111 protein-coding genes, 1 tRNA gene, 3 pseudogenes and 1 riboswitch (1 of these 116 running past the window's edge) are annotated in these 113,803 nt (G+C 71.1%); of the genes and pseudogenes, 55 read left to right on the forward strand and 60 right to left on the reverse strand.

Features of this window, described 5'->3' with window-relative positions:
- The 3 genes from AB0367_RS20980 to AB0367_RS20990 all read right to left on the reverse strand — a co-directional run.
- Positions 1-193 carry the 5' end (the start) of an IS256 family transposase gene (locus AB0367_RS20980; protein WP_366228183.1) on the reverse strand. The gene continues 1,046 nt to the left of window position 1, outside the view, so the window shows 193 of its 1,239 coding nt (coding positions 1-193); it begins with the start codon at positions 191-193; its stop codon lies off the left edge, out of view.
- Between the two features lie 304 nt (positions 194-497).
- Positions 498-914 (reverse strand): PIN domain nuclease, encoded by a 417-nt coding sequence (locus AB0367_RS20985; protein ID WP_366228030.1) that lies wholly within the window; start codon positions 912-914, stop codon positions 498-500.
- Entirely contained in the window at positions 905-1,129 is a 225-nt protein-coding gene (locus AB0367_RS20990) for a hypothetical protein (RefSeq protein ID WP_366228031.1), read from the reverse strand. The genes AB0367_RS20985 and AB0367_RS20990 overlap by 10 nt, the downstream gene beginning before the upstream one ends.
- Positions 1,130-1,210: 81 nt before the next feature.
- Between AB0367_RS20990 and AB0367_RS20995 the strand changes: the two genes are divergently transcribed.
- The 5 genes and pseudogenes from AB0367_RS20995 (at position 1,211) to AB0367_RS21015 (ending at position 4,948) form a co-directional block, all read left to right on the forward strand.
- A complete protein-coding gene (locus AB0367_RS20995) occupies positions 1,211-2,158 on the forward strand; it encodes an XRE family transcriptional regulator (protein ID WP_366228032.1) in 948 nt (315 codons plus the stop codon).
- Position 2,159: 1 nt separating this feature from the next.
- Positions 2,160-2,564, forward strand: coding sequence for an NAD-dependent epimerase/dehydratase family protein (locus tag AB0367_RS21000; RefSeq protein ID WP_366228033.1), 405 nt, complete (start codon positions 2,160-2,162; stop codon positions 2,562-2,564).
- Between the two features lie 698 nt (positions 2,565-3,262).
- Positions 3,263-3,598: pseudogene (locus AB0367_RS21005) on the forward strand (type II toxin-antitoxin system RelE/ParE family toxin).
- 32 nt (positions 3,599-3,630) lie between these two features.
- Complete coding sequence (locus AB0367_RS21010; RefSeq protein ID WP_366228034.1) at positions 3,631-3,960, forward strand: helix-turn-helix transcriptional regulator; 330 nt, start codon at positions 3,631-3,633, stop codon at positions 3,958-3,960.
- 436 nt (positions 3,961-4,396) lie between these two features.
- Positions 4,397-4,948: a hypothetical protein gene (locus AB0367_RS21015; protein ID WP_366228035.1), complete on the forward strand. Its 552-nt coding sequence runs from the start codon at positions 4,397-4,399 to the stop codon at positions 4,946-4,948.
- Between the two features lie 89 nt (positions 4,949-5,037).
- Here the strand turns inward: AB0367_RS21015 and AB0367_RS21020 are convergent, their stop codons facing one another.
- From AB0367_RS21020 to AB0367_RS21040, 5 genes are read right to left on the reverse strand one after another with little or no spacing between them, the layout of a single operon-like run.
- Positions 5,038-6,318 (reverse strand): NtaA/DmoA family FMN-dependent monooxygenase, encoded by a 1,281-nt coding sequence (locus AB0367_RS21020; RefSeq protein WP_366228036.1) that lies wholly within the window; start codon positions 6,316-6,318, stop codon positions 5,038-5,040.
- Between the two features lie 16 nt (positions 6,319-6,334).
- Entirely contained in the window at positions 6,335-7,396 is a 1,062-nt protein-coding gene (locus AB0367_RS21025) for an LLM class flavin-dependent oxidoreductase (RefSeq protein WP_366228037.1), read from the reverse strand.
- A 41-nt stretch (positions 7,397-7,437) separates the two neighbouring features.
- Complete coding sequence (locus tag AB0367_RS21030; protein WP_366228038.1) at positions 7,438-8,340, reverse strand: ABC transporter permease; 903 nt, start codon at positions 8,338-8,340, stop codon at positions 7,438-7,440.
- Positions 8,341-8,347: 7 nt separating this feature from the next.
- Entirely contained in the window at positions 8,348-9,226 is an 879-nt protein-coding gene (locus tag AB0367_RS21035) for an ABC transporter ATP-binding protein (protein ID WP_366228039.1), read from the reverse strand.
- Positions 9,223-10,251 (reverse strand): ABC transporter substrate-binding protein, encoded by a 1,029-nt coding sequence (locus AB0367_RS21040; protein WP_366228040.1) that lies wholly within the window; start codon positions 10,249-10,251, stop codon positions 9,223-9,225. The genes AB0367_RS21035 and AB0367_RS21040 overlap by 4 nt, the downstream gene beginning before the upstream one ends.
- Before the next feature lie 461 nt (positions 10,252-10,712).
- Between AB0367_RS21040 and AB0367_RS21045 the strand changes: the two genes are divergently transcribed.
- Entirely contained in the window at positions 10,713-11,558 is an 846-nt protein-coding gene (locus AB0367_RS21045; protein WP_366228041.1) for a sulfurtransferase, read from the forward strand.
- Between the two features lie 192 nt (positions 11,559-11,750).
- Here AB0367_RS21045 and AB0367_RS21050 read toward each other — a convergent pair whose 3' ends face one another.
- Positions 11,751-12,866, reverse strand: a complete 1,116-nt coding sequence (locus tag AB0367_RS21050) for a hypothetical protein (RefSeq protein WP_366228042.1) — start codon at positions 12,864-12,866, stop codon at positions 11,751-11,753.
- A gap of 179 nt (positions 12,867-13,045) precedes the next feature.
- Between AB0367_RS21050 and AB0367_RS21055 the strand changes: the two are divergent.
- Positions 13,046-13,384: pseudogene (locus AB0367_RS21055) on the forward strand (hypothetical protein); the annotation flags it as partial.
- A 10-nt stretch (positions 13,385-13,394) separates the two neighbouring features.
- On the opposite strand, the gene AB0367_RS21060 reads toward AB0367_RS21055, so the two are convergent.
- Positions 13,395-15,383 carry a lamin tail domain-containing protein gene (locus tag AB0367_RS21060; RefSeq protein WP_366228043.1) on the reverse strand — a complete coding sequence of 663 codons (1,989 nt, stop codon included), beginning with the start codon at positions 15,381-15,383 and terminating at the stop codon, positions 13,395-13,397.
- Positions 15,384-16,318: 935 nt separating this feature from the next.
- Between AB0367_RS21060 and AB0367_RS21065 the strand changes: the two genes are divergently transcribed.
- Together AB0367_RS21065 and AB0367_RS21070 are read left to right on the forward strand one after the other, a co-directional pair.
- Complete coding sequence (locus AB0367_RS21065) at positions 16,319-22,510, forward strand: DNRLRE domain-containing protein (RefSeq protein WP_366228044.1); 6,192 nt, start codon at positions 16,319-16,321, stop codon at positions 22,508-22,510.
- Positions 22,503-23,012: a hypothetical protein gene (locus AB0367_RS21070; RefSeq protein ID WP_366228045.1), complete on the forward strand. Its 510-nt coding sequence runs from the start codon at positions 22,503-22,505 to the stop codon at positions 23,010-23,012. Before AB0367_RS21065 ends, AB0367_RS21070 begins: the two co-directional genes overlap by 8 nt.
- A gap of 137 nt (positions 23,013-23,149) precedes the next feature.
- Here AB0367_RS21070 and AB0367_RS21075 read toward each other — a convergent pair whose 3' ends face one another.
- Entirely contained in the window at positions 23,150-23,407 is a 258-nt protein-coding gene (locus tag AB0367_RS21075) for a hypothetical protein (protein WP_366228046.1), read from the reverse strand.
- A 345-nt stretch (positions 23,408-23,752) separates the two neighbouring features.
- Here AB0367_RS21075 and AB0367_RS21080 point away from each other — a divergent pair, with 345 nt between their 5' ends.
- On the forward strand, positions 23,753-25,741 hold the full coding sequence (locus tag AB0367_RS21080; RefSeq protein WP_366228047.1) for a N,N-dimethylformamidase beta subunit family domain-containing protein: 1,989 nt from the start codon (positions 23,753-23,755) through the stop codon (positions 25,739-25,741).
- Positions 25,742-25,924: 183 nt separating this feature from the next.
- Here AB0367_RS21080 and AB0367_RS21085 read toward each other — a convergent pair whose 3' ends face one another.
- The gene (locus tag AB0367_RS21085; RefSeq protein ID WP_366228048.1) at positions 25,925-26,476 is read right to left on the reverse strand and encodes a DUF4262 domain-containing protein; all 552 of its coding nucleotides are present in this window, start codon (positions 26,474-26,476) and stop codon (positions 25,925-25,927) included.
- A gap of 392 nt (positions 26,477-26,868) precedes the next feature.
- A complete protein-coding gene (locus tag AB0367_RS21090) occupies positions 26,869-28,230 on the reverse strand; it encodes a glycoside hydrolase family 16 protein (protein WP_366228049.1) in 1,362 nt (453 codons plus the stop codon).
- Between the two features lie 226 nt (positions 28,231-28,456).
- On the opposite strand from AB0367_RS21090, the gene AB0367_RS21095 reads away from it, so the two are divergent.
- The 3 genes from AB0367_RS21095 (at position 28,457) to AB0367_RS21105 (ending at position 31,243) form a co-directional block, all read left to right on the forward strand.
- Positions 28,457-28,681, forward strand: a complete 225-nt coding sequence (locus AB0367_RS21095) for a hypothetical protein (RefSeq protein ID WP_366228050.1) — start codon at positions 28,457-28,459, stop codon at positions 28,679-28,681.
- Positions 28,682-28,772: 91 nt separating this feature from the next.
- Positions 28,773-30,806: an NAD(+) synthase gene (locus tag AB0367_RS21100; protein ID WP_366228051.1), complete on the forward strand. Its 2,034-nt coding sequence runs from the start codon at positions 28,773-28,775 to the stop codon at positions 30,804-30,806.
- Positions 30,803-31,243, forward strand: coding sequence for an HIT family protein (locus AB0367_RS21105; protein ID WP_366228052.1), 441 nt, complete (start codon positions 30,803-30,805; stop codon positions 31,241-31,243). Before AB0367_RS21100 ends, AB0367_RS21105 begins: the two co-directional genes overlap by 4 nt.
- 226 nt (positions 31,244-31,469) lie before the next feature.
- On the opposite strand, the gene AB0367_RS21110 is transcribed toward AB0367_RS21105, so the two are convergent.
- Positions 31,470-32,021: a GNAT family protein gene (locus AB0367_RS21110; protein WP_366228053.1), complete on the reverse strand. Its 552-nt coding sequence runs from the start codon at positions 32,019-32,021 to the stop codon at positions 31,470-31,472.
- Between the two features lie 333 nt (positions 32,022-32,354).
- On the opposite strand from AB0367_RS21110, the gene AB0367_RS21115 reads away from it, so the two are divergent.
- Together AB0367_RS21115 and AB0367_RS21120 are read left to right on the forward strand one after the other, a co-directional pair.
- Positions 32,355-32,912: a hypothetical protein gene (locus tag AB0367_RS21115; protein ID WP_366228054.1), complete on the forward strand. Its 558-nt coding sequence runs from the start codon at positions 32,355-32,357 to the stop codon at positions 32,910-32,912.
- On the forward strand, positions 32,912-33,613 hold the full coding sequence (locus tag AB0367_RS21120; RefSeq protein ID WP_366228055.1) for a protein phosphatase 2C domain-containing protein: 702 nt from the start codon (positions 32,912-32,914) through the stop codon (positions 33,611-33,613). The genes AB0367_RS21115 and AB0367_RS21120 overlap by 1 nt, the downstream gene beginning before the upstream one ends.
- Positions 33,614-33,735: 122 nt before the next feature.
- On the opposite strand, the gene AB0367_RS21125 is transcribed toward AB0367_RS21120, so the two are convergent.
- The 4 genes from AB0367_RS21125 to AB0367_RS21140 all read right to left on the reverse strand — a co-directional run bounded on the left by AB0367_RS21125 (position 33,736) and on the right by AB0367_RS21140 (position 36,517).
- Complete coding sequence (locus tag AB0367_RS21125; protein ID WP_366228056.1) at positions 33,736-34,152, reverse strand: GntR family transcriptional regulator; 417 nt, start codon at positions 34,150-34,152, stop codon at positions 33,736-33,738.
- A gap of 182 nt (positions 34,153-34,334) precedes the next feature.
- Positions 34,335-35,054, reverse strand: coding sequence for a YcnI family protein (locus tag AB0367_RS21130; RefSeq protein WP_366228057.1), 720 nt, complete (start codon positions 35,052-35,054; stop codon positions 34,335-34,337).
- A 79-nt stretch (positions 35,055-35,133) separates the two neighbouring features.
- A complete protein-coding gene (locus AB0367_RS21135) occupies positions 35,134-35,610 on the reverse strand; it encodes a vitamin K epoxide reductase family protein (protein ID WP_366228058.1) in 477 nt (158 codons plus the stop codon).
- Positions 35,597-36,517: a DUF929 family protein gene (locus AB0367_RS21140; RefSeq protein ID WP_366228059.1), complete on the reverse strand. Its 921-nt coding sequence runs from the start codon at positions 36,515-36,517 to the stop codon at positions 35,597-35,599. The genes AB0367_RS21135 and AB0367_RS21140 overlap by 14 nt, the downstream gene beginning before the upstream one ends.
- A 210-nt stretch (positions 36,518-36,727) precedes the next feature.
- Here AB0367_RS21140 and AB0367_RS21145 point away from each other — a divergent pair, with 210 nt between their 5' ends.
- The 3 genes from AB0367_RS21145 (at position 36,728) to AB0367_RS21155 (ending at position 38,835) form a co-directional block, all read left to right on the forward strand.
- Positions 36,728-37,552, forward strand: coding sequence for a cyclase family protein (locus AB0367_RS21145; RefSeq protein WP_366228060.1), 825 nt, complete (start codon positions 36,728-36,730; stop codon positions 37,550-37,552).
- A gap of 54 nt (positions 37,553-37,606) precedes the next feature.
- Positions 37,607-37,742: riboswitch (cobalamin riboswitch) on the forward strand.
- 32 nt (positions 37,743-37,774) lie between these two features.
- On the forward strand, positions 37,775-37,999 hold the full coding sequence (locus tag AB0367_RS21150; RefSeq protein ID WP_366228061.1) for a CbtB-domain containing protein: 225 nt from the start codon (positions 37,775-37,777) through the stop codon (positions 37,997-37,999).
- A 17-nt stretch (positions 38,000-38,016) separates the two neighbouring features.
- Positions 38,017-38,835, forward strand: coding sequence for a CbtA family protein (locus tag AB0367_RS21155; RefSeq protein WP_366228062.1), 819 nt, complete (start codon positions 38,017-38,019; stop codon positions 38,833-38,835).
- On the opposite strand, the gene AB0367_RS21160 is transcribed toward AB0367_RS21155, so the two are convergent.
- A complete protein-coding gene (locus tag AB0367_RS21160) occupies positions 38,822-39,463 on the reverse strand; it encodes a ferric iron reductase (RefSeq protein WP_366228063.1) in 642 nt (213 codons plus the stop codon). The genes AB0367_RS21155 and AB0367_RS21160 overlap by 14 nt on opposite strands.
- An 88-nt stretch (positions 39,464-39,551) precedes the next feature.
- On the opposite strand from AB0367_RS21160, the gene AB0367_RS21165 reads away from it, so the two are divergent.
- From AB0367_RS21165 to AB0367_RS21195, 7 genes and pseudogenes are all read left to right on the forward strand, one after another.
- The gene (locus AB0367_RS21165; protein ID WP_366228064.1) at positions 39,552-40,061 is read left to right on the forward strand and encodes a sigma-70 family RNA polymerase sigma factor; all 510 of its coding nucleotides are present in this window, start codon (positions 39,552-39,554) and stop codon (positions 40,059-40,061) included.
- Positions 40,058-40,723, forward strand: a complete 666-nt coding sequence (locus tag AB0367_RS21170) for a zf-HC2 domain-containing protein (protein ID WP_366228065.1) — start codon at positions 40,058-40,060, stop codon at positions 40,721-40,723. The genes AB0367_RS21165 and AB0367_RS21170 overlap by 4 nt, the downstream gene beginning before the upstream one ends.
- 127 nt (positions 40,724-40,850) lie before the next feature.
- Entirely contained in the window at positions 40,851-42,470 is a 1,620-nt protein-coding gene (locus AB0367_RS21175) for an AAA family ATPase (protein WP_366228066.1), read from the forward strand.
- Between the two features lie 2 nt (positions 42,471-42,472).
- Positions 42,473-42,913, forward strand: coding sequence for a hypothetical protein (locus tag AB0367_RS21180; RefSeq protein ID WP_366228067.1), 441 nt, complete (start codon positions 42,473-42,475; stop codon positions 42,911-42,913).
- The gene (locus tag AB0367_RS21185; RefSeq protein WP_366228068.1) at positions 42,913-43,128 is read left to right on the forward strand and encodes a DUF2997 domain-containing protein; all 216 of its coding nucleotides are present in this window, start codon (positions 42,913-42,915) and stop codon (positions 43,126-43,128) included. The genes AB0367_RS21180 and AB0367_RS21185 overlap by 1 nt, the downstream gene beginning before the upstream one ends.
- Complete coding sequence (locus tag AB0367_RS21190; protein ID WP_366228069.1) at positions 43,106-43,819, forward strand: helix-hairpin-helix domain-containing protein; 714 nt, start codon at positions 43,106-43,108, stop codon at positions 43,817-43,819. The genes AB0367_RS21185 and AB0367_RS21190 overlap by 23 nt, the downstream gene beginning before the upstream one ends.
- Positions 43,820-43,919: 100 nt before the next feature.
- Positions 43,920-44,321 (forward strand): annotated as a pseudogene (locus AB0367_RS21195) (4Fe-4S single cluster domain-containing protein); the annotation flags it as partial.
- Positions 44,322-44,510: 189 nt separating this feature from the next.
- On the opposite strand, the gene AB0367_RS21200 reads toward AB0367_RS21195, so the two are convergent.
- From AB0367_RS21200 to AB0367_RS21240, 9 genes are all read right to left on the reverse strand, one after another.
- Positions 44,511-45,128: an LUD domain-containing protein gene (locus AB0367_RS21200; RefSeq protein ID WP_366228070.1), complete on the reverse strand. Its 618-nt coding sequence runs from the start codon at positions 45,126-45,128 to the stop codon at positions 44,511-44,513.
- The gene (locus tag AB0367_RS21205; protein WP_366228071.1) at positions 45,121-46,572 is read right to left on the reverse strand and encodes a LutB/LldF family L-lactate oxidation iron-sulfur protein; all 1,452 of its coding nucleotides are present in this window, start codon (positions 46,570-46,572) and stop codon (positions 45,121-45,123) included. The genes AB0367_RS21200 and AB0367_RS21205 overlap by 8 nt, the downstream gene beginning before the upstream one ends.
- Positions 46,569-47,294, reverse strand: coding sequence for a (Fe-S)-binding protein (locus tag AB0367_RS21210; protein ID WP_366228072.1), 726 nt, complete (start codon positions 47,292-47,294; stop codon positions 46,569-46,571). Before AB0367_RS21210 ends, AB0367_RS21205 begins: the two co-directional genes overlap by 4 nt.
- A 386-nt stretch (positions 47,295-47,680) precedes the next feature.
- Positions 47,681-48,265 carry an HD domain-containing protein gene (locus AB0367_RS21215; protein ID WP_366228073.1) on the reverse strand — a complete coding sequence of 195 codons (585 nt, stop codon included), beginning with the start codon at positions 48,263-48,265 and terminating at the stop codon, positions 47,681-47,683.
- Positions 48,266-48,352: 87 nt separating this feature from the next.
- Positions 48,353-49,027: a 4'-phosphopantetheinyl transferase superfamily protein gene (locus AB0367_RS21220; RefSeq protein WP_366228074.1), complete on the reverse strand. Its 675-nt coding sequence runs from the start codon at positions 49,025-49,027 to the stop codon at positions 48,353-48,355.
- A 309-nt stretch (positions 49,028-49,336) separates the two neighbouring features.
- Complete coding sequence (locus AB0367_RS21225) at positions 49,337-49,954, reverse strand: FMN-binding negative transcriptional regulator (protein WP_366228075.1); 618 nt, start codon at positions 49,952-49,954, stop codon at positions 49,337-49,339.
- Positions 49,955-50,146: 192 nt separating this feature from the next.
- A complete protein-coding gene (locus tag AB0367_RS21230; protein ID WP_366228184.1) occupies positions 50,147-51,436 on the reverse strand; it encodes an FAD-dependent oxidoreductase in 1,290 nt (429 codons plus the stop codon).
- Positions 51,437-51,555: 119 nt separating this feature from the next.
- A complete protein-coding gene (locus tag AB0367_RS21235) occupies positions 51,556-51,696 on the reverse strand; it encodes a hypothetical protein (protein ID WP_366228076.1) in 141 nt (46 codons plus the stop codon).
- Positions 51,693-52,841: a polysaccharide pyruvyl transferase family protein gene (locus tag AB0367_RS21240; protein ID WP_366228077.1), complete on the reverse strand. Its 1,149-nt coding sequence runs from the start codon at positions 52,839-52,841 to the stop codon at positions 51,693-51,695. The genes AB0367_RS21235 and AB0367_RS21240 overlap by 4 nt, the downstream gene beginning before the upstream one ends.
- A gap of 101 nt (positions 52,842-52,942) precedes the next feature.
- Between AB0367_RS21240 and AB0367_RS21245 the strand changes: the two genes are divergently transcribed.
- From AB0367_RS21245 to AB0367_RS21260, 4 genes are all read left to right on the forward strand, one after another.
- Positions 52,943-53,959, forward strand: coding sequence for a potassium channel family protein (locus AB0367_RS21245; RefSeq protein ID WP_366228078.1), 1,017 nt, complete (start codon positions 52,943-52,945; stop codon positions 53,957-53,959).
- Between the two features lie 10 nt (positions 53,960-53,969).
- Entirely contained in the window at positions 53,970-54,506 is a 537-nt protein-coding gene (locus AB0367_RS21250) for a hypothetical protein (protein WP_366228079.1), read from the forward strand.
- A 1,139-nt stretch (positions 54,507-55,645) separates the two neighbouring features.
- Positions 55,646-56,194: a sigma-70 family RNA polymerase sigma factor gene (locus AB0367_RS21255; protein ID WP_366228080.1), complete on the forward strand. Its 549-nt coding sequence runs from the start codon at positions 55,646-55,648 to the stop codon at positions 56,192-56,194.
- A gap of 1,254 nt (positions 56,195-57,448) precedes the next feature.
- Positions 57,449-58,108, forward strand: coding sequence for a hypothetical protein (locus AB0367_RS21260; protein WP_366228081.1), 660 nt, complete (start codon positions 57,449-57,451; stop codon positions 58,106-58,108).
- Positions 58,109-58,178: 70 nt separating this feature from the next.
- On the opposite strand, the gene AB0367_RS21265 is transcribed toward AB0367_RS21260, so the two are convergent.
- Positions 58,179-59,144 carry a pirin family protein gene (locus tag AB0367_RS21265; protein WP_366228082.1) on the reverse strand — a complete coding sequence of 322 codons (966 nt, stop codon included), beginning with the start codon at positions 59,142-59,144 and terminating at the stop codon, positions 58,179-58,181.
- A gap of 192 nt (positions 59,145-59,336) precedes the next feature.
- Positions 59,337-60,362: an ROK family protein gene (locus AB0367_RS21270; RefSeq protein ID WP_366228083.1), complete on the reverse strand. Its 1,026-nt coding sequence runs from the start codon at positions 60,360-60,362 to the stop codon at positions 59,337-59,339.
- Positions 60,363-60,453: 91 nt separating this feature from the next.
- Between AB0367_RS21270 and AB0367_RS21275 the strand changes: the two genes are divergently transcribed.
- Positions 60,454-61,359: an NADP-dependent oxidoreductase gene (locus AB0367_RS21275; RefSeq protein WP_366228084.1), complete on the forward strand. Its 906-nt coding sequence runs from the start codon at positions 60,454-60,456 to the stop codon at positions 61,357-61,359.
- A gap of 417 nt (positions 61,360-61,776) precedes the next feature.
- On the opposite strand, the gene AB0367_RS21280 is transcribed toward AB0367_RS21275, so the two are convergent.
- Positions 61,777-62,421: a response regulator transcription factor gene (locus AB0367_RS21280; protein ID WP_366228085.1), complete on the reverse strand. Its 645-nt coding sequence runs from the start codon at positions 62,419-62,421 to the stop codon at positions 61,777-61,779.
- Positions 62,385-64,160, reverse strand: a complete 1,776-nt coding sequence (locus AB0367_RS21285) for a histidine kinase (RefSeq protein ID WP_366228086.1) — start codon at positions 64,158-64,160, stop codon at positions 62,385-62,387. Before AB0367_RS21285 ends, AB0367_RS21280 begins: the two co-directional genes overlap by 37 nt.
- A 132-nt stretch (positions 64,161-64,292) precedes the next feature.
- Here AB0367_RS21285 and AB0367_RS21290 point away from each other — a divergent pair, with 132 nt between their 5' ends.
- On the forward strand, positions 64,293-65,201 hold the full coding sequence (locus AB0367_RS21290) for an ABC transporter ATP-binding protein (RefSeq protein WP_366228087.1): 909 nt from the start codon (positions 64,293-64,295) through the stop codon (positions 65,199-65,201).
- Position 65,202: 1 nt separating this feature from the next.
- Positions 65,203-65,943: an ABC transporter permease gene (locus tag AB0367_RS21295; RefSeq protein ID WP_366228088.1), complete on the forward strand. Its 741-nt coding sequence runs from the start codon at positions 65,203-65,205 to the stop codon at positions 65,941-65,943.
- A 70-nt stretch (positions 65,944-66,013) separates the two neighbouring features.
- On the opposite strand, the gene AB0367_RS21300 is transcribed toward AB0367_RS21295, so the two are convergent.
- Positions 66,014-66,616, reverse strand: a complete 603-nt coding sequence (locus AB0367_RS21300) for a cysteine hydrolase (RefSeq protein ID WP_366228089.1) — start codon at positions 66,614-66,616, stop codon at positions 66,014-66,016.
- A gap of 96 nt (positions 66,617-66,712) precedes the next feature.
- Here AB0367_RS21300 and AB0367_RS21305 point away from each other — a divergent pair, with 96 nt between their 5' ends.
- Entirely contained in the window at positions 66,713-67,543 is an 831-nt protein-coding gene (locus AB0367_RS21305; RefSeq protein WP_366228090.1) for a phosphoribosylaminoimidazolesuccinocarboxamide synthase, read from the forward strand.
- Between the two features lie 6 nt (positions 67,544-67,549).
- On the opposite strand, the gene AB0367_RS21310 is transcribed toward AB0367_RS21305, so the two are convergent.
- Positions 67,550-68,476, reverse strand: coding sequence for a PAC2 family protein (locus AB0367_RS21310; protein WP_366228091.1), 927 nt, complete (start codon positions 68,474-68,476; stop codon positions 67,550-67,552).
- A 60-nt stretch (positions 68,477-68,536) separates the two neighbouring features.
- The gene (locus AB0367_RS21315) at positions 68,537-69,169 is read right to left on the reverse strand and encodes a TetR/AcrR family transcriptional regulator (protein WP_366228092.1); all 633 of its coding nucleotides are present in this window, start codon (positions 69,167-69,169) and stop codon (positions 68,537-68,539) included.
- A gap of 83 nt (positions 69,170-69,252) precedes the next feature.
- Between AB0367_RS21315 and AB0367_RS21320 the strand changes: the two genes are divergently transcribed.
- Positions 69,253-70,140 (forward strand): SDR family oxidoreductase, encoded by an 888-nt coding sequence (locus AB0367_RS21320; RefSeq protein WP_366228093.1) that lies wholly within the window; start codon positions 69,253-69,255, stop codon positions 70,138-70,140.
- Positions 70,141-70,525: 385 nt separating this feature from the next.
- Here AB0367_RS21320 and AB0367_RS21325 read toward each other — a convergent pair whose 3' ends face one another.
- The 7 genes from AB0367_RS21325 to AB0367_RS21355 all read right to left on the reverse strand — a co-directional run bounded on the left by AB0367_RS21325 (position 70,526) and on the right by AB0367_RS21355 (position 76,913).
- On the reverse strand, positions 70,526-71,788 hold the full coding sequence (locus AB0367_RS21325; protein ID WP_366228094.1) for a VWA-like domain-containing protein: 1,263 nt from the start codon (positions 71,786-71,788) through the stop codon (positions 70,526-70,528).
- A 179-nt stretch (positions 71,789-71,967) separates the two neighbouring features.
- A complete protein-coding gene (locus AB0367_RS21330) occupies positions 71,968-73,146 on the reverse strand; it encodes an AAA family ATPase (protein WP_366228095.1) in 1,179 nt (392 codons plus the stop codon).
- A gap of 84 nt (positions 73,147-73,230) precedes the next feature.
- Positions 73,231-74,391, reverse strand: coding sequence for a gala protein (locus AB0367_RS21335; protein ID WP_366228096.1), 1,161 nt, complete (start codon positions 74,389-74,391; stop codon positions 73,231-73,233).
- Between the two features lie 30 nt (positions 74,392-74,421).
- A tRNA-Met gene (locus AB0367_RS21340) sits at positions 74,422-74,496 on the reverse strand.
- An 80-nt stretch (positions 74,497-74,576) separates the two neighbouring features.
- Positions 74,577-75,026, reverse strand: coding sequence for a hypothetical protein (locus AB0367_RS21345; RefSeq protein ID WP_366228097.1), 450 nt, complete (start codon positions 75,024-75,026; stop codon positions 74,577-74,579).
- Positions 75,027-75,054: 28 nt separating this feature from the next.
- The gene (locus tag AB0367_RS21350) at positions 75,055-75,645 is read right to left on the reverse strand and encodes a sigma-70 family RNA polymerase sigma factor (protein ID WP_366228098.1); all 591 of its coding nucleotides are present in this window, start codon (positions 75,643-75,645) and stop codon (positions 75,055-75,057) included.
- A 98-nt stretch (positions 75,646-75,743) separates the two neighbouring features.
- The gene (locus tag AB0367_RS21355; RefSeq protein WP_366228099.1) at positions 75,744-76,913 is read right to left on the reverse strand and encodes a S8/S53 family peptidase; all 1,170 of its coding nucleotides are present in this window, start codon (positions 76,911-76,913) and stop codon (positions 75,744-75,746) included.
- Positions 76,914-77,028: 115 nt separating this feature from the next.
- Here AB0367_RS21355 and AB0367_RS21360 point away from each other — a divergent pair, with 115 nt between their 5' ends.
- The 6 genes from AB0367_RS21360 to AB0367_RS21385 all read left to right on the forward strand — a co-directional run bounded on the left by AB0367_RS21360 (position 77,029) and on the right by AB0367_RS21385 (position 85,117).
- Positions 77,029-79,776, forward strand: a complete 2,748-nt coding sequence (locus AB0367_RS21360) for an ATP-binding cassette domain-containing protein (protein ID WP_366228100.1) — start codon at positions 77,029-77,031, stop codon at positions 79,774-79,776.
- 341 nt (positions 79,777-80,117) lie between these two features.
- Positions 80,118-80,852: a dienelactone hydrolase family protein gene (locus tag AB0367_RS21365; protein ID WP_366228101.1), complete on the forward strand. Its 735-nt coding sequence runs from the start codon at positions 80,118-80,120 to the stop codon at positions 80,850-80,852.
- A 1-nt stretch (position 80,853) separates the two neighbouring features.
- The gene (locus AB0367_RS21370) at positions 80,854-81,132 is read left to right on the forward strand and encodes a DUF6295 family protein (protein ID WP_366228102.1); all 279 of its coding nucleotides are present in this window, start codon (positions 80,854-80,856) and stop codon (positions 81,130-81,132) included.
- Between the two features lie 215 nt (positions 81,133-81,347).
- Positions 81,348-83,234 (forward strand): AMP-binding protein, encoded by a 1,887-nt coding sequence (locus AB0367_RS21375; protein WP_366228103.1) that lies wholly within the window; start codon positions 81,348-81,350, stop codon positions 83,232-83,234.
- Between the two features lie 63 nt (positions 83,235-83,297).
- Positions 83,298-83,873: an ATP-dependent Clp protease proteolytic subunit gene (locus AB0367_RS21380; RefSeq protein WP_366228104.1), complete on the forward strand. Its 576-nt coding sequence runs from the start codon at positions 83,298-83,300 to the stop codon at positions 83,871-83,873.
- A 29-nt stretch (positions 83,874-83,902) separates the two neighbouring features.
- Positions 83,903-85,117: a serine hydrolase domain-containing protein gene (locus AB0367_RS21385; RefSeq protein WP_366228105.1), complete on the forward strand. Its 1,215-nt coding sequence runs from the start codon at positions 83,903-83,905 to the stop codon at positions 85,115-85,117.
- On the opposite strand, the gene AB0367_RS21390 is transcribed toward AB0367_RS21385, so the two are convergent.
- A complete protein-coding gene (locus tag AB0367_RS21390) occupies positions 85,114-85,821 on the reverse strand; it encodes a hypothetical protein (protein WP_366228106.1) in 708 nt (235 codons plus the stop codon). The two genes, AB0367_RS21385 and AB0367_RS21390, sit on opposite strands and share 4 nt — an antisense overlap.
- 367 nt (positions 85,822-86,188) lie before the next feature.
- Here AB0367_RS21390 and AB0367_RS21395 point away from each other — a divergent pair, with 367 nt between their 5' ends.
- A complete protein-coding gene (locus AB0367_RS21395; protein ID WP_366228107.1) occupies positions 86,189-86,647 on the forward strand; it encodes an STAS domain-containing protein in 459 nt (152 codons plus the stop codon).
- Here the strand turns inward: AB0367_RS21395 and AB0367_RS21400 are convergent.
- Positions 86,592-87,260, reverse strand: coding sequence for a pentapeptide repeat-containing protein (locus AB0367_RS21400; protein ID WP_366228108.1), 669 nt, complete (start codon positions 87,258-87,260; stop codon positions 86,592-86,594). The genes AB0367_RS21395 and AB0367_RS21400 overlap by 56 nt on opposite strands.
- Positions 87,261-87,312: 52 nt before the next feature.
- Here AB0367_RS21400 and AB0367_RS21405 point away from each other — a divergent pair, with 52 nt between their 5' ends.
- The 4 genes from AB0367_RS21405 (at position 87,313) to AB0367_RS21420 (ending at position 90,596) form a co-directional block, all read left to right on the forward strand.
- Positions 87,313-87,924, forward strand: a complete 612-nt coding sequence (locus AB0367_RS21405; RefSeq protein ID WP_366228109.1) for a TetR family transcriptional regulator — start codon at positions 87,313-87,315, stop codon at positions 87,922-87,924.
- Positions 87,925-88,029: 105 nt separating this feature from the next.
- The gene (locus AB0367_RS21410; RefSeq protein ID WP_366228110.1) at positions 88,030-88,857 is read left to right on the forward strand and encodes a CAP domain-containing protein; all 828 of its coding nucleotides are present in this window, start codon (positions 88,030-88,032) and stop codon (positions 88,855-88,857) included.
- Positions 88,858-89,026: 169 nt separating this feature from the next.
- The gene (locus tag AB0367_RS21415; protein ID WP_366228111.1) at positions 89,027-89,893 is read left to right on the forward strand and encodes a DUF4397 domain-containing protein; all 867 of its coding nucleotides are present in this window, start codon (positions 89,027-89,029) and stop codon (positions 89,891-89,893) included.
- A gap of 19 nt (positions 89,894-89,912) precedes the next feature.
- Complete coding sequence (locus tag AB0367_RS21420; RefSeq protein WP_366228112.1) at positions 89,913-90,596, forward strand: class F sortase; 684 nt, start codon at positions 89,913-89,915, stop codon at positions 90,594-90,596.
- A gap of 717 nt (positions 90,597-91,313) precedes the next feature.
- Here AB0367_RS21420 and AB0367_RS21425 read toward each other — a convergent pair.
- The gene (locus AB0367_RS21425) at positions 91,314-91,745 is read right to left on the reverse strand and encodes an SsgA family sporulation/cell division regulator (RefSeq protein WP_366228113.1); all 432 of its coding nucleotides are present in this window, start codon (positions 91,743-91,745) and stop codon (positions 91,314-91,316) included.
- Between the two features lie 666 nt (positions 91,746-92,411).
- Between AB0367_RS21425 and AB0367_RS21430 the strand changes: the two genes are divergently transcribed.
- Positions 92,412-92,792, forward strand: a complete 381-nt coding sequence (locus AB0367_RS21430) for a TIGR02611 family protein (protein ID WP_366228114.1) — start codon at positions 92,412-92,414, stop codon at positions 92,790-92,792.
- A 332-nt stretch (positions 92,793-93,124) separates the two neighbouring features.
- Positions 93,125-93,481 (forward strand): Lsr2 family protein, encoded by a 357-nt coding sequence (locus tag AB0367_RS21435; RefSeq protein WP_366228115.1) that lies wholly within the window; start codon positions 93,125-93,127, stop codon positions 93,479-93,481.
- A 1,274-nt stretch (positions 93,482-94,755) separates the two neighbouring features.
- Here the strand turns inward: AB0367_RS21435 and AB0367_RS21440 are convergent.
- Positions 94,756-95,172, reverse strand: coding sequence for an Hsp20/alpha crystallin family protein (locus AB0367_RS21440; protein ID WP_366228116.1), 417 nt, complete (start codon positions 95,170-95,172; stop codon positions 94,756-94,758).
- Positions 95,173-95,271: 99 nt separating this feature from the next.
- The gene (locus AB0367_RS21445) at positions 95,272-95,481 is read right to left on the reverse strand and encodes a hypothetical protein (RefSeq protein ID WP_366228117.1); all 210 of its coding nucleotides are present in this window, start codon (positions 95,479-95,481) and stop codon (positions 95,272-95,274) included.
- Between the two features lie 61 nt (positions 95,482-95,542).
- On the opposite strand from AB0367_RS21445, the gene AB0367_RS21450 reads away from it, so the two are divergent.
- A complete protein-coding gene (locus tag AB0367_RS21450) occupies positions 95,543-96,436 on the forward strand; it encodes a Dyp-type peroxidase (RefSeq protein WP_366228118.1) in 894 nt (297 codons plus the stop codon).
- On the opposite strand, the gene AB0367_RS21455 is transcribed toward AB0367_RS21450, so the two are convergent.
- Together AB0367_RS21455 and AB0367_RS21460 are read right to left on the reverse strand one after the other, a co-directional pair.
- Positions 96,379-96,738 (reverse strand): hypothetical protein, encoded by a 360-nt coding sequence (locus tag AB0367_RS21455; RefSeq protein WP_366228119.1) that lies wholly within the window; start codon positions 96,736-96,738, stop codon positions 96,379-96,381. The genes AB0367_RS21450 and AB0367_RS21455 overlap by 58 nt on opposite strands.
- 10 nt (positions 96,739-96,748) lie before the next feature.
- Positions 96,749-97,720: a helix-turn-helix domain-containing protein gene (locus AB0367_RS21460; protein WP_366228120.1), complete on the reverse strand. Its 972-nt coding sequence runs from the start codon at positions 97,718-97,720 to the stop codon at positions 96,749-96,751.
- Between the two features lie 72 nt (positions 97,721-97,792).
- Between AB0367_RS21460 and AB0367_RS21465 the strand changes: the two genes are divergently transcribed.
- Positions 97,793-98,218 carry a rhodanese-like domain-containing protein gene (locus tag AB0367_RS21465; protein WP_366228121.1) on the forward strand — a complete coding sequence of 142 codons (426 nt, stop codon included), beginning with the start codon at positions 97,793-97,795 and terminating at the stop codon, positions 98,216-98,218.
- On the opposite strand, the gene AB0367_RS21470 is transcribed toward AB0367_RS21465, so the two are convergent.
- Entirely contained in the window at positions 98,215-99,174 is a 960-nt protein-coding gene (locus AB0367_RS21470; protein WP_366228122.1) for a zinc-binding dehydrogenase, read from the reverse strand. The two genes, AB0367_RS21465 and AB0367_RS21470, sit on opposite strands and share 4 nt — an antisense overlap.
- 111 nt (positions 99,175-99,285) lie before the next feature.
- Here AB0367_RS21470 and AB0367_RS21475 point away from each other — a divergent pair, with 111 nt between their 5' ends.
- From AB0367_RS21475 to AB0367_RS21495, 5 genes are all read left to right on the forward strand, one after another.
- Positions 99,286-99,729 (forward strand): (2Fe-2S)-binding protein, encoded by a 444-nt coding sequence (locus AB0367_RS21475; protein WP_366228185.1) that lies wholly within the window; start codon positions 99,286-99,288, stop codon positions 99,727-99,729.
- Positions 99,726-100,703, forward strand: coding sequence for a xanthine dehydrogenase family protein subunit M (locus tag AB0367_RS21480; RefSeq protein ID WP_366228123.1), 978 nt, complete (start codon positions 99,726-99,728; stop codon positions 100,701-100,703). Before AB0367_RS21475 ends, AB0367_RS21480 begins: the two co-directional genes overlap by 4 nt.
- The gene (locus AB0367_RS21485; protein ID WP_366228124.1) at positions 100,700-102,790 is read left to right on the forward strand and encodes a xanthine dehydrogenase family protein molybdopterin-binding subunit; all 2,091 of its coding nucleotides are present in this window, start codon (positions 100,700-100,702) and stop codon (positions 102,788-102,790) included. The genes AB0367_RS21480 and AB0367_RS21485 overlap by 4 nt, the downstream gene beginning before the upstream one ends.
- Positions 102,791-102,878: 88 nt before the next feature.
- Positions 102,879-103,097, forward strand: coding sequence for a hypothetical protein (locus AB0367_RS21490; RefSeq protein WP_366228125.1), 219 nt, complete (start codon positions 102,879-102,881; stop codon positions 103,095-103,097).
- A 64-nt stretch (positions 103,098-103,161) separates the two neighbouring features.
- Entirely contained in the window at positions 103,162-103,530 is a 369-nt protein-coding gene (locus AB0367_RS21495) for a hypothetical protein (protein ID WP_366228126.1), read from the forward strand.
- 61 nt (positions 103,531-103,591) lie between these two features.
- On the opposite strand, the gene AB0367_RS21500 is transcribed toward AB0367_RS21495, so the two are convergent.
- The 10 genes from AB0367_RS21500 to AB0367_RS21545 all read right to left on the reverse strand — a co-directional run bounded on the left by AB0367_RS21500 (position 103,592) and on the right by AB0367_RS21545 (position 110,929).
- Positions 103,592-104,218: a maleylpyruvate isomerase N-terminal domain-containing protein gene (locus tag AB0367_RS21500; RefSeq protein ID WP_366228186.1), complete on the reverse strand. Its 627-nt coding sequence runs from the start codon at positions 104,216-104,218 to the stop codon at positions 103,592-103,594.
- 2 nt (positions 104,219-104,220) lie between these two features.
- A complete protein-coding gene (locus AB0367_RS21505; protein WP_366228127.1) occupies positions 104,221-104,430 on the reverse strand; it encodes a hypothetical protein in 210 nt (69 codons plus the stop codon).
- The gene (locus tag AB0367_RS21510) at positions 104,427-105,425 is read right to left on the reverse strand and encodes an ATP-binding cassette domain-containing protein (RefSeq protein ID WP_366228128.1); all 999 of its coding nucleotides are present in this window, start codon (positions 105,423-105,425) and stop codon (positions 104,427-104,429) included. The genes AB0367_RS21505 and AB0367_RS21510 overlap by 4 nt, the downstream gene beginning before the upstream one ends.
- Entirely contained in the window at positions 105,422-106,216 is a 795-nt protein-coding gene (locus AB0367_RS21515) for an ABC-2 family transporter protein (protein WP_366228129.1), read from the reverse strand. Before AB0367_RS21515 ends, AB0367_RS21510 begins: the two co-directional genes overlap by 4 nt.
- The gene (locus tag AB0367_RS21520; RefSeq protein ID WP_366228130.1) at positions 106,209-106,985 is read right to left on the reverse strand and encodes an ABC-2 family transporter protein; all 777 of its coding nucleotides are present in this window, start codon (positions 106,983-106,985) and stop codon (positions 106,209-106,211) included. Before AB0367_RS21520 ends, AB0367_RS21515 begins: the two co-directional genes overlap by 8 nt.
- Before the next feature lie 127 nt (positions 106,986-107,112).
- The gene (locus AB0367_RS21525; protein WP_366228131.1) at positions 107,113-107,265 is read right to left on the reverse strand and encodes a hypothetical protein; all 153 of its coding nucleotides are present in this window, start codon (positions 107,263-107,265) and stop codon (positions 107,113-107,115) included.
- Positions 107,262-107,762 carry a hypothetical protein gene (locus AB0367_RS21530; RefSeq protein ID WP_366228132.1) on the reverse strand — a complete coding sequence of 167 codons (501 nt, stop codon included), beginning with the start codon at positions 107,760-107,762 and terminating at the stop codon, positions 107,262-107,264. The genes AB0367_RS21525 and AB0367_RS21530 overlap by 4 nt, the downstream gene beginning before the upstream one ends.
- Positions 107,759-108,085 carry a hypothetical protein gene (locus AB0367_RS21535; RefSeq protein WP_366228133.1) on the reverse strand — a complete coding sequence of 109 codons (327 nt, stop codon included), beginning with the start codon at positions 108,083-108,085 and terminating at the stop codon, positions 107,759-107,761. Before AB0367_RS21535 ends, AB0367_RS21530 begins: the two co-directional genes overlap by 4 nt.
- 31 nt (positions 108,086-108,116) lie before the next feature.
- The gene (locus tag AB0367_RS21540; protein WP_366228134.1) at positions 108,117-109,580 is read right to left on the reverse strand and encodes a protein kinase; all 1,464 of its coding nucleotides are present in this window, start codon (positions 109,578-109,580) and stop codon (positions 108,117-108,119) included.
- A gap of 179 nt (positions 109,581-109,759) precedes the next feature.
- Positions 109,760-110,929, reverse strand: coding sequence for a S8 family serine peptidase (locus AB0367_RS21545; RefSeq protein WP_366228135.1), 1,170 nt, complete (start codon positions 110,927-110,929; stop codon positions 109,760-109,762).
- A 92-nt stretch (positions 110,930-111,021) separates the two neighbouring features.
- Here AB0367_RS21545 and AB0367_RS21550 point away from each other — a divergent pair, with 92 nt between their 5' ends.
- Positions 111,022-113,637, forward strand: coding sequence for a CHAT domain-containing protein (locus AB0367_RS21550; protein ID WP_366228136.1), 2,616 nt, complete (start codon positions 111,022-111,024; stop codon positions 113,635-113,637).
- The last annotated feature ends 166 nt before the right edge of the window (positions 113,638-113,803 follow it).

Below are 113,803 nucleotides of genomic sequence, written 5' to 3' on the forward strand. Positions count from 1 at the left end.
AGGTGAGCACCTGACGCGGCTGAGCGTGACCGTTGCGCACGACCAGGCGCCGGCCCCGCTCGTCCAACTCGCCGGCGTGGGCGGCGATGTAGGCGGCCACCTCGGCCTCCAACGCCGCGGTCAGCATCCGCCGGGCGCCGTCACGCACGATCTCGTCGATCAACGACCCGTCGACCGTGCCCGGGACCGGCACAGCACCCGCCGTGAAGGCTGGCGTGGTGGCTGGCGCGGTGTCATCGGGGTTGACTACGGTGAGCACAGGCGTACCTTCCCGACCCGCGTTGGCGCGCGGGCACACTCGATTCCCTGGACTACGGACTCGCCGGGAGGGTACGCCTCCCGACGCTCATCCACAGGTTTCGAGCATTGCTCCTGATTTCGTAGTCGAACAGCGCGGCTCTGAGCAGGAGGTCCCTTGGGCGAGTGGACGCTGCGGAGGCTGTGGAAGCGGGTGAGGCCGCATCGGTGATCATGGAGGTGGTGGGCCGGGGCCGCGCTCAGCCATCCAGGGTTTCGACGGGTTGGCCCGTGAGTGTGGCGATGAGGTTGAAGTCCTTGTCGACGGCGAGGACGGTCAGTCCTGCCTTCTCGGCGGTCGCCGCGATCAGTAGGTCGGGAATCGATGGGGCGCGATGCTGACCACGGTCAGCCAGGAGCATCTGTACCTGGAACGCCCTGTCCTCGATGGCGGGTGTCAGGTGCTCGATCGGCATCAAGGACAACGGCGGTAGATCGAACTGTCGGCGCCCGGTGTCTCCGGAGCGTGCTGAGTAGCCGAGTTCGAGCCTGGTGATCGTGGAGAGCCGAACCAGTCCACGGCTGATGCGTGCGCTCCACTCGTCGCGGTTTGCCGCTTGGCCGGACTGGAGCCGCACGTACGCGGACTTGTCGATCAGCCAACTTGTCACCGCCATGCGGCGTCCATCACGGTGGGGTCGGCCAGGTCCGCGAAGACCTCGGCGGATCGTTGCCAGTCCTCGGCGGTCACCTTCCGATCGCGGGCTGGGCCAGCGTTCTCCTCGAACTTGCGGCGCAGGTACTCGTTGCGCGACAGGCCGAGGTTGGCGGCTGCGGCGTCGATGCGGTCGACGGCTTCTTGGCTCAGATCGCGAATAAGGATGTTGGGCATCGGGCACCTCCGAAAGCCGTGTGTGATATCACGATATCACGAACCCGGCATGCTGCGGTGCGTCCTCGACAGCCAGGAACAGTGGCGCGCAACCCGCCGGAGGACGCCAGCGCCGCAAGCCGGCCGCTGGCAAGCGAGGAGCGCCGGTACGCGAGGTACAGCCAGGCGATCCGGGATGTCGACCATCTGCGGCTGTTCGAGAACCGGATCGCGTGGCGCCTGACCGGCGTGGACTGGGACTGGGCCGAGGCGTCGCTGAGGTTGGGTATGTCGACGTACTTCGGCATGGTCGACACGGCTGAGGCGCTGGCGCACGAGATGGCCGCGCAGCACGTGACCGGCGAGGGCGGCCGGATCGCTCCCGCGTCCTGGCGCGGTCTGACGTTCCGTAAGCACCTTGGCGACCCGTTCGACCTTGCCCGCCGCGGCCTGGTCGCGTCGACCGACATGCTCACCATCCGAGCCGACTCGGACGGCGCCACGTTCGTGCTGCACAACCGCAGCGCGGGCAACGTCGCCGTGGCCGGCGGGATGCTGCACATCATGCCGGCGGGCGTCTTCCAGCCGTCCAGCATTCTGCCCGCCGCCCAGGCCGCCGACTTCGACCTGTGGCGCAACATCATGCGCGAGTACAGCGAAGAGTTCCTCGGCAACGCCGAGCACGGCGGCGACGGCAACCCGGCCGACTACGCCGCCGAACCTCTCGCCTCGTTCGAGGCGGCCCGCGCCGCTGGACACATCCGGGTGTACTGCCTGGGCGTCGCGCTCGACGCGCTCACCCTCTACGGCGAGCTGCTCACCGTCGCGGTCTACGACGGAGAGACGTACGACCGGCTGTTCGCCGACATGGTCGACAGCAACGACGAAGGCGTCGTGGTGAAGACCGGCAAGGTTCAACCCACCTCGGCACTGCCGTTCACCCGGCACGTGCTAGATGAGCTGATCAGCGGTGGTCGGCTGGCACCGGCCGCGGCAGGATGTCTCGAACTGGCCTGGCAGCACCGCCACACGATCCTTGGGAGGAACTGACGTGCGGGTACTGGTCACCGGCGGACTCGGCTATCTCGGGCATGCCGTCACGCTCGAACTCCAGGCGGCGGGGCACGATGTCGTCGTGATGACGCGCGGCCGGGCCGACGCCAAGCCGCCCGTGGGCGCTGAGCTGGTCGAGGGCAACATCCGAGACCGTGAGCGGGTCGCCGAGATCGTGAAGGCGGGGCACTTCGAGGGCGTGTGCCACCTCGCCGCGGTCACCCAGGGCCGCGAGTCGTTCGCCGACCCCCTGACGTACTGGGACGTCAACACCGGTGGCACGCTCAACCTGCTCTTGGCCCTCGACGCGGTCAAGCATGAACGGCCACCCGCACGCTTCGTCTTCGCCTCATCCCACGTGGTCTACGGCGCCAGCTACGAGGGCGCCCTAACCGAGGTCTAGCGCCACGGCCCAACAGCCCGTACGGCGCCTCCAAGGCCGCCGGCGGCAGCTTAGGGATCAGGTTATCGGAACGCAATCCTCCAGTAGCAGTCTGTGCAGGACATACGGCTAGGGTGAACTGCCGCGCCGGACGTTGCAGCACTGGTTACGGCATGGTGGCTGCCGCTCGCTTGGTGGGGCAGCCACCGGTCGCTGACCGCTCGCCATTCCCCGACGGATGCTTCACCGGATCGACCGCGCCCGATGGCACTCAACTGTCCCCCGTGTCCCTCACCCACGCTTGACGTGCGGGTTTGCAGATCGGTCCGAGGACACCTGATCGCGCAACTCCCTGACATGCCCGGCTGCACCCGTTGGCTGGAGCAGAGGGGCCCCTCTGTTCCAGCCTCCCCGAGGGGGCTAACAGGGGGGTTACGGGAGTGAACGACCACGTACGGCCGGGAACGTCGATGTACCTAGAACCATTGCCCTGCAACGCGTTCAGGCACCTTGCGCGCGAATCGCATCGGGTTGACACGGAAGAGGTCACTGGTTCAAGCCCAGTATCGCCCACCAGCTCAGAGTGCCTGTCGAGTGATTCGACAGGTCCTCTTCTGCATCTCGCGAGTGCCTACGAACGCTCCGTGCCTCCGGCTTCTTGACGACCGCGTCTGGCGTGACGGCACACCCTGCGATAAGGTGGGGTTTATACTGGGGGCATGTGGGAGGTTGTGCTGCTCGCCCCGGTCGACGAGTGGTTCCTGGGCCTGTGCGAGACCGATCCGACCACGGCCAACCGGGTCATGGAGGCGCTTGACCACTAGGCGCAGGCCGGTCCCGGCCTCGGGAGGCCCATGGTCGACCGGGTCCACGGCAGCCATCTGCACAACCTCAAAGAGCTGCGACCGGGCTCGACCGGCCGCTCTGAGATCCGCCTCTTGTTCATATTCGACGCTGAACGCGAAGCGGTGGTCCTCGTTGCCGGGAACAAGGCCGGTCAGTGGATCCGCTGGTATCGAGAGAACATTCCGATAGCGGAGAGCCGATACGAGTAATACCTGGTCGAACGCAAGAACGTGGAGGGATCATGACGGCTCGCCGGTGGAGTGAGGTCAAGGCCGAGGCGAAGGAACGGCAGCCGTGGCTGGGCAGTGCCGAGGCCGAGGCTGAGCGGGCGGAGATCCGTGCGGAGAATCTCGGCCGCATCCGGGGGCACGAACTCGCCGAGATGCGCAAGTCCGCCGGCCTCTCCCAGGCCGAGGTCGCCGCCGTCCTCGGCGTCAGTCAGGCGCGGATCTCGCAGATCGAGCACGGACAGGTGGACAGTTTGGACACGCTGCGCGCCTACGCTGAAGCCCTCGGCGCCGAGGTCTCGATCGTCGTCTCCCGAGGCCCTCTCACGCTGCGAGTCGCGTGAGGCTTCGGCCAGGAGTTGCGTGTCGAACTGAGTGTTGACCGGCGCGGGCCATGGCGGACGGCCATGGACCGCCGCGGATTATCTACGCAGTTCATGGCACACGTCGATCCAGGCCCGAGCGCCCGGGCAACGCCTTGACACGGAAGAGGTCACTGGTTCAAACCCAGTATCGCCCACAACAGGTCAAGGGCCGTTTCCGAAAGTCGGAAACGGCCCTTGATGCCGTCGGGCCTTGCTGTTGCGGGCGGAGCCGGAACGCCGCCGGGTGAACGGCGTCGGGTCACGGCTGATCAGCGGACGGTGATCCGGTTGACACTTCGTCACACTTTGCGCTGTGACCGACGCACCGCCACCCGTCCCGTACGTCGCCGGCCCGCAACCGGTGTCAGGCCCGCCTGCGAACACAGGTGCCATGCCGGCCCAGGGCTTCCCGCCAATGGCTCCACCGCCAGGACGGCCACCGGTCCCGGCGCCGAGCCCCGGCAGCGGAAAGGGCCGCGGCAAGTCGGTCATATTCGGCGTCGTTGGCCTTGCCGCGGGCCTCATCATCGGTGTCTGCGCTGGCGCGGCCGGCGCCAGCAGCGGCAAGAAGGACAACCCGGCGCTCACTGCGGCTGCCGCATCGCCAGCTGTCAGCACCGTCTACGTCACGGTCACCGCCGCAGCGCCAATCACGACCACGTCACCGCCGGCACCGCCGACGACCTCGCCACCACCGCCCCCGCCGACGACCTCGCCTCCACCACCGCCCCCGCCGGCGGCGCCCACGATCGACGACGGCACCTGGACCGTCGGTGAAGACATCCCCGCCGGCAACTACAAAACCACCGCCTCCGGCTCGAACTGTTATTGGTCGATCTACAAGTCCGGAACAAACCAGCGAGACATCATCAACAACCACATCGGCGGCGGAAACCTGCGAGTGACCCTGAAGGCCGGGCAGGACTTCGAGACGGCCCGCTGCGGCATCTGGACCAAAACCGGATAGCCGCCAGGTCAGCCCCTAGTCGTCTGCATCAACCCGCGCGACGGCAGTCGCGAGGTTGGAGTCGCATGTGCCCAGCGGCGGGCCGGCGATCATCGTGGCGGCACTGGCAGGCCGTAATGCCCCCGGAGCGTCTGCGTCGTGTACTCCTTGCGGAAGATGCCCTTGCCCTGCAACAGGGGCAGCACGTGGTTGATGAACTGTTCGAGCGGTTCGCGTCCGCCCGGGATCCGGTAGTTGAAGCCATCGGCGGCGCCGGTGCGGAACCACAGCTCAATGTCGTCGGCCACCTGCTCGGGCGTACCCACGATGAGGTGGTGCCCGAACGCCGCGGTCGCCCGCAGCACGACCTGACGAGCGGTGAAGCCGCCCTGTTCGGCCTCGGCCCGCATGACGGCGGCGCGGCTGGTGAAGCTCTGGCCGGCCGCGTCCCACACCGCTGCGGGGATCGGCGCGTCGAGGTCGAGCCCGCGCACGTCGAGCCCGATCTGGTGGTGCAGGCGGACGATCGCCTGGTCGAGGTCGACGTTGGCGTTGAACGCCTCCAGGGCGGCCTCCGCCTCCGCCTCGGTGCTGCCGATGATGGGCAGGATGCCCGGCAGTACGAGGGCGTGGGCCGGGTTGCGCCCGAAGCCCGCCACCCGCCGCTTGAAGTCCTGGTAGAACTCGCGGGCGGCCTCGATGGTGGGCTGGGCGGTGAAGATGGCGTCGGCGTGCCGGGCACCTTGATCGCGGCCGGTGTCGGAGGAACCCGCGTGGAAGATGACCGGGCGACCCTGGGGCGAGCGCGGCACGTTGAACAGCGCGTCGAGCTGGAAGTGCTTACCCCGGAAGGGGACGGGGTGGATCTTGTCATGGTCCAGGGTCGCCGTCGGCCACGGCCCGGCGACGAAAGCGTCGGGCTCCCAGCTGTCCCAGAGCGCCTTGACGATCTCGATGTACTCCTCGCCGCGTTCGTAGCGCAGCGCGTGCTCCGGGTGCGCGGTCGGTCCGAAGTTCGGCGCCACCGACGGCTGCGACCCGGTTACCGCGTTCCAGCCGACGCGGCCGCCGGTGAGCTGGTCGAGCGTCGCGATTTTCCGGGCAGTGTTGTACGGCTCGGTGTACGTGGTGAGGATCGTCGGCGCCAAACCAAGGTACGTCGTGTGGGCGGCGATCACGGACAGGATGGTGAACGGCTCCGGCGTCGTGTACCCCTCGCCAAGACTGGGACTGTCGGCCAGGAAGATGGCGTCGAACAGCGCCCGTTCGGCGTCCTGGGCGAGGCGCACCAGCGCGTCGATGCTCCACGCACGACCGGCGTCGACGTCGGGTTGCCGCCACGCCTCGAACGGCGGGCTGAAGAGGTTGAGCACGAGCTGTCGGTCAGTCACTGGATCTCCTTCGGTCTCAGGTCGCGGGGGACCAGCCCAGCAGCGGCGCGGTGTCGCGGGCGATGCGTTCAAGGCCCCGCAGGGCCACATCGACCGTGTGCCGGTGGCCCCGGCCGACCTCGACCGCCTCCAGCAATCCGGTGACGGCGATGATGTAGTCGACCTCCGGCAGCAGCGCGGCGTCGTCGCGCAATCCTTCGGCCACGTCCTGGGCCGAGCCGGTCTTGAGGTTCACCCCGGCGATGACGTCGTCGAAGGTGAGGTCGTCGGCCGAGACACCCCGCACGTCGGCGATGCGCTTGCGGGAGCTTTCCAGGAAGTGGTTCAGGTCATCGAGGGCACCGGCGCGCGAGGCGCCGGCGTAGATGTTGCGGATGCCACCCAGCCGGGGGGTCAGCAGCGGGGCGATCTCGGACGGGGCCTCGACCGGACCGACCGTGCGCCACTCGTCGAGGTAGGCGTCGATGATGGGGCGCTGCACGGTCTTCGCGTCCAATGTGGCCGTTCCGAACAACGCGCCAAGCCCGGTCCGCGCGGCCCGCCGGGCCGACTCCGGACTGCCGGGGGTACGCCACAGCCGCTGGGCCAGACCGGTTCCGTCGACGTGAATGCGCTGGTCGGTGCCCCGCAGCGGCCGTCCGCTGAGCGCGTCGAGCAGCACGCCCAAGTGCTCGTCGAAGAGCTTGCCCGGATTCGAGGCGTCCACCCCGTACGCGGCGTACTTGTCAAGGTTCGCCGTGCCGGTGCCCAGTCCGAGCTGCAGCCGGCCGCCGGCGATGGCGTCGAGGGTCAGCGCATCGTGGGCGAGCTGCAGCGGCTCGGTCAGGGGCAGCGTGACTACGGCCACGCCGAGGCCGATGCGATGGGTGTGGACCGCGACCGGGGCGAACGACACCAGCGGCGACGCAGCCGAACCCTGTTCGGGTTGCACGAGCAGGTGCTGGGCCAGGAAACCGATGTCGTAGCCGAGTTCCTCGGCGCCCACGAACAGCCGGACGAGTTCCTCGTTCGCCTCGGCCGGTGACGAAGCGGTGTTGGCGTGGGTGAAGAAGCCGAGGCGGAACGGCTTGGCGGTCACAGGCGCTGTCCTTTCCAAGAGTCCACGGTGGTCATGTTGGGTCACTCACCGCTCGCGATCCGGCGCCAGCGGGTGGTGCGACGCTCGGCCAGGAGGAAGATCGAGTTGAATACGTAGCCGACGAAGGCCACCGTCACCACCGCGGCCAGCAACTGGTTGATGTTGAAGGTCTGCTGGGCGTTGAGGATGTAGAACCCGATTCCGTCGTTGCCGGCGAGCATGCCGACGACCACGGCCAGCACCAGCGAGATGCCCAACGACTGGCGCATCCCGACGAGGATGAACGGCGTGGCGTACGGCAGGGCGATCTCCCGCTGCGTCTGCCACCATGTCAACCGGTACGTCTGCGCCGTCTGGTTGAGCACTTTGGACACTCCGCGCGCGCCGGCGTACGCGTTGATGATCATCGGGAAGATGCCGGCGGCCAGGAAGACGGCGATCTTCATGGACTCCCCGATGCCCAGGAAGAGCACGAAGATCGGCAGGATGGCGGTCGTCGGCGTCAGGCGCAGGACCTCGACCGTCGGCTCCAGCAGGCCCCACACGATGCGGGAGCGGCCCATCAGGAACCCGATGCCGACGCCGAGCGGGACCGCGAGCGCAAAACCGATGGCCATGGTACGCAACGTGCGGCCCAGGTCGGGCAGAAGCTGGCCCTGGGTGATTTCGTGGAGCCAGGTCTGGGCGATCCGGTCGGGGGCGGAGATGGTCGGGTTGAAATGGATCTCCGACGAAATCTGCCAGAAGACGATGACCAGTGCGACCAGGGTCCAGCCGGACGCCCGGCTACGCAGGAAGCGCAGCAGCGACCGGCCGACCCGGATCGACGCCGGCGGCCGCTCGGCCGGTCCGGTCGCGGCTTTCGGCGGGACGGTCGTCGGCGCGCCCGTGGTCTGCGGGCCCCTGGTTGTCGCCGGAGGCCGGGCTTCGGTCAGGTCAGCCATGTGCGGCTCACTCCAAGCCCAGCACGAGGCCGAGCACCTCGCGCCGAAGTCGCAGGTACCGCGGGTCCTCCCGGACGTCGACCTGCGTGCGCGGATAGGGAATGTCCACGGTGGCGTCGCGGGCGATACCGGCGCCGGCCTCGTGGAGCACGATGACGCGCTGCGACAGGAACAGCGCCTCCTCGATGTCGTGGGTGACGAACAGCACGGTGAGGTCGTGCTGCCGCCAGATCCGCAGGAGCAGATCCTGCAGGTTCGACCGGCTCAGGGCGTCCACCGCACTGAACGGCTCGTCGAGCAGCAGCACCTGGGGGGAGGCGGCCAGCGCCCGCGCGATGGCCACCCGCTGCTGCATGCCCCCGGACAGTTCACCCGGGTACCGGCTGAACGTCCCGGCAAGTCCGACCTCGGCCAGGTAGCCGTTGATGATCTCGTTCTCCTCGGCCCGGCTGTGGGCCCGGCGCGGCCCGTGCCGGTGGCGGAGTCCGAACCGGACGTTGTCCCCGACCGTCCGCCACTGCAGCAGCGACTCGTTGTAATTCTGGAACACGTAGCGCGCGCTGTCGGGCGGCCCGTCGACCCGGTCGGCTCCAATGTGGATCGATCCGGACGACACCGTCTCCAACCCGGCGACCAGCCGCAGGAAGGTGGACTTCCCGCAGCCTGAGCGCCCGACCACCGACACGAAACTGCCCTGGTCAATGGTCAGGCTCACCGGACGCAGCGCGCGTACCACGTTGCCGTCGAGGGCGACGTAGTCCTTGCCGGCGTCGGCCAGCACGATGTCGCCCGACAGTCCACTATGGGCCCGTATGTCACGGACGCTGCCCGGGGCCGCCCCGCCGTCGACCTCACGGTCGACGGCAGGGCTCTCCGTGCTCGTCACGGTTTACCGGTCGCCGAGGCGAAGACGTGCGACTTCCAGTCCACACCCTTGGCAATCTTGTCCGGTGCGTACTTCAGGCCGAGTTCGTACCAGGACTGCGTGGCGTCCAGGTTGATCGGGCCGGTCTGGTAGTAGGTCGGCAGCAGGTTGCGCAGCTTGGCGTCATCCCCGCCGGCGATCTTCTTGAAGTCGAGTTTGTAGTACTGCTGCACGAGATCCGCCTGCTCCGACGGCGACACGGTGTTCCACCACGCGTGGAACTCATACAGGGCCTTGGCGAACGCGTGGGCGATCTCGGGGTGCTTGCGCGCGTAGTCACCGGTGGTCCAGAACGCGGCCGTCGTGGCGTCGGGGTTGGACCACGCCTTGGTCGAGGTGTTCCCGACGGTGGTGAAGTTGTAGCCGGTCTTGCCGTCGTTGGCGTAGGCCGCGTTCCAGTGCCCGGCCCACACGTCGTAGTCGCCGCGCTCCAGAGCCTGCGGCGCACCGGTCGCGTCCTGGATGATGACGAAGTTCACGCTGTTCGCATCGACCCCGTTGGCCTCAAGGAAGCCGCGCGTGTTCACGATGAACTGCGGTACCGGCGACACACCGACCTTCTTGCCGGCGAGGTCGGCCACGGTTTTGACCGGACCGCCGGATTTCACCAGGAACGGCAGGCTCGTCAGGTTGGTGTTGTTGTTCGCGACGAGTTGGATGTCGAAGCTGTTACCGAGCGCGTTGATGCCGGCGTAGAAATCCGCGTATCCGATGTCGAGGCTGCCACCCTGCAGCGCGGCGAGGGTGGCCACACCGCTCTGGGTCTGGGTGAGCTTGGGGTCGAGGCCGTGCTTCGAGAAATACCCCTTCGCCTTGGCGATCTCCAGGGCGTTGGCGTATCCCGCGTCGGCCACAGTGATCTTGGCTGGGTTGGCGGGATCGAGCGCGCTGGGCGAAGCCGACGGCGCCTCCTCCCCGCACGCGGCGAGCGTCGACGCGAAAAGCACGGACGCTAAGGCGGCGGCCAGCCGCGGGAAACTGGACACGAGAGGTTCCTCCATTATTGACCAGCAAAATAGGAATTAACGGAATCTGAGGGCTTGCGGAAACCCGATCGACGATGGACCGGCGCAAGGCGATGTGCGCGAGACGGTGCGACGCGACACGATGGTGCGACGAGGTCGTCGACAGCGGCGGCGTGGCGCTAACAGCGCGCGCTACGGACCCGCAGCAGATCGACGCCACGTACGCGCGTCAGCAGCGGTGGTCCCCCGCCCACGTGATCAAGTGTGTGCCGTCCTCCCTGCTATTGTCAATCAAGCCGATGGGAATACCAGCCTTTAGGACGGGGGTTCCCCGCGGACTCGACGGCGGCCAGCGCCGCCCGCGTCGCGGTCGGCATCATCAGGGCAGCCCTTGACGAGGTGCTGGCCGGCCACGCGGCGACCCTGCCCGACCCCGACGACCTGCGCGATACCCTCCGCGGGCACCTGTTGAAAGGAACCACGTGACTACCGACCGTACCGACCCAGTCGTTTCCGCCACCGCGCTGAGAGCGCTGCTCGACTCCGGCGCCGACGTCGTACTGCTCGACATCCGCCGCGACGCCGAGCGCGGACTACGGCACGAATATGAGGCCGGGCATTTGCCCGGGGCGCACTACGTCGAGCACTCCACGCAACTCGCTGGCGTCCGCACGCCGGAATCGGGCAAGAATCCGTTGCCGACCGACGACCAGATCCAGGCGGCGGTGACCGGGTGGGGCATCCACCCGTCGTCGACCGTCGTCGTCTACACCCGCGGCGCCGCTCCGCCGGCCACCCGGGCCTGGTGGGTGCTGACCTGGGCGGGCGTGCCGGACGTCCGGTATCTCGATGGCGGCCTGGACGCCTGGACGGCCGCCGGAGGGGAGCTCACCACCGACGAGCCGGCTCCGGGCGGCGGGACGTTCCAGGTACGCACGGGTTCGCTGCCGACCATCGACACGGACGAAGCCGGGGCGCTGGCCCGCTCCGGGCTGCTCCTGGACGCCCGGCCCAGCGAGGCGTACCTGGGCGACGCGGAACAGCCGGGCCAGGGCCACATCCCGGGCGCACTGAGCGTGCCGTACTCCGACAACCTCGACGAGGACGGCCTGCTCCGCGACGACGAGAGCCTGCGCGCTCTGTACGTCGGGCACGGAGTCGACGGCGTCACCCCGCTCGGTCTGTACTGCGGCGGCGGGGTCGGCGCGACCACCGGCATCCTCGTGCTGCACCGGCTCGGAATCCCGGCCGCGCTCTACCCGGGCTCGTGGACCCAGTGGAGCGCCGACCCCACCCGGCCGGTCGCCACCGGCACCGAACCCGGCTGAGTCGCTCCTCGCGCGGACCGTCCAGGCATTGTCGCGTTGAAGGATCGGCGGACGCGTCGCGGTTGACCTGCCAGAATGCTGTTTTGGCAGGTCAACCGGCTTCCCGGGCAAAGTTGACGTCGGTCCTCACGTCAGCGGCTCACGGCGGTTGACCTGCTGGTGGGACTCGGGCCGAGCGGCGGCAGGCTCTGGTCAATCTTCTCGGCGGAACGCGGCGGCGAGGCGGTCGCTGAGCACGGTGACCCGAGGAAGCGGCGGGCGTGCGTACCACGAACTCTTGCGCTCCCGGAGCAGCCACTCGCCGTCGATCTCCCAGCGGAATGCGGGTTTGCCGAGGGCTGCCCGGAAGACCCGGTTCACGGTGTCGGGGTGGCGGGCGGCGAGCCGTTGCAGCGGGATCGGGTCAACGCTGTCGTCGTCGAGGTAGGACTGGATCGTTTCCTTGTAGCGCCGCTTGCGCATGAGGACGGGGTTGTCGAACGCTTCCTGGGCAAGCGCGTAATCGGCGTACATCCCCAGGCCCGTGGTCTCGTCGAAGATGATTCCAACCGTTTCCGCGGAGAAGTGCAGCCAATCGGTGTCGGTGTCAGGGCCTGTGCTGGCGCCGTCGGTGTACGTCTCCCAGAACGCGGCCATGACCGTCGGCAGTTCGTCGACGGACACGGTCACCTCGTCGGTGCCGAAGTGCCGGACGAATGCGGACCGTTGGTCGCGTTGCTGCTGCCAGCCGGCCGCGACCTTGTCCGGGTTGTGGAAGACCAGGTCGGGGCGGGACGCGGCGACCCGGGCGGCGGCGTGCAGGACGTCGTCGCGGGCGATGGCGGGGAATGTCTGTACCGGACCGCTGATGAGCCACTCGTCGTTGACCGGCACTACACGTGTGGAGATGAACGATCCGGCTGGCATCCGATCGAACACCTGGGGTCCGACGTTGGCCCGGATTCGGTACGGCATCTCGTCGATCAGGTTCTCGGCAAGCAGTGCGGCGCCATCGCGTCCGTTCACCTCGAACATCCCCTCGCGCACCTTGCGCCAGCCGAGCAGGAATGTGCGCTCGGCATCGGGCAGGTTCCGCTGGGTCTCCAGGTAGCAGTCGATGAGGGTGCGTCCGTCGTGCAGCCGGAATTCCTGGATGAACCAGTCTTGGAAGGCGTACATGCTCGCTTCGTCCTCGATGGCGACGAGCTTGCCGAACCGTTTGCGGATCTCCTGACGGAACTGCTTGTCGAAGCGCGGCTTCTGGGCGAACTGCAGGAGCTGGCGTTTCAGGCTACCGCTGCGTTCCACCAAGGAATCGGTCGCATCCACCGGGTGAGTGTAGGGCCGGCCGAGTACGGCGCGTCGGGCAGACACGATGTCGCACCGCAGACGTTCTGACCGGCACATCCGGCCCGCCGAACGCGCTTGCCCTGATCAAAGCACCATGACGAGTCGGAACCGCACCAGAACGACTGGCGTGTCGTCATGCACTCGACGTCGCCAAGGCCCGCCTGGACCCCTCGCCGATCGTGCGGCTCAACCGGGCGATCGCGGTCGCCGAGCTCGACGGCCCGCAGGTCGCCCTGGCGGAGGTGGACGCTCTGCCGCTGGAGGGCTACCACGCCTTCCACGCCACCCGCGCCGACCTGCTGCGCCGGCTGGGCCGCGGCGAGGAGTCGCGGGCGGCGTACGACCGGGCCATCGGGCTGGCCGTGAACAGCGCCGAGACGGCGTACCTCATCCGGCGCCGCGACCAGCTGGCCGGCCCTCGGCATCGAGCAGCGGACCCGTCGCGCGGATCGGGGTCATCTCGCAGGCGTTCGCGCCTACGAGATGCCCCTCTTTGATCAGCTCACCTCAGCAGGGGAACGTGCCGCTGTAGAGGGCGTGGCCGTATGAGGATTTGCCGGAGCCGAAGCCCCAGATGCCGTCGTCGGACCATACCGCCTCGCGCGCGCCGTTGACGCACGTCGAGGTCGGGGCGATCGCGAAACCCTCGAGATTGTCGACCGGCATCACGGCCGGTTTCGTGTAGGTCACGTCCACCACGATCGCGCCGCTGGCGTTCACCTTCATGAAGGTGTGCGTCACGCCGCAGGTGTTGTCGCACGTCGCGACGATGCGCTGCGTACCGGCGTCGAACATGACATCCATGACCGAGGCCTTGCCGGTGGAGATGGTGGCGAAGGTCGTGAACGTGCCGTCCGAGTTGAGGCCATAGACGTGCAGCGTGCCGTCCCACTCAAGGCCGGCGAAGAACAGACCCGACCCGTGCAGCGGGTAGTTCGCCGGGTTGTAGGCCGCCCCGGTCAGCGGGTCGATCCAGCCGTTGGCGGTCAGCCAGCTGTCCGGCACGTAGGCCACACCCTCGAAGCCGAGGTTGGCGTCGTTCTTGTTGCCGGTGTTGAGCTGCGGGAACTGCGAGGTCATGTCCCACTGGCGCAGCGGGGTGAGCGTCGAGGAGGTCGCGGCCGGGTCGAACTCCATGATCGTGTCCTTGGGGGCCGTGTTGCGGCTGTTGTCGCGCTCGGAGGTGATGTAGATGTGGCCGTTGCCGCCGACCGTCAGCCCCTCCGAGTCCGGCTCACCGGTTCCGCCGGCGAAGCGGATCTGCTTGCCTGTCGCGCTCCAGGACGCGTCCGGAATCCACTTACTACCGTTCTTGACCAACTTGAACAGCCAGTTCTTGTTCTTCACCGCCCACAGCGTCGACGGGTTCGACGGGTCGAACGCCAGGCCACTCACGTCACGGCCTTCGGGCCCCGTAGCGGTGATGAAAGCGCAGACGTTGTCGGCGATGGTGACATCCAGCCCACCGGGCCACGGCAGGGTGCCGGCCGGGGTCGAGCCCGTACCCGTCGGCGCCTCAGGGGTGCAGCCGCTCGTCAGCGCTCCGCCGCCGCCCAGCAGCTGGCCAGTCGACGGCTGCGTCGAGGTCGGGGTCGGGGTCGGCGAGCCGCCCGAGCACGAGTTCGCGCCACCGAGTGTCGCGGTGGTGGCCGTCTGGAACCAGCCAGTGCCGTTGGCGCACCGCTCGTCCGACGGCTTGGCCCCATCGAGCGCCCAGGTCACCGAGTCGATCGTGGTGCCGCTGCCATCGATGAGGAACAGCGAGTCGTTGTCGCCCAGGCCGATCTTGGCGTCGAACGTCACGTACCCGCCGGCGGGGATGGTGGTGGCACTCGGCGATGACGATGAGATCGAGGACGCGGAGTGGGAGGTATCGCCGTCGACGTACTTCCATGTGCTGATGCTGACCGCGTTCGTACCGCCGTTGTACAACTCGACGGTGTCGGCGCCGTTCGAGGTCACCTCGTTGATCCGCACCTTGCTCGCGGCCGGGATCGTCGCCGGGCACCCGGCAGCATTCGCGATGCCGAACGTCGTCGCGGTCGTTGTGGTCATCCATGCGCCGGTGCCGTCTCCGCCGCAGCGGGCCATCGCCGGCTTGGCCTTGTTCGTGGCCCACTCGACCCGGTCGACCACCGTGCCGTCCGCCGTGTAGATCACCACCTTGTCCGAGTCGCCGAGACCCTTGGGGGAGTTGAACGTGACGAAGCCACCCGCGGGGATCGTGGTCGAGGACGGGCTGAACGACTGCGGCGAGAAGCTGTCGTCCGACATCTTCCAACCGCTGATGCTGACCGACGTCGAGCCCGCGTTGTACAGCTCAACCGTGTCGGCGTTGTTCGACGTGACTTCGTTGATGCGAACGTTCTGGTAGCCACCCGGGTCGGCGGCAGCCGCGGGCTGCGCGACAGCGAATGCGACGACAGCAGGACCGAACACGGTCAGAACGCCGGCGCAGGCTAGGGCGATGCGGGCAGGGGCGTGATGTGACGGCATGGGGCAGAACGTCGCTGAGAAACCTTGAGGCGACGTGAATCCCAGCTGAATGCCATGTGCTTGGCGGCAGAACGCCAGTAGCCGTCTTGCCTGGGTCCGTCGCCCGCCGCAACGGCCACGACGGACCACCTGGTCACCGGGGCGGCAGGCAGGCCCGGGTGGACGCTGTTCGGCGTTCGGCGACCGCTTCGTCGATTTCAGGACCGTACGCGGGACCTGTACACGGCATCGGCGGCAATCTTGGCTACAGCGACGTACCCGGACACCGACACGTGTGGGACACGGTTGCGAGCCACCCCTCCGCGGCAACAGGCGATCTCGCGCTGCTTCGTGACAAGGACCTGGTGCTCGGAATCGGCTGGATCGACACCATACACACCGAGAGAACTTGATGTACCAAAATGACACGATGTCAATTCTTGCCCTGTGGGGAACTGCTCGAAAGCCCGTTTGAAGAGCTCATCGAAGCCACAACTGACGCCGGCACGCGCTGGTGGTGGGACGCAAACGCCGAGATCCCCAGTGGGCGCCGCCCGGCTATCGGGCGCGCCCGCGCCCGTGTCGGCCAGGCCCGGAAAGTACTTCGACGACGATTCGGAGACGGCCGCGCAACCAGCGGCACGCGGTCACCTATGTCCCGATAATTCGGTCCATCGCAACGATTCCCTCGGGGGCCAGACAGGGCTGGTGCCGGTAGACCGCCTCGGTAACTCGCGCCCCGGTATGTTCCATTAGGACGGCAATGTCCCCGATCCGTGTCTCACTTGCCTTGACTGACCTGCATGAATGTCCCGTGAATGTGGCTTGAATCGGACATATTCAACCATTTGAACGTGTCAATAATTGACATGCCGCGTGAATGAGGAAATCATGGGGGCTATTTCAATGATCGGGGGAATTCGATGTTATCTGTCCGTGATGCTGCGATGCCTGCTGTGAACTTGACGGAGTTCGTCATACCTCGCAAGCGGTGGGCGGATCGGTGGCGGCATGGCTTGACGATGGCGTTGCCCGTGTTGTTGGTGGCGACAGTGTGCGTCTCGGTGGAGCGTCCGCAGGCCGCCGCCGCAGCGCCTGCCCCGAAGGCAGCGAAGGCCGCGTGTCCGAAATCGCAGTCGGATGAGACGGCGGCGCGGGTAACGGCTCGGCTGTGCGGTAGCCCGGTGGAGATCACGTCGATGTTGTCGGAGACGACTCGGGCGTGGGCACAGCCGGATGGGTCGGTCAGGGTTGAGCAGGGCCTGGGCCCGCAGCGTTTCCGGAACTCCCAGGGTGCGTGGGTCGATATCAATACCACGCTTGTGCGGCGTGCGGATGGCACGATCGCTGCGAGTGCACACCCGAACGGCCTGGTGTTGTCGGGCTCCGCTGGAGTCGGTACTCACGACTTGGTGAGTCTGCGCCTGGGCGGGCAGCCGGTAGTGCTGGGCTGGCGCGGGGCATTGCCCGAGCCCACGTTGAGCGGCTCGACCGCGACGTATGCGGAGATTCGGCCCGGTGTGGACCTTGTTGTACAGGCAACCCGGACGTCGTATCTGTACTCGTTTGTGGTGAAGAATACGGCCGCCATGGCCGCGTTGGGACAGGTGGCGCTGCCGTGGACCACGGGCGCCCTGTCGACCGCGGCGACGGCGGGCGGTGGGCTGGAGCTTCGCAGCCGCGAGGGTAAGCCTGCGGCGACCGTTCCGGCCGGGCAGATGTGGGACGCCGCGATTGAGCCGAACTCCGGTGAGCACCTGCATCGCGCCGACTTCGGGGTGAAGGTGGCGGCCAACGGATCGGGCAAGGACCTGGTGCTTGTTCCGGATCAGACGCTCTTGGCCCGTAAGGATCTGCAGTACCCGGTGACGATCGACCCAGGTCCGACCAACGTGTATCCGTCGTTTGACGAGTTCGTGGAGACCGGGTACACCTCAGACCAGTCCGGTTCGGTGGAGTTGAGGCTAGGTACCTTTAACGGTGGAACGACCAAGGCCCGCAGCTACATGTCGTTTCACAACCAGGATTACCTGCACGGCACAGTGGTCGTGTCGGCGACGCTGAACCTGTGGGAGTGGCACTCCTGGTCGTGCTCGCCCCGTCAGTGGACCACGTCACGCACCACCGACGTGGACTCGTCGGTGCAATGGGAGACGAACCTGCCGACCGTGTTGGGCAGCGTGAGCACATCGACGCAGACCAAGGGGTACAGCGCGTCCTGCGCCGCCGGTTGGGTGAGCACCGATGCGACATCAGCGTTTCAGTCGGTGGCCGATGACTCGTCGGCGTCGAAGGTGAACCTGCTGCTCCAAGCCGCCGATGAGACTGACAACTTTTCGTGGAAGCGGTTCGACTCGATGGAAGGGACGAACAGCCCGTACGTCGTGTTGACGTACAACCATCGCCCGTCGATCCCAACTCTGCTCGGGCCGCTGTCGGGCGCATTCGTCAACACCACCACCCCTACGCTTCGGGCCAGCTCTACCGACGCGGACGCCACCACGGTGAAGGCGAACTTCGAGATCTGGAATGCGGCCGGCACCACGTTGATCACGTCCGGGAGTTCGGCGTTCGTCGCTTCGGGCGCCGCAGCATCGTGGACGTCGAGTACGGCGTTGGCCGAAGGCGCCTACAAGTGGCGAGCAGAGGCGAATGACGGCACCTCGTCGTCGACGACGTGGTCGGCATGGCAAACGTTCACGATTGACGCCACCGCCCCCGCCTCGGCGCCCGGGGTGTTGTCGACCACGTACCCGGAGGGCGGCTGGGCCGGCGGCGCTGGCGTGGCCGGCAACTTCACGTTCACCGCTAGCGGCGTGGCCGACGTGGCCTCGTACCTATATGGACTGGACGTGAACCCACCAGACACGTCTGCGGAGGCTGCAACCTTGGGCGGCAACGCGACGGTGAGCATAGCCCCGCCGACGAACCTGCCGCACACGCTGTATGTGCAGTCGGTGGACCGGGCCGGCAACGCGTCGCCCGTCTACTCCTACCAGTTCAATGTCGGCTCCAGCGGGGGTACCGTGCTGCTGCCGAACACCGGAGACATGACCGCGGCGAAGTTCGCGTTGCAGGCTCAAGGCCAGGCTGGTGCCACCGGGGTGACCTATCAGTGGCGACGCGGTGACGCGGACGCGTGGACCACCATCCCGGCCGGCGACGTGAAGGTTGCGGCCGGCGGTGGTTCGGTGACCTGGCCGCAAGCCACGTCTGGCGGGGGTGCCTTCGCGAAGCTGAACTGGGACGCGGCCGCGACGCTCAACAATGCCGAGCCAGGCCCTGACCCGAGGGACGGGCCGTTGCAGGTGCGGGCCAGCTTCACCGGCGCCGGTGGGACGTCCGACGCGGTCAAGGTCGCCTTCGACCGCAACCGGGCCTGGGCCGCCTCGGCCGAGGTGGGACCGGGCAGAGCAAACCTGATCACCGGTAACTACAGCCTTGGCCAGACCGACGTATCCGCGTTCGGTATGGGTCTGTCCCGCGTCTACAACACCCGGCAGGCCGCCGACGTTGACGCCATGTTCGGACCGGGCTGGGTCTCCAGCGCTGCCGTCCCCGCGAACTCCGGCTACACCGGCCTGACCGTGACCGGTTCGCTGGTCCAGATCGGCTTGCCCGACGGGGCCACCCTCGGGTTTACCCAACGCGACGCATCAAACGCCACGTTTGACCCGCAAGTCGGGTTCGAGGCCTACACGCTCACCCACATCTCCAGTCCGGACAAGTACACGCTTACCGACGGCCACGGCAACAAGGTGGAGTTCACCCCACCGGCGGGAGCGGCGGCCGGACTGTACGCGCCGAGCAGCGCCACCCCGGTGGGGACATCGGAAACCTCGACCGTGTCCTGGGAGCTTGCGCCCGGCACAACCACGCAGGCCCGGCCCACGCGTGTCCTCGCGCCGGTGCCGTCGGGGGTGAGCTGCAGCCCGAGCCTCACCGCGGGTTGTCGGACGTTGACGTTCACCTACGCCGCCGCCACTACCGCGACCGGTCCCGCTTCGGCGCAGTGGGGGAACTACACCGGGCGTCTGATCAAGGTCGACTTCACCGCATATGACCCGGACCTGACCCCAACGCCAGGCATGCGAACTGTCGAGATAGCCCACTACGCCTACGACTCTGCTGGCTACCTACGCGCGGCGTGGGACCCGCGCCTCGACTACACCGACCCAGGCGGGACCCAGCACGTAGTCACCACATACGACTACACCAGCGGCATCCTGTCCGTCCTGACCCCGCCCACGCAGCAGCCGTGGCAGTTCGCCTACACCACCGTGCCCAACGATTCCGGGACCGGCCGGCTTGCCACCGTGACCCGCTCCGCCCTCTCCGCTGGCACGGCAGTCTCCACCGTGGTGTACCAGGTGCCGGTATCAGGAACCGGCGCACCCTACGATCTGTCCGCGATACAGACCAACCGCTGGGCCGAGCCCGAATCCCCGACCGACGCGACTGCGGTCTTCCCGCCCACACAGATCCCCACCGGCAACCAGTCGACCGGCACCCTGCCCAGCTCGTACGGGTACGCCACCGTCAACTACATGGACGCCAACGGCCGCAACATCAACACGGCCGTACCGGGTGGCGGCATCAACACTACTTGGTACGACCTCTACGGCAACGTGACACGTACGCTGACCGCAGGCAACCGGCGGCGGGCCCTCGACTATTCGCCAACCGACAGCGCCATCGCGGAGACGTCGCTGGCGAAGGCCCGCTCCGAGATGTTCATGTACTCGAGCGACGATCAGCAACTACTGTCCAAGTTCGGGCCCGAACACGACGTGATTCTGCCCGACGGCACCTTGGAACGCGGCCGCGCCCACACCAAGTACGTCTACGACGAGGGTGCCATCGGCGGCCCGTACAACCTGCTCACCACTCAGCGCGACGACATGTCGTACTGGTCCGGCGGCGTGCAACACTTCGTCGACTTCCACACGACCACCACCACATACGACTGGACACTGCAGGCGCCGCTGACCGAGTCCGTCAACCCCACCGGGCTGGCGTTGACCACCACGACCAACTACGACGCCAAGGGCCGCGTCATCTCCGTCACCGCCCCCGAAGGCGGCGCCACAAGCAACACGCCATCCACCCGCACGACCACCTACTACAGCGCGGGCGCCAACGCCACCTTCCCCACCTGTGGGGGCAAGCCGGAATGGGATGGGCTGGTCTGCCGCACCGGGGTGGGTGGCCAACCCGCCACCGGCCCGGAGCTGCCGTCCACCGTCACTACCTACAACGTGTACGGCCAGCCCCGCACGACCGTCGAGTCCACCTCGGCGGGCGAGCAGCGGCGCATCACCGCGACCTACGACACCGCCGGCCGCGCGTCCACGTCGACGATCACTACCGCGACCGGACTGGGCACCGCCGTGCCGAAAACCCGCAACGTCTACGACCAGGCCAGCGGCCAGCTCCTGCGTACCCAGTCCCTGGACGGCACCGGCGCAGTAACCGCCGAAATCGTCCGCGCCTATGACACGCTCGGGCGGCAAACCTCCTACACCGATGCCGACGCCAACACGTCCACAACCACCTACGACTTGGCGTCGCGGATTGCCACCACTACCGACGGCAAGACGACCCGTACCTACACATACGACGGGGGCACTGAACGACGCGGACTACCTACCCAGGTCGTCGACACCGGTGCAGGCACCTTTACCGCCAGCTACGACACTGACGCGAACCCCGTCAGCCAGACCTGGCCCAACGGCATCAACGTGACCATGGTCTTCAACGAGGCCGTCGCGGCAACCTCGGTCACCTACATCCAGCCAGGCTGTGGACAACCAGACTGCACCCTCTATACCGAGAACGTCACGTTCAACGCCGCTGACCTGTGGCTGAACCGGACCTCGACCCTGTCGGCCCAGACGTACGGCTACGACAAGGCGGGACGTCTCATCCAGGTCGACGACACAGTCGGCGGGCAATGTATCAGCAGGGCCTATGCGTTCACCGGAGCCTCCGGCAAGGCCAGCAACCGCACCAGCTTGACCAGCTACAACCCGAACCCTAACGGCGCCTGTCAAACCACCACTGCCGCTTCCAGCCGCAGCTACACCTACGACAGCGCCGACCGCATCACCAGCACCGGCACTGTCTATGACGCCCTCGGCCGCACCCTGACCACCCCGGCCGCCGACACCCTCCTGCCCGCCAACGGCAATGTCACCATGACCTACCACACCAACGACATGGCACGAACCATCAGCCAGAACGGGCGGAGCACCACCTACACCCTCGATGTCGTCCCCAACCGATTCCGCTCCTGGACCGACAACGCCACCGGCAGCCCTGTCACCAAAACCCACCACTACACCGACGACGGCGACAAGCCCGCCTGGACCGACGAAGGCAACGGCACCTGGACACGAACCGTCGCCGCCGTCGCCGGCCTGGCCGCGATCCAGTCAGGGCCTACCGGTAACCCCGTCTGGCAGATCAGCAACCTCCACGGCGACCTCGTCGCCGGTGTCTCCAACGGCACATTCGGCCTGGCCTACACGAGCGAACATACGGAGTTCGGCCAACTCCGCAATTCCACCGACGTCGGCAGCCGACGCTACAGTTGGCTCGGCGCAGAGCAGCGCGCCTCCGACACCCCGGGGGGAGCGACCCTTATGGGTGCCCGCCTATACACCCCTGCGACCGGCAGGTTCCTTTCGGTCGACCCTATCTACGGTGGCAGCGCCAACGCCTACGACTACACCAGCGCTGACCCGGTAAACCGCACCGATCCAGCCGGTACGTCGTGGTGCCGCAGGACTGGAAGCTGGACAGCGTGGTGGACGATCTACCGGACGACCTACTTCAGTTGCTACGTCAGCCACTGGGCTGTTATCGCTGCCGTCGGGGGCATCGGGGCCTTTTCCGCCCTTCTTAATGTCGCCGGAGGGCTCGCTGGAGTCTTTGCCTTGACCCCATGCTCGGCGGTCTGCGGTATCGCCAGCGCGACGCTATGGCTTGCCTCAGCGCTTGTCGGGTTCATCGCAGCGGTTTACGGGGCTGCCTATTGGGTCTTCTGCAGGAAGCAGAATGGTGTAAACATTCACGGCTACTTCGTCAGCTATAAATGGTCGAGGATGCCACTGTGGGTCGGCGGCAGAGGGGTCGGCTGTGCCTGAGACGGCCCCCGATACCGTGGTTATCCGCATTCCGGCTCGCTGGACCGCAAAGTTGCGGTCGCCGGGGCGGTCACTGACCGACGGAAGCCAATATCCGGTTCTGGTGCAGACCTGGACGATGCATCATCCGTTCCATCCACGTCGGCTCACCCTCGCCGTAGATGCCGCCACAGCACGTCAGGTGAAGAGGTACAACTGGATCGTGGCGGCACTTCTTGTGACGTGCGTAGTAGCCGTTCTCGTCAGCGGCGGGTACATGATTGCCGTTGTGCTGAGCATGAGTAACTTCCTGGCACTGCTCCTTTTCCTGCCAGCTTTGAGTCTGGTCGCCGGGCTCGGTGTAGTGGTCACAACTACTGCATGGCGGTGGCGACCTGGTATTTATCCGAGGGCAAGCACGTACGACGAGATTCTGATGTTCGGCGTGGAGCGCGGTGCGGCGGAAGAGTGGCGCGGCGTGAACGACCCTGGCGTCCTGACGATCGTGGAGCCAGGACGCTGACGTAGAGCTGCAAGCAGGCGAGATCCGGGAGGCGGGACGCCTCCCGGATCTCGCCTGCTTGCGGGCAGGGCCATCCGACGCCGCCCGGCTCGCCGAAGGTCAGCCTGGCGCCGCTGGTCCATGCCCACGACACCGCGTCAGTACTTGGTGGTGCGGCTGACGGGTCGGCTGCGGCGGGCCGCTGGAGTACGCCGGGTGCGCAGCCGCTGCCCGGGGTCCTCGCACTCCGCCAACAGCCGCGCAGCCTCATCGGACCAGCACCGGGCGGCGTCCACCCGCCCCGCGTCGAGTTCCAGCTCCGCGAGGCCCAGGGTGGCGTCCGAGGCGGTGATCCGGTCGGTCGCGGCGATCGCCAGCTCGTGGGCCTTCGATCTCTGGGCGCTGTCCGCCCGCACCTTTGTGATCATCGTCCGGACCGGCGAGCCTGTACCAGCATCGATGTCGCTGGCATTCAGTGAGTGGCTTGTCGCGCTGCGGGCGGCACTGGACAACGGACTCTACGCTTGCCGGCAAGTGACAGTTCGATGGTGATCACATCGAATCGTGTGGAATCAAGTGGTACGGAGGAGAACGACCATCGTGAACGGGAATGCACGTGGTGGTGCACTGCGCCACTGGCGAGGAACGGCTGGGCCGGTTGATCCGGACACCGCTCGGATCAACGCGGAAGCGGCGGCGGTACACCTCGCAGAGCAGTTGACGATTCTCGGCGTCGACCCGGCGGCCGGGCAGGTGACCGCATGACGGTCGACGACCAGCAGCGGCTGTGGCGCATCGTCGCCGGCGGCGGGGGCATCTTCTACGCGATCCGCGCCGACGGCACGGTGCAGTGGTGGTACCACACGGGCTGGCAGACAGGCGCTTTCTCCTGGGCGAACGGTGCCAGCGCGCGCGACATCGGCGGCGGGTTCCACGACTTCGTCGAGGTCCTCGGTTCGACGGACGGCACGCTGTGGGGTATCTATGCCAACGGCGACGTGATGCGCTTCCGGTACGTCTGCACCGACCTGGCCACTGGCGCTGGCTCCTGGGAAAACAATGGCACCGGTGTGAAAATCGGCAACGTCTCGCAGTTCGTCCGCTGGTTCGGCGGTCCGGACGGGGTGCTGTGGTGCGTTGACGCTGGCGGCGACCTATACCGGTCCGTCTACGCCAACGGGGCGCTGTCCACGCCGGTGAAGGTTGGTGGCGGGTTCAACGACTGCAAGTGGCTGGCCGCTGACTCGGGCGGGGTCATCTACGGCGTCCGCATGTCCGAGCTGTACTGGTTTCGCTATACCGGCACCGGCTGGGCCAACAACGGCATGCCGATCCGGATCGGCGGCGGCACCTTCGACGACCGCTCCGCCACCTTCCTGTGCGCGGCCGGGACTGGGCTGCTCTATTCCGTTGATCCGTCACGCGACCTCAACGTTTCGGCGGGCGACCTCGCCTGGATGCGGCTGGCCAACTACCAGACCGTCGACACCGGCGGCGCGCAGTGGAGCAACAGCGGCAACAAGAAGATCATCGGTTCGGGATTCACCGTTGAGCAGGACGCACCGTTGCAGGGCTACGCGTGGCCGCCGTCGCAGGTGCCTGGGCAGGTGGTCGGGATCTGTGCCTCTACCACCTTCCCGTCGTTGGCGGCCATGGTGATGCGCCATGACGAGGCGATCGGGCCGGGTAGGGTGCAGGCCGCGCAGGCCATCAGCGGGAGGTTCCAGTCCCTGCCGTCCGGATTCGAGGTCAACGGCTGCGGCTGGCAGTCGTTGTTCAACGTGACCGTGTCGGCGTCCTGGCCGTCCGGGGTCTACTCGGTCAAGCTCACCGACACCGGCCACGGCCGGTACAAGCACATCCCGTTCATCGTCAAGCCGGCCACCCCGACCGCGCCGATAGCGGTGATCCTGCCGACCCTGACCTACGCCGCGTACAACTCGTGGGGCGGTCACAACGCCTACATCAACTGCCCGACGTCCGCGCCGGTGCCGTTGACGCTGCAGCGTCCGTCCCGCACCACCACGGTGGAACCGGGCGGGCGGCTCGACTTCGAGCTGTACTCCGACGTGCTGCTGCTGCGCTGGTTGAACGGCAAGGGCTTCACGTACGACGTGTACGTCGACCAGGACCTCCAGGCCAACCCGGCGCTGCTCACCGCTTACAAGGCGGTCGTGCTCGGGTCGCACCCGGAGTACTTCACCTCGACGATGCGTCAGTCGCTGGTCAACTACGTCGGAGCCGGCGGCCGGCTGGTTTACACCGGCGGCAACGGCATCTACGAGTCGTGCACGTTGTCGGCGGACCTGAAGCAGGGGACGTGGCGGAGGCCGGACGGGTCTCGTGCTCTGCTCCGCGACCAGGGTCTGCCCGAGTCGCAGATCCTCGGGGTGGCGTACAACGCCAACGGGTGGGCCACGAACGCCCCGTACAAGGTGCTCAACAGCCACCCGATCCTGGGCGGCACCGGCCTGACGGTCGGGTCACTGTTCGGGACTGGCGGCTACAACCATGCGGCTTCGGGCTGGGAGTTCGACATGATCGGCTCTCTCGCCGGATCGGCTACGCCGGCGCAGGTGATCGCCCGGGGCACGAACACGGCGACCGACGGGGCCGACATGGTGTGGATGAACACCGCGTCGGGCGGGTTCGTGTTCTCCGCCAGCAGCCTCACCTTCAACGGCTGCCTCGGGACGGATACGGCGCTGTCGCAGGTGTTCGCCAACGTCATGAGCCGGGCTGTCGCCTGAGCTCTCCATCACCAGGCCCCGGGGGCAGCCTGCCCCCGGGGCTTCTTCCTTGGACCAGAACGGGAGCTCATCCCGTGCCCGGCTTCACCCGGGACCGTTGCGACCACGACCGGGTGATCTCCTCCGGCGGCCTGGTCCGACGTTGTACGCCGACGAGGTGCGTGCGCGGCGGACGGATTTCGGCTATTCGTCATCGACCGTTGCGATCTCCCGCCATGGGCCCACGGTGTGTTGTGTGACGGGTGTCCAAAGCCGTGGCTGCCATTCGCGGCACCGGGCCCGGGCGCCTTGCTCCCACGGCAGCTTGCCGTTCTTGTCCGGCCAGATCAGCTCAAGCATCGGAACCGGCCTGTCGTAGAAATTGAGCGACTGTCCAAAGAGCCCCTCGTGCCACGACTCGTCAACTGGACGTACGTGTAGCGCAAAGCCGTCGAGCACATCGGGAACCACGTCGTTGACCTGCAGCCGAAGACCGCTCTCGACGAGTTCGGCCACGTCGTTGAGCCATGCGATCATGTCCTCCACGTCGAGGCCGAACATACACAGGTCCGGAGTTCTGAAAGAGTGCCAGAGGCCGATTGTGTATGCCCAATCCGGCTCGTCTTCGTCGTAATCGGCGACTCCTTGGACGGACCAGCCGAACTTCTTTACACGGGCAATCATCTGGCTTGGATCACCTTCGGGAGGAATTCCAGCCTCGCAGATGTGGCAATTACATGCCTGATGATCATTCACCGCGGCACCGTACCAACCGGGTAAAATTCGGCGGAGATCACGCGCCCGTGCAGGTCGGTCCTCGTCGGGCCGGAGCTCTGATCGGGCAGAGCGTAACCGGTCATCCGCACTCGGCGTGGTTGAGTGCGGCCGTCCCGACCGGGTACGTCAATCGCGGCTGTGCGCGGTCCCGGACGTCGACGCGCAGCGGCGCTGGGTGGACGGCCCGGTCAGTTGGGCCAGGTCCAGTCAGGGCGCGCCCGTGCGGGGAACGGTTCAAGGCCGAGATAGTGGCGGTAGGCGGCGTGGATCCCGAAGCCGGTGACGGTGACCGGGATGCCCAGCACGTCGCCTCGGTGGGCAGCCGCGTCTCGTCCTCGACGACGGGTGCCCACCACCGGTCGTGGCGATGCTTACGCGGGGGTTTGCTGGTAGACGCGGATGTAGTCGACCTCCAACTGGCGGACCAGGGTCGGGTCGGTCAGGCCCACGTTCCAGCGGCGTTGCCAGTTGTTGTCCACCATCATGTGCAGGATGAGCTGCATCGGGCCCTTCTCGATGACGCTCGCGTCGGTGAAGCGGGCGCACTCGACGCCGTTGATGTACCAGGCGATGTGGTCGGGCTGCCAGTCCAGACCCATCCGGACGAAGTCCTTCGAGTAGTCCTTCACCGCGCAGCGGCCGTTGTTGTACTGGCCTTTGTTGCCGGAGAAGGACGTTTCCCGATTGTTGTAGTGGTACGTCATGAACATCGAGGTCGGGTCGTTGCCGAGCGCTTCCAGAATGTCGATCTCGGTCCGATAGTTGTACGTCGGGTCCGTCGGCAGCATCCAGAACGCGGTGAAGAATCCGCGGGTCGCAGGGAACTTGAATCGCGATTCCACGTAGCCGTACGTGAACGAGTAGAGGTACTTGGCGCCATCGGAGGCCGTCGGCCGCGCGGTCGAGAGCAGGCCCGCCTTGTAGGTGCAGGAGCCGTTCTGGCAGGAGCTGCTCTGGAAAGGAGGGTCCAGCGGGGCGGCGATGAGCTTGGCCGTGCCGTTGGAGACGACGACCTGGCTCGGCTGGTAGTGCTCGCGCCCGTTGTTGAAGGTCGACGTGCAGTCGCCGGAGTTCCAGTCGAAACAGGGGCTCAGCTTGGAACGGTCCAGGCTCGTGCCGTTGAACTCCTCGCTGAAACTGACCTTCCATTGCTTGCCGGCCGCCGCCGCGATCGGTGGGGCGCCCACCCCTCCGGTCGATCCGCCGCCTCCGGCCGAGCTGGTGCCGGCGGCCGGACTGCCGCTGGCGGTCGGGCGAGCCGACGCCAGGGCGGATGCGGATGCGGATGCGCTGCCCGAGGCCGATGCGGACGCCGCCGGGCTCGAAGGGCCGGACTCATCATCGGATCGCGGACCCAATCCGCTCACGCCGTCACTGTTTGTGCTCGGGTTGTCGCGGGACATCAGGCTGACCGCGCCCGCGCCGGCGGCGACGATCAGAACGGCGGCGGCCGCGAGGGTGACAACTCCCAGTTTTCGCCCCCGACGCCGCCGGTGTGACGACCGAATCATCGTCCCCGTGTGGTCATCGTTCTTCGGTGTACCGATCTCCGTTGCGCGCAAACGCATCTGATTACCTATCGGCTCGCGTCTTTCGCATGACAAGAAAATGCCCGACCGTTGGCGAGTGGCCACCATATCATCGCGGCGGGACGGCGTGCCAAGATCGATTCTTGCGGCAGTATTGGGACGCGGGGCCCGGAAGTGGACAAAGGGTGCTGGATCGCGGGACACCGCCGGGACGGTTTGCACAGGTAGCGCTCGATGTCGATGCTAGACGCACCCCGGCGAGATGCTGTCGACATGATTGGCACAACCTGCTCATCGGCTGCGCCTATTTCCCGGATGAATGGCTGGTCGGGGTGATTCCGTCTCGGCGCTCCGGGCCGCGCATCTGGTACGGCACGCGCGGCAATGTCGTCGAGCCTACCGGCGACCTCAAGTCGTTCGCGCGGCGGCCGTGAGCGGCCTCGCCGGTGCCGAGCCGGCCCAGCCGGAATGGGCGTCCGGATCGTCCGCGAGGCCCGTCAACAGCGCCGCGACGTACGCCGGCGCCGCCCTTTCCGCCATGCGTGTCGGGCCGGTGGGTGCCGCGGAACTCCTGCGGCGGCTCGCCGCCGATTCCGACCCGGACGTCGCCCGCGCCACCGCCACCCGGCTCGCCCGGCTCACCCGGCTCGCCTGATCATCGCGCCGGTCGCCGCGCTCGTGGGGTGTGGTGGGGTCGTGACGGCTCTCTCAGCGTGCTCCGGCGGCGGGTTCGACATGATTAAGTGGTGAACTTCTCCTCGATCTACGCTCACGGCTTCGCTCGGGTGGCCGCCTGCACCGGGCGCACCGCCATCGCTGACCCGCCCGCCAACGCCGAGGCGCTGCTGCGGCAGGCGCGCGCCTGCTCGGAGGAGGGCGTGGCCCTGGCGATCTTCCCGGAGCTGGGCCTGTGCGGGTACAGCATCGAGGATCTTCTCCTGCAGGACGCGGTGCTCGACGGCGTCGAGGACGCGCTCGGCACCGTCGTGGCCGGGTCGGCTGACCTGTTGCCCGTGATCGTGGTCGGGGCGCCGCTGCGGCACCGGGACCGTGTGTACAACTGCGCCGTCGTGGTGCACCGCGGGCGGATTCTCGGCGTCGCCCCCAAGTCGTATCTGCCCAACTACCGTGAGTTCTACGAGGCTCGGCAGCTCACCGCCGGTGACGCCGAGCGCGGTGGGACGATCCGGGTCGGGGACACCGACGTGCCGTTCGGGGTCGACCTGCTCTTCGCGGCCGAGGACCTTCCCGGTTTCGTACTGCACGTCGAGATCTGCGAGGACATGTGGGTGCCCGTCCCGCCGAGCGCCGAGGCCGCGCTCGCCGGGGCGACGGTGCTGGCCAACCTGTCCGGCAGCCCGATCACGGTCGGCCGGGCGGAGGACCGCCGGCTGCTGGTCCGGTCGGCGTCGTCGCGCTGCCTGGCCGCCTACCTGTACTCGGCCGCGGGCCAGGGCGAGTCCACGACCGACCTGTCGTGGGACGGGCAGACGATGATCTACGAGAACGGCTCGCTGCTGGCCGAGACCGAGCGCTTCCCCGACGGCGACCGGCGGTCGGTGGCCGACATCGACCTGGACCTGCTTCGGCAGGAGCGGCAGCGGATGGGCACGTTCGACGACAACCGCCGCAACCACGCCGGGCGGGTGCGCGACTTCCGGCGGGTGCCGTTCACGCTCGACCCGCCCGACGGCGACCTCGGGCTGCGGCGCAAGGTCGAGCGCTTCCCGTTCGTGCCCTCCGACGTGCAGCGGCTCGCGCTGGACTGCTACGAGGCGTACAACATCCAGGTCGCCGGCCTGCGGCAGCGGCTCGCGGCGATCGGCGAGCCGAAGGTGGTCATCGGCGTCTCCGGCGGGCTCGACTCCACGCAGGCGCTCATCGTCGCCGCGCGCGCGATGGACCAGGCCGGGCGGCCGCGCACCGACATCCTGGCCTACACCATGCCGGGGTTCGCCACGTCCAGCGGTACCAGGGAAAATGCCCACGCCCTGATGCGCGCCATCGGCGTCAGCGTGCACGAGCTGGACATCACCCCGACCGCGCGGCTGATGCTCGCGGAGCTGGGCCACCCGTTCGCGGCCGGCGAGCCCGTCTACGACGTGACGTTCGAGAACGTGCAGGCCGGGCTGCGCTACGACTACCTGTTCCGGATCGCCAACCACCGCGGCGGCATCGTGCTGGGCACCGGCGACCTGTCGGAGCTGGCGCTTGGCTGGTCGACGTACGGCGTCGGCGACCACATGAGCCACTACAACGTCAACGGCGGCGTGCCGAAGACGCTGATCCAGCACCTGATCCGCTGGGTCGCCGGCACCGGCCAGTTCGACGAGGAGGTCGACAAGATCCTCTACACGATCCTCGACCAGGAGATCAGCCCCGAGCTGGTGCCGGGCGAGGAGCTGCAGTCCTCGGAGTCGAAGGTCGGCCCCTACGCGCTGCAGGACTTCACGCTCTTCCATGTGTTGCGATACGGCATGCGCCCCTCGAAGATCGCGTTCCTGGCCTGGCACGCGTGGCGCGACGCGGACGCGGGCGCGTGGCCGGCCAACTTCCCGGACGCCAAGCGGGTCGCGTATGACCTGCCGCAGATCCGCCACTGGCTGGAGGTCTTCTGCCGGCGCTTCTTCGGCTTCGCGCAGTTCAAGCGCTCGGCGCTGCCGAACAGCCCGAAGGTCTCGGCCGGCGGCTCCCTCTCCCCGCGCGGCGACTGGCGCGCCCCGTCCGACGGCAACGCCAATGCCTGGCTGCGCGACCTCGCGCGCTGGGACCTCACGTGAGCTGCTTCAGTTGTGAGCGCAACGAGCGGACCGGCGAGCTGCCGCTTCGGGAGCGGATCGGCCTGGACGAGCACTGGCGGGTCGCGCACGCGTTCGACACCGCGCTGCCGGGCTGGCTGATCCTCCTGCCGCTGCGGCACGTCACGGCGATCGCGGACCTGACCGACGCCGAGGCCGGCGCGCTGGGGGCGTGGCAGGCGCGCCTGTCGCGGGCGCTGCGGGACGTGACCGGCTGCGAGAAGACGTATGTGGTGCAGTTCGCCGAGAAGGAGGGCTTCGCGCACGTGCACTTCCACCTCGTCCCGCGCATGCCGGGCCTGCCGGTGCGGCGCCGCGGCCTGAGGATCTTCGAGCTGCTCGGCGTGCCCGAGGCCGACCGCGTGCCCGAGGCCGAGCGGGACGCGCTGGCTGTCGCGCTGCGGGAACGGCTGGGCTGAGGACCGCGGCGAGCGTGGCGTACCGATGGGCCGGTGCCACGCCGCCACCGCGGATCCGGAACGGGTGGGGGCGACGCTTGCGGGGCGGCGGCCGGGTCCAGCCGGTCTCCCGGGGCGTGCCCGGCCGCGCGGCGGCGGCGCTGCCATCGGTCGCCGCATCGATCGGGGCGTGCCGTCTCGTTGCGGCGCTACGACGGGCGGCCGCGATCCGCCGCGTCCGCGCGGTCTACGTGCGCGGCGCCGAGGTGTCTGGGATCGCCTTGAACTCGTCGCGGAGCACCGAATAGAGGTACAGGCTGCGCCACCGGCCCTCGCGGAACTGGGCCGAGCGGATCGTCCCCTCCCGGGTGAAGCCGGCCTTCTCCAGGGCGCGCTGCTCGGCCACGTTCTCCACGTCGGTGTACGCCTCGACGCGCTCCACCGGCGTCGTGTCGAACAGGTAGGCGGTGAGGCGCTGCTGCGCCGCGGTGCCAAGACCCCGGCCGCGGAACTCGCCGAGCAGCGAGATGCCGATGTTCCAGCAGCTCCAGGTGGGCATGCCGTAGGTGAGGCGGCTCCACACGACGGTGCCGGCGACCGCGCCCGCCACCTGCACGATCAGGCAGCCGGCGTCCGGGCCGATGAGCCGGTTGTCCGCGAAACGGCGGCGGGTGCCGGCGATGTCGCGGAAGCCGGACCAGTTGAACACGCCGCCGGCGTCGGGCTCGTCGGCCTGCCGCTCGAGCAGCCACAGGTCCTCGGCCCTGACCGGCCGCAGGACCACGTCCGGGATCTCCACCGTCGCAGCCTATCGGCCGCGCACCGCGACCGCAGGCGTGTCCGGCATCCGGCGGATATGTCGCGACCCCGTCGCTGACCCGGCCGAACCCGCGCCGGGCAAGGCGACCCCGCGCGCGATCGCCCAGGTCGAGCCCAGCCGCCGCGTGCCGGCCGGCGACGTCGAGGAACTCGCCGCGGACCCGTGCGACGGCTCCGGCATGGCGGCGACCCGGGGCGGGGCCCGCGTCCATGAGGCGACCCGGCCGCGGCTCTTCGGCGACCAGAGCTGCGCGAGCACCGGTCGAGCGCGAGCCGAGCGCCCGGACGGGCTCGAAACGGTACCGCCGGGCGTTTGGTCAGGTTCGCCGCCGACCGGTCGATGTGCGAGCGACGCGCGACCGGCGGGGCGATGCCGCAGGGGCCGGGGAGAAGGGTGCGGCCGGGTCGCGCGGGGCTTGCGGCCACCGGTAATCTCAGCGCGTTGAGGGAGCATGCAGCGGCCATGGCCGACCATCGAGCGGACCAGCTGACCGGCGACGCGACCGGCGGCCCGGTGACGCTGACGTTCGCGGAGCTGGAGTTCGTGCTGCGCTGCGCGGGCGATCGCGACGCCGACGTCGTGCGCCGGCGTCTTGACTTCCAGCCGGGCGTCTCCACCGGCATCGCGGTGGCCGCCGGGGTCGCCTCGCTCGTCACCCGCGACCTGTGCCGGCCGCGCGGGCGGCCGGGTCGTGCCGGGCGAGTGCGACCAGTGCGCGATCGCGGCGCTGGCGCTGGACCTGCTCGCGCAGCCGGCCGGTGTCTGATGGTGGTTCGGCCGCGGTGGTCTCGTGCCGCCGGTGGGGTGTCTGATGGCGGGCCGCGTGCGGTGTGCCGACGCGGTGGAGGTCTGATGGCGGTGGAGGACTGATGGCGAACATCCGTGCTGGCGCGGCGACCGACGTCGGCAAGGTTCGGCGCCGCAACGAGGACAGCGCCCTCGTCGGCACCAGCGTCTTCGCCGTCGCCGACGGCATGGGCGGGCACGCGGCCGGCGACGTGGCCAGCCGGATCGCGGTCGCCGCGCTGCAGCGCCTCGACGAGGCCGCCGCCCGGGGCGGCGCCGGCCCGCTCGACGTGCGCGACGAGATCGTGCGGGCCAACGAGGACATCCTCGCCGCGGCTGCCGCCGACCCGGACCAGGGCGGCATGGGCACCACGGCCGCCGGCCTCTGCCTGGGCATCGCCGACGGCGACGAGTGCTGGATCGTGTTCAACGTCGGGGACTCGCGGGTGTACCGCTTTGCCGGTGGTGAGCTGAGCCAGATCACCGTCGACCACGTCGCCCCCGAGTCGATCACCATGCGCCGGGGCGTGATCACCCGCGCACTCGGCACCGACCCCGGCCCCCGGCCGGACCTGTGGGTGTGCACCGCGGTGCCGGGGGAGCGGTATCTCGTCTGCTCCGACGGTCTGCCCCTGGAGGTCGCCGACGAGGAGATCGCCACCGTCCTGGCCGCCTTCGAGGATCCCACGCAGGCCGCGGAGGAGCTCGTGCGCCGGGCCGTGCTGGCCGGCGGCCGCGACAACGTGACGGTCGTCGTAGTCGACCACGCGCCGGATCCGGCCTGACCCGCTCTGACCCGCTCTGACCTGGGTGCCGACCGGGGGCACGACCTGGGCGCCCCACCCGGGGCCGGACCTGGGCGCCGAGCCGGGGCTGGACCTGGGTGCCGAGCCGGGGCCGGGTGCGTTCAGCCGGTCGGCCAGCGCATGCCGGTGCCGGTCGCCGGGTGGACCTCCTCGTCCTCGCCGAGCCGCACCACCAGGACGGGGACGCCGTCGGGCAGGGCGAGCTCTTCGCGCTCCTTCGGCGTCGGCATCCGGGCCCGCACCACGCCCTCCGGCGGCACGTCGATGATCGTCGGCGGCCGCCCGGGCGCCCCGCGCGCGGTGCGCAGCTGTGCCGGGCCGACCCGCACCACGTTGTCCCGGCCGAGCACGAGCAGGCCCTCGCGGCGCAGCAGCCGCAGTGCCTTCAGGGCGGTGTCGCGTCCGGTGCCGTGCTCGTGGGCCAGCCGGTCGGCGCTGGGCACGGGCTCGCCGGGCGGCCGTGCGCCGGACGCGATCTGTTCGCGTAGCGCGTCGGCGAGCTCATGGTAGCGGGCCATCTCGTCAATGTAGCCAAGTGGCCATAATGCCGCCAGTGGTGATGGGCCTGGACGCAGCGGGTCCCAAGGCTGCGGGTGGCGAGGGGCTCGGACACGGCGCGTCCCAAGGCTGCCAGTGGCGACGGGCCCGGACGCAGCGCGTCCGAGCCCATCGGTGCCCGCGGGGGCCGGGCAGTGCTGAGTCAGGCGGTGGGGGCCGAGGCGCGGCGGTAGGCCAGAACGCCCGTCACCAGGCCCGCCAGGCCGAGGACCAGGCCGGCGATGCCGAGGCCGATCGCGGTGCCGTTGCCGCCGGAGTCCGACGAGCCGCCGCCGGCCGCGGGGGCCGCCGACGTGGTGGCCGCCGCCGTCGTCGTGTCGGCCTTCTTGGTCAGCTTCAGGACCGGGGCCGGGTGCGAGGCCTCGCCGCCGGCCGAGGGCTCGTCGATCCAGCGGACGATCTCGCCGCTGGAGTACGTCTGGAGGGCCTTGAACACGATCTGGTCCGTCTGCGGCAGCGGGCCGAGTGAGACGTCGAACTCCTGGAACTGGTGCGACTTGATCGCCGAGTTCGCGTCGGCGGTCCAGGTGATCTTCGAGACGGCCTCGGTGATCTCGTCGCCGTCGTTGGTCTTGACCGGGGTGGCGAGCTTCGTGGTCTCCGTCGTCGCGGTCCAGCCCTGCACCGGCTTGAGCGACACGGACACGATCGGCTTGTCGGTCGGGATCGCCACCTCCACCTTCGTGGTGCTGGCGTCGTCGCGCTCGTTCGGTACGCGGAACGTCACCTTCGTGTAGCCGCCCTGGACGGCCGTGTTCGGGTTGACGGTGACGTGCGCGGAGGCCGCGGCCGGGAAGGCCAGGGTCGCGGCGACGGCCGCGGTCGCGGCCACACCGGCGCGGACCACATGGGTCAGGCGCATGGCGGGAGTTCCTCTCGGGATACCGGGGATGTGTCGCGCGGATAGTCGCGACACACCCCCGCGGAGTTCCCGATCGCGGCTACAGGTCCGACGGATCGGCGTACGCCGTGCCGACCACGGTCACCACGAACAGCCCGACCGCCAGCACGTGCACCGCGGTGCACCACAGGCAGATCGCGTTCAGCGTGAACAGCTCGGCGAAGACCAGGTAGAAGACGAAGAGGACGCCGATCGAGGCGAGGGCCAGCCGGCCGTAGCGGATCGCGGGGCTGGTGGAGCGCCACAGGGCCGGCAGCGAGAGGACCAGCATCGCCACGAAGTACACCAGGCCGAGCACCGCCACCGGGATGCCGAACACCGCCGACTGCTCTGAGGTGGTGACCTTCAGGCAGTTCAGCGCGCCGGTATCCGGGCAGGCCAGGGTGGTCGACGAGGTGAAGTGTTCGATCGTGAGGTACACCGAGACGGCCAGGCCGGCCACGGCGAGCACCAGCGACGTGATCGGCACCCAGGACTGTACGAGCCGCCGGTCGATCGCGGCTTCACTTGCCGACATTGGCGAACTCCCCCTGGAATGCCTGCACGGCGGCGCTGGAACACACGTCGGTGGGCTGGTTGCCCGTCATCCGGCAGATCAGGGCGGTCAAGGCGTTGGCGTTGCCGGTGACGGCCCGGCCGAGCTGGCTGTCCGGGTCCCGGATCGCGCTCACCACCTGCTCGTACGTGTGCCCCTGCAGCAGCTGGGGGCTGAACGTGGCGCCGCTCAGCACCGCCTTGTTGCCGAAGTCCATGAACGGGATCGAGCCGGCGGAGTCCTTCGGTACGAACGGTGGCGCGTTGTATTTCTGCAAGATCTGCGCCTGCGTGTCGGTGAGCTTGTCCAGCGGCTCGTACTGGCCGTTCTTGCGCACGTTCGTGGACGTCTCCACGCCCTGGAAGGCGATGTACTGGCTGGTGTACGTGGTGCCGTGGAACGACAGGGTCGGCGTGCTCGGGAACACGTCGTCGGCCGCCGACGTGGTCAGCCCGAGGTTGTTGAACGTGCCGAACCGCGACAGCGCGACGACCACCGGCCAGCGTTGCGCGGCGCAGAACGGGCAGTACTCGGCGCCGACGTACAGGATGAGCGGCTTGCCGCCGTCGGTGAGCGGGGGCTGGCCGGTGATCACCGAGGGCAGCACCTGGGTGGAGCCCTTGCCGACGGAGTCCAGCGTCGCGGCCGGCACCGTCGTCACCCCCTGGACGATCTCGGCGGCTGCGGTGCCGGTGGGGATCGCGCTCGGCGCCTCCTGTCCGCCGCCGGCGCTGCCGAGCTTGACCACGATCATCACGGCGAAGATCAGCAGCACCACGCCGATGGCGGAGTACGCCACGCGCATCCGGCCGCGCCGGGCGGTCGCCCGCTCCTGGATCATTCGCATTCGGCGCGCGTATTCACGCGAGTCGCGTTGTCGTTTGGACACGCGGCCACCTTCCGGATCCGTCGGTCTTCCCTTAGTCGCACGCGGCACGGCGAAGGTTCCCCGATCTCGCGAAAGATCACCCGCCGGCGCGATCGTAGGCGAGCGGGCGCGCGCCGGGCCGGGCCGAAGGTCCCGGACGGGTGGCGCCGAAGGCCCTACAGTCGGCAGCGACATCGTCGTGCACGGATGCGAAGGGACGATTCGAGAACTATGCAGAGAAGACACCTGCTGGCGGCGGCCGGCGGAGCCGTCGCCGGCGCCGCCGGGCTCGCCGGGACCGCCTCGGCGGCCCCCGCCGGTGGCGCCGCGCTGCGGCCCGGCAAGACCCGCCTGATCAGCCTGTCGCACGTCAACGACCCGGCGAAGACGAACATCTACCCCGGCGACCCCGAGTTCACGCTGGAGACCATCGCCACGATCGAGAACGAGGGGTACTACCTGCAGTACGTCCGGGAGGGCGAGGCGACCGGCACGCACTGGGGCGCGCCCGGCCACTTCAACGCCGGCGAGCCGCTCGCCGACGAGCTCGACCCCAACGACCTGTTCCTGCCGGCGGTGAAGATCGACGTGCGGGACAAGTGCGCGCGCAACGCCGACTACGCGCTGACCGTCAACGACGTGAAGCAGTGGGAGCGCTGCCACGGCCGCATCCCCGACGAGTCCATGATCATCATGTGGACCGGCTGGGAGTACAAGTGGGGCACCCCGGCCTTCCCGAACCTCGACGCCGACGGCGTGCTGCACCAGCCCGGCTTCGCGCCGGAGACCGTGCAGTGGTTCATCGACACCGGCCGGATCGGCCACAACGGCGGCACCGGGATCGACACGTTCGGCCCCGACCTGGGCACCGACCCGGAGTACCGCGCCTCGCTGCTGGTGTACCGGCGGCACCGGGTCAGCCTGGAGATTCTCGCCGGGCTCGCGCGGTTCCCGGCGACGGGCGGGTCGGTGCTCTGCGGCGGGTTCATCAACCACAAGGGGTCGGGGTCCACGGCCCTCATCTTCGGAGTGATCCCGCCGGGCGTGCGTGTGTGAAGTGTGTGTGAATGGCCACGGGCCGGTGCCTACGGGTGCCGGCCCGATTGACGTAAGGAGCGCCCGACTCTTAGTGTCTGACGTGTGACGGGGTGAGGGAAGCTGGTGCAAGTCCAGCACGGTCGCGCCACTGTGAGCCGCCTCTCGCGGTGAGTCAGGATACTCCGCCGCCACGACTCCCCATCCACACGAGGGACGCACGATCCCTGAAGGAGGCCACAGATGAGCTCCATCTCCAGTGCCGAGACGCCCCAGGCGACCACGACCCCGCTGGTCCTGCCGATCTCCCGCTCGCTGTTCTGGCTGGGCGGCACCGCGCTGCTCGCCCTGCTGGTCTACTACTTCGTGGGCATCGACCAGGGCGCGGTGTCGATCTTCGGCAGCGACACCCACCTGCACGAGTTCGTGCACGACGGCCGCCACTTCCTCGGCTTCCCCTGCCACTGAGCAGGCTCCCGCCCACAATGGAAAAGCGACTCATCCTGCGCGGCCTGCTGGCCGGCGCAGTCGGTGGCGTGCTCGCGTTCGTCTTCGCCCGCATCCTCGCCGAGCCCCTGATCCAGCAGGCCATCGATTACGAGGATGGCCGCTCGCACGCCCTGGGTGAGGGGCACGAGCACGAGATCTTCAGCCGCGCCATCCAGGAGAACGTCGGCATCGGCGCGGCACTGATCCTCTTCGGCGTCGCGATGGGCGCCCTGTTCGCCGTCGCGTATGCGATCTGCCTCGGCCGGGTCGGGCGCATCCGGGCCCGGCCGCTCGCCCTGCTGGTGGCCGCGGCGGCGTTCACCGGGGTCTTCCTGGTGCCGTTCCTGAAGTACCCCACGAATCCGCCGGCGGTCGGCAACGACGCCACGATCGGGCTGCGCAGCTCGCTGTACCTCGTGCTGACCGGCGCCTCCGTGGTGCTCATGATCCTGGCGACCTGGCTCGGCCGCCGGCTGCAGCCGCGTTTCGGCACGTGGAACGCGGCCCTGCTGGCCGTCGGCGCCTACGCGCTCGCGATCGGCATCCTGTTCGTGCTGCTGCCGAACCTCGGTGACCTGGACGCCAACAAGGAGCTGGGCCAGTCGACCGAGACGCCCCCGCCGCTGCTCGACAGTAGCGGGAAGATCATCTTCCCGGGCTTCCCGGCCGACCTGCTCTACGAGTTCCGCCTGTACGCGGCCGGCGCTCAATTGCTGATGTGGACCGCGATCGGGCTCGTCTTCGGCGCGTCCGCCGAACGCCTGCTGGAGCGGCCGCGGGTCGCGGAGCGCCCGGTGGCGGTCACGCCGGCCTGAGCACGCAGTCGCCGCACGTGCCGCCGCCGGGGATGCGGTAGTACAGGCAGCAACTACGACGGCGTAGCGACCTCTGCCCGGCGCTTGCTTGCCCGACGATCGCCATGCCGGCCAGTGGCGGCCTGCCCAGCAGGTCCGCCACTGCCGGCCACGCGCCCTCCGGCAGCTGCCCGGCCGCCCCGCCGAGCGCGGACGCGACGTTGCCCCACAGCACCCGCGGCGAGAGCCGGAACCGCGCCCGGAACACCTCCAGCAGCGGGGCCACCAGGCCGAGCACCGCCACGTCGAACAGGTCCGCGGCCGGGCGCGCCTCGACCGCCAGCGCGGCGACCGGCAGTGGCCCGCCAGGCACCGGCCGCCACCACAGGTCGGCCGGCGTCACCCCGCGGATCGTCCCGTGCAGGGACTCCGCCAGCAGCGGCGACACGAGCCGCGACGCGTACCCGAGGAACAGCACGGACGCGACCACGCGCTCCGGCACGGCGTCCTCGGCGAGCCCGTACATCGCGACCAGCCCCTGCCGCGACACCGCCACCCGCTCCGCCAGCACGCCGGGCTCCAGCAGCTCGGCGAACGGGCGCCAGCCGGCCCCGGCCTCGTGGTCCTCCCAGACGAAGTACGGGTTCACGCCCGTACCCTATCGGCTGCGGTTTGGTTGAACCCTGAACCGTCTCGTGGTGTAGACCCGTGTGGGGAGGCTGTCGAGAGGGGCTGTGGTGACGCGCGACGAGGAGCTCATGACCGCGCTGTACACCGAGCATTACGGTGTGTTGCTCGCCTTCGTCTCGCGGTACGAACGGGACCGCCACCGCGCCGAGGACCTCGTGCAGGACACGCTCCTGCGCGCGTGGCGGCACATCGAGCGCATCGACGTCACGCGGGACACGACCCGGGCGTACCTGCTCACCATCGCCCGCAACGTGGTCAGCAACGCGTGGCGGGCCGACCAGCGCCGTCCGAGGCTCGTCAGCGACCCCGACGCGGTCGCCGCCGTCGCCGACCCCGGCAACGTCGACGAGCTGGTCGAGGGCTGGCTCATCCGCGCCGCGCTCGAGCGCCTCTCCGCCGAGCACCGCGAGGTGATCAGGTCGGTCTACTACGACGGCCGCACCGTCGCCGACACCGCCAAACGGCTGGCGGTACCGGAGGGCACCGTCAAGTCGCGCGCGTACTACGCGGTCCGCGCGCTGCGTGTGGTGTTCGAGGAGATGGGAGTGCTTCGGTGAGCGCCGGGCACGAAGCGGTTCGCGGGCTGCTCGGGGCATACGTCCTCGGCGGCCTCGACGACGCCGAGGCGGCCACGCTCGACGCGCACCTCTCCACGTGCGCCGAGTGCCGGGCCGAGGTGGAGCGGCTGGCGACGGTACCGGAGCTGCTGCAACGCCTGCCGCCGGGCCCGGCGGCGCCGCTCGCGTCCCCCTCGCGCGCCGGCCTGGACGCCCTCCTGCGCCGGGCCCGCCCCCGCCGCCTCCCGGTCGTCGCGCTGGCCATCGCCTGCGTCGTGCTGGCCCTGGTCGCGCTCGTCCTGGCGGTGCGCCCCGTCCGCCCGCAGCGGCCGCAGGCCCTGGCGTCGGCGAGCGCCCCGGAGGGCACGGTGGTCCCGATCGTGGCTGCGGAGGGCAGCGGCCTGTCTGGCCGGGCGACCCTGGTCCCGCGCCAGTGGGGCGTGTCGGTGTTGCTGGAGTTGGCCGGCCTGCCGGGCGAGGGCCCCTTCGTGATGCGCGTCCTGGACCGCGGCGGCCAGGCCGAACAGGCGGCGTGCTGGGGCCGCACGAAGACCGCCCAGGCCCGGGTCACCGGAGCGAGCTCGATCCAGCTGGCCAACGTCGACTCGGTCACGGTCTCCGACTACGACGGCAGCCTGCTGGGCTCCGCCCGCCTCACGTAGACCTTTCGGGTTCGCGGCCGGTGGCGCCTTTCCGACAGGGCTGGCGGCAATCAGCGGACTCATTTGACCTTGGTGTCGCCGTAGGGTCTGCGCAGGGCCCCGCCGCCGGTAAGGAGAGGACAACCCAGTGACCGGTTTCCGCCACGACCTGGCGCAGCTGTTGAAGGCCAGGTTCCCGGTCCTGTACGTCGAGTCGTACGAGGAGCACCGGGTGCTCTCGGAGCTCGCCGCGGTCGCCTCCGACGCGGCGCTGGTGCGCACCCCGCGGCCGGTCTGGACCTGGTCGGCGACGAGCGGGCTGCTGCAGCCCGACGGGGTGGCCCAGCAGTACACCACCGAGCCCGACAACGCCCTGGAGGCCGTGCTGCGCATCCAGCAGCCGGGTCTGTTCGTCTTCCGCGACCTGCACAACTCGCTCGGCGGGGACGTGCCGGTGCTGCCGGCCGTGGTGCGCCGGCTGCGCGACATCGCCGCGGCCTTCAAGGCCGGGGCCGCGCCGCGCACGCTCGTCATCGTCGCGCCGGTCCTGCGGATCCCGACCGACCTGGAGAAGGACGTCACGATCGTCGACTTCCCGCTGCCCAGCGAGGCGGAGATCCGCGGGGTGCTGGAGGGGATGATCGCGAGCAACGCCGCCGGCGGGCGGATCCGCATCGACCTCGACATGATCGGCCGCGAGAAGTTCGCCAAGGCCGCGGCCGGGCTCACACTGAACGAGGCGGAGAACGCGTTCGCCCGGGCGATGGTCAACGATGGCGTGCTCAACCTGAATGACCTGGACGTGGTGCACGAGGAGAAGCGGCAGGCGGTCCGCAAGGCCGGCGTGCTCGAGTACGTCGACGCGAACGTGCGGCTGGACCAGGTCGGCGGGCTGGAGAACCTCAAGCGCTGGCTCGCCAAGCGGGACAACTCGTGGCTGGCCGCGGCCGCCGAGTACGGGCTGCCCGCGCCGAAGGGCGTGCTCATCACGGGTGTGCCGGGCTGCGGCAAGTCGCTGACCGCCAAGGCCGTCGCGGCCGCGTGGGGGCTGCCGCTGCTGCGGCTGGACATCGGGCGCGTCTTCTCCGGACTGATCGGCTCCAGCGAGCAGAACATGCGCGCCGCGCTGCGCACCGCCGAGGCGAGCGCGCCGTGCGTGCTGTGGGTGGACGAGATCGAGAAGGGCTTCGCCACCAGCGCGAGCAACGACGGCGGTACCACGAACCGGGTCTTCGGCACGTTCCTGACCTGGATGCAGGAGAAGACCGGGTCGGTGTTCGTCATCGCCACCGCCAACGACATCGAGCGGCTGCCGCCCGAGCTGCTGCGCAAGGGCCGCTTCGACGAGATCTTCTTCGTCGACCTGCCCAGCCGCGCTGAGCGGGCCTCCATCTGGGAGGTGCACCTGCGGCGGCGGCTGGCGCGGCCCGCGGTACAGGGCCATCTGCACCTCGACGAGCCGCTGCTGCGCGAGGTGTGCACTCTGTCGGCGGGGTATTCCGGCGCCGAGATCGAGCAGGCCGTCGTCGCCGCCCTGTTCGACGCGTTCTCCGAGCGCCGCCCGCTGCGCCGCGAGGACCTGTTGCGCGCCGTCGCCGCGATGGTGCCGCTCAGCGTGACGCAGGCAGAGAAGCTCGACGCGATCCGGCTCTGGGCCAAGACCCGCGCGGTCGCCGCGACCGCCGCCGAGGACTGGGACGCCGGCGAGGAGCCGCCCACCGCGCCGATGCCGGCGTTCGGCGGACCCGGCCGGACGATCGAGGTTTGACGATGAGCGTGTCCCTGTTGCTGATACCGCTGGCGATCGCCGCCGCTGCGGCCCGCGCGGGCCTGGCCAAGGGCGCCGGCACGAGCGTGTACACCGTCGAGACCCGGATGCGCGACGCCGGGCTGCTCGCGGCCGCCCTGCGCGACACCCGGGCGGTCGTCACGCCCGACGGCGCTGACCTCGTCGCGGACTGGGCGGGCGTGCGGGCCCGCTTCAGCCGCGACGAGCGGCAGATCTGGTCCGCGCACTTCACCGGCGACGTCGACGAGCCGCGGGCGGTGGAGATCGTGCGTGCCCTCGACGCCGCCTACGGGCGGCAGGTGCAGGGGGCGGTGCTTGCCCGGCTGACCGAGCGCGCCCCGGCCGCGGGCCTGCGGCTGGAGTCACGCTCGGTCACCCCGGACGCCGCAGTGCGGCTCGTCTTCGCGGTGGAGCGGGCCTGATGAAGCGGATCGTCGTCACCGTGGCCGCCGACGGTACCGTCTCCGCCGAGACTCTCGGGATCAAGGGCTCGAAGTGCCTCGACTACATCGCGGTGCTGGAGGACCTGCTCGCGGCGCAGACCGTCAACAGCGAGTACACCTCCGACTACACTGCCGCCACGAACACCGTCTCCGTCAGGCAGGAGCAGCACGATGGCCTTCAACCCGGGGAGTAATCCGACGAGCTTCGGCTGGCGGCTGCGCAACAGCTGGTGGGTCCTGCTCACGATCCTCGGGCTGGGCTGCCTGAGCGGAAGCGGCTTCCTCTACGTCGGCATCACCGCTCGCCGCCCCGCGTGGTGGATCACCGGCGTGGCCTACTTCGTCCTGGCCTGGTCCGGTCTCGTCGCCATCAACCGGCTGCCGCAGGAGTCGGGGGTGAGCTCGGCGATCGCCGTCGGGTACTTCCTGCTGTGGTTCGCGAGCATCGTCCACGCGCTGATCCTCAACGGCTCCTGGCTGCGCTGGCGCGCCGCGAACCGCCCGTGGTTCGAGCAGCGACCGGCCGCCGCGCCGGCGACCGCCCTCGCTCCACCGCCGGTCCTCTCCCCGCCGCCGGTCATTGCCCCGCCGCCAGTTCAAGCCGCGCCGCCGGTCCTCTCCCCGCCGGTCGCCGTGGTCGAGGTGAACTCCGCGACCGCGGCGCAGCTGGCCGAGGCGGGGCGGTTCGACCTGGCGCGCGCCGAGCGGGCGGTCGCGGACCGGGAGGCGCGCGGCGGGTTCCAGAGCGTGGACGAGTTCGCCGCGGCGGCCGGGCTCGCGCCGCACGAGTTCGCCCGGATGCGCGCGTTCCTGACCTGCACGCCGCGCCCGCGGGCGCCCCAGTCCCAGCCTCAGCCGGGCGGCGGTCGTGTCCTCGACTTCTGAGCGGACCTTTGAGCTGGCTTCTGAGCTGGCTTCTGAGCGCCTGCCGCGCCCGCCGGTCGATCCCGGCGCGCTGAGCCTGGGCCGGTTCGTCGAGCGCACGGTGGCCGAGGGCCCGGGGGAGCGGACCGCGCTGTGGGTGCAGGGCTGCACGATCCGGTGTACGGGCTGCTTCAACCCGCACCTGTGGGCGTTCCGCGGCGGCTCGCAGGTGCCGACCGACGAGGTCGTCGCGCGCGTGCTGGCCGCGGGCACCGAGGGCCTGACCCTGCTCGGCGGCGAGCCGTTCGACCACGCCGCGCCCCTGGCCGTGGTGGCCGCCGCCGCTCGCGCGGCCGGCATGTCGGTGATGACGTTCTCGGGGTACACCACGGGTCAGCTGAACCGGGCCGTCCACGGCGGGCGGGACGACGTGGCCGCGCTGCTGGACGCGACGGACCTGCTCATCGCCGGGCCGTACGTCGCCGCGCTCGTCGACCGGGACCGCCCCTGGGCCGGCTCGACGAACCAGGAGTTCGTCCGGCGCGGGGACCGCTTCCCGGGCCTGCTGGCCGCTGCCGCCTCGACCCCGGACCGCCTGGAGGTCACCGTGGCGGCCGACGGCGTGCTGTCGGTGAACGGCTGGGCCGACGACGAGACGCTGGACGCGCTGCTGCACGACCTGGGCCGGCCGATGAGCCGGCGAATCGGCCGGCTATCCGACCAGGAAGACCACCAGCGTGCGTGGCCCGTGGACGCCCTCGACCCGGTCCAGCTCGATGTCACTGGTCGCCGACGGGCCGCTGATCAGGGTCAGCGGCCGGGTCGGGGTGAGCCGGGCGAGGAGGTCGGGGACGCTCTGCACGACCTGGTCGGCACGGACCACGCAGTAGTGCCGGTCCGGCACTAGGGTGATGGCGCGGCGGCCCTGGTCCGGGGAGCCGTCCAGGGCGATCGTGCCGGTCTCGGCGACCGCCGCGGCGCAGCCGGTGACGACGCCGGCGAAGCCGTCGAGGGCGGCGGCGTCCAGGGTGCCGTCGTCCACGGTCGCGCCGGGCACCGCGAAGGACAGCCCGGGCGGCACGATGAGCGGGGAGATGCCGTCGAGGGCCTTGGCCAGGTCGGCGGCGAGCCCGTCGGCCGTCGTGTGCACCACGGTCGCCTTGTAGTCGAGCAGACGGTCGGCGAGCAGTTCGAGGTCGCCGGGCGCCGAGACGTCGGCCCGGCGGTAGTCGCGGGGTACGTCCGGTGCGGAGGCGTTGGATCCCAGCGCCGTGCGGATGCGGGCCAGGACCACCGAGCGGACATCCACATCTGCGGAAAGCTCAGCCATTGCGGGACCGCCACCATTCGCGGAAGGTCTGGGCCGGGGGCCGGGGCAGGTCGCGGCTGGCCGTCCAGGCCGACAGCGGCGGCGGCAGGGCGGCGATCCGGTCGCGGCGGCGGCCCAGCAGCCGGCCGAGCCGCATGAGCCGCTCGCCACCGCGGAACCGGCCGGGGTCGGCCATCACCCAGGAGGCGGCGGCCATCGAGATCGCCTCGGCCGAGGGGCCGTGCTCCTCGACGTGCCGGGCGCGCAGGTGGACCAGCAGCGACGGGATGTCGATGCGCACCGGACAGGCGTCGAAGCAGGCGCCGCAGAGGCTGGAGGCGTAGGGCAGCGAGGCGTTCTCCTCGACCCCGGTCAGCTGCGGGCTGAGCACGGCGCCGATCGGGCCCGGGTACACCGAGCCGTAGGCGTGTCCGCCGGTGCGCTCGTAGACGGGGCATACGTTGAGGCAGGCGCTGCACCGGATGCAGTGCAGCGCGGAGCGGCCGATCTCGTCGGCGAGGACCGCAGTGCGGCCGTTGTCGAGCAGGACCAGGTGGAACTCCTGGGGGCCGTCGCCCGGCGTGACGCCGGTCCACAGCGACGTGTACGGGTTCATCCGCTCGCCGGTGGAGGAGCGCGGCAGCAGCTGCAGGAACACCTCCAGGTCGGTCCACGTGGGCACGACCTTCTCGATGCCCATCACGGTGATCAAGGTCTGCGGCAGGGTCAGGCACATCCGGCCGTTGCCCTCGGACTCGACGACCGCGAGGGTGCCGGTCTCGGCGACGGCGAAGTTGGCGCCGGAGACGGCGACCCGCGCGGACAGGAACTTCCGGCGCAGGTGCTCGCGGGCGGCCATGGCCAGCTGCCGTGGCTCATCGGTCAGGTCGGCCGGCACCGAGGGCATCTCGCGCAGGAAGATGTCGCGGATCTCGGTGCGGTTGCGGTGGATCGCCGGCACGAGGATGTGTGACGGGCGGTCGTGGCCGAGCTGGACGATGAGCTCGGCGAGGTCGGTCTCCCACGCCGCGATGCCCTCGGCCTCAAGGGCCTCGTTGAGCCCGATCTCCTGGGTCGCCATCGATTTGATCTTGACGACCTCGTCGGCGCCGGTCCGGCGGATCAGGTCGGCGACGATCCGGTTGGCCTCGACCGCGTCGCGGGCCCAGTGCACGGTGCCGCCGCGCGCCGTGACCTGCTCCTCCAGCTGGACGAGCAGTGTGTCGAGGCGGGCCATGGTGGCGGCCTTCAGCGCCTCGCCGGCCAGCCGCAGCTGCTCCCAGTCCGGTACTTCGTCGACGACCGCGGCCCGCTTGGCGCGGATGGTCCGGGTGGCGTGGCCGAGGTTGCGCCGCAGCTGCTCGTTGGCCAGCGCCGTGCGCGCCGCCGCCGGGAACGGCTCGTCGCCGCGCAGCTGCCCGACCCCGCGCGGGGCCACCACCGGCATGCCCAGAAAGGTGCTCATGTCGCCGCCAGGATTTCCGCCAGGTGTACCGGACGCGTCTCTACCGGCAGCCGTGACAGTCCGCCGCCGATGTGCATCAGGCAGGACGAGTCACCCGCGCAGACCGCGGACGCGTTGACCGACAGCACGTTGCGCAGCTTGTCGGCGAGCATCGCCGCCGAGGTGTCAGCGTTCTTCAGCGCGAACGTGCCGCCGAAGCCGCAGCACTGCTCCGCGTCGGGCAGCTCGACCAGGTCGATGCCACGCACCGCGCGTAGCAGCCGCAGCGGCCGGTCGCCGACGCGCAGCATGCGCAGCGAGTGGCAGGTCGGGTGGTAGGTGACCCGGTGCGGGTAGTGCGCGCCCACGTCGGTCACGCCGAGGACGTCGACCAGGAACTCCGACAACTCGTAGGTGCGCGCGGCGACCTCGCCGGCGCGCGCCGCGAGCTGCCGCTTGCCGGCCCGCTCGGCGACGGCCCCGTGCTGGTGGCGCACCGAGCCGACGCAGGAGCCCGACGGCGCGACGATGGCGTCATAGGGCTCGAACGTGCGCATGTGGTGCTCGACGAGTTTCAGGGCCTGCTTCTGGTACCCCGTGTTGATGTGCATCTGCCCGCAGCACGTCTGTGCCTCCGGGAACACCACCTCGTGCCCCAGCCGCTCCAGCAGGGCCACGGTCGCCTTGCCGACCTGCGGGAACATCGCGTCGGCGAGGCACGTGACGAACAGTGCGACGCGCATCGCTCACCGCTTTCCGGCTGGCGGCTCGCCGACTGAGGGGGTATCCACCGTGCGGCCGAGCTGTTCTTGGGGTTGATCTACGGAGGATAGCGGCATGGCGAGTTCGATGTCGTCAAAGTGGCGCGGAACACCATGAGTGGTTAGAGCAGCGGTTCGAGGTGGCGGCGCCGGCCCTGGTGCGGGAGAGTCAGCCGACCGGCTGTGACCCGCGTGCCTAGCGGCGTTTTGCCGTATCAGTGGGGTAGCGTGACCTCATGGTTAGAACGGATGTTCTAGATCATGGATTGTTCGGCCCCAGCGGGGACGATGATTTCCCCGGCCTCGACTCGGTCCCTGCCGGCTCGATCTCTGCCGGTCTGAATCCTGTCGGTTTGGCCCCTGTTGGTTCAGTCCGTCTCGACTCGGTTCGTCTCCACCGTGAGGGCGGTTCCGTCGGCCCCGGTGGTTCTGTCGACGCTAGCGGTCGTGTCGATTTCATCGGCGATTTCGGTTTTGTCGGTTTCGAGCGAGAAGCGGGCCTGGAAGGCGAGCCGGTCGTCGGCTCCGTCGGCGATGCGGGCCAGCTCGTCGTCGAGGCGCATGAAGGCGGCCCAGACCGGCTCCCCGATGGCGGCCGCGACGACCTCCGCGACCTTCTGCTCCAGGCCGGCCTCGCGGCGCCCCTTCCAAACCTTGTCGGCGAGCAGCTCCTCGACGGTCGCGTCGGCGCCGTCGCACCGCCCGTGCGCGGCGGCGAAGCGGGCGAGCCGGTCCTTGACGGCCGTCTCGTGCTCTGCGCCGGCCCCGGACAACTCCCCGGGGAAGCGGACCTTGCCGATGTCGTGCGTGGCCACCCCGAACAGCACCGCCTCCCGGTCGACGCCCACGCCGTCCCCGAGCCGGTCGAGGATCTCTATGGCGACGTCGTGCACGGCCCGCAGATGGGCACCGAGCCGCGGCGGCGCCTCAACGGCGCGCAACAGCTCGACCACTGAGCTCGGCAACCGCCGCGACCCGACCGGCTCGGCGCCGGTCCCGTTCCGGATGCTGCCTTGTTCACTTGCGTCGTCCTGGTGCGCTCAGGGTGCTTGCCAGCCGTCGGCTTCCTTCGCCGTCACGACGCCGGCGCTGCGGATCAGCCCCGGGGCCACGTGGAACCGCCCGCGAAACACGGCCGGCGCTGCGGGTGTCTTCGCGAGCCGTTGCGCACCGATCCGCGCCTCGAACTCCCCGGCGGCCACGTCGATCGTCAGCCGCGCATCGAGAAAGCCGAGCCAGGTGCCGACGATGGGCGACCAGAGCTTGAAGACGACCTCCTTGGCGGAGAAGTGCACCGCGGGCCACCACTGCTCGTCGGCGCGCTCCGCGCACCAGGCGAGCTCCTCGGGCAGGCAGATCGAGCCGCGTACGTTGTCCGGCAGGATCGTGCGCCGCTCCGCGTCGATCCCCACGGCCCGCACGTCGGACCGCAGGCCCACGGCCGCCGCGCAGTACCCGCCGGTGTGCGTGATGCTGCCTGTGGTCCCCTCGGGCCAGACCGGCGCCCGGTTCCCGCTGGTCGGTACGGCCCGCCCGCGCACCCCGAGCCGCCCGAGCGCCCGTCGCGCGCAGGCCCGCCCCGCGGCGAACTCCCGCCGCCGTTTCTCGACGGCCCGCGCACCCAGCCCGGCGGCCTCGGCGGGCAACAACTCCGCGGAGTAGTCCTCCTCTGCGGCAACCTCGACCGCCACCCAATCCGGCAACAGGTCATTCACGCACGCGACTGTAACCGCCACCAACGGCCGGGTGAGCGCGGAGTGGCGCGGCGAACGCGGGCCTCGTACACGGCCGGGCGTTTGTGTGCGGCGCGGCGAAGGCGGGGCTCATACTCGGCGGGGCGTTTTGTGCGCGGCGCGGCGAACGCGGGTCTCGTACACGGCCGGGCGTTTGTGTGCGGCGCGGCGGGCGTGGGCTCATACACGGCGGGCGTTTGTGCGCGGCGCGGCGGGCGTGGGGGCGAGGCCTATCAGGCGGGCCGTCGTGCAGCGTGCGGGCGGTGCGTCAGGCAGCGTGCGGCTGGCGAATCAGGTGGGCAGGCGGCGCAACAGGTGGGCCCGGGCCTCGGCGTCCATCGGGCCGTTGCGGGCGGCCAAGCGCGCGGCGAGTTCGTGGCGGTGCTCGGGGGTGCGGTTGCCGGCGTACTTGAACTTGCCCGCCACCGACGTGATCGTCAGCTCGATGCCGCGGATGCCGGACAGCTGGCGGTCGTCGGGGAGCACCGGGGCGCGGTCCGTCGCGGGCTGGAACTGGGACAGCTGGCGGCGCAGGATCGCGGCCTTCTCCGCTGGGTCGTCGACGACACGCACGTCGCAGGAGAGCTGGACCGAGGCATAGTACGAGGTCGGCACGCCGTCGCGGGGGTCGCTGCCGGGCTTCGCGTTCCAGTCCGACGGGACGTAGACGTAGTCGCCGATCACCGTGAGCAGGGCCCTCGGGTGCTCCTGCAGGGCCGGCCACACCGGGTTGGGTCGCGCCAGGTGGAGCCACACGCGGGCGTCGCCGTCGAACGAGAAGTGGGTCGGAACCACCACGGGCAGGTCGCGGTCGCGGCCCGAGGCGATGAGCTGGCCGAAGTCGTGGGCGGCCAGCCATTGCCGCCATTCGGTCTCGTCGATCGGGGCATCCCACGGGTGTACCAGCACGGATACCAGGATGCGCAACGTGCGCCGCCAATTGAAAGGCCCAATCCGCGTCGGGCGGCTTGCGGCCTGGGCCCGAAGTATGCGCTGGACTTGTTCGGCTAGGACCTCGCGCGGCGCTCTGCCCATGCGTGACGCCAGTGGCGCGCAGGCGCTCGCCGGCCGACCGGTGGCGCCGCTGATCGGCGGACCGATCTACGTCGGGAGGCTTGCGCCTTGGGCCCGTAGCACCCGCTGGACCTGTTCGGCCGGGATCTCGCGTGGTGCCTTGCCGATGCGTGACGCCAGCGCGGCGCAGACACCCGCCGCCTGACCGGTGGCCATGGAGATCGGCATGATCCGGTAGGAGCTGTGCGCCACATGGTCGCCGGAGATGCAGCGACCGGCTACCAGGAGGCCGTCGGTGTTGCGGGGGAGCAGCGTGCGCAGCGGGATCTCGTAGGAGCGTCCCTGCGGCACGCGGCGCAGGATCGTGCCGGGGCCGTTGGGGTTGTGGATGTCGACCGGGTAGGCACCCCGCGCGATGACGTCGTTGAACGAGCGCGCGCTGAGCACATCCTCGCCGGTCAGCTGGTAGTCGCCGAGCACTCGGCGCGTCTCGCGCACGCCTACCTGCACGCCGCTCTGGATGACATACGACTCGGCGAAGCCCGGCACCCGGTTGTGCAGGAACCGCGCGATCTGCGCGAGCTGGCGGTGCGTGGTCAGCTCGGCCCGGGTCAGGTCCCACACGCTGATGCCGAGGCCGCCGAAGCGCGTGGAGTTGACCGACACCTCGTCCGGGTGCGGCGTCGCGAAGAACAGGATGTCCTCGCGCGGCAGCTCGAGCTCGCCCGCGTCGCGCGCCTGACGGATCAGGTCCCACAGTCCGTGTACTCCTCTCCACTGGTCGGGGTGTCGCTGTGCGTAGTCGAGGAACCCCGGCCGATCGAAGTTCCCGACGCGGAACATCAGCGTCATCGGCTGGGTCAGGCCGTCCTCGGGGCGGCCGATCTCATAGGGCGCGCCGGCCGCCGCAGCGAGATCGCCGTCGCCGGTGCAATCGACGACGACGTCGGCGTCCAGCACGACCGGACCGGATTTCGTCTCGAACACGCAGCGCGAACTGCCCTCGGGCAGCGGCATGAGATCCGAGGCGAAGGCATGCAGCAAGAGTCGAACGCCGCAGCCGTGCAGCATGTCGTAAGTGACGAGCTTGAGGAGCTCGGGATCGAAAGGCACGGTATAACCGGTGCTCGGATCCGGTGGGGTGGCGCCCCCTGCGCGGACCAGGCGATCGAGCAGGGTCCATAGTACACCCGCGACGACGGGCTCGCCTTCACCGTGATCGGTCGGTAACAGACGGTTCTCGTTGCCGCCCACGGCCTGTTTGATCTCATTGTGGAAGCTCATCAGCGGCATGACGAGCGCGGCCGTGGCGTTGCCGCCGAGGAAGCCGTACCGCTCGACGAGGACGACCTCGGCCCCCGCCGCGGCCGCACCCATCGCGGCGCCGAACCCGGCCGGGCCGCCGCCAACCACAAGGACCTCGGTGTGCCCGCCATGGACGGCCGTTCGCGGTGGCAACCGCACCGGCGCGAGCCCGCTCGGCCGCTCCAGCGCGCTCACGCCCGGTCCCCGCACCGCCCGTCGGCGAGCGGCACGGGCTCCAGCCGCTCGCCGCGCGACGCCCGCGGCGACGGCGCGCCCCACCCCGAGGGCCGGGTCTGCGGACGGCCGGCCCATCCAGCGCGCTCAAGGGTCACACGCTCACCACCGGCTCCCGGTCGGCGACCGGCGCGATACGGTCCAGCTGCGCGCCCAGGCGTCGCCCCGTCTCGGTCGCGCGCTGGCGCAGCCCCGCGACCCGCGTCGCGATCTCCTCCTGGCGCTGCGGCCGCTCGTCCCACAGGCGGTCGACCTGGGCGATCAGCGGCCCGGCCGCCTCCCGCACGACCCCCAGCGGAACCGGCGCGCCGATGCGCTGCGCGAAGTCGAAGACCTTTCCGGCGTACGGCAGTGCCAGCAGCGGTACACCTGAAAGGGCCGCGAAAATCAGGAAGTGCAGGCGCATGCCGACGGCCAGGTCCAGGTGCCGCATCAGGTCCAGCACCTGGCCCGGGCGGTACTGCCCGTTGAGCACCCGGCAGTGCTCGGCCGCGGTCATACGCGAGAGCACGGCGTGCGAATGGCGGATGTCGGAGCGCTCCATCGGCACGAAGACCAGCGACGCGTCGAGCCGGTGCACGATGAAGTCCCCGACGTGGGCGAGCAACTGGTGGTACTCGTCGGCGGCCAGGTGCTGCGCGGCGCGGCCCGGTTCGCGTACGCTCATTCCGACCACCCGCCGCCCCGGCGGCAGCGAGTCGCGTAATGCGCCCGCGTCGAACTCTTCCGGCTGCAACAACAGGGCGGGGTCCGCGGTCACGACGACGGGCGCGGTCACGCCCGCCTCCTCCAGCGCCACTTTCGACTCGTCGTCGCGGACGGTCACCTCGGTCGCCGCGCCGAGGACGTCGCGCGCCATCGTGCAGTCGAGCTCCTCGGTGAGCGGGCCGGCGCCCACCGCATAGGTGAAGACCGGCACGCGCTGCTCCTGAGCGGCGCGAACGACCCTCAGGTAGCGGCGCGCCTCGGTGTCGTAGAGGATCCCGCCGCCGCCGAGGACGAGCAGGTCAAGGCGGGAAAGGGTCGCTGCGGTACGGTCGCGGCCGACGCCCTCCCACGGCGCGACGGTGACGCCGGGGTATTCCCGTGCGGTGTGCTGGGGGTCACGGGAGAAGACCAGCAGGTCGGCGTCGGGGCGCCTGGCCCGCAGGTCCGACAGCAGGCTGGCAAGGATCGCCTCGTCGCCGAGGTTGTAACCACCGTAGGAGCCGAGGACGCCCACCCTCGGGCCATGTTCCAACATGACACGCCTCCCCCCTCGCCGGTGCCCTCAAACCCGGTTCGCCGGATGGCCGACACTACCCACGGGCGAAGTTGTCACACCCGACGCTTATGGTGGATTTCGTGATCCACCTTCCGGCCGTACGGCGTGGACCGTTACGTGCCATCAGCGCCCGCCTCGGCCTCGCCGTCGCGCTGGTCGTCGCGATCGTATTGATCATATTCGTTGATCGCGACGGGTATCGCGACGTCAACGACGACGGGCTGTCGCTGCTCGACTGCTTCTACTACGCGGTCGTGACGCTCTCGACGACCGGATACGGCGACATCACCCCGGTGTCGGAGTCGGCCCGGCTGGTCAACATCGTGATCATCACCCCGGCGCGTGTGCTGTTCCTGATCATTCTCGTCGGCACCACCCTCGAAGTCCTGACCGATCAGTACCGCACCAACCTCAGGTTGCAGCGGTGGAGGAAGCGCGTGAAGAACCACGTCATCGTCTGCGGCTACGGCACCAAGGGCCGTGCGGCCGTCGGCACTCTGCTGGAGAACGGGTTCGACAAGTCGCACGTCGTGGTCGTGGAGAGCGACCGCGCCGCGCTGCGCCAGGCGACGTCCGAGGGCCTGGTCGCCATCGAGGGCTCCGCGACCCGCTCGGGCGTGCTGATGGAGGCGCGTGTGCAGGACGCCAAGGCCGTCATCATCGCCACCGACAGCGACGACGCGTCGGTGCTGGTCACGCTCACCGTCCGCCAGCTGACCGCGGGCAAGGTGTCGATCATCGCGGCGGCGCGCGAGGCCGAGAACGCGCCCCTGCTGCGCCAGTCCGGCGCACACCACGTCATCGTCTCCTCCGCGACGGCCGGCCGGCTGCTCGGCCTGTCCACCACGGCGCCGCCGCTCATCGAGGTTGTCGAGGACCTGCTCACGCCGGGTCAGGGCATGGCGCTGGCGATGCGCTCGGCCCGCCGCGACGAGGTGGGCTCCTCGCCGCGCGAGCTCAGCGAGCTGGTCATCGCGCTGTTCCGCCGCGGCAAGGTGCTCTCCCTCGCCGAGCCCGAGGGCACCACGATCCAGACCGGCGACATGATCGTCTACGTCCGCGACGACCGTCCGGAGTCGATCCCCGCCATGCCGTAGGGTTCCACGGATGGCGGCGCGCATCGGGGCACTCATCGCGACCGTTGTGCTGTTGTTGCTGGTGGGGACGCCGGCAGCGGCGCACGGCGGGGCATCGGTGACCGTCCACTCCGATGGCCGCGGCTCGGTCTGGATCACCGCCCAATGGCAGGACGGCCACCCCATCACCGAACCCACCACGGTCACCATGACCGCCTCCGCCGACGGTGCCGCCTCGCTCGCCCCAGCCGTGCTGCGGCAGACCGGCGACGAGCGGGGCACCCAGACGTACAGCGGCACCCTGGACCCGGGCGCCTGGCGCGTCGCGATCGACCTGGCCACCCCGGTCAACGGCCACTGCCAGGCCCTGATCGAGGTGGCATCGGCCGCCGCCACGCCGCAGCCCACCGAGGTCGCCTGCCTTATCCCGGCCACCGCGCCCTCCGGTGCGGCCGCCCCTCCGGCGGCGTCGGCCGGCGGCAGCCTGACGCCGCTTTGGTTCACCCTGGGCGGCCTGGCCGTGGCGGCCGCGGTGACCGCCGCGGTCCTGGTCCGCCGCCGGTCCTGATTTTTTGTCGTACCCCTGTTCTAGGTTGTCAGCATGAACGAGGTGCTGACAGCGATCGATCCAGCGGAGTGGCGCAACCGGCTGGACTCGATGCTGGACGAGCACCGCCGCCGCCACGCCCGCCGCGCCGCGATCAGGTCGGAGTTCGCCGAGGCGCGCCGCCGCGGCCTGGAGCGGCGCCACGCGGAACGACTGGCCCGCCTGGACCGCGAGGCTCGCACCGCGGAGGTCACCGCCCACTGGGCCGAGCGGGACGCTCGTGCGGCCCGCCTCCGCGCTCCCACTGCTCCACCCACGCGCCACGCAGGCACCACTCCCACCGACGCTCTGACGTCACCGCCGGCCGCTCCTGCCCCGGCTGCTGTTCCGGCGTCACCGTCCGTCGCCCCTGCCTCGGCCGTTCGCCCGGCGCTTCCGTCCGTCACTCCCACCCTGGCCGTTCGTCCGGCGCCTCCGGCCGCTGCTTCTGCCCACGCTGCCGATGCCGCGCCAGTGTCCTTGCCTGTTGCTCCTGTTCTGGCCGCTGATCCCACGTCTCCGGCCGCCGCTCCCGCTCCGGTTGCTACGGCCGATGCCGCTCCGGTGCCTTTTCCCGTTCCCGCCGCCGCTCCTGTGTCGGCTGCTTCTGCTGTTGTTCCTGTGCCGGCGGACGCTGCTGTGCCCGCCGTGCTGCTGTGCCGCACTCTGTTCCCGCGCCCGCCTGTGCTCCCGCGCCCGCCTGTGCTCCTGCGTCGACCACTGTTGCCGCGCCGGCCGCTGCTCCCGTTTCGGGCACTGTCGCTTTGTCCGCTTCTGCTTCTCTTCGTTCCTCTACTTCTGCTCCTGTGCCTCGGTCAGCGCTTGGGTGTCCTCTTGCGCCCGGCTGGACTCTCGTCCGAGTCGGCTCTCGCTCGGGAGTCCCCGGCCTCGCGGCCGTGCTCCCGGGTGCGGCGTCTTGCTCGGCGGCTGTGCGGCGGGTGTCCGGCCGGCTGCGTTCCTGCAGTTCGCTCCTTGGGCGAGGGCCGCCGGCCTGATCTTTGTGACGTCGCCGCGCCGGACGGGATCCGGTTCGGATTTCAGCCGGTTCCGCGGTGGTCCGTGCGCTACATCCAGGTGAGGCGGAAGGAGGATTGTCAGCCTGGGGCGCTAGGCTCGCTGCCGTGACTGGTGAGGCCGACGGCGAGGCGGATGCGGCAACCGCGGCACTGCTGGCCGCGCGGACCGGCGACGAGCGGGCTGCGGCCGCCTTCGTGCGGGCGACGCAGACAGAGGTGTGGCGGTTCGTCGCCGCGCTGGTCGGGGTGGCGCACGCCGATGACGTGACGCAGGACACCTACCTGCGCGCGTTCCGGGCCCTGCCCGAGTTCGCGGGCCGCTCCTCGGCGCGGACCTGGGTGCTGGCCATCGCGCGCCGGGCGTGCGCCGACCAGGTGCGCGCGGCGGTGCGTGCGCGCCGGTTGGAGGCCCGGGTCGTGGCCGAGCCGACCACGCTGGCTGAAGGCGACCACGCTGGCCTGCACGCCACGAACGCCCTGGTCGGTGCCCTTCCCGCCGAACGCCGCGTGGCGTTCGTCCTGACGCAGGTGCTCGGCGTCTCATACGCGGAGGCCGCCGAGATCGAGGACGTCCCGATCGGCACGATCCGCTCCCGCGTCGCGCGGGCCCGCGCCGACCTCGTCGCCGCGATTGCGGCCGCCCGGGCCGGATGAGCCGGTACCGCCCGAGCGACCCCACCACCGCGACCGCAGTCAGGTCCGCGGCCTTCCCGCCGCCGCGTCGCCGCACCGTGCCTCTTGCCGCCCCGCTGCGCCATCCGCCGGTCGCGCCGTCGGGTGCTCAACTCGCGACATCCGCCCGCCGCGCTGTGCCGTCCCCGGTCGCGCTGTGCCGTCCCCGGTCGCGCTGTGCCGTCCCCGGTCGCGCTGTGCCGTCCCCGGTCGCGTTTCGCTGTCTTCGGCGCGCTGCGCGCTGCTCGCTCTCGCGGCATCCGCCGGTCGCGTCGCTTGTTGTTCGGTCGCGCGGCATGCGTCGGTCGTTCCGCTCGCTTCGTTGCTCGCACCGGCCGTTGGTCGGTCGCTTCGTGGCGGGTGCTGCTCGTGTGGTGCCGTTGGTCGGCTGTGCCGCGCCATCGATCGGTTGCGCTGTGGGGGTTGCTGCTCTTGCGCCGTCCGTTGGTTGTGCGTGCTGTGTTAGCCGTTGGTCGTGCCGCGCCGCTTGCTGCTCGTGCTCTCGGTCGGTTGTGCGGGTCGTTGGTCGGTCGCGCTCTGGGGTTGCTGCCCGTGCGGCGCCGTTGGTTGGGTGTGTCGTGCTGGCTGGCGGTCGTGGCGGGGCGGCCCTGGGAGCGAGGGCCGCGGGGTTCGTCGCCTGTGCGGTCGGTGCTGGCGGCGCGATGACTACAGCTTGCCGGGGTCGGCAGGGCGTTGTTGCGTGTGGGCGGCGGGCCCTGTCGTTCAAGGTTGTCGGGTCGGTCGCGCGGTGGCGGTGGGAGTTCGGGGTGGCCGAATTTACTGGGCTGGCGGTGAAAAGTGCCTGGGAGAAGGCTTGGGCGCGTGATGGGAGGGCTCGTGACTCGTGACTTGTGGTTGCGGGGTCTCTGGCGGTGGATGGTCGCCGTTGGTGTCGGGGTTGGGGCGGTCCTTGTGTACGGGACTCCCGCTGCGGCGCACGGGGCCGATGCGCCAGTTGCGGTTGGGTACGTCGTGCGGGTCGAGTCGGTTTCCGTTGCTGGGGTCTCTGTCCGGGCCGTTGACGGGGGTGCGCGGCTTGAGCTCGTCAATCATTCGGGGCGCGAAGTTGTCGTGCTCGGGCTGCAAGGGGAGCAGTTTCTGCGCGTCACCGCCGATGGGGTCGACGAGAATCGGAAGGCGCCTACCTGGTTTGCCAGTCGGGCGTTGAGTGGGGGCGGTACCGGCGGGGATGTCTCGGCGGCACCCGAGTGGCATCGGGTCGCGTCTGAGCCCCGGGTGCGGTGGCATGACGAGCGGGCGCGCGATCTTCCGGCTCGGGCCTGGAGCGTTCCGCTGCTCGTGGACCAGCGGGAGGCGGGGATTGTGCGCGGTACCGTCGCCGAGGCCGAAACGCCGGAAACGGGCTGGTGGTGGGCGGGCGCGCTGCTCGCCGGTGTGGGCGTCGGGCTGCTGTGGCGGTGGCGCGGCGCGCTGGCGGCGGTTGCGGTCGTCGGCGGGGGGATCGTGGCCGGGTGGATCGTGGCGTCCGCGTGGCTCGCCGCGTCGCCGGCCGACGGGGCCGGGGTGCAGCTGCTGGCGCGACTGTGGCCGCTGGTGACCGGGGTCGGGGTGGTCGCGGCCGGAATCCTGCTGGTGTTCAAGCGGGTCGACATCGTCGTGGGTATCGCGGGGGCCTGTCTTGCGGTGATGGTCGGGTTCGCGAATTCGGCCGTGTTCCGGTACGGGACGCTCGCCGGGCCGTCCTGGGGGAGATGGGCCGTCGTCGTCGCGCTCGCCGCGGGGATGGGGCTGGCCGTGGCCGGGGGAGTGCGGTGGTACCAGGCGACCGGCGAGCCGGCGGACGTCGAAGGAGCGGAGCGTTCGGTGCGCGCCGACGCGGCCCCGGAGGCGGGAGCGGCGCCCGGTGCGGGCCAGAACACACAAGCCATGAGCTGAACACGACGATCAAGCTGTCGTCTCAGGCGGCAGCGGCTGCCTCGCGGCCAGGTCCGCGGGCGGCGGTCGTTCAGCGCTTTCTGTAGCGCGGGCGCGGCATCAGCCGGGTGGTCGGGAGCGGCGGGGCGGGCAGCGGCTCCTCGCCGCCCGGTACCGTGCCGAAGCGGTCCGAGCCCCGCATCCAGTCCTCGCGCGCCTCGACGATCTCCTCGTGGGAGCGGCCGACGAAGTTCCACCACATGACGAGTTCCTCCTCGAACGGAACGCCGCCGAGCAGGAACAGGCGCGAGCGCTGCCCGGACTCGAGGCGGATCGTGTCGCGGTGGGCGCCGAGGTACAGCAGCGAACCGGGAGCGACGTCCACGCCCTCGACGCGCGCGGTGCCTTCGGTGACGACGACGGCGTGCTCGAAGTCGCGGCGCACGCGGATGTCGGTGCGGGCGTGCTCACTCAGCTCGATGTCGGCGCCGAGGAGCTCGCTGTGGACCTCGGCGGGGGATGCGGCGCCCTCGAGCTCACCGACAGCAATCCGGATTTTTGCCGATTCATCCGAGATCTCGGGGAGATCGGCGAGGTGCTGAAACGCCGGGGCGCGGTGGCGGCTCTCCTGCGGCAGTGCGACCCACAGTTGCAGGCCGTGCAGCACCGGCGGCTTCTCGGTCGGCGAGTTCTCCGAGTGGACGATGCCGCGCCCGGACGTCATGATGTTGAGCTGGCCAGGGTAGATGACATGGTCGGAGCCGAGGCTGTCGCGGTGGCGTACCTCGCCACCCAGCAGCCAGCTCACGGTCTGCAGCCCGATGTGCGGATGCGGCGGCACGCGCATGCCGGGCCGCCCGGTCACGTCCTCGGGCCCGAAGTGGTCGAGGAAGCACCACGCCCCGATGGTACGGCGGGTCTTGTTGGGCAGGCTGCGCCGGACGACGCTGTATCGGCCGAGGGGTACGTCACGCCCTTCGAGCAGTTCGGCGCACGACCCGGTTTCGGTCTCGACGGGCAGGTCCACCTCGGCCGGCTGGCCTTCCAGGTTGCTCATTCCGCCGATTCTCCCAGCACTCGCTCGGGTCGCCCAGGTGCCGCCACGGGCCGCGCTGCAGGCGGCCCGCCGGGGCCCCGAAGCGGTGGTGGACCGGCTCGCCGACGACCGAGCCGACGCGCGCTGCTGGCGATGACAGCGCGACGGCCGATCGAGACGCTCCGAAGCGGCAGCGTGGGAGCGGTGAAAGGTTCAGACCACTACCGTGCCGGCGGCGGCGATCGCGGCGCCCCTCGCGCCGGCCATGTCGCGCTCCGGGACCAGGGCGAAGTGCGCCACCGCGGCCTGTTCCTCGCGGAGCAGGGTGTGTTCGTGCACGCGGGACAGGAACCAGTCGCGGAAATGCGGTGCCGCCTCGACCACGCCGCCGCCGACGAAGTAGCAGTCGGGGTCGGTGAAGTTGGCCGCGATGGTGAAGAGGCGGCCGAGGCTCATGGCCTGCTGCTCGAAGATCTTCAGGGCCAGCTCGTCGCCCCGTTCGCCGTACGAGCGGACCTGCTTCGCGGCGGCCTTGATGGAGTCGGCCTGGTGCAGCGGGTGGTCCGGATACCGGGTGAGCCAATACGGCAGCAGGTTGCGCACGATGCCGGTCAGGGACGAGACGCTTTCGACGTCGCCGAGGAAGCCGCACCCGCAGCTGGGCAGGGGCTGGCCCTCCTCGAGCAGGCCGTGCATCGGGATATGCACGTGGCCGAGTTCGCCCGCCATGCCGGCCGCGCCCTTGACGACCTTGCCCTGCTCGATGACGCCGCCGCCCAGGCCGGTGCCGACGATCGCGGAGACCGAGGACTTGATGTGGGCGTCGGTACCGAAGTACACATGGTGGGCGTAGAGCGCGGCCGCGTTGCCGTCGTTGTTGTACACGACCGGGAGGCCGAGCCGCTCCTCCAGCGCGCCGCGGAAGTCGAAGCCCCACCAGTCGGGCTGCGAGAAGTTGGTCGCGCCCTTGGAGGAGATGACGCCGTTGGCGCTCGCGGGGCCGGGCGTGTCGAGGCCGACGGCGACGACGCGGGAGCGGTCCACCTTGGTCACGACCAGGATGTTCTCGAACGCCCCGGCAAGGGACTCCACGGCGGCCTCGGGGCCGTCGAGCACCCGGCTCGGCACCTCGACCAGCCCGTCAACCAGGAACGAGCCCTCGTGATCGAGCACCGTGGCGTTGTTCGCGGTGCCGCCGTTGTCAAGCCCGACAACGACCCAGTCCTTCGCGTTCACCATCGTCCGACTCCCTGAGAACATCCGCGCGGCATGCACGCTACCGCATTTTCTGTTGACCTCAACCGGGCTTGAGCTTGCACAGTGGGTACCCATGAGAGCCGCAGCGTTTGCCGAGCCGGGCCCGCCGGACGTCCTTCGCACCCTCGACCTGCCCGAACCTCAAGCCGGCCCCGGCCAGGTGCGGGTGCGGGTCGCAACGGCCGGTGTCCAGCCGTTCGATGCGAGCCTGCGCCGGGGTTGGGTCCCGCCGTATGCGACCGTGACCCTGCCCCAGATCCCCGGCAACGAGTTCGCGGGCGTCGTCGACCAGGGCACGCCGGAGATCCCAGTCGGCAGCGAGGTGCTGGGCTTCAGCGTGTTCAACGCCTACGCGGAGTACATCGTCGTCGCCGCCGACCAGGTCGCCCTGAAGCCACCGGGCGTGTCGTGGGAGGTGGCCGGCGGCTTCAGGGCCGGCTGGCAGACCGCCCGGCTCGCACTGTCCGCGATCGGCGTCGGCCCCGGCGACACCGTGCTCATCAACGCGGCCGCGGGCTCGACCGGCACGGCCGGCGTCCAGCTCGCCCGCCTCCTCGGAGCCTCCGTCATCGGTACCGCGAGCGAATCCAACCAGGACTATGTGCGCTCTCTCGGCGCGATTCCCGTGGTGTACGGCAAAGGCCTGGCCGCCCGCGTCCGCGCCCTGGCACCGCACGGCGTGACGGCCGCGATCGACGGCGCCGGTGGCGAGGCCCTCGAGACGTCCCTGGAGCTCGTCGAGGATCGCAAGCGGATCATCACCCTGGCGGCGCACGACCGCATCGAGGAGCTCGGCCTCGGCCGCATCCAGGGCCGCCGCAGCGCCGAGGCCCTGGCCGAGCTCATCGCCCTGTACGCGGCGGGCGACACGACGTGGCACATCCGCCGCGTGTACCCGCTCTCCGAGGCAGCCGAGGCCCACCGCGAGATCGAGACGGGCCACGGCCGCGGCAAGATCGTCCTATCCATACCGGACTAGAAACACCCAAACCGCAACATGGCTGATGAGCCCGAAAAGTCCGATATCATCACCACGTGTTCGGACTTTTCGCGGCGGCGTGCCCGGACAGCGGACGCAACCCTCGCACGCCGGACCTCCCTGAATCTGGCACGGCTGCCCCGCGGCGGCGAGGCCGAGCCGGACGAACGCCACGCGACCAAGCACGGAGCCCGGCCCGATGACCCGTCCAGCAAAGCCACAGAGTGCACCGATGCCGCCAAGGGAGCAGGTGACCTGGCCAGCGAAGCGCAGCCAGCGCCGATGCGCAGCGAGGCATGGGGGGGGGTGCGGGGTGGGAACCCCCCGCCGCGCCGCGCCGAAGGCGCCGCCAGGCAGCTAACAGTGGGTGCGGGGTGGGAACCCCCCCCGCCGCGCCCGCGCGAAGCGCGCGCCAAGCTAAGAACTGCGCTGTAGGTGAGCCAGCACGGCCAGGACGCGACGGTTGTCGTCGTCCGAGACCGGCAGGTTCAGTTTGCCGAAGATGCTCGCGATGTGTTTGCCCACCGCGCTCTCGCTCAGGAACAGCTGCTTCGCGATCGCGGCGTTCGAGCGGCCCTCCGCCATCAGGGTCAACACCTCGCGCTCGCGCGGCGTCAGGGTGCCCGACTGCGGGGTCGGCCGGGCGACCAGCTTGGCGATCACCGACGGGTCCATGACGGTGCCGCCGGAGGCGACACGGCGTACGGCGTCGATGAACTGGTCCGCGTTGAACACCCGGTCCTTGAGGAGGTAGCCGACCGCGCCCGTGCCGTCGGCGAGGAGTTCCCGGGCGTACAGCTGCTCGACGTGCTGTGAGAGCACGAGCACCGGCAGGCCCGGGACCTCGCGGCGGGCGGCCAGGGCGGCCTGCAGGCCCTCGTCGGTGAAGCTCGGCGGAAGCCGCACGTCGACGACGGCCACGTCGGGGCGATGCGAGAGCAGGGCCTCGAGCAGGGTCGGGCCGGTGTCGACGGCCGCCACGATCTCGAAGCCGTGGCTCTGCAGCAGCAGGACCAGGCCGTCCCTCAGGAGGTAGAGGTCTTCGGCGAGGACGACGCGCAAGGCACCTCCAGTGTGGCGACGGTCGGCCCGCCGTCGGGGCTATTGACGGCGAGCGTTCCGTCGAAGGTACCCAACCGCCGCTCGATCCCGCGCAGCCCCGTGCCCCGCGACGGGTCGGCGCCGCCCTCGCCGTCGTCGGTGACCGTGATGCGCAGCAGGCCCTCGCGGTGGCGGATGTCGACCGTGACGTGCTCGGCATGGCCGTGCCGGACGGCGTTGGCCAGCAGCTCGCTGACCGCGAAGTACGCCGCCGACTCCACCGGCGCGGGAAGCCGGCCCGTGAGGCGGCCGATGACGGTGACCTCGGCCGCGGTGTCCAGCGCGAGGGCGCGCACCGCGTCGGACACGCCCCGCTCCGACAGCACCGGCGGGTGGATGCCGCGCACGAGGTCGCGCAGCTCGCTCAGCGCGGTCTGCGAGGTCTCCCGCGCCTGCGCCACGAGGCGCCGGGCGGCGGCCGGGTCGGTGTCCATGAGCCGCTCGATCGCGCCGAGGGTCAGCCCGACCGAGATGAGCCGCGCCTGGGCGCCGTCGTGCAGGTCGCGCTCGATGCGGCGGACCTCGGCGGCCTGGGCGTCGACGGCGTCGGCGCGGGACTGGGTGAGCCGCTCCACGCGCCGCCGCAGCTGTTCCTTGGCCGTCGGACGCAGCAGCAGCGGGGTCCAGCGCGACACCAGCCGCAGCACCGCCGGCGCCACCGCTAGCGCTGCGGCTATCAGCAGCACGCCGGCGACGAGCCCGGCCGTGCGGTTGCCGGCGGCGGCGCCGTACCAGGTGTTCCACTCGGCGTCGAACGCCTGTGTCCACACCCACGGCAGCGCCAGGCCGAAGGCGCCGTACACGCCGGCCAGCGTCGGTATGCCGGCCAGCACCCCGGTGACGACCGCGTCGGCGCCCAGCCACGCGAGGTCCCGCCAGGTGGCCGGGTCGTGCCAGACCCAGTGCCAGCGCGCGTTGAACTCCGCCATGCCCTCGGTCTTGTACAGCGACTTGTGCACCCGATAGAGCCCATCCGCGCGCAGCTCGGGGCGCAGCCGAGGGGTGTACGGGCGCTCGACTGGCTCGCCGGCCCACCCGGCGTACTGCCGGCGGAGATTGGCCAGCCAGCGGAAGTGCGTGAACCCGACCGGGATCAGGAAGATGATGCCCAGGCCGAAGCCGAGCGTGAAGCAGACGAGGGTGACCGCGAGCTGCGCCACCTGCAGCACCGCGCTGAGGAAGAGCAGGCCGCAGCGGGCCCAGGTGAGCAGGACCTGGTCGGTGCGCCGCGGCCGCTTCACCCGCGTCACCGGGCGCAGCAGGCAGGCGCTCCACGCGGCGACTCCGCGCACGGCCCACGGCGCGACCGGCAGCCCGATCGGCACGACGAGCAGCACGACGAGCGGGAACCACAGCTGCCAGGCCAGGTCGCGGCACGTCGCCGGGTCGTTGACCATCCACTCCAGCCGGTGCATGTAGTTCGGGAACCACGGGCTGCGGTACAGGGTCCGGTCGTGCCGGTACAGCCCCTCCTCGTCCGGCTCGATCGGCGGCGGTGGCGCCCGGTAGGGCTCGGGGATCTCGCGGCCGAGCCAGGCGCCGAACTGCGCCCGTCGGCGGTTGGTGGTCGCCCGGGCCAGCCGCAGGCCGGTGATCACGCCGACCGCGAGCAGCAGCACCGAGCCGAGGAACTCGGCGAAGACGAGCACGGCCAGGCCGAGCAGCTGCGCGCTGCGGGCCAGCGCCCTCACGTAGGTCATGGCTACCAGCCTCCTTTCCCGAGCGCCCGCGGACATCGGCCCTGGCTACCGCAGCGGGGTGTAGCTATCCCCACCCCCGTTCGGCGTCCAGCGTCATTCTGCCGGGCCGCGGAAATCGCGAGAGTTCTCGGCATGACAGTCATCGACGTTGCGCAGTTGCACAAGCGGTACGGCGACCGGGTGGCCGTGCAGGACGTGTCCTTCTCGGTGGAGCGCGGCGAGATTTTCGGCATCATCGGGCGCAACGGCGCCGGCAAGACCACCACGGTCGAGTGCGTCGAGGGCCTGCGCGAGGCGGACGGGGGCAGCGTGCGGGTGTTCGGCCTGGACCCGCGCGACCCCGCGGTACGCCAGCGCCTCGGCGTGCAGTTGCAGGAGTCGCAGCTGCCGGACCGCATCCGGGTCGGCGAGGCCCTGGAGCTCTTCGCGTCCTTCTACGACAACCCCGGCTCGCCGGCCCGGCTGCTGGACCAGCTGGGGCTGGCGGAGCACGCGAAGCAGCAGTACAAGAGGCTCTCCGGCGGCCAGAAACAGCGCCTGTCGATCGCGCTGTCGCTGGTCGGATCGCCGGAGGTCGCGGTGCTCGACGAGCTGACCACCGGGCTGGACCCGCAGGCCCGCCGGGACACCTGGGAGCTCATCCGCAACATCCGCGACCGGGGCGTGACCGTCCTGCTCGTCACGCACTTCATGGACGAGGCCGAGCGGCTGTGCGACCGGATCGCGGTCGTCGACCGGGGCCGCACGGTCGCGGTGGACACGCCGGAGGCGCTGATCCGGAGGGTGTCGTCCGGCGTGACCGTGACCTTCCGGCCCTCGGCGCCGATCGCCGCCGATGATCTCGCCACGGTACCGGGGGTGGGCTCGGTCAGCGTCGACGACGGACTCTTCACCGTCACCGGCAGCGGCAACCTCGCCCACGAGGTGTCCTCCGCGCTCGCCGCCCGCTCGGTCGTGCCGCTCTCGCTGAACATCGTCCAGGCCGACCTCGAGTCCGCCTTCGTCGCCCTCACCGGCAGCCCCATCGGCAAGGAGTCCTGACATGCGCGCCCTGACCCGCCTCACCCTGATCGAGACCCGGCTGATGCTCCGCGAGATCTCCCCGCCGATGTTCACCGTGCTGCTGCCGGTGGTGCTGCTGGTCGTCTTCGGCCTGCCCGCCGACACCCGCGAGCCCGACCCGCTCCTCGGCGGACATCGCGGCATCGACACGCTGATCCCGTCGATGTCCATCATGGTGGCGATGGCGATGGTGGCGTTCTTCATGCTGCCGGTGGTGCTGGCCACCTACCGCGAGAAGGGCGTCCTGCGCCGCTTCGCGACCACCCCGGTGAGGCCCGCCGCCCTGCTCGGTGCCCAGCTCGTCATGAACGCCGGCGTCGTGCTGGTCTCGATGGTGCTGACCCTGGCCGTCGGCGTGGCGGCGCTGGACATGCGCCTGCCGAACCTGCTGCTGGTGGCGCCGACGTTCCTGCTGGGCCTGCTCGGCCTGTTCCCGATCGGGCTGCTGGTGGCGTCGGTGGCGGGCACCGCGAAGGCCGCGACCGGCTACGCCCTGGCGCTGTGGTTCCCGTCGGCGTTCTTCGCCGGGCTGTACGTCCCGGTGGAGTACCTGCCCTCGGCCCTGCGCCGCATCGGCGACTTCACCCCGCTCGGCGCCTTCCGCCAGGCGATCCAGGCCGCCTGGGCCGGCGACGTGCCGCGCCCGCTGCACCTGGCGGTGCTGGTGGCGAGCTTCCTGGTCGCCGGCGGCCTGGCGGTTCGTTCCTACCGCCCGGCGTGATGCGCCGCCGGACTGTGCCGCCCGGACCGCGAAACCGCGGCCCGGGCGGGCGTTCACCGTCCGGGCCGCGTCAGAGCTGGGACTCGAAGTCGGCGGCCGACATCGGGGTGGAGAACATCGGGAAGTCGTACTTCAGGGCGTTGTCGTGCTCCTCCTGCGAGGTCGCCGCGACGCAGTCCTGCAGAGTGATCACCTGGTAACCGTGCTCGTAGCCGGTGCGCATGGTCGACTCGACGCAGCAGTTGGTCAGGAAGCCGCCCAGGGCGATCGTGGTGATGCCCTTGCTGCGCAGGATGAAGTCGAGGTTGGTGCTGGCGAACGTGTCCAGGCCGCGCTTGCCCTCCACGATGATGTCGCCCGGCTGCGGGGCGAGCTCGTCGACGATCTGCGCGCCCCACCCGCCCTTGATGAACGCGTTGCCGTCCACGACGCCCTTGAGGATCCCGTACGGGTGCGAGGTGATCTCGTTGTAGCCCGGCGCGAAGGTGATGGGGGCGTGGACGATGGTCACTCCGGCCTCGCGGGCGGCGGCGACGACCCGGCGGGTGTTGGCGATCATGTCGGTCTTGTCCATGACGGCCTGGACGGCGCCGTGGAACGCACCGCCCTCCGAGACGAAGTCGTTCTGGTACTCGATGAGGACGATGGCGGTCGTAGCGGGATCGATGGTCATGCAGCCCTCCCACGGGAATCGTGATGAGTTTCACCCTACGCGGTGCGATCGGCGGTCCGATCAGTGCGCCGAGGCGGAGCCGATAGGCTGACCGGCGTGGAACTCCTGCACTCCGGCAAGGTCCGTGACGTCTACGCCGACGGCGACGACCTGATCCTGGTCGCCTCAGACCGCATCTCCGTATACGACGTGGTGCTGCCGACGCCGATCCCCGACAAGGGCGCCGTGCTCACCCGGCTGTCGCTGTGGTGGTTCGAGCAGCTCGCCGACATCGTGCCCAACCACGTGATCTCGGCGACGGACGTGCCCGCGGAGTTCGCCGGCCGGGCCATCCGCTGCCGCCGGCTCGCGATGCTGCCGGTCGAGTGCATCGCGCGCGGATATCTCACCGGTCAGGGCCTTTCGGAGTACAACTCCCACGGCGAGGTCGCGGGGGTGGTGCTGCCCGCCGGGCTCGTGGAGGGCTCGCGCCTGCCCGAGCCGGTCTTCACCCCGACGACCAAGGCGCCGATCGGCGAGCACGACGAGTTCGTCACGCTCGACGAGGTGCGCGAGCAGATCGGCAAGGACCTCGCGGACGAGCTGCGCGAGCTCACCCTGCGGGTGTATTCCCGCGGCGCGGCCATCGCCGCCGAGCGCGGGATCGTGGTCGCCGACACGAAGCTCGAGTTCGGCCGCGCCTCCGACGGCACGGTGGTGCTCGGCGATGAGGTGCTCACCCCGGACTCGTCGCGTTTCTGGCCGCTGGACCAGTGGGAGCCGGGCCGGGCCCAGTTCTCCTTCGACAAGCAAAGCGTGCGCGACTGGTCGCTGAGCAGCGGCTGGGACAAGACCGCGCCCGGGCCCGAGGTCCCGGACGACGTGGTCGCCCAGACCCGGGCCCGCTACGTGGAGGTCTACGAGCGGCTCACCGGCACCGCCTGGTAGGCCGGCTCATCCCCCCAGGGGAGGCTCGTCACCGCGGGTGTGCTCGGCGAGGAAGCGCTCCAGCTCGGCGCCGATCTCGTCCGCGGTCGGTAGCGGCGCCGGAGAATCGGCCAGCAGGTTGTTGTTGCCGGCGCGGCCACGGGTGTAGGCGTCATACTGCTCCTCCAGCGCCCGCACCAGCGAGGCGGCCTCGTCGGCCTGGGCGATCTGCACGTCGATCTCCGCACGCACCGAGTCGGCCGCGGCGTGCAGTTCGTCCATCGGCACCCGCAGACCGGTCGCGTCGGCCAGGCAGGCCAGCAGCTTCTCGGCCGCCGCCGGGAACTCCGCCTGCGCGACGTAGTGCGGCACGTGGACCGCGAAGCCGAACGCGTCGCGGTCCTGCTGGCCGATGCGGAACTCGAGCAGGTTGCCCACGCTGCCGGGGACCTGGATCCGCTGCAGCCACGGCTCGAAGCCCGTGATCAGGTCGCGGCTGGTGCCGTGCGCCGTCACGCCGGTCGGGCGGGTGTGCGGCACGGCCATCGGGATCGCGTTGAGCCCGACGGTGGCGCGCACGTCGAAGCGCTCGATGAGCTCGAGCACCGCCGCGGTGAACCGCTCCCACTGCAGGTCGGGCTCGGGGCCGTCGAGCAGCAGGAACTCGGAGCCGGTCGCGTCGCGCAGCAGCCGCAGCAGCAACTGCGGCTGCTCGTAGTGCTCCCAGTGGTCCTCGACGAACAGCATCGCCGGGCGCCGGCTGCGGTAGTCGTAGAGCTGGTCGAGGTCGAACGTGGCGATCGTGCGCGGCGAGCCCACGCTGAGCAGGTGCTCCCGGGCGAGGCGGCTGGCGTTGCCGGCGTCGACGAAGCCCGTCAGCGCGTGCACGAGCACCGGCCGGTCGACCGCCGGCAGATCGTCAGTGAGCTCGTAAAGTTCGCTGGGGTTCAGCACCGCAACGAGTCCCTTCCTCCGTTGAGTCGTGTTAGTCGTGCAACCCGTCAGTAGATCCGATCATTCCATCCGGCTCACTCCATCCGACACGGCCCAGGGATTCATGAGGATCGCGTAGACGAGTTCGTCCACGGCCGGCGTCAGCGACGTGAACGACTGACCGGTGCCGGTGTACGGGTCGGACACCTGCAGCATCATCTCGTGGACGCCGCCCACCAGCGCGATCGCCAGCAGCGGCGACAGCCGCGGGATGGCCGGGTCGGCCGCGCGGCCCTCGTCCACCATCTTGACCAGCGCGTCGGCGAAGCGTCGTTGCATCTGCTGACGCAGCCGGAACGCCTTCGGGCCGGCCGCCTGGATCTCCACCAGCAGCGTGCGGGTCACCGCGGGCATGCTCTCCAGCGCGGTGAGATACGCGGTCACCCAGTTGTTGATCATTTCCTTCCACGGCCGGCCGCCCTCGCCCGCGGCGCCCCGCACGATGGCCAGCAGGCGCTCGCACCCCTGCTCGTACAGGGCCATCAGGCAGGCCTCCTTGTCCGCGAAGTGCTCGTAGAACGTGCGCTTCGACACCCGGGCGTGCATGACGATGTCCGCGATCGTCGTGGCCGCGTAGCCTTTCCCGGCGATTGCCTCCGCCAGCCCGCCCGTGAGGTCCTGCCGCAGCTCCTCAGCGGTTCTGGTGCTCGTCATGCGGCTGCCTCGCCCTTTCGCGACAATGTCTATGGGTGTTAGTTTGCCTGGTACTGAACGGTACCGCCGATTGGAGGACCCGCTTGAAGCGCAGCCTGTCCGGCCAGGTGGTGCTCGTCACGGGCGCCGCGCGCGGCATCGGCGAACACACCGCCCGCGAGGCCGCCGCCCGCGGCGCCCGGCTCGCGCTGGTCGGCCTCGAACCGGAGCGGCTCGAGGCGCTGGCCGCGCAGCTCGACGCGGTCTGGTTCGCTGCCGACGTGACCGACCAGGCCAGTATGGCGGCCGCTGTCGAGGGGGTGCTCGACGCGTATGGGCGCATCGACGCCGTCGTGGCCAATGCGGGCGTGGCCAGCCGCGGCACGGTGGCCACCGGCGCCGTCGAGGCCCTCGTGCGTACCGTCGAGGTGAACCTGATCGGCGTCATGCGCACCGCCACGGCGTGCCTGCCGCACCTCATCGCCGCGCGCGGGTACCTGCTCATCGTCTCCTCGGCGGCCTCGTTCGTCGCGCTGCCCGGGATGGCGCCGTACTGCGCGTCGAAGGCCGGCGTCGAGCACTTCGGCAACGCCCTGCGCGTTGAGGTCGCCCACCACGGCGTCGCGGTCGGCACCGCGCACCCGTCGTGGGTCGACACCGACCTGGTCCGCGACGCCCAGGACGACCTGCCAGCCTTCAAGGACACGCTGCGCCGGCTCCCGCCCCCGCTGGGCTCCACCACCTCGGTCGAGCGCTGCGCGGCCGCGTTCGCCGACGCCCTGGAGCGCCGCCGCCGCAAGGTGTTCGTGCCGCGCGGCGTGATGTTCGTGTACTGGCTGCGCACCTTCCTCGGCAGCCGCCTGGTGGAGAAGGTCATCGAGTCGCAGGCCCGGCGCAGCGTTCCGGTCATGGAGGAGCAGGTGCGCTCGCTGGGCCGCGGCTTCGGCGCGCACACCGTCACCGCGCTGCCCGAGCCGCCCTCGCCCGGGTAGATCGCGCACGGCCACGACCGCTGAGCCCGCCGAGAGCGTCAGGCTAGGCATGCCGGACGGACGCGCCCCGACCTCCGCTGGCCGGCACCGGGCTCGACAACGCCGCCAAGCTTGACCTGCTCGCGATCGTCGACGCGTACGCCGTCGGCAGTGCGCTGCGCGCCGCCAACGCCCGCGGCCTCGGCGAGACCGACCCGGCCGCGGTCGAGGCGATCGCCGTCTACGACATGCGCCAGCTGCGCACCGGCCGCTTCCCGCACACCACCGCGCTGCTCGCCGGCCGCGACCCGCGCGACGCCGAGGCGACCGGCCCGCCGGCGGACGAGGCCGTGCCCTTTGCCAGCCGTCGGACCTCGCCCGACGGCTGGCCGGGGCGGGGCCGAGATCAGGGGCGCGGGGACGCGAGGGCCGGGTGGCCGGTGATGTGGATGGCCTCGATCCACGACGGTGGCGTCGGAGGGTGCTCGCCGACCAGGCCGGCGATCAGGCGGCAGCCGGTCGGTTCGGCGGGCCAGGGGGTCACGCCGTCGGTGAGGACGACGATGATGTTCGGTGGGTCCGGCGCCGCGCGGGCGCGTTCGATGCCGACCCGCATGTCGGTGCCGCCGCCACCGCCGAGCTGGACCTGGTCGGCCTTCGTTACGCGGGTCACGGCGTGTACGTCAGCGTCGCACGCCAGCACCGACACGCGGTTGCCGCGGATGCCGACGGCGCGCAGCACGCCGGTCACCTCGCCGAGCGCGGCGCCCAGGTCGTCAGCGCTCATCGAGCCCGACGTGTCGATCACGATCGCCACGCGGGGGAGCGGGCGGCGCAGGCTGGGCAGCACCACGCCGGGGAGGGCGCCGCTGCGGCGACCGGGGCGCGCATACGTGTAGTCGACCGCCCCGCTGGCCCACGCCACCGCCTGCCGCAGCGCCCCGGTCAGCAGCCGCCGCCAGTCGATCACCGGCTCGGCGATCTCGTTCGCCCACCGCTGCCAGCCCGCCGGGACGGTGCCGCGTGAGCGCACGTGCGCGCGGATCGCGCCTGCGGTCTGTCGCCGGATCGCATCCGCCTCGACCGCGCGCACGGCGGGCGCCCCGTCGGCGCCGAGCTCGCCCGCCACCGGGCCGTTGTGCGCGCCCGAGCCGCACTGCACGTGCGGCACGGGGGAGCGCGGAATGCCCGCCAGGTATTCCTCGAAGAGCCGCCCCGTCTCCAGCCCGAACGTCTTGGGCTCCACCCGGTCGACCGGCAGCGCCAGCCCGTCCTCGAGCAGGTCGTCGTTGATCTCGCAGTCCTGGGCGAGGTTGACCCGGTGATGGTCCTCCCGGTCGGCGTTCACCAGTCGGCCTGCCCGCCCGTGGTGGTCGCGCAGGAGGTGTGCCACCTCATGGATCCACACCCCGGCCAGCTCCTCGACGGAGTAGGCCGCGACGAAATCCGGATTGACGTAGAGGCGCCAGTGCCGGTCGACGCCCATCGTCGCGAGGTGCCAGGCCGGCACGACGGACAGCGAATAGAGCGCCGATGCCAGGTAGGGCCGTTGTGTCGCCGCCCGGTATCGCGCCGCGAGCAGCCTGGTCCGGTCGAGCACGCTCCCCGCCGCGGGCCGCCGCTCAAGCTCCGTCGGGTCCACGACGGGCACGGCCCGTTCGTCCGTCACGCCGCTCGGCATCGCCGCGGCGGCTGGCAAACCGGGCGGGGAGCCGCCGGGCGAGGAGGCGACCGCGGTGGGCGAGCCAGCCGCGGACGCGCCCATGGGTAGGGACCCGGATGAGGTCGCGGTGGCGGGCGGGGACGTGGCCGGGGGCGGGGAGTCGTCAGGTGGGGACGCGGCAGCGGTCACCGCAGTGCACCCGACAGACGGAGGATGTCGACGAACGCGTCGATCGTCGGCGGGACCGGCCAGGACCGTTCGCGCATGGTGGCCAGGTCGGTGGCGGCGCGGGCGGCCACGTCCGGCACGCCCGCGTCGACGGCCTTGGCCAGCACCGTCCACGCGGCCTCCCAGCGGGGGCGGCTGGTGTCGGACTGGACCGCGGAGACGACCGCGGTGAGGAACGCCAGCTGGCGGTCGCCGCGGTCGGGCAGGGCGAACGCGTCCGGGTTGGCCAGGACCCGGTTCGGGTCGGGCAGGTCGAGCTCGTCGAGGTAGTTGATGAGCTCGAGACCGGCGCCGTCGCCGATGGCGCCGATGAGCGCATTCGACAGGGCCTCCCGCGACGCGTCGCTGGCCAGGGCGAAGGTGAGCAGGCGCAGGGCCATCTCCCAGGTGCGCGGGGACGGCCAGGCGCCGCCGCGGGCCTCGGCGTCGGCCGGCAGGTGGTGGGTGAGGCCGGGGCGGGCGGTGAGGAAGCCCGACAGCGTGCCGCGGGCGCGGGCCAGCGCGGAGCCGGCCCGGCGCGGGTCGATGCGCGGGATGTCGGCGGTGGGCCAGGTGCCGGCCAGGCCGCGGGCGACCACCGCGGGGTCGTGCGTCCAATGCAGGTGCACGAACCGGTTGGCCAGCGGCGGGCTCAGGTGCCAGCCGTCGGCGGCGCTGGCGGGCGGGTTGGCCGCGGCGACCACCCGGACCCCGGGCGGGAGCTCCAGGCTGCCGACTCGCCGCTCGAGCACTACGCGCAGCAGCGCGGCCTGCACGGCCGGCGGCGCGGAGGACAGCTCGTCGAAGAAGACCAGGCCGACGCCGCGGCGGGTGAGCCGGACCGCCCAGTCCGGCGGGGCCATCGGCACGCCCTGGGTCGCCGGGTCATCGCCGACGACCGGCAGGCCGGCGAAGTCGGACGGCTCGTGGATGCTCGCGATGACGGTCTCCATCGGCACCTCGAGCCGGTCGGCGAGCTGCTGCAGCGCGGCCGACTTGCCGATGCCGGGCTCGCCCCACAGCAGCACCGGCAGGTTGGCCGACACCGCCAGCGCCAGTGCCTCCAGCTGGACGTTGTCCCGCCGCTCCACCCTGCTCGCGCGTGTCGCCGCCAACAGTTCGTCCGCCGCCGCCAGCAAGGTCGATGCCTCCGTCATGCCGCAGACAGTAGCGAGGGGGTACGACAGAAAAAGCGGGCCAGCGTGGCATGTGCCGGCGCAGGCGGGCGGCGGCCGCCTCGATCACCGGTACACGCTCACGATCTCGCTCGCCAGCGGGGGCTCATGCTCGGGCAGCAGCTCGGCGATGGCGCGCTTGACGCGGCGCGGTACGCCGGGACCGAGCGTGAGCCGGCGCAGCGCGGTGCGGCCGCTCTGGACGGCGGCGAGCAGGAGCTTGGCGCCGCGGCCGCGCACACCGGTGTGCCGCAGATCGAGGCGGCGCAACGGGCTGCCCGGCAGCGCCTCCGCGAGCACCGCCGCGCCGGGGTCGCCGATCGTGTTGTCGACGGCGCCGAGCACGCGCAGCGACTGCGGCCGGCTGAGGTCCAGGCCGTCCAGCAGCGGCAGGCGCGCGGCGACCGGTCCGGCGTCGGTCAGGCCGTTGCCGCCCAGGCCAAGCGTGGTACCGCCGGATGAGAGATCCGACAGCAGCCGGGCGACGCCGTCGTCGCCGAGCCGGTTCGCGGCGAGGAAGAGGCCCGTCACCCCGCACTCCGACAGCAGCCGGCCGAGCAGGGGCGCGGCGGACGGTCCGAGGCCGTTGCCGCCGAGGAAGACGCGGGTCACCGGCCGCGACCGGGCCGCGAGCGCGTCGACCAGCCGCGCCAGGCCGGCCTCGGACAGCCCGGTGTTGACGAGGTCGAGAGTCGAGATCGACGAGTTGCTGCGCAGCATCGCCGCCAGCGACTCGATCCCGGCGTCGCCGAGGGGGTTGCGCTTGAGCCACAGCGCGGTCACCGTCGAGTCGCAGGCGAGGCGCTCGAACAGCGGCTCCGCGCCGCCCGCGTCGATCGCGTTGCAGCCGAGGTACAGCGTCTGGACACCGTGGCCGGGGGCGAGGGCCGCGGCCAGGGCCGCCGCGCCGGGCGCGCCGAGGCCGTTGGTTCCCAGCAGCAGGTGTACCGCGTGTGGCGAGCCCACCACGCGGTCCAGCACCCGGGTCACGCCGTCGGCGCCGAGCCCCTGCTTGCAGAGGTCCAGCCGTCCGTCGGGCTGGAGCGTGCCCAGCGGGAACCGCTCGGTGCCGGCGACGTCCGCGGGATCGGCCAGCCGTGACAGGAGCGGCTCGAGGAGCGTCAGATCCGCCTGCGGTACGGCAGGAGCCGCCACCATCGGACACGCGATCTCTACCACCGCACCACCCTCCCGCGCCGCCCGCTCATCGGCGGGGTCCAGCGGCACCGCAGTATGGTAACCAGCTGGCGGAAGGGGGCGGACCGACCGGAATCGAACCGGCGTCCTCCCGAATTATGAGTCCGGGCGCGACGACCTCTGCGCTACGGCCCGCCTCGACCGCGAATCTTAGCGACACACCCCCGCAAGAAGGTGCGCCCGGCTGCGCCGGAAAGACGGGTTCGCGGCGATCCCTACAGTTGCACCCATTCTGTGCGGACCGGCACGAATGCCCCGTCGACCTCTGGTTCGCAGCGCAGCCGCACCGGGCCCGGCGCGACGCCCTCGAACCGGAAGCGCCCCTCGGCGTCGGCCGCCGTCTCGTGCGACCCGCCCGGCGACTCGACCACCACCCGCGCCGCGACGACCGGCGCGAGTTCGCCGACCACGTCGACGGCGCCCGCACGCGAGGTCACCTGCACGTCAATGGTCAGTGCGCCGCCGAGAAACGTCAGCACCCGCGGCGTGCCGCCGCGGACGGCGATCAGCCGATTGAGGGAGTCGCGGACCAGCTCGGCCAGGGCCGCGTCGGGGTCGCGCCACGCGAGACTCGCCCGCGCGGCGGCCAGGACGGCGGGTGGCACCGGGTCGTGCCGGCCGGCGATCTCACGCAGTGAGCTCAGCACCTCTTCCTCCCCGATCATCGGGTCGGCCCTGCCCAGCAGCAGAGGCTCATGTCGAAGCCGCCAATCGTCGGCGCAGCGTGCCCAGGCAGCGCTTGCGGGTCGGACCGATACTGCCGATCGGCACGTTGAGCGCGGCCGAGACCTCGGCGTAGCTCGGCGGCGGATCGGCGATGAGCACCCGCAACAGCTGCTGGCACTGGCCGGACAGCGCACGGAACTCCTGCCAGAGCTCGGCGTCGCGCTCGTCGCGCAGCACACTCGCGTCGGGCTCGTCCTCGACCCGGTCGAGGCCGATCTGGACCCCGAGGTGGCCGACGAAGTCACCGGCCGAGCCCGCGGGGACGTCGCGGCCGCCCTTGCGCAGCAGGGCGATCGCCTCGCGGCGGGCCGTGGTGGCGAGCCAGGAGCCGAGCTTGTCGGCGTCGCGCACGTCGTCGACGTGTTCGACCAGGCGAAGCCAGGTCGCCTGGCACACATCGGCGGCGTCGGACCGGCCGAGCTGGTAGCTGCGCGCCACCGACCAGACGAGGTTGGCGTATCTGTCCACAATGGACTCCCACGCCCGTTGGTCGCCGCCCGCAGCCGCCCGCAGAAGTGCGGCGTTTGCGTGCTCACCAGTACTTTCGGGGTCGGCCATGGCTCCGAAGGGTAGCATCGTGGCCCCCGGGCGACGGGGCGCGGCGACCAGCATGCCGCACCCCGTCACCCGCCTCCCCCTGGTGCGATGCATGGCCCTCACGCCACCCCGGCACAGCGGCCGAACCGCAGGCCCGCCCCGGCGACGACGGCCTCCGCGGCGAGCCGGGCGGATCCGGCCGCCGGCAGCGCGTCGGCGATCGCCGCGGCGACGAACGGCGCGGCGAACGACGTCCCGCTCCACCTCGCCCAGCCGTCCGGAAAGCTCTCGTGGTGCACGAACGTGCTGACCACGTCCGCGCCCGGGGCCGCGAGCGTGACCCACGTCCCGGTGTTGCTCCACTCACAGATGCGCCGGCCGTCGTGGGCGGCGACCGCGACCACGCGCCGCCGCCACGGCGCGCTCGTCCCGGCGTACGCGGCCGGCCAGAAGGGCCGCTCGCGTCGGCCGTCGTTGCCGGCCGCCGCCACGACCACCCGGTCGCCGCTGGTCAGCAGGCCCTCCAGGGCCGCCGTCAGCAGGACCGGAGGCCGATCGTCGAGCGTGTATCCCCCCAGCGAGAGGTTGATGATCGGATCGTCGCCCGCCTGCCGGAGCGCCGCGACCAGGTCGCTCTCCCGGCAGACCCCGAACGTGTCGACGATCCGCATCAACCTCGGCTGTACCCGCCGTGACCGGCCCAGCATGACCCCGGCGACGAAGTTCGCATGCCCCGCGTCGCCGTCCCTGATCTCGTCGTCGCCGACGCCCGCGTCCGACTCGTAGTCCTCCGTGACGTACCGGTCCTTCGGCAACGGGCTGTTCAACCACACGCCGGCGTCCAGCACCAGCACCCGTATCCCGTCGGTGTCGTCCGGCGCGGTGAGCACCCCGGGCGGCGCCGGGCGCGGCGGCCCGTACGGCCCGGCGTGCTCGAACGCCGTCGACACGAAGACGTGATTGGGTCCGGCGGCCACCCGGATGTCACCGGCCGCCTCGGCCTGCACGCGCACGCGCCGAGCGGCCCGCGCGACGTCCAGGCCGGCCAGCCGCACCCGCCGGAATCCGTCCGGGACATCCCCCTCCTCCATGATGTCCCGACCGGAGAAGCCCTGCTCGGCGAACGCCTGCCGTGCGGTGGCGAAGTGGTCGTCGAGCACCAGCAGCTCATCGGCGACGAAGCGCACCGGCGTGCCGTCCGTCCGGTCCTCGCGGCGCACCCAGGACAGGCCCCCCAGCCGTCCGGCCCGCCGGGAGCGCCACTCGTCCGAAGGGGTGTCCGCCGCCATGGGCTCCTCCTCACCGTTTCGTCGTCGGTCTCGACACACATGAGGAGCGGCAGCGGGTTCCTGATACACCCACCCCCGCTGTTTCTTGTCGTACCCCCACGGCATGATGTGCGCCGTGGCGAGCATCGATCAGCGGACGGTGACCCGAGAGCTCACCGTCCTCGAGGTGAGCAGCGGGGACAAGACGGCTGTCGTCCGGCCGGACGACACCGTGACCATCGGCCGCGACACTGCCAACGACCTCGTGGTCGAGGGCGACCTGATCTCCCGCCGGCACGCCGAGGTGATCTGGAACGACGACGGCTGGTTCCTGCACGATCTCGAGAGCCGCAACGGCACCTTCGTGGCGGGGGAGAAGGCCGCGTATGTCGCCGCCACCGACGGCGGCGAGGTCCACCTCGGCTCGGCCGACGGGCCGCCGGTGCGGTTCAAGGTGGTCACGACCACCGAGCAGCTGGCGGTCCAGCCCTCGCCGCCGCAGCTGCGCGAGGCGACGCGGCACGAGTTCGGCACCGGCCGCATCCGCATCGGCCGCGGCGCCGACAACGACATCGTCCTGAGTGACCTGCGCAGCTCGCGCGACCACGCCGAACTGCGCCGCACCCCGACCGGCTTCGAGGTCGTCGACCTGGGCAGCCGCAACGGCACGTTCCACAACGGCCGGCAGATCACCCGCCAGGACGTCAGCGCCGGCGACCTGATCTCGATCGGCCGGCACGAGTTCATCTTCGACGGGGCCCGGCTGCACGAGTTCGAGGACGCGGGCCCGTCCTCGCTCATCGCCGACGACCTCACGGTGCGGATCAAGGACGCGGTCCTGCTCGACGACGTCAGCTTCGCCCTGGCCGAGGGCAGCGTGCTCGCCGTCATCGGCCCCTCCGGCTGCGGCAAGTCCACCCTGGTCAAGGCGGTCGCCGGGCTGCGCCCCGCCACCCAGGGCGCGGTGCGCTACGACGGCCGCGACCTCTACGCCGACTACGCGGAGCTGCGCTACCGCATCGGCATGGTCCCGCAGGACGACGTGCTGCACCGCCAGCTCACCGTGCGCCGCGCGCTGCGCTTCGCCGCCGCCCTGCGCTTCGCCGACGACGTGCCGCGCAAGGAGCGCCGAGCCCGGGTCACCGAGGTGCTCAAGACCCTCAACCTCACCGAGCGGGCGAAACAGCGCATCGACAGCCTCTCCGGCGGCCAGCGCAAGCGCGTCTCCGTCGCCCTGGAACTGCTCACCGAGCCCTCCCTGCTCTTCCTCGACGAGCCCACCTCCGGCCTCGACCCGGCCCTGGACAAGGAGGTCATGCAGGAGCTGCGCCAGCTGGCCGACCGGGGCCGCACGGTCGCCGTCGTCACGCACAACGTCATGCACCTCGACCTGGCCGACCGCGTCCTGGTGCTCACGGTCGGCGGGCGAATGGGATATTTCGGGCCGCCCGGTGAGCTGCTGGACTTCTTCGGCGCCGAGGACTATGCGGAGGTGTTCCGCGAGGTCACCAGCAACGCCGGGCACTGGGTGCGCAGATATCGCGCCTCCGATCTCTACGAGCGCTACGTCACGGACCAGATCGCGGAGGCGCCGCCGCCGAAGCCGGAGGCGGTCGAGCGGGTGAGCGCCTCCGTCCCGGCCCAGCGCACCGCCGCGCCGTCCGCGGGGGTCGCGTCCGCCGTCGCCGGCGAGTCGACGGCCGGGCAGGCGATGCCCGCGCGGCCGGCCGCGCGGGCCGGGTCACCGACGGCTGAGCAGCAGCTGCCGCCCCGCCCCCGGCTCGACGCGCGGGCCGAGTCGCCGACGGCCGAGCAGCAGCTGCCGCCCCGCCCCCGGCTCGACGCGCGGGCCGAGTCGCCGACGGCTGAGCAGCAGCTGCCGTCCCGCCCCGCCCCGGCGACCGTGGACCTTCCCGCTGTCGGTGCCGGCGGCGGGACGCCGGGCGGCTCCGCATCGGGCGGCCGGGATGCGGGCGGTGCGGACGTGGGCGGGCGCCCTGCCCCGGCGATCGGCCGGGCCCGGGTCAAGCTCGGCGGGGCGTCGCTGCGCAGCCGGGCGCTGCACCCCGCGGCGCCGGTCCGGCAGTTCCTCACGCTCTGCCTGCGCATGCTCTGGGTGACCGCCGCCGACCGCGGTTTCAGCGTCTTCATGGTCGGGCTGCCGCTCGCCCTCGCGCTGCTCACCCGCACCGTGCCGGGAGACAACGGGCTGGCGCCGGGCCTGACGCGGTTCAGCCTGGAGGCCCAGCGGCTGCTCGTCGTGCTCGCCGTCGGCGCCGCGTTCCTGGGCACGGCCGCCGCCATCCGCGAGATCGTCAACGAGTCGACGATCTACAAGCGTGAGCGCGCCGTCGGCCTGTCCGCCGGGGCGTATCTCGCCTCCAAGGTCTTCGTCTTCTCCCTGATCATCATCGTGCAGACGGCGCTGTTCACCTGGCTGGCGCTGCTGGGCAAGAAGCCGCCGCTGGCCCCGCTGATCCTCCCCAAGCACTGGCTCGTCGAGATCACCATCCCGGTCGCCCTGGTCGCGCTGGCGTCGATGGCGTTCGGCCTGCTGGTCGGCGCCCTGGTGAAGACCACCGAGCAGACCACTCCGGTGCTCGTCGTCGTGGTGATGGCCCAGCTCGTGCTCTCCGGCGGCCTGTTCGAGCTCGACGGCCAGAAGGTCCTGGAGCAGATCTCCTGGCTCTTCCCGACCCGCTGGGGCCTGGCCGGCGGCGCGTCGACGGTGGACCTGCAGTCCATGATCCCGTTCAAGGACTCGCTGTGGGAGCACACGACGGGCGCCTGGTGGCGCTCGGTGTTCATCCTGCTCGTCCAGATCGTCCTGCTCATCGGCCTGGCTCGGCTGGCCCTGCGCCGCTCGGAGCCCGGCCGTCACTGACGCCTTCGCGCCGGCGCCCGCCTCCCGCGGGCCCGGCGCGCAGCACCTCGACCCGCCCGGCCGCCCCGCCGGGGTGGTCGCGGTGCGGGCCGCCCGGCGCTCGCGCTGAGTGGCGGCTGGGCGAATTGCGCGTAAAGGGGCGCCGGCCGGTGGCGGAAGGCGCACCGTGAGACAAGGCGCGCCTCGGCTCGCGCTGCGGAGCGTGCGAGACAAATCGTGCGAATCACGGTGGCCGGGTGTGACGGGCGTCGCGTGAACCGGTTGGCCCGGCTGGGGATATTGTTCGCTTGGCTAAGTAAAACTGCCGCGCAGGCGGGCGAGAACGACGGAGAGAGAAGACGATGTCAGACGCGATCCGTGCCGAGACCGTGTTCATCGGTGAGGAGCAGATCCAGGCATACCAGGCCCGGCCGCTCGACGCCGGGGCGGTTCCCGGCGTCGTGGTGATCCACCACCTGCCCGGATACGACGAGGCCACCAAGGAGATCGTGCGCAAGTTCGCCGCGAAGGGGTATTCGGCGATCTGCCCCAACCTGTTCTGGCGCGAGGCGCCGAACGCCGCGCCCGACGACGCGTCGGCCTTCGTGCGCGGCCAGGGCGGCATCCCCGACGAGCAGATCATCCGCGACGTGGCGACCGCGGCCGCGGCGCTGCGCGCGCTGGACAACGCCAACGGCAAGGTCGGCGCGATCGGATACTGCTCGGGCGGACGCCAGGCACTGCTGGTCTCCACGGCGGTCGACCTGGATGCCGCCGTCGACTGCTACGGCGCGTTCGCGCTCGAGGCGCCGCCGGCCGGCGTGGGGCTGAAGGCGCAGCCGATCAAGGACCGCCTGCAGGACGTGCGCTGCCCGGTCCTGGGCCTGTTCGGCGACGACGACAAGTATCCCGCACCGGAGGAGGTCGCCCGCCTCGCCGAGCTGATGGCCCAGCACGGCAAGAGCTTCGAGCACCACAGCTACGAGGGCGCCGGCCACGCGTTCTTCTCGGTCGACCGCCCTTCGTACCGTCCGCAGGCCGCCGTCGACGGCTGGCAGCGCGTCTTCGCGTTCTTCGGTCAGCACCTGGAGGCCTGACATGTGCACGTACGAGACGGAGACCGTCGACATCGAGGGCGCCGGCAAGGGCGCGGAGGGCTGGTTCGACCTGACGCGGGCCGCGGTGTATGTCGATCACCCGCAGCGCGCGCCGTTCGGCCACACCGTGAACATCGACTTCGCGAACCCGGCCGAGGGCCCGTCGGCGCGGGTCGCGGTTGAGCTGACGGAGGAGGCGGCGCTGGCGCTCGTGGCGGCGATCCAGCGCGCCATCGCCCACGCCCCGGCCGGTCTGGCCAGCGCGAACGCCCCGGTCTGACGCCGGCGCCGACACCGCGGCAGCGGCCGCGGTGTCGGTCCGTTCACCGAGCCGCCCCGCGACGTGAGGCCCGCAGAAACAGGCCCCGGCTAAGAGGCCCAGCAGAAGCGGCCCGGCAGAACAGGCCCCGTGGAACAGGCTCGCGAACGGCTCGCACGAAGGCGAGGGCCCATGGACCCTACCCAAACGCGGGCGGGGCGGAGCAGGATCGGAAGATGGGCGCGTACCGCGACACGTACCATCGCAGCCTCACGGACTCCGAGTGGTTCTGGCGCGCCGCCGCCGCGGGCGTGGACTGGACGCGGATGCCGATGCGGATCCTGGACGCCGACCGTCCGCCGTTCTTCCGGTGGTTCCCCGACGCCGAGCTCAACACCTGCCACAACGCCCTCGACCGGCACGTGCACGCCGGGCGCGGGGAGACGACCGCGCTGGTGTACGACAGCCCGGTGACGGGGACCGTCCGGCGGTACACCTTCCGGGAACTGCGCGACGAGGTCGCCGTCTTCGCGGGTGCCCTGCGCCGGCTGGGCGTGGGCCGGGGCGACCGGGTCGTCATCTACATGGCGATGGTTCCCGAGGCCGTCGTCGCGATGCTCGCGTGCGCGCGGCTCGGCGCGGTGCACTCGGTGGTGTTCGGGGGCTTCGGGCCGAAGGAGCTCGCCGCGCGCATCGACGACGCGCGCCCGAAGGTCGTCGTGGCCACCTCGTGCGGGATCGAGGCGAGCCGGATCGTGCGGTACAAGCCGCTGCTGGACGCCGCGCTCGACGAGGCGGAACACCGGCCCGGGCGCTGCGTGATCCTGCAGCGCGAACAGGCGCCGGGCGAGCTGCGCGACCGCGACGTGACCTGGGCGGACGCGGTGGCGGGCGCCATGGCGGCCCAGTGCGTGCCGGTGGCGGCGACCGACCCGCTGTACGTCCTGTACACCTCCGGCACCACCGGGCGCCCGAAGGGGATCGTGCGCGACAACGGCGGCCACGCCGTGGCGCTGACCTGGTCGATGGCGAACATCTTCGACTGCGGCGCCGGCGACGTGTTCTGGGCCGCGTCCGACGTCGGCTGGGTCGTCGGGCACTCCTACATCGTGTACGCGCCGCTGCTGGCCGGTGCGACGACCGTGCTCTACGAGGGCAAGCCGGTCGGCACCCCGGACGCCGGCGCGTTCTGGCGGGTGGTGCGGGACCACGGCGTCAACGTGCTGTTCGCCGCGCCGACCGCGATCCGGGCGATCCGCAAGGAGGACCCGGACGGCGCGCGCATCGACCGCGCCCGCACGAAGTCGCTGCGCGCGCTGTTCATGGCCGGTGAGCGCCTCGACCCGCAGACGTACGAGTGGGCCGCGCAGCGCCTCGGCGTGCCGGTCGTCGACAACTGGTGGCAGACCGAGACCGGGTGGCCGATCGCGGCGAGCCCGCGCGGCCTGGAGGCGATGCCGATCAAGCCGGGTTCGCCGTCGGTACCCGTGCCCGGCTTCGACGTGCGCGTGGTCCTGCCGGACGGGTCGGACGCACCGGCCGGCACCGAGGGGTCGATCGTCATCCGGCTGCCGCTGCCGCCGGGCTGCCTGCCGACGCTGTGGGGCGACGACGAGCGGTTCGTCGGGTCGTACCTCAGCGCCTTCCCCGGCAGTTACCTGACCGGCGACGGCGGCCGGTTCGACGAGGACGGGTACCTCTTCGTCATGGGCCGCACCGACGACGTCATCAACGTCGCGGGTCATCGGCTTTCCACGGGGGCGATGGAGGAGGTGCTGGCCAGCCACCACGCGGTCGCCGAGTGCGTGGTCATCGGCGTCGAGGACGAGCTCAAGGGCCAGGTGCCGCGCGGCTTCGTGGTGCTCAAGGCCGGCCTCGAGCATCAGGAAGCCGCGCCCGGCACGGTGGCGGCCGAGCTGGTTCAGCTCGTGCGCGAGCGCATCGGGGCGGTGGCGAGCCTGCGCAGCGTCCAGGTCGTCGCCGCGCTGCCGAAGACCCGCTCCGGCAAGATCCTGCGCCGCACCATGCGCGGCATCGCCGACGGGCGCGAGGAGCCGGTTCCGTCGACGATCGAGGACCCGGCGGTACTGGACGCCCTGCGTCAGGTGCTACGGCCAAGCTGAGAGCGAACACGCTCACGGCGAACGGGGGTCCCGAGCGGGGGCGGCAGGCCCTACCGTCGAGGCATGGCCGACCTTGACATCCCGTTCGACAGCTCCGTGTTCGACCGGCTGCTCAACAAGCGCATCATCGTCCTCGGCACCGAGGTCAACGACGAGAGCGCCAACCGCATCTGCGGGCAGCTCATCCTGCTCGCCGCCGAGGACCCCGACAAGGACATCAGCTTCTGGATCAACTCACCCGGCGGGGCCGTGCACGCCGGGCTGGCGATCTACGACACGATGCGGTTCATCCGCAACGACGTGTCGACGGTCGTCATGGGCATGGCCGCCTCGATGGGGCAGTTCCTGCTCAGCGCCGGCACGCCCGGCAAGCGCTACGCCCTGCCCCACTCGCGGGTGATGATGCACCAGCCGTCGGGCGGCATCGGCGGCACGGCCGCGGACATCGCCATCCAGGCGGAGCAGATGCTGTTCACGAAGAAGACGATCCAGCGGCTCATCGCCGAGCACACCGGGCAGACCGCCGAGCAGATCGGGGAGGACTCCGACCGGGACCGCTGGTTCACGGCGCCCGAGGCGCTCGCGTACGGATTCGTGGACCGGGTCGTCGCGGCCGCCGACCAGCTCGCCCTTTCCTAGGCCGCGCGGGAGGACCTACAGTCCCCGGGGTGAGCATCCAACCCGAAGTGGCGCCAGCGCAGGCCGGATTCGACGCGCGGCGGCTGGCCCGCCTGGACGCCCACTTCGCGCGGTATGTCGACGACGGCCGCCTGGCCGGCTGGCAGCTCACCGTCGCGCGCGACGGCCAGGTGGTGCACAGCAGCGTCTACGGCCACCGCGACACCGAGGCCGGGCTGCCGGTCGAGCCGGACACCCTCTGGCGGCTGTACTCGATGACCAAGCCGATCACCTCGGTCGCGGCGATGATGCTGTGGGAGGAGGGGCGCTTCGAGCTCACCGACCCGATCGCCGGGTGGCTGCCCGAGTTCCGTGACATGCGCGTGTACCAGAAGGGTTCGGTGAGCCAGCCGTTCACGGTCCCGGCGACCGAGCCGATCCGGGTGTGGCACCTGCTCACCCACACCTCCGGCCTGACCTACGGCTTCCTGAACACATCCGTCGTCGACGCCCTGTATCGCAAGGCCGGCTACGACACGTCCAGCAAGCCCGGCGCCGACCTGGCCGAGACGTGCCGCGACTACGCCGCCCTGCCGCTGCTGTTCCAGCCCGGCACCGCCTGGGGCTACGGGGTGAGCACCGACGTGCTCGGCCGGCTCATCGAGGTGATCTCCGGGGTGTCGCTGCCCGAGTTCTTGCGCACGCGGATCCTCGAGCCGCTGGGCATGGGCGATACCACCTGGTCGGTGCGGCCGGGCGAGCCGCGGATGGCCGCGCTGTACGTCCCGGCCCCGCACGGCCGCCGGGTGCGTTTCGACCCGATGGGCAGGTCGGCGTACGAGGAGCCGGCGGCCCCGTCGGGCGGCGGCGGCCTGATCTCGACCGCCGCCGACTACCAGCGGTTCATGAACATGCTGCTCAACCGGGGCGCGGGCCTGCTCGGTCCGCGCACGCTCGGCTTCATGACCCGCAACCACCTGCCCGGCGGCGCCGACCTGGACACGCTGCAGACCGGCGGCTTCGCCGAGACCTCGTTCGAGGGGGTCGGCTTCGGCCTGGGCTTCGCCGTGGTCCGCGACCCGGTGCCGGCCCGGGTGTACAGCTCCCCGGGCACGTTCTACTGGGGCGGCGCGGCGAGCACGGCCTTCTGGGTGGACCCCGTCGAACGGCTCACCGTCGGCTTCTACACGCAGCTCGTGCCGTCCAGCACATACCCGCTGCGCTCCCAGCTGCGCCAACTGATCTACAGCGCCCTCACCGACTAGACGAAGGACAGGTTGCCGCCCCCGGTGGCCACCTTCAGCTTGTGCACCGAGCCGGCGTCGGTCTTGACCGTGCCGCTCTGCTTGCCGCCGTCGAGCTGGGCGTCCAGCGCGTACCCGTCCGAGGTCAGCCGCAGGTTGACATTGCCGCCGCCGCTGTCGATCTCGATGCGGTCCGGCGCCTGGGTGATCTTCAGGTCGATCGGGCCGCCGCCGGTGCGCGCGGTGAACTCCGGCGGGGCCAGGCCCTCTCCGGACAGCGCGCCGCCGTCGGACTGCACGTCGATGAGGCCGGTGAGGCCGGTCATGGCGATCCGCCCGCCGGAGCTGTCCAGCCGCACGCTGAGCGTCGAGGGCATCTCGATCTCGTACGAGATCGAACAGTCGTTCTTCGGGCAGCCGGTCGAGGCGAGGATGAGCTCGCCGCCGTCGATGGTCTGCTTGCGCCCCGGCTTGTCGGTCTTGTACCGCTGGATCTCCGTCACCTTGATCGTGGGCCCGGCGCCGACCTTGATCGTGATCGCGCCGCCCTCGCTGTCCACCGCGACGACGCTCACGTCGTCCTTCACCTCGAACGAGCTGCTGGCGCTCTGCTCCGGCGCGTCCTTGCCGGGCGTCGCCGGCGCGGGCTCGGGGCTTGCGCAGGCGCCGAGGGCCAGCAGGGCGACGGCAGCGGGGGCGAGGACCCGCAGGGGCAGTGACTTCACGGGGCTCAGCTTTGCACGCGGAGCGCGACGATCTTCGGTAGGGTCGCCGCCGTGAACCTTGTCGATTCCGCCTACGTCCGGGCCGAGGCCAACGGGTTCGGACTGTCCTGCGAGCCGCCCGTCGGACGGCTCCTCGCCACGCTCGCGGCCGCCCTGCCGCCCGGCGCGAGCCCGACGCCTTCAAGGTCCGGCAGGACCTGGTCCGCAGGACCCTGTTCGACGACCCCGGGCTGGTCTGCGTGGAACTCGAGCACGGCACGGGCGTGATCATCGGCGTCCGTCGGCCCATCACAGGCTGAACGGCCCCGCGGGGGTCGGCCACCCGGCCGCTGACACGCGGCGGTCGCGGTGGGTACGGTCAGCAATGATGAGTGCGGTCGTGCTGGCCCTGGAAGGGCTGCTGGTGGACGGGACGGCGGAGACGATCGAGCCGGTGCTCGCCGGGCTCCTCGTCGCCGACAAGCCCCGGCTGGTGCTCGACGTGTCGCAGGTGACGGTGTGTGACACGACCGGCGCGGCGCTGCTGGTCACCGCCGCCGGCATGGCCCGCGACCGCGGCGGCGAGCTGCGCCTGGCCGCCCCCTCGCCGGCGATCCGCTCGTGGCTGCACATCGCCGCCGGGATGAGCGGGATCGCCACGTTCGCCTCGGTCGAGGGTGCCCTGGACGCCGACCCGCGCGACCTGCTGGGCACGGCCGCGCAGCCGGTCGCCGCCTGCGTCGACGACCCGCCGGCGCGCACCCTCCCGCACGGTCGCCCGCGCTGGCGGGTCAACCCTTCGGGCCGCGCACGATCACGCCGAGGTCCCGCATCACGGCGTCGGTGAGCCCGGGCAGCTGGGCCGGCTCGATCGTCACGCCGCGCAGGCTGCTCATCCCGCTGACCTCGGACAGCTGGTTACCGCGCAGGTCGGCGCCGCGCAGGTCGCAGCTCTCGAACGACATCTGCCGCAGGCGGCAGCCCTGCATCGCCGCATGGGGCAGCACGCAGTCGCGCAGGTTGGTGTTGACCAGCACGCAGCCCACGAAGCCGGTCGGGCCGGCGGTGCTGACGTCGTCGAGGGAGGCGCCGTCGAGCCGGCAGCCCTCGAACAGCACGTCCGACAGGCGCGTCTCGGCGAGATTGGCCCACGTCAGCTTGCAGCCGACGAAATGCACCCGTTCGAGGGTGAGCCCGGTCAGCCGCGCGGCGGTGAAGTCGACCTTCTCGAACCGGCACCCGCTGATCGCCACGTCCTCCCACACAACCCCGTTGAGGTCGAGATTTTCCAGGTGGGACCGGCGCAGGCGGGCGTCGATGAGGTTCGTGCGGATGGCGCGGCCGGTCTGCACGTGGGCCTCGTTGAGATTGCCGCCCCAGGGCGCGCTGACCGGCTCCAGCTCGCCCGGGTCGAAGACCGGCAGCTCGATGTCGATGTCATGCACGGTGCGCAATGCCACGTACCTCACCGTAGAGGTTTCACCGGCGGTCCGGCACGTAGGCTGTCAGGTCATGAATGATGCTGGGGTTCGGCAGCGGGTGGACGGACGGACCATGCGGGCGGAGCGGACCCGGCAGGCCATCACGGACGCACACCTCGCGCTGCTGGAGGAGGGCGACATGCGCCCAACCGCCGAGCGGATCGCCGAGCGCGCCGGGGTGTCCCTGCGCGCGCTGTGGACCAACTTCAAGGACATGGAGGGCCTGTTCGCGGCGGCCGGCGAGCGGCTGATGCAGCGGCAGCGCGCGGAATTCAGCCCGATCCCGCCGCAGCTGCCCCTGCCGGAGCGCATCGAGCGGTACTGCGCCCAGCGCGCCCGCCTGCTGGAGCTCATCGCCCCGGCCGCCCGCGCCGCCCGCATCCGCGAGCCGTTCTCCGCGCAGTTGCGCAAGAGCCGGGCCTGGTATCTCCAGACCGCCCGCGACGAGATCGAGACGCTCTTCGCCCCGGAACTGGCCGCCGCCGGCCCGGCCCGCGGCGAGGTGCTCGACGCGCTCATGGCCAGCGCGACGTTCGCCGGCTGGTCGATGTGGCGCGACGACCTGCACCTGGACGTGCCCACCGCCACGGCCGTGCTCCGCCGGGTCGTGAGCGCGCTGCTGACGGCCCCGGCCGTGGCATAAATTTGGCTTAGACCGCCGTTAAATCGCCTTCCACGATCGTCTTTCGTGTCCGTGGCCTTCTAGTGTCTGTTGCGGCTGCGTCGCTGCGTGATCATGGAGGCCTTGGTGTCAGCGTTCGGTGAAGGCGACCCGGACCGTTATGACCCATACGCCGTGCACGCGGCCGGCGCCTTCGACGGCGGCGCCGAGGAGCACATGCCGCGGCAGCGGCGCGGCTCGCGCATGCTCGTGGCCGCCGTGATCGGCACCATCGCCCTGATCGTGGTCGGCGTCGTAGCCTTCGCCGGCTCCCTGGTGATGTCGCGCACATCCAGCCAGGCGCCGCGGTCAGACGTGGCCGGCGCCGCCTCGGCCGAGCCCGGGGGCCTGTTCGGCGGCGCGAGCGGCGACCCGTCGGCCGTCAGGTCCAGCGACCCCACCGAGAGCACGACCGCCTCGCCGGACCCGACGCCGACGCCGACGAAGCAGGCCACGCAGACCACGCCACCGGCGAAGCAGACCACGCCGCCCGCGAAGCCCAAGACCACGGCCGCCACCCAGGGTGGCAACTCGGCGTACGAGGCGAAGGTCCTCACGATCGTGAACGCCGAGCGGGCGAAGGCCGGCTGTCAGCCGCTCGCCTACAACGCGAAGCTGCGGGCCGCGGCGTACAAGCACTCGGCCGACATGGCGGCACGCGACTACTTCTCGCACGACACCCCGGAGGGGGTCTCGTTCGCGACCCGGATCACGAACGAGGGGTACCGCTGGTCGAACGCGGCCGAGAACATCGCCAAGGGGCAGAGCACGCCCGAGGACGTCATGAACGCGTGGATGAACAGCGCCGGGCACCGCGCCAACATCCTCAACTGCAAGCTCAAGGACCTCGGCGTGGGCCTGGCCTACCAGGGCAAGAGCCCGATCTGGACCCAGGACTTCGGCACCGGGATGTAGCCGCCGGGCATTGATCAACATCCACGAATGGGTAGCGCGTTGCTCAACGACGTGCCAGACTCACCGCGATCAGTGCCTATGGTGCCCGTGCGGATTACTCATGTTCGTTCCCCCGGGCGCGCACGACCCGCTTCAAGCATCGCTGTACTCCACAGCAGGGGGTCCAAACGTGTTCGCTGCTCCCCAGCGACGGCGACTCGCGGCGTTGGTCGCGGCGGCGCTGGCCGGCGTGGGACTGACGGTGCTGGACGCCTCCCCGGCCGCTGCGGCCGGGGTCGGCTACGTCCGCCTCGCCCACCTCTCGCCCGACACGCCCGCGGTCGACGTTTATCTCAGCTCGGTCTCCGGCGCCATCGCGCAGCAGAAGTTCGACGCCGTCGGGTATGGCACCGTCTCGAAGTACCTGCCGTTGCCGCCGGGGACGTATGCGGTGGCGATGCGCAGGAAGGGCGACCCGTCCTCCGCCGCGCCGGTGCTGAGCACCCAGGCGACGGTCGAGGAAGGCAGGGCCTACACGGTCGCCGGCACCGGCAGGTTCGCGGATCTGGGCCTGCGCGTCATCGTCGACGACCTGGGCCTGCCCGAGGCCGGCACGGCGAAGGTGCGGGTCGTCCAGGCCTCGGTCAAGCAGCCGATCCTGGACGTCGCCGTGGCCGGCGGCGCGCGGATCGCCGATGGGGTGCAGTTCGCGACCACCACGTCGTACCAGACCGTCGAGCCCGGCCGATGGACGCTGCGGCTGACGCAGCCCGGCGTGACCGGCACGGCGACGACGTTGGCCGCCCAGCTCAAGGCGGGCGCGGTGTACTCGCTGATCATCCTCGACGGCAGCGGCGGGCTTACCGCGCAGTTGCGCACCGACGCCTCCAGCGGCGGCGTGCCCGAGGGCGGCGTGGACACCGGTGCCGGCGGCACGGCCGGCGAGCACGGGATGAGCCCGCTGCTGCCGATCGGCGGCGGCGCGGCGCTGGTGCTGCTCGCGGTGGCCGGCGGCCTGTCCTGGCGCCGATCCCGGGTTCGCGCGGCGGCGGTATAGCCCGCAGGACGTTCGAGCCGTGGGCGAGTCGGGGAGGGTGCTCAGGCATCGGGCGCCGCGCCGGCGCCTGAACCTGACCGCCGCCCGCCGGCGCACGCCCGCGCTCATCGGGTGCGTGCTGGCCCTGGCCGCGCCCGTGTACATAGGCGCTGCCACCCTCATCGGGCGCCGGGTCGGCATCGACGCCGGCGGCTCGACGTGGATCGTGCCGCACCGCATCGACCTGGCGGCGCCCGATGCCGAGCCGGGCGCGCCGCCGACCCGGCTGCGCATACCGTCCCTGGCCGTGGACACAGCGCTGGAGACCCTGCGGATGGACGGCTCGGGGGTGCTTTCCGCGCCCGAGGTGTACGGCGAGGCGGGCTGGTTCGCCGGCGGCACCGTGCCCGGCGAACCAGGCCCGGCGGTGCTCGCCGGCCACGTCGACTCCAAGACCGGCCCGGCCGTGTTCTACCGGCTGCACGAGCTCAAGCCCGGCGACACGGTGGACGTGCGGCGCGGCCTCGTGCAGCCAGGGGAAGGGGGCTGGCTCACGTTCCGGGTCACGGCGAGCGAGCACTACGCGAAGGCCCGGTTTCCGAGCGCGAAGGTCTACGGCCCGACGCCCGTGCCGGAACTGCGGCTGATCACGTGCGGCGGGACGTTCGACGAGAGCAGTCACTCATACCGCGACAACCTCGTCGTCTACGCGGTGCTGCAATAGCCGGTGCGGGAAGTTTTGGGTCGGTGTGCCAGGTCGCCTCGCGGCGATAGGCGCGACACGGCTCCAGCCGAACGGTATTCCGTGAAGGCAGTGTGGTGAGGCCCGGGGACACACAGCACACCGACTCCATGAACAGTAGCGCGCCTGCGGGGGAGTGTCCCGCGATCCAGGCATGCCAGAAATCACAGGCTTGATTTGGTGGCGGTCCGCCCGGCCGCGCTCACCCGGGCCGGGTCAGATTCTGCCGGCCACGGTCTCGCGCTGGAGGGCGGCCCTATCAGGGCCGTCCGCACCGGGCAGCCCCTCGCGCTGGGCTGTGCCGATGCGTCCGCACCGGCCGGGCCTTCGGGTAGCCGGTTCGGACCGTTCGTTCGTCGCCGGCCTCGTAGGCGGGACCGGCTTGCCATCGGGCGTGTCGGCGAAGCCCGGAAACGGCGCCGGGCGCCACGCCCGGCCCTCGCTCCCCGCAGCAGGCGGATGCTGGGGGAGGATGGGCCGGCGTGGCGCCCGGTGTCGCCCGTCCTGGTGATGCCGCACCTTGCCGGTGCCGCGCTTCGGCACGGTGGTGCTGCGGGGTGTACCGCCCGTGGTGTGCGTGCTCGCCCGGGAGCTGCCTCCTCGTGCCGGCTCCCGGCGGCGGTGACACTTCGCGCTCGCTCGCTCGACGGCGGGGCGGGTGGTGCCGCGGGTGGCACCGGCGAGATCGTGCGATGGGGCTCAGCGACCGGCGAGCAGCCGGTTCACGGCACTGTCGACGTCGAGGTGGTCGGTCTCGTGCCCGCGTGGCACGACGCTGTACGTGCGGCGCAGGAAGCGCACCAGCACGCTGCGGGGCACCTCGAACAGCGCATTGCCGTCCGGTGATGACAGGGCCAGGGCGACGAAGTCGCCACGCGGCCCGTTCCACGGCCAGACCCGCACGTCGCCGATGCCCGCCGGCTCGTCCAGCCCGGTGAACAGCAGCTCACGAGCGAACGACCAGCTCACCGGCTCGCCCCCCGCCGACTCGGCGTGGAAGAGGACGTGCACCGCGTACGGGTCGTTCGGGTCGTAACGCAGGCTGGCTCGCACTGGCAGCGCGGTCGCGTCGGGCGCGACGAGTCGTAGGGATGTCTCGACCTCGACGGTCGATGGTCGGATAGCGCTCATGTCGTACTCCCCCCGGCACCGCTTGCGGAGCATGCCGTGCCCCGCCTCTCCTATGTTGAGGCGATTCCCAGTATTACGCGTAGTGATTCTACGATCTCACCCTGTAGTGTTCTAGGTCCGATTTGCCGTCAAACCAGACATCATGCGTTTGATGTCCAGTCTTCTGGGCGCGGTCGGGGTCCTTGACGTGACGTGTGGGCCGTACGCCAATTCATTCCGGTAACGTCCAGTGGTCCATGGGAGTGACGGGTCATCGAGTGAGTGGAACGAGAATTGCGCGGTAGTGAGGCGAACGGGTCGGGCGTTACGCCTGATTCCGGACGCCCGGCCGCACGCGAGGGTGACTTCCGGCGTGTCGCTGCCGCGGCCGATGAAGGCGCGGTACCGGTCATCGACCCGACTGGTTCGCCCGATCTTGCCCCACCTGAACGTGACTTGGGTCATTCGTCCGTTTCCGAGGCGTATTCGGGGCGTTCCGCCGACCTTGCGGGAGATGGTCCGGCGGCCTGCGAGGCTGGTGACGCTGCTGCTTTTCGTGGTATCGACGGTCACAGTGGCCCTCATGACGGTGGCGACGGCCCTCGTGACGGTGGCAGCGGTCGCCGTGACGGTGGCGGCGTTCGTATCCCCGGAGCCGCGCCCGAGCCCGAGTCCGGGGCGCGAGCCGTGGCGGCGAGCTCCTGGCGGGAGCGGGCCGGTCGCGCGCGGGCCGCGATGCTGCGGCTGCGCGAGCGCGCCAATGCGACCTCGCTGGGCCGGCTGGTCGTGAAGGTCACGGTCGCCGCGCTGGGCACGCTGATCATCGCCGTGGGTGTGGTGCTGCTGCCGCTGCCGGGCCCCGGCTGGGTGATCATCCTGAGCGGCCTGGCCCTGCTGGCGATGGAATTCCGCTGGGCGCGGCGGTTGCTGTACTTCACGCGCGAGCAGCTGCTGCGCTGGACCCGACTCGTACGGGAGGGTTCGTGGCTGGTGCGGATCGTATCCGTCGGCGGCCTGCTCCTGGTGGTCGGTGGGGCGTTGCTGCTGTCGCTGCGGATGCTCGCCTGACTCCACATCCGCGATCTTCTGGATCGCGAGGGTGAGTTCCACCCATCCTGCCGGGGTGGCTCTGTCCGGTGTGGTCCTTCCCCCAATATCGCCGCGTTGCCTTTACCGATCGTGTGCGTTTCGTGTTGTATGCGTTTCGTGACATGCTGATTTAGGTGGCGGGTGCGCGAAAGGGCTACTGTGGAGGTAATCTCTCCGAGTCCCGCGTAGTATGTCGCCAAGTAACTTGTTTGTGTCCGAATGATACGGCCGGTGCGCTCAGTGCCGAGGTCCGGATCGGTTACGTACACATCGGTTCTGTACACCTGGGTACCACCGAGGAAAGGCCACTCATGGCAAAACGCGTCATCCACGAGCTGATCGATGACATCGACGGCAAGCCCGCCGCCGAGAGTATCGTGTTCGCGCTCGACGGCGTGCAGTACGAGATCGACCTGTCCGCGGCCAACGCAGTCAAGCTGCGCGACGCGGTGGCCCCTTTCGTCGCCGCCGCGACGAAGATCGGCCGGGGCGGTGTGGTCGCGACCTCGCGGGGACGCGAGGTCCGAGGCCGCAGCGTGACCCGCGGCGATCGCGACCAGAACCGTGCGATCCGCGAATGGGCGCAGGCCAAGGGCATCGACGTGTCCGATCGGGGTCGCATCAAGCAGGACATCGTCGACCGGTATCACGCGGAGGCCGGTCGCTGATCGGTGCTTCACGGCCGTCCGCACGGGCTTCGTGCGGCCGTGACGACGCCTTCCGGGCCGCTTCGGCGGCTCGGAACGGTCGTTGTGGCGGCGTCGCCAGCATGATGGCCCGTCGAGACGGCGGGCCATCCCGGTGTCGGTAGGGCGGCTTGCGGGCCCGCACTCGCGGTGCCTCTCGCTGTGCCGCCGGGCGGTGTGAACGTACGTACGTGGGCGGGCTGGGTGCGTGATTCAAGCACCTAGCCCGCCCGTTTTTTCACGTGCATGTTCGGCCCCATTCCTAAGGCCATACGTCCGATTTGCTGCCGTTACGTGGCCCGGATTTGCGCGTCACGGCCGGCATTGCATGCTTGCCTCCGCCCACGCGGGTCCGCTTGGTTTGCCGCGGACGGCGGGCGCGCATTGCCGATCGATCCGGTGTACTTGCCCGTCCGCCCCGCCCCGCCCCATTGGCGACGGGACCGCGCGGGTCCGCTTTGCCCGGCGGCCGGGGGCGGCTTTGGTCGCCTTTGCTGACCGCACGGCGTCGTTAGCACCGCGCCGGCTGCGGACTCCAGGCCCGCCTAGCAAGGCATTTAGCCAGAGGGCCAATTACGCCGGACGCTCACCGCGGGCGCGGTGAGAATAACCGACTGTGGCGACGCCGATCGATTAGGAATGCGTGCAAAAACGCGAAGGGGTCGCGACCCGTCTCGGGTCGCGACCCCTTCGCGGGCGTGGATCGAACCTCGTCAGGCGCTCGGAAACACCGGCTCCGGCGTTCCGGTCGGCTTGGCCGCTCTGGCCGGCTCGGTCGCCCTGGTCGGGGGCACCCCGATGCCGGATCGACACTCGGGCCGGTCGCCGCGATCGGGTGGTAGCCCGTTCGGCACTGCCCTGGCCGGCGTGCCCGGGCGGGCCCGTTTGGCATGGCTTGCTTGGCGCTCTACCCGTTTGGAATGTTCTGTTCCGTGTTCTGTTCTGTTCGGTGTGTCCGGGGTTCTGTGTGCCGTTCTGTGCGGCGGGCTGACCGGCTCGGGCGGCATCGCTTGGCGCGCAGCTGAGGCGACACCGTGGGACGGCCGGTCGCCCGGCGGCATTGCTGGACCGCTGTCTGGGCGACTGGTTCGGCGCCGGGGCTGCCTTGATCACGGAGTGCTCGTGTACCAGGGGGTACACGAGCACTCCGTGATCAAGGGGGAAGTGTCCAGTGCGAGCCGTGCCCGGGCGATTTGCCCGTTCATCCGGTCTGGATGGCGTTGACGCTGGGAGCCGGCCGGTCCGGCCGGCTTGGATCAGGCGTTCGCCAGCTCGCGCTGCGAGGTGTTGATCTCGATCTTGCGCGGGCGAGCCTTCTCGGCGACGGGGATGCTCAGGGTGAGCACGCCGGCGTCGTAGCTGGCCTCGAGGCGGTCGGTGTCCAAGGTGTCGCCGAGGACCAGGCGGCGGGTGACGGTGCCGGCGGCGCGCTCGGTGATGACGCGGCGGACGCCCTCGCGCTGGGTGCTGGTGCGCTCGGCGCGCACGGTGAGCACGTTGCGGTCGACGGTGGCGTCGATCGTGGCCGGGTCCACGCCGGGCAGGTCGATCTCCACGTAGAACGTGTCGCCGTCGCGGTAGGCGTCCAGCGGGGCGGCGACTCGGACGGCCGGCCCGCCGAAGAACTGGTCGAACGCGTCGAAGGTCCGGAACGGGGCGGTACGCAGCAACATGGTGAGTCCCTCCAAGATTGAGCCCGTATCACTCAAGTCGTACAACGGACGGGGCGCCCACCCTCTTCCGTCCGTGAACGTGACATGAGTCATCTAGACTCAACTTTGGCCACACGGCCCTGCCGCGTCGTTCCTCGTGGTTGTGGTGCCGGTCTTGGTGATCGCGGACGACAGGTAGTCGCGCACGGTGCTCTCCGACAGGTGCGGGCGGGCGGCGATATCGGCGGTGGCCAGGGCTCTCTTGGCCCGGGTGAGCTCGGCGGTCAGGCCGGTCTCGTGGTATCCGGTGACCGCTTCGCGGATCTCCACGTCCGTCTCGACAGCACGGCGACAAATGTCCTGCGAATATTGATCCGGATACGATCGCCGCATGGCACCGACTCCGCAGCCGGGCATCTTCGCCGCGGCGCTGGCCGAGCATGCGTATCTGGAGTTCGACCTGCGCCCGGGCGTGCCGCTGCGGGCCCTGATCGCGGCGCTGACGGCGGTCGGCGAGCCGATGCCGGCGACCGGCGCGATCAACGTGGTGATCGGGATTCGGCCGTCGCTGTGGGAGCCGGTCGTCGCCGCGGACTTCACCGAGGCGGTGGCCGGCCCGGACGGGTTCACGATGCCCGCCACGCAGCACGACGCGTGGTTGTGGCTGTCGGGCGCGGACCGCACCGCGCTGTTCGACTACACGCGCGCCGCGCTCGGCCTGCTCGAGCCCGTCGCGATCTGCGCCCGCGAGGTTTCCGGCTGGGTGTACCACCAGGACCGCGACCTCACCGGGTTCATCGACGGCACCGAGAACCCGCCACGCAGCCTCGCCCCGGCGGTCGCAGCCGCCGCGGACGGCCCGGGCGCGGGTTGCAGCGTGGTGCTGGTCCAGCAGTGGCGGCACGACTCGGCCGCCTTCGAGGCACTCAGCGTCGCGGAGCAGGAGCTCGTCATCGGCCGTACCAAGGCGGACTCCGTCGAGCTCGACGAGGAGCACCAGCCGCCGACGTCGCACGTGTCCCGCACGGTCGTGGAGGAGCACGGGGAGGAGTTGAAGATCTTCCGCCGCAACACCGCCTACGGCACGGTGCGCGACCACGGCACGATGTTCGTCGGTTTCTGCGCGACCCAGCATCCGCTGGCCGAGATGCTGCGCCGCATGGCCGGCGTCGGCGACGGCGTGCGCGACGCGCTGACCCGCTACACGGCGCCGCTCACCGGCGCGTACTACGTGATCCCGCCGGTCGAGGCGCTGGCACCGTTCGCCCCCGCCGCGCAGGACTGAGGGCGGGCGATCCATCGGATGGACATCGGGGCGTCGAGGGCGTCCACGGCGTCGAACGCGGCGATGACGCCCTCGGCCGCGGCGGCGCCGAGCGGGCCTGGCCGCCAGCGCTCCAGGGGCCACGCCTCGCCACGGGCCGCGGCGGCGAAGCCCAGGTGCTGCACGGTCATCTGGGCCAGCAGGTCAGCGAGGTTCCAGCCGGCGCACGGGGCGGGCAGGGCGAGGTCGGGCGGGCCGTGGAGCAGCTTGGCGCTGGTGCGGACGGCGATCGCGTCCGCCGCGCGGAAGTCGGCAAAGGCCATGGCCACCACGTTAGACCCGCGAACGGAAGGCCTGCCGATACGCCGAGGGCGAGGTGCGCATGGCGTTGGCGAAGTGGTGACGGTACGTCACCGGGGTCTCGAAACCGACCGTGGCGGCGATCTGCTCGATGGGGGTGTCGGTCGTCTCCAGCAGGGCCAGGCTGGCCTGCACGCGCTGGCGCAGCAGCCAGCGGATAGGGCTGGTGCTGGTGGCGCGCGTGAAGTGGCGCAGGTATGTGCGCGGCGACATGTGCGCCTGCCGCGCCAGGGCTGACAGGGTCAGCGGCTCGGACAGGTGAGCCAGCGCCCATGTCAGGCTCGCGGCGATGCGGTCGTCCGACGCGTCGGCGGGCATCGGCGCCTCGATGAACTGGGCCTGGCCGCCGTCGCGGTGCGGCTGAACGACGAGGCGGCGGGCCACGGCGTTGGCGATCGCGGCGCCGTGGTCGGTCCGCACGACGTGCAGGCACAGGTCCAGGCCCGCGGCGCTGCCGGCGCTGGTCCACACGTCGCCATCGGCCAGGTACAGCACGTCGGGGTCGAGCTCGACGCGGGGGAACCGGTCGCGGAACACGCTGGCGTAGCGCCAGTGTGTGGTGGCGCGGCGGCCGTCGAGGAGGCCCGCCGCGGCGAGCGCGAACGCGCCCGAGCAGATGGAGAGGATCCGCGCCCCCCGCTCGTGCGCGGCTCGCAGCGCGTCGAGGACGGCGGGCGGTGGGTCGGCGTGGACGCTCTCGACGCCGGGCACGATGACCGTGTCCGCGGCGGTCAGCTCGGCGAGGCCGCCGCCGGGGTGCAGGGTGGCGCCGCCGACCACCGGCACGGGGGCCGGGGTGGGTGCGCAGATGCTCAGCTCGTACCACGGGACGTCGAACTCCGGCCGCGGCAGCCCGAAGACCTCGGTGACGATCCCGGTCTCGAACAGCGACATGCCCCTGAATGCCAGGACCGAGACGGTGGGGCCGCCGATGTGTACACGCATGGCGAGATGTTAGCGAACGGCGTCGTTTTCGCCACTGTCCTGTGGTACCGCCGCGGAATCATGCTGCTGGGCATGACCAACGCCATCGAGCACTTCACCGCCCGCCTCGCCTTCGAGACCGACGTCAGCGACGTGCACGCGGCCATGACCGCCGACGCGGCGGGCCTCGTCATCGTCGACTCGCGCGGCGCGCAGGCCTGGGCGCAGGGGCACATCCCGGGCGCCGTGCACCTGCCCACGGCCGACATCGCCGTCCGCGCCGCGGAGCTGATCCCGGCCGGCTCCGAGGTCGTCACGTACTGCTGGGGCCCGGGCTGCAACGGCGCCACCCGCGCGGCGCTGGAGTTCGCCAAGCTCGGCTACCGGGTGCGTGAGATGCTCGGCGGCTACGAGTACTGGGTGCGCGAGGGCCTGGAGTTCGCCACGACGGCGGGCCCGCAGCGCCGGCCCGCCGACGAGCTCACCGCCCCGCGCCGAGCAGCGTCATGCGACTGTTAGCCCACCGCCAGTAAGGTCTTGCCGATCGCGGTGCGCTGCTCGATCGCCCGGTGCGCCTCGGCCGCCTCGGACAACCCGAAGACCTGCCCGACCAGTGGTGTGAGGCGTTTCTCGGCGACGGCGGTGAGGGCGCGGCCGAGGTACGCGCGGAAGCTCGCGGTGCGCAGCTGCAGCGCCGCGATGCCGGTGGCCGTGATCCCGCGCGCCCGCGCCACCTCGGGGTCGGGCGTGGTGAAGCCGCCCGCCGGTGTGCCGTGCCCGGAAAACCGGCCGCCGTCGTTAACCAGCGCGAACGCGGCGCGGCCGTAGTCGCCGCCGGCGCCGTCGAGCGCCACGTCGACCGGCTCGAGCGCGGCGGTCCAGTCCGGCGCCGAGTAGTCGACGACCTGGTCGGCGCCGAGCAGGCGCAGGCGCTCGAGCTTCGCCGCGCCCCGTGCCGCGGCGACCACCGTCGCGCCCTGCGCCCTGGCCAGCTGAACCAGGATCGCGCCCATGCCGCCGGCGGCCGCGGTCACCAGCACCCGGTCGCCGGGGCGCACCGGCACCACGTCGAGCAGGGCCAGCGCCGTCACGCCGTCGTGCAGCACGGCCGCGGCACCGGCCGCCTCGACGCCGTCGGGGATCGCCACCAGCACGTCGGCCGGCGCGAGGGCGCGGGTCGCGTAGCCGCCGCCGGCGTGGCCGGTGCGGGCCGCCACCCGCCTGCCGATCCACTGTGGAGCGACGCCACTGCCCACATCGGACACCGTGCCGGCGACGCCCACGCCCGGCCGGTACGGCAGCTCGACCGGGAAGACGTCGCCGCCGAACCCGGCCCGCACCATCGTCTCCAGCCACAACGTGTCGGCGACCGCCACGTCGATGACGACCTGCCCGGGCCCGGGGAACGGGTCGGGCGTGTCGACGGGTACCAGGACCTCCGGCCCGCCGAAGCGGGACACCTGTATCGCACGCATGTGACCACCCTCGGACCTCAAGCGCGGTTCATGTCAAGCGGGCGGGTTAAACGGCCGGGGCGGGGGCAGCACCGCGCCGTGGCTGACACACGAACCTCCAGCGACGTGACGATGCGCGTCAACGGGTATGCCCACCAGCTGCGCGTGGACAACCGCGCGACGCTGCTGGACGTGCTGCGCGAGCGGCTGAACCTGCCGGGCACGAAGAAGGGGTGTGACCACGGCCAGTGCGGCGCCTGCACGGTGCTGCTGGACGGCCGGCGGGTGGTGAGCTGCCTCATCCTCGCGGTCGCCACCGAGGACACGGAGGTGACCACCGTGGAGGGGCTCAGCGCCGGGCACGGCCTGCACCCGATCCAGGAGGCGTTCATCGAGCACGACGCGCTGCAGTGCGGCTTCTGCACGCCCGGCCAGATCTGCTCCGCGGCCGGGCTCACCCCGCAGGAGACCGCCTCCCTGGCCGACGTCCGGGAGGCGATGAGCGGCAACATCTGCCGCTGCGGGGCGTACGTGAACATCGCCGCCGCCGTCTACGAGGCGGCCTCGGCGTCATGAGGCCCTTCGTGTACGAACGACCGGGCGACGCCGAGGGCGCGCTGGCCACGATGGTCAAGCCCGGCGCGGTGTACCTGGCCGGGGGCACCAACCTCGTCGACCTCATGAAGCTCGGAGTGACCGTGCCCGACGTGCTGGTGGACCTGAGCCACCTGCCGTACCGCGACATCGAGGCGCTGCCGGGCGGCGGCCTGCACATCGGCGCGCTGGTGCCCAACAGCGACCTCGCCACGCACCCGGCGGTGCGCGCGGGCTACCCGGCCCTGTCGCAGGCCGTGCTCGCCGGCGCGTCCGGGCAGCTGCGCAACCGCGCGACCGTGGCCGGCAACCTGCTGCAGCGCACCCGCTGCCGGTACTTCCAGGACGTCACCAAGGCGTGCAACAAGCGCATCCCGGGCTCGGGCTGCGACGCGCGCGAGGGCGAGCACCGCGACCTCGCGATCCTGGGCGCGTCCCCGCAGTGCGTCGCGACCAACCCGTCGGACATGGCCGTGGCGCTGTCCATCATGGATGCCTCGGTGCAGTACATCGGCCCGCACGGCAGCGCCGCGATCAGCGTGCACGACCTCTTCCGCCGACCGGGCGAGCGGCCCGACCGCGACACCAACCTGCCCCACGGCGCGCTGATCACCGGGGTCGCACTGCCGCAGCTGCCCATGGCCGCGACGTCGGTCTACCGCAAGGTCCGCGACCGCGCGTCCTTCGCCTTCGCCGCCGGCTCGATCGCGGCCGCGGTGGACGTGCGCGAGGGCGTCGTGCACGACGCCCGCATCGCCTGGGGCGCCGCCGCCCACCTGCCGTGGCGCGCCTGGACCGCGGAGCGCGCGCTGCGCGGCGCACCGGCCACGGTGGACAGTTTCGCGCGAGCCGCCGATGAGGAACTGGCCGGCGCCCGGCCGCTGCGCGACAACGGCTACAAGGTGCCGCTGCTGCGCAACCTGACCGTCGAGGTGCTGCGGGAGTTGACCTCGTGACGACGCTGCGCACCGCCGCGAACGTCGGCACCGCCCAGCCGCGGCTGGAGGCGCGCGAGAAGGTCACCGGGCAGGCGCGGTACGCCATGGACCACCCCCTGCCGGGCGCCGTCCACGCCTGGCCGGTGCAGGCGGCGTTCGCCCGCGGGCGGGTGATCGACGTGGACACCACCCCCGCGCTCGCGATCGACGGGGTCCTCGCGGTGCTGTGGCACGGCAACGCGCCGCGCCTCGAGCCCGCCGCCGACCCGACCCTGCTCGTGCTGCAGTCGCCCGACGTCGCCTTCCACGGGCAGGTGGTCGCGCTGGTCGTGGCGAGGAGCCTGGAGAGCGCGCGGGAGGGCGCGGAGGCGGTCGTGGTGCGGGCGGAGATCCAGCCGGCGGACACCGTGCTGCGCGCCGACCATCCGGGCCTCTACGAGCCGGCGACCGTCAACGCCGGCTACGTCGGCCGGGTGGAGAAGGGCGACTTCGACGCCGGGTTCGCCGTCGCGCGGATACGCGTCGACGCGACGTACCGCACGCCGATCGAGCACCACAACCCGATGGAACCACATGCCACGACCGCGTTCTGGGAGCACGGGCGGCTCGTCGTGTTCGACGCGACGCAGTCCTCAACCACGGTACGCGACACCCTCGCCGCCCTCTTCGAGCTTCCGCCGCAGCTCGTGCGCGTGCGGAACGAGCACGTGGGCGGGGGCTTCGGCTCGAAGGGCGCGCCGCGGGTGAACGTGGTCCTCGCCGCGATGGCCGCCCGTATCGTGGGCCGGCCGGTCAAGCTCGCGCTCAGCCGGCAGATGCTGTTCTCGCTGGCCGGGTACCGCACCCCGACCATCCAGCGCGTCAGGCTCGGCGCCGACGGGAACGGTCGCCTGCTCGCCCTCGCCCACGATGCCATCTCGCAGACGTCGCGGCTCGTGGAGTTCACCGAGCAGAGCGCCGTCGTCAGCCGCGTCCTCTACAACCCGCCCGACCACGTCAGCACGCACCGCGTCGTCGCCCTCGACGTGCCGCCGCCGTCCTGGATGCGCGCCCCCGGCGAGTGCCCTGGCTCGTTCGCGCTCGAGTCGGCCATGGACGAGCTGGCCACCGCTGGCAACTGGGATCCCGTGCGGCTGCGCATCGACAACGACACCGCGAGCGAGGTCGAGGGCCTGCCGTTCAGCAGCCGGCACCTCGCCGAGTGCCTCCGGCGCGGCGCCGACCTGTTCGGCTGGGCCGGGCGCGACCCGCGACCCGCGGCCCGCCGCGAGGGACGCTGGCTCCTCGGTACCGGTGTGGCGTCGGCCTCCTTCCCGGCGATCACCTGGCCCTCGACCGCGACCGCGCGCGCCACCGCCGACGACCACTTCGAGGTCGCGGTCAACGCCGCGGACATCGGCACCGGCGCGCGCACGGTCGTGCGGCAGATCGCCGCCGACGCTCTCGGCCGCGACGCGCACTGCGTCGAGATCGCCGTCGGCGACAGCGCGATCGGACCGGCCCCGGTCGCGGGCGGCTCGATGGGCACGTCCTCGTGGGGCTGGGCCGTGACGAAGGCCTGCCGCCTTCTGCGCGAGCGCATCGAGCGCGACCACGGTGGCCGCGTCCCACCGGAGGGCGTCGCGGTCAGCGCCGACACGACCACCGACATCGCCGCCCGCGACGAGTACGCCCGGCACGCCTTCGGCGCCCAGTTCTGCGCGCTGCGCGTCGACCCGTCCACCGGCGAGGTCCGCCTCGACCGCATGCTGGGCGTCTTCGCGGCAGGCCGGATCATCAACCCGACCACGGCCCGCTCGCAGCTCCTCGGCGGGATGACGATGGGCGCGTCGATGGCGTTGATGGAGCAGACCGTCCTGGACCCGCGCAGCGGCGACTTCGTGACGTCGGACCTGGCGTCCTACCACGTCGCGGTGAACGCCGACATCCCGCGCATCGACGTGGAGTTCGTGCCGGAGGAGGACGCCCACCTGAACCCGATGGGCTCGAAGGGCATCGGCGAGCTCGGCATCGTCGGCGCCGCCGCCGCGGTCGCGAACGCCGTCCACCACGCGACGGGCATCCGCGTCAGATCCCTCCCGATCACGCCCTCCTCCTTACTCTAGATCAATTATGGCCCTATTTGGTTGCGCTGGTTGACCATATCTGTCATCATTGTCGCCGGTGGCTCGCGTACACGGGAGGAACGACGCGATGACTACGACCATCCCAATCCCACAACCTCGGCAGGCGCGTCTTGAGGGCGACTTCGACAACGAGGGGAACTGGTATCCCACACAGGAACAGTGGAACGCCGCCGTGCAGCAATCGCTGGACGAACTCGGCCTGACGTACGAACAATTGGCCTGCGAGGCAGCCGCGGGCGAGTTCCGGTCATACGAGGCCCGCAGCCTCTGGTTCCACATTGGCTAGGAGCCGATTCCAGCGAGCCTGCGCGGACTTCGCGACAGGACTCACACAACTGCTGAATTCGACCGTGACCGACGGCACGAGCATTCGCACCGTCAACACTCCAGACGACCGCACGCGGCTGGGCATCGACATCACACGCAGCGGTGCGCGCGGCCGCCTCGCGCGCCTTCGGACGACGCGCGGGATACACCTGTGGCTGGGCGTCGACGCCGAGCTTTTCGCGGACGAGGACGGCCACGCGACCGTGGAGAAGTCGACCTGGACCCTGGTCAGCGGCCAGCACGCCGAGACCGAGATGCTGCACTACGACTACGAGCGGGCCAAGGACGGCTATCCGGAGGCGCACTTCAACGCCATCCGCAGGCGGCCTGACAAGGCCGTCGAGGGGCTGCTTGATCTCGGCTACAAGCTCCAGGAGCCCGCTCTCGACTGAGCCGAACCGCACCGCGAGGCCCCACACGGTGCGGTGGCGGGGTCCGGTTCCGGTGCCGTGGTCAGGTGCGTTCGGGTAGCGGGCGGCTGTCCCAGCGCCATGATGTGCGGGCCGGGTGGCCGGGAAGCTCGCCGCGGCCCGTGGCCCACAGCAGGGTTGCCCAGGGGTCGGGGTGCGGTGGCAGGTCCGTGAAGAGGCGGTCGAGGACGGCCTGGCAGAGGTGGGGCGGGGGATTCCACGGGCGGTCCACCGTGTCGGCCACGTCCCAGGCGTGGACCAGGACCTCGATCACGCCCATCGCGGCGAAGCCCTCCGGGTCGCTGAGTCCATCCGGGTGCCAGCCGCGGCGGGTGGGTGGGGCCGCGTCGACCACAGCGGCGAGCATGGCGGCGCACGCCTCCAGTGCGCGCAGCAGGCCCAGGGTGCCGGCGGAACGTTCGACGAAGATCGTGCTCGACGGGCCGCCCGCGCGCATCTCGTGCCAGACGAACGGGAGGTAGGACTCCTGCGGGCTGTCGGATGAGGCGATCTGGGCGGCGTACGCGAACAGGTCGTCGGCCATGTGCTCGACCGTCTCCCAGCATGACCACGACAGGGTGCCGGCCGGGCGGTCCCAGCCGTCGTCGGGGACGTCGCCGAATGCCTGGCGCACCAGCGAGACGGCGGTGAGCACGTCGGTGCCGTTCATCGTCACGACGCCGACGCTAGCAGGGCGCGGCCGATCTCGTATGCGTCGATACACGATTCGCCGCGGTACGACGCGGCGGCCAGGCCGGTCAGGTGCGTGTCGGCGTTGACCGCGACGGTGGCGGCCAGGTGGCGGAACAGCGGGGCGTCGGACATCGAGTCGCCGTAGGCCACACGGCGGGCGTCCATGTCGAGCACGTGCGGCACCATCATGGCCGCGCTCCGTCTCGCCGCACCGGGAAAGCGGGTGGAGATGCGGCCAGGCCGCGGCCGGGAACTCCGGCCGACGTAGCCGCGCTGGGGGATTGGTACAGCTCGCGGACCACGGCCTCGATGTCGGGTTCCTCGACGGTGAGGTCGTGCACCTGCGCGGTCGCGGCGACGGCGGCCAGGATCGCGGCGACGGTGGTGCTGCCGGGGGCGAACGACAGGCGCTGGCGCAGGCCGCCGGCCTCGACGCCGACGAGCCTGGCGCCGGGGATCGCGTCGAGCGGGGCGGCCGGCTCGGTGAGGTCGAGCACGAGGGTGCGCTCGGCGCCGGCGTGCCGGGCGAGGCCGTCGAGGGTGCCGTCGTACGCGAGCCGGCCGTGGTCCACGAGCAGGATCCGCTCGGTGAGCCGACGCACGTCGCCCATGTCGTGCGTGGCCAGCAGCAGGCTGGTGCCGAACGCGGCGCGCTGCTCGACCAGGAACGCGCGCAGCCGCTCCTTGCTCAGCACATCCAGGCCGATCGTCGGCTCGTCGAGGATGAGCAGCTCCGGCGCGTGCAGCAGCGCGGCGGCGACCTCGCCGCGGATGCGCTGGCCCAGGGACAGCTGGCGCACCGGAGTGTCCAGAAAGGACCCCAGGTCGAGGCGCTCGGCGAGTTCGGCCAGCCGCGGGCGGTGGTCGATGCGGTGGATCGCGCCGAGCGCCCGGTAGGAGTCGCGCAGCGGCAGGTCCCACCACAGCTGGCTGCGCTGGCCGAAGACGACACCGATGCGCCTGGCCAGCCGGCGGCGCTGCCGCAGCGGCTCCAGGCCGCAGGTGCGCACGGTGCCGGAGGTGGGGCGCAGGATGCCGGTCAGCATCTTGATGGTGGTGGACTTGCCGGCGCCGTTCGCGCCGATGTAGCCGACCGCGGCGCCCCGTTCGACGCCGAACGTCAGGCCGTCGACCGCGGCGACTTTCTTGAAGTACCGCCGAAGCTGGGAAACCTCGATGATCATGAGCCCGTCCCGGTGTAATGGCGCAGGCCGGCCCGCCAGCCCAGCAGCGCGATCGCCCACGCCCCGGCGGCGGCCAGGGGCGTGCACCAGCCGATCCAGGGTGGCAGGCCGGGCGGCGGCGGGAGCCGCAGCAGGGTGAGGACCGGCAGGTAGGCCACGAACGACGCCGGGACCACGAACGTGAACAGCGTCCGCAACGGCCCGGGGTAGACGCTCGCCGGGAACTGCGCCGCGTACTGTCCACCGTAGACGAACGACGCGGTGACCTCGGCCCCGTCGACGAGCCAGAACTGCACGGCGGCCGCGGCCGTGAACAGCGCGGCGAAGATGGCCGATCCACACAGGACGGTCAGCGCCACCAGCCCCGCGGCCGCCGGGGTCCAGCGGATCCCGATCCCGGCCAGGACCGCCGTGGCAAGGACGGATCCGGCGACGGTACGGCCCAGCCGGCGCAACGACAGCTCAGCGCCGATCAGCTGGGGCAGCACCGGGAGCGGGCGCAGCAGGAAGGCGTCGAACGCCCCGCTGCGCAGGTAGCCGGGCAGCGCGTCGAGGTGGCCGAAGAACAGGTCGGCGAGGCTCATCGAGACGTGGCCGAGCGCGAAGACCAGTAGCGCCGCCCGCAGCGTCAGCCCGCCCAGCGCTGGGACGTTCGCGAACACCACGTACAGCTCGCACACGCCGGTGACGGTCGCCCCGACGCTGGCGAACACCTCGATGACGAACGATCCGCGGTAGGCCGTCTGCGCGCGTACGTGCATGCGGGCCAGCACGAGGTAGGGCTCAACCACCCTGGATCACCAGCCGCCGCGCGCCGAGCGCGAACCCGGCGCGGCCCGCGCCGAGCAGCCCGGCGAGCCAGAGCGCCTGCACCACAAGGGTCTGTGAACCCGACCGTCCCATGAGGACGTCCGTCGGCGCCTGCATCATCGACGGGAACGGCGTGGCGGCGGCGATCGCGGCCAGCCACCCGGGGAACCAGTGCACCGGCACGACGAGTCCACACAGGACGCCGCTGACCACGAGGTACAACGTCATCGGCCCGCGCAGGTCCAGCAGCCAGAACGCGCTGAGGTTCACCAGCCACCGGCAGGCGAACGACAGGGCGGTGGCGAGCGCGACGCTGGCCAGACCCAGTGCGTAGGGCGCCGGCGTGTGCGGCAGCGCGAGACCGGTGACGAGCGCGCCGACCACCAGTGGCGGCAGGCCGCGCGGCAGCAGCGCGAACGTGGCCCGGCCCAGGTCGGCGGCGAGGTAGGCGAGCATCGGATCGGCCGGGCGGGCCAGGTCGATCGCGATGTCGCCGGTGCGCACGCGCTGCGCCAGCTCGCTCCAGCCGAACAGCTGCACCGGGCCGATGAGCGCCTGGCCCAGCCAGACGTAGGTGGCGGCGGTGGCCCGGTCGTAGCCGGCGAGCGCGCCGCCGGCGGTGCCGACGACGGCGATCAGCACCGCGGAGCGGATCAGCCCGAAGACGCAGTTGGTGAAGGCACCGGCGAGCGCCGCCGTCCGGTACGCCGACCAGCGGCGGAACCCCAGCGCGAACAGGGTCGGCCACATGTGCAACTCCTGCCGGGCGGGTGCGGGTGGACGGGTCACGATACCCACACGGCGGGTGATCCGGCCGCCGATTAACTCGCCAGCGGGGGCGCCGCCGGTCCCGGCCGCCGACGTCAGCGCCGCGATGTCAGTGCCGCGACGTCACGCCGATGACGAGCACCAGTGAGAGCCGATCGCCGGCCACGAAGGCGATCGCCCCGCAGGGAGAAGCCTCCGGCGGCGGCTGCGCACGCGGCGGCGTGTCGCCCGGCCCGCCTGGTGAGCCGGTCGGCTCCGTCATCCGTGCCTGCTCGGGAGCGGCGGCTTGAACGTGATCGTGGGCACCTTCGGTGTGCTCGGGTGCGCGGCTGGCGTCGTCGGCTGGGTGGTCACCGGCTTCGTGGTCTTCGTCGGCTTCACCGTTGTCGTCGGGTCGCCCGGCTCGCCGAGATCGGAGGGCGCCATCGACGGCGACGGCGACGAAGCCGACGGCTCCGGCTCCGGCGATTCGGTCGGCGACGGTTGCTCCGCGGCCGAGCTCGCGACCGGCGACTCCGGGGTGGCCGTGGACGGGGTGTCGACGGCGCCGCCGGTGCTCAGCGCGGCGACGACGAGGCCGATGATGAACAACAATGCGAGCCCGCCGCCCGCGACCCGGATCTTCGTCCTGCGGTCCATCGGGCCGGGCGCGGCGTCGTCCTCGTCCGGCTCGGGGCGATCGGGCAGCCGGATCTCGCCGGTGTACTCGCCGTAGATGAACCCGGGCAGTCCATCACGCGTGGCGTCGTCGTCGTTCATACACCCGCCTTCAAGCCAGTGCGCTCGACGGTGAACCTCGGGTATCCCGCGGTGAAGTGGGTCGGCTCGATCGTCTCGACCCGGTGGCCGACCGTGCGCCGCGGGCGATCCCTGCCGATCTGGACGTGCGGCGCGCCGCCGCCCGTGCGCGACCCGTTACGGATCGGCCACATCCGGACCGCGCCGGGCCGCCCGTCGCTGCCCTGGAGCTGGATCTTGACGTTGATCGCAGCGCCGGTGCTGACGCTGATCGTGCGGTTCATCGCCGCCCGAACCCCTGCCGGGCGGTCGGGGCCGCTGACGAGGCACCGGTCGCGTGACACGCAGGAATCCTAAACGAACGCGAAGGGCTTTCTAGGACCTGGTGCAGTCGTTGGTGACGGTCGCCGTGGCGCTCGCGGTGCTCGGGCTGGTCACGTTCAGGGTGAACGTGTACGTGTTCCTGCGGGTGTTGTCGATCCGGACACGGTACGTCGTGGTGTACGTGCCGTCGGTCACGGTCACGGTGCGGGTGTCGTGCCCGGTCGCCACGTAGGTGACCCTGGTGCCCGGCTGGTTGGTCCTGATGGTCACGGTGACCTCGACCTCCAGGCCGGTGAGGGTGCAGGGCCCGGTGTAGGTCGCCGGGTCGGTCTCGATGCCCGCCGAGAGGATCGCGGCCCTGGGCGGCACGGTGGTCGTCCTCGGCTTCGCCGGCCGGGTCGTGGTCGCGGGCACCCTCCTGGTCGACGGGGAGGCGTTCGGGCTCACCGGGTTCGTCGCGGTCGCGGTCGGGCTCGGCTGATCCGGGGAAGCGGTTGGGGTCGGGCTCGGGGACGGGTTCGTGGCGACCTGGGCCGCCTGCGGCGTGGCGTCGCCGCCGCGCCCGAGGGTGCCGATGCCGATGAGGAAGGCCAGTACACCGATGCCGACCAGGGCGGCGACCTTCAGCTCGGGGGATCGCTTGCGTTTCGTCGTCCCGGGTCCTGATTCGGGCTCGGCGTGGTTCGTCGCGGTGGTCGTCGTGTCCGTCGGGCTCGCCCATTGCTGCCGCGCATCGAGGGCGGGGGTCGGTGAGGGTGGCTCCTGCGGTACCGGATCCGGATCTCGGCCTGCCGCCACGGACAGCGCGGCGCGGGCGGCCGCGACCGACGGCCTGGCCAGCGGATCCCTGGCCAGGAGCGCCGTCACGGCGGCGCCAAGCGCGGTGTCACTCTCCGTGCCGGACGGATCGCGGCCCGTGGTGGCGAACGCCAGGGTCGCGCCCAGGGAGAACAGGTCGGCGGCGGGGCCACCCTCGCCGGACCGGCGGCGCTCGGGAGCCACGTAGGCGGGGTCGCCCAGCGGCACGCCGTCACCGAGCGTCGCGGCCACGGCGAAATCGGTGAGGAGGGCGGGGCCTTCGGGGCATACCAGGACGTTGGCCGGCTTCACGTCGCCGTGCACGATCCCGGCCTCGTGCGCGGCCCGCAGCGCGTCGAGCACGGCCAGGCCGATCTCGGCGGCCTCGGCGGGGGAGAGCGGGCCCTCCGCGCGAACGCGCTCGTCGAGGGATCGGGCATCGACGAGGTCCATGACGATCCAGGGGCGGCCGTCATCGATCACGACCTCGTGCACGGTGACGATGGCGGGGTGCTCAAGCCGCGCCGCGTCGGCGGCCGCGCGGGTCGCCCGGTCGGCGAGCGCGACACGCTCCGGTTCGGTCAGCGCCGCGGGGAGGCGCACCTCCTTGATCGCCACCATCCGCTGCAGGTGCAGGTCGCGGGCCCGCCATACGATGCCCATGCCGCCCGCGCCGATCGCGTAGTCGAGCCGGTACCGGTCCACCAGCGTCCTCAAGATCCGACCCCGCCCACAGCCGATGAAAAGGACATCCCAGCATGCCTGCGGCCGATCAGGCGGTCGGTCGAACGGACGGTTCACGCTGCCGTACAGGTCTCGCGGGGTGGGGATGGACGAGGAGCCGCCGGGCGCCGCGGGGGTTCTGCTGACCTCCGCGGCGCCTCAGGGCTATCGGGTCAGCGCAGCGACGGGAAGCCGCCCAGCGGCTGCTGGCCCGCCTCGGCACGGACCTGTTCCGCCGCGGCCGCCACCGAACCGGCCGCGGCCACGCGCTCGACCAGCGCCGCCACCACCTTCGGGGTGGCGAAGCTCGTCCCGCTCCAGGCCGCCCAACCCGACGCGAAGTTCGGGTGGTGGATGAACGTGCTGACGATGTCCTCGCCGGGGGCCACCAGGCTCACCCACGGGCCCCGGTTGCTCCAGGTGCACACGTCGTTACCGTCGTGGGCGGCCACCGCGAGGACCTGCTGGGCCCACGGGCTGCGGCTGGACGAGAACGCCGCCGGCCAGAACGGGCGATCCTGAACTCCATCGTTGCCCGCCGCGGCCACCACGACCCGGCCGGTGCCGGAGAGGAACGTGGAGAGGGCCGCGGAGAGGATCGCGGGCGGCTGGTCGCCGATGGAGAAGCCGCCCAGCGACAGGTTGAGCACGTCGACGTCGGTGAGCGACGTGATCGCGGCGGCCAGGTCGGCCTCCGTGCAGACGCCGAAGGTGTCCAGGATCTTGACGATGCGGACCTGCGCGGCGTCCGTGTGCTGGACGACCACGCCGGCGATGAAGTTGGCGTGGCCGACGTCCGAGTCGAGTTCGCCGTCGTTGTCGCCGTCGAGGACGGTCTCCTGGTTCTCGGCGGTCGCGGTGTAGCAGCCGACCGGCAGCGGGCTGTCGGTCCACACCCCGGTGTCCATGACGACCACTCGCACGGAGGACGCGCCCGTGGCCGACGGGGCAAGCTTGGCCGGCGGGGCGTCGGACGGGACCGGCGGGCCGAACGGGCCGCCGTGCTCGTGCGGCGTTGACACGAAGACGTGGTTGGGGCCGACCACCGCGCCCGGCAACTGCTCGCGCAGCCGACGAACGGCGGCGCTGACGTCCAGGCCGCGGGTCTTGAGCCGGCGCAGGCCGGCGTGTGGCTCGTCCTCGGTGATCTCGCTCGCCCGGTGGCCGAGGCCGCTGAGGGTCCGGTGCGCGATGCCGGCGCCGCGGTCGGAGACCAGGATCTCGTCGGCGACGAACCGCACCGGCCGGCCGGACTGTACTTCGGTGCGCAACCACGGCAGATTGGACAGGCGCGCGGTGCGTGCCTGCTCCCACCGCCGAAGACGATCATTCGGTACGGACATGACTGCTCCCCCCTGATCAACAATGAGGCCGGTGACATGAGTCGCGTTCCCGACCCCGTGATACACATCCGAGCTTTTGGCAGGATGCAACCATGACGGCAGCGTCCGTGCTCCCCGCCGCCGACGAAGATCTTGCGCAGCGGCTGCTACCGATTGTCATGGCCGACCCCGGCAAGGCCAAGCATCTCGCCGAGGCGGCGTTGCGCGACGCGCGGCACGACGGCGACCCGGGCCGGGAGGCGGTGGCGCTGCGCGCGCTGGGCCTGGTCGCCCGGGCCCGCCACGACGCGGCCGGGGCGGCGGAGCACCTGCGCGCCTCGATGAGCGTGGCCCGCCGGCACGGGCTGCGGGTGCACGAGGCCGAGGCCCGGATGAGCCACGCGCTGATCCTCGACGACCTCGGGCGGCCGGGTGCGGCGCTCAAGGAGATCGACCGCGCGGTCGCGGAGCTGCACGGTCCCCGGCGGGCCCGGGCCACGATGCAGCGGGCGCTGATCCTGCGCCGGCTCGGCTTCGACCACCAGGCGATGCAGTTGTACGGCGGGGCACTGCGCGCCTTTCGCAACTCGGGCGATCAGGTCTGGGAGGCCCGGACCCTGACCAACCGGGGTGTACTGCACGGGTATCGCGGAAACCTCAAACAGGCGGAGAACGACCTGCGTGCGGCCCAGGCGCTCTACAACCGGCTCGGCATGGCCACCGCCGCGGCGCAGGTCGAGCACAACCTCGGCTTCGTCGCGGCGCAGGCGGGCGACGTGCCGACCGCGCTCGCCCGCTACGACCGGGCCCACGACCGGCTCTGGAGCACCGGCGTCGACGCGGTCAGCCTGCTCGACCGGGCCGACCTGCTGCTGTCGGTGCGGCTGCTGCCCGAGGCGCACGCCGCCATCCGGGCCGCGATCGACGCCTGCACCGACGGCCACCTCGACTCGGTGCTCGGCCAGGCGCACCTGATGCTCGCCCGGCACGGCCTGGCCGCCGGCGAGCCGGACCAGTCGAAGGAGGCGGCGGCGGCCGCGCGGCGGGTCTTCCAGCGGCAGGGGCGCACCGTATGGAGCGCCCGCGCCCGGGTCGCCGAGCTCGCCGGGGTCGTCGCGCTCGGCAAGGCCAACCGCGGCACGCTGCGCGAGCTGCGCTCGGTCGCCGCGCACCTGCTCGAGGCCGGCTGGCTGCAGCCCGGCTGGGACGCGCTGCTCGATGCCGCGCAGCTGGCCGTCGACCTCGGCGAGCTCTCCACCGCCCGGGAACTGCTGACCGAGGCGGGCGGGGCGGCCAAGCTCGGACCGGCGCCGCTGCGGGTGCGCTGGTGGCACATCCGGGCCCGGGCGGAGGTCGCCTCCGGCGCCGTCGCCGAGTCGGTCCGCGCGGCCACGTCCGGCCTGCGCCAGGCCGACGCCTACCGGGCCAGTCTCGGCGCCACCGAGCTGCGGGTGCGCGGCAGCGCGGAGACGGCGGCCCTGGCGGGACTGCGGCTGCGGCTCGCCCTTGTGCACGGCGGCCCCGCCTCCGCCTTGGCCTGGGCCCAGCGGTGCCGCGCCGCAGCCCTGTCGCTGCCGCCGACGCATCCGTCGACCGACCCGGTCGTGGGCCGGCACCTCACCGAGCTGCGGCGGATCAATGGTGAGCTGGCCGCGGCGCCGACCGGACCGCAGCGCACCAGCCGCCTGCTGCGCCGGCAGCGCGTCCTGGAGGCAGAGATCCGTCGCCGCTCGTGGCGGGCGCCCGGTTCCTCGCCCAACGCTGTTGAGTTGTCGATCCCCGCACTCGCCACGGCGCTGGGGGAGCGGGTGCTCGTCGAGCTGCTGGCCATCGACGGGCGCCTGCATGCCCTGGTCGTGCGTGGGCGCAAGGTCACGCATCGCATCGTCGGCGATATCGACGCGGTGCGAGCTGAGCTGGAGTCGCTGAGGTTTGCCCTGCGCAACCAGGTGCTCGGGCACGCCGCCGGCGGCGAGCGACTCGAACGGCGCGCCGAGATGCTCGACCGGCTCCTGCTGGACCCGCTCGCCGACCTCATCGGCGACGGACCGCTGGTCCTGGTGCCGACCGGCGCCCTCCACGCGCTGCCGTGGGGAATGCTACCGCGGCTGCGAGGACGCTCGCTGACTGTTGCACCCTCGGCGACGATCTGGTTGCGTTGCGCTACATCCTCCACTGTGGACGGCGAGCTCGTGCTGGTCGGGGCGCCCTCGGCCGAGCAGGCCGCCGACGAGGTCCGCGAGATCGCCGCCGACCGGCCCGGCGCCGTCGTCCTCGCCGGCGACCAGGCGCGGGTGGCGCCCACCCTGACCGCGCTCGACGGCGCCTCGATCGGGCACATCGCCTCGCACGGCGAGTTCCGCGTCGACAACCCGCTCTTCTCGTTCCTGCTGCTCGCCGACGGGCAGCTCACGGTGTACGACCTGACCGCGCTGCGCCGGCCGCCCGCCCTTCTGGTGCTGTCCGGCTGCGACACCGGGCTCGCCGCCGTGCATCCCGGCGACGAACTGATGGGGCTGGTCGCGGCACTGCTCAACATGGGCACCGCGACCGTGATCGCCTCGACCGGGCCGGTCGACGACGGCGCGACCCGGCACCTCATGCGCGCCTTCTACGGCCACCTCGCCACCGGGCTCGGGCCGGCCGCGGCGCTCGCCACCGCGCAGGCGTCCGCCGATCCGCGCGACCACGCGAGCACGGACAGTTTCGTCTGCTTCGGCGCAGGGTGATCGCCACCCGGAATTGTCGGACCCCGGCCCTACCATTTCGCCCATGCCCCGACGCCGCGCCCGCCTTCCGCGCACCGACCCCGGTGGTGCTGTTGGCGCGCTCGATATCGCGCGTGGCTGCGGCGGTGGCGTTGCCGACTGGTCGCTCGGCGGTGCTGCCGGAAGC

This window comes from Dactylosporangium sp. NPDC051484, from assembly GCF_040689395.1.
Lineage (GTDB): Bacteria > Actinomycetota > Actinomycetes > Mycobacteriales > Micromonosporaceae > Dactylosporangium.

Coding starts and splice junctions, on each gene's coding strand:
- AB0367_RS21425 (WP_366228113.1), bottom strand. CDS start 91,745: ATGAGCGCTATCCGACCATCGACCGTCGAGGTCGAGACATCCCTACGA.
- AB0367_RS21080 (WP_366228047.1), top strand. CDS start 23,753: ATGACGGTCGACGACCAGCAGCGGCTGTGGCGCATCGTCGCCGGCGGC.
- AB0367_RS20985 (WP_366228030.1), bottom strand. CDS start 914: ATGGCGGTGACAAGTTGGCTGATCGACAAGTCCGCGTACGTGCGGCTC.
- AB0367_RS21125 (WP_366228056.1), bottom strand. CDS start 34,152: ATGGCCCGCTACCATGAGCTCGCCGACGCGCTACGCGAACAGATCGCG.
- AB0367_RS21190 (WP_366228069.1), top strand. CDS start 43,106: ATGGCCTTCAACCCGGGGAGTAATCCGACGAGCTTCGGCTGGCGGCTG.
- AB0367_RS21365 (WP_366228101.1), top strand. CDS start 80,118: ATGTCAGACGCGATCCGTGCCGAGACCGTGTTCATCGGTGAGGAGCAG.
- AB0367_RS21180 (WP_366228067.1), top strand. CDS start 42,473: ATGAGCGTGTCCCTGTTGCTGATACCGCTGGCGATCGCCGCCGCTGCG.
- AB0367_RS21510 (WP_366228128.1), bottom strand. CDS start 105,425: ATGATCATCGAGGTTTCCCAGCTTCGGCGGTACTTCAAGAAAGTCGCC.
- AB0367_RS21530 (WP_366228132.1), bottom strand. CDS start 107,762: ATGAACGACGACGACGCCACGCGTGATGGACTGCCCGGGTTCATCTAC.
- AB0367_RS21500 (WP_366228186.1), bottom strand. CDS start 104,218: ATGAACGGCACCGACGTGCTCACCGCCGTCTCGCTGGTGCGCCAGGCA.
- AB0367_RS21150 (WP_366228061.1), top strand. CDS start 37,775: ATGAGCTCCATCTCCAGTGCCGAGACGCCCCAGGCGACCACGACCCCG.
- AB0367_RS21350 (WP_366228098.1), bottom strand. CDS start 75,645: ATGGCCGACCCCGAAAGTACTGGTGAGCACGCAAACGCCGCACTTCTG.
- AB0367_RS21345 (WP_366228097.1), bottom strand. CDS start 75,026: ATGATCGGGGAGGAAGAGGTGCTGAGCTCACTGCGTGAGATCGCCGGC.
- AB0367_RS21330 (WP_366228095.1), bottom strand. CDS start 73,146: ATGACGGAGGCATCGACCTTGCTGGCGGCGGCGGACGAACTGTTGGCG.
- AB0367_RS20990 (WP_366228031.1), bottom strand. CDS start 1,129: ATGCCCAACATCCTTATTCGCGATCTGAGCCAAGAAGCCGTCGACCGC.
- AB0367_RS21200 (WP_366228070.1), bottom strand. CDS start 45,128: ATGGCTGAGCTTTCCGCAGATGTGGATGTCCGCTCGGTGGTCCTGGCC.
- AB0367_RS21060 (WP_366228043.1), bottom strand. CDS start 15,383: ATGCCGTCACATCACGCCCCTGCCCGCATCGCCCTAGCCTGCGCCGGC.
- AB0367_RS21505 (WP_366228127.1), bottom strand. CDS start 104,430: ATGATGGTGCCGCACGTGCTCGACATGGACGCCCGCCGTGTGGCCTAC.
- AB0367_RS21250 (WP_366228079.1), top strand. CDS start 53,970: ATGGCGGCGCGCATCGGGGCACTCATCGCGACCGTTGTGCTGTTGTTG.
- AB0367_RS21295 (WP_366228088.1), top strand. CDS start 65,203: ATGCGCGCCCTGACCCGCCTCACCCTGATCGAGACCCGGCTGATGCTC.
- AB0367_RS21135 (WP_366228058.1), bottom strand. CDS start 35,610: ATGTCGGCAAGTGAAGCCGCGATCGACCGGCGGCTCGTACAGTCCTGG.
- AB0367_RS21240 (WP_366228077.1), bottom strand. CDS start 52,841: ATGTTGGAACATGGCCCGAGGGTGGGCGTCCTCGGCTCCTACGGTGGT.
- AB0367_RS21525 (WP_366228131.1), bottom strand. CDS start 107,265: ATGACGGAGCCGACCGGCTCACCAGGCGGGCCGGGCGACACGCCGCCG.
- AB0367_RS21355 (WP_366228099.1), bottom strand. CDS start 76,913: ATGGCGGCGGACACCCCTTCGGACGAGTGGCGCTCCCGGCGGGCCGGA.
- AB0367_RS21465 (WP_366228121.1), top strand. CDS start 97,793: ATGACCAACGCCATCGAGCACTTCACCGCCCGCCTCGCCTTCGAGACC.
- AB0367_RS21155 (WP_366228062.1), top strand. CDS start 38,017: ATGGAAAAGCGACTCATCCTGCGCGGCCTGCTGGCCGGCGCAGTCGGT.
- AB0367_RS21275 (WP_366228084.1), top strand. CDS start 60,454: ATGAGAGCCGCAGCGTTTGCCGAGCCGGGCCCGCCGGACGTCCTTCGC.
- AB0367_RS21375 (WP_366228103.1), top strand. CDS start 81,348: ATGGGCGCGTACCGCGACACGTACCATCGCAGCCTCACGGACTCCGAG.
- AB0367_RS21230 (WP_366228184.1), bottom strand. CDS start 51,436: ATGGGTGCGGCCGCGGCGGGGGCCGAGGTCGTCCTCGTCGAGCGGTAC.
- AB0367_RS21395 (WP_366228107.1), top strand. CDS start 86,189: ATGAGTGCGGTCGTGCTGGCCCTGGAAGGGCTGCTGGTGGACGGGACG.
- AB0367_RS21120 (WP_366228055.1), top strand. CDS start 32,912: ATGGCGAACATCCGTGCTGGCGCGGCGACCGACGTCGGCAAGGTTCGG.
- AB0367_RS21285 (WP_366228086.1), bottom strand. CDS start 64,160: ATGACCTACGTGAGGGCGCTGGCCCGCAGCGCGCAGCTGCTCGGCCTG.
- AB0367_RS21380 (WP_366228104.1), top strand. CDS start 83,298: ATGGCCGACCTTGACATCCCGTTCGACAGCTCCGTGTTCGACCGGCTG.
- AB0367_RS21030 (WP_366228038.1), bottom strand. CDS start 8,340: ATGGCTGACCTGACCGAAGCCCGGCCTCCGGCGACAACCAGGGGCCCG.
- AB0367_RS21545 (WP_366228135.1), bottom strand. CDS start 110,929: ATGTCCGTACCGAATGATCGTCTTCGGCGGTGGGAGCAGGCACGCACC.
- AB0367_RS21015 (WP_366228035.1), top strand. CDS start 4,397: ATGGCTCCACCGCCAGGACGGCCACCGGTCCCGGCGCCGAGCCCCGGC.
- AB0367_RS21130 (WP_366228057.1), bottom strand. CDS start 35,054: ATGCGCCTGACCCATGTGGTCCGCGCCGGTGTGGCCGCGACCGCGGCC.
- AB0367_RS21270 (WP_366228083.1), bottom strand. CDS start 60,362: ATGGTGAACGCGAAGGACTGGGTCGTTGTCGGGCTTGACAACGGCGGC.
- AB0367_RS21480 (WP_366228123.1), top strand. CDS start 99,726: ATGAGGCCCTTCGTGTACGAACGACCGGGCGACGCCGAGGGCGCGCTG.
- AB0367_RS21300 (WP_366228089.1), bottom strand. CDS start 66,616: ATGACCATCGATCCCGCTACGACCGCCATCGTCCTCATCGAGTACCAG.
- AB0367_RS21450 (WP_366228118.1), top strand. CDS start 95,543: ATGGCACCGACTCCGCAGCCGGGCATCTTCGCCGCGGCGCTGGCCGAG.
- AB0367_RS21145 (WP_366228060.1), top strand. CDS start 36,728: ATGCAGAGAAGACACCTGCTGGCGGCGGCCGGCGGAGCCGTCGCCGGC.
- AB0367_RS21490 (WP_366228125.1), top strand. CDS start 102,879: ATGACTACGACCATCCCAATCCCACAACCTCGGCAGGCGCGTCTTGAG.
- AB0367_RS21550 (WP_366228136.1), top strand. CDS start 111,022: ATGACGGCAGCGTCCGTGCTCCCCGCCGCCGACGAAGATCTTGCGCAG.
- AB0367_RS21265 (WP_366228082.1), bottom strand. CDS start 59,144: ATGAGCAACCTGGAAGGCCAGCCGGCCGAGGTGGACCTGCCCGTCGAG.
- AB0367_RS21185 (WP_366228068.1), top strand. CDS start 42,913: ATGAAGCGGATCGTCGTCACCGTGGCCGCCGACGGTACCGTCTCCGCC.
- AB0367_RS21435 (WP_366228115.1), top strand. CDS start 93,125: ATGGCAAAACGCGTCATCCACGAGCTGATCGATGACATCGACGGCAAG.
- AB0367_RS21470 (WP_366228122.1), bottom strand. CDS start 99,174: ATGCGTGCGATACAGGTGTCCCGCTTCGGCGGGCCGGAGGTCCTGGTA.
- AB0367_RS21455 (WP_366228119.1), bottom strand. CDS start 96,738: ATGGCCTTTGCCGACTTCCGCGCGGCGGACGCGATCGCCGTCCGCACC.
- AB0367_RS21475 (WP_366228185.1), top strand. CDS start 99,286: ATGCGCGTCAACGGGTATGCCCACCAGCTGCGCGTGGACAACCGCGCG.
- AB0367_RS21440 (WP_366228116.1), bottom strand. CDS start 95,172: ATGTTGCTGCGTACCGCCCCGTTCCGGACCTTCGACGCGTTCGACCAG.
- AB0367_RS21210 (WP_366228072.1), bottom strand. CDS start 47,294: ATGCGCGTCGCACTGTTCGTCACGTGCCTCGCCGACGCGATGTTCCCG.
- AB0367_RS21010 (WP_366228034.1), top strand. CDS start 3,631: ATGACGGCTCGCCGGTGGAGTGAGGTCAAGGCCGAGGCGAAGGAACGG.
- AB0367_RS21315 (WP_366228092.1), bottom strand. CDS start 69,169: ATGACGAGCACCAGAACCGCTGAGGAGCTGCGGCAGGACCTCACGGGC.
- AB0367_RS21370 (WP_366228102.1), top strand. CDS start 80,854: ATGTGCACGTACGAGACGGAGACCGTCGACATCGAGGGCGCCGGCAAG.
- AB0367_RS21290 (WP_366228087.1), top strand. CDS start 64,293: ATGACAGTCATCGACGTTGCGCAGTTGCACAAGCGGTACGGCGACCGG.
- AB0367_RS21520 (WP_366228130.1), bottom strand. CDS start 106,985: ATGTGGCCGACCCTGTTCGCGCTGGGGTTCCGCCGCTGGTCGGCGTAC.
- AB0367_RS21405 (WP_366228109.1), top strand. CDS start 87,313: ATGAATGATGCTGGGGTTCGGCAGCGGGTGGACGGACGGACCATGCGG.
- AB0367_RS21460 (WP_366228120.1), bottom strand. CDS start 97,720: ATGCGTGTACACATCGGCGGCCCCACCGTCTCGGTCCTGGCATTCAGG.
- AB0367_RS21205 (WP_366228071.1), bottom strand. CDS start 46,572: ATGAGCACCTTTCTGGGCATGCCGGTGGTGGCCCCGCGCGGGGTCGGG.